The 110,658-nt window shown below is 62.0% G+C and carries 97 protein-coding genes and 2 pseudogenes; 57 read left to right on the top strand and 42 right to left on the bottom strand.

Annotated features, from left to right (window positions below; genetic code table 11):
• Positions 1–334: 334 nt before the first annotated feature.
• Entirely contained in the window at positions 335–1,702 is a 1,368-nt protein-coding gene (locus HV675_RS15570) for a hypothetical protein (protein WP_175111811.1), read from the bottom strand.
• Positions 1,703–2,203: 501 nt separating this feature from the next.
• Entirely contained in the window at positions 2,204–3,907 is a 1,704-nt protein-coding gene (locus HV675_RS15565) for a hypothetical protein (RefSeq protein WP_175111810.1), read from the bottom strand.
• Between the two features lie 397 nt (positions 3,908–4,304).
• On the opposite strand from HV675_RS15565, the gene HV675_RS15560 reads away from it, so the two are divergent.
• The 5 genes and pseudogenes from HV675_RS15560 to HV675_RS15540 all read left to right on the top strand — a co-directional run bounded on the left by HV675_RS15560 (position 4,305) and on the right by HV675_RS15540 (position 10,216).
• A complete protein-coding gene (locus HV675_RS15560; RefSeq protein ID WP_246270301.1) occupies positions 4,305–4,841 on the top strand; it encodes a hypothetical protein in 537 nt (178 codons plus the stop codon).
• A 34-nt stretch (positions 4,842–4,875) separates the two neighbouring features.
• Positions 4,876–5,782, top strand: a pseudogene (locus HV675_RS15555) (AbiJ-NTD4 domain-containing protein).
• Positions 5,783–5,888: 106 nt separating this feature from the next.
• Entirely contained in the window at positions 5,889–6,602 is a 714-nt protein-coding gene (locus HV675_RS15550) for a TIGR02391 family protein (protein ID WP_175111809.1), read from the top strand.
• Positions 6,603–6,652: 50 nt separating this feature from the next.
• Positions 6,653–8,809, top strand: coding sequence for a hypothetical protein (locus HV675_RS15545; RefSeq protein WP_175111808.1), 2,157 nt, complete (start codon positions 6,653–6,655; stop codon positions 8,807–8,809).
• A 105-nt stretch (positions 8,810–8,914) separates the two neighbouring features.
• Positions 8,915–10,216: an ATP-binding protein gene (locus HV675_RS15540; RefSeq protein ID WP_175111807.1), complete on the top strand. Its 1,302-nt coding sequence runs from the start codon at positions 8,915–8,917 to the stop codon at positions 10,214–10,216.
• Positions 10,217–10,860: 644 nt separating this feature from the next.
• Here the strand turns inward: HV675_RS15540 and HV675_RS15535 are convergent.
• The 3 genes from HV675_RS15535 to HV675_RS15525 form a co-directional block, all read right to left on the bottom strand.
• Complete coding sequence (locus HV675_RS15535) at positions 10,861–11,346, bottom strand: cupin domain-containing protein (RefSeq protein ID WP_175111806.1); 486 nt, start codon at positions 11,344–11,346, stop codon at positions 10,861–10,863.
• A gap of 173 nt (positions 11,347–11,519) precedes the next feature.
• Entirely contained in the window at positions 11,520–12,518 is a 999-nt protein-coding gene (locus tag HV675_RS15530) for a helix-turn-helix transcriptional regulator (RefSeq protein ID WP_175111805.1), read from the bottom strand.
• 486 nt (positions 12,519–13,004) lie between these two features.
• The gene (locus HV675_RS15525) at positions 13,005–13,787 is read right to left on the bottom strand and encodes an SDR family oxidoreductase (RefSeq protein ID WP_175111804.1); all 783 of its coding nucleotides are present in this window, start codon (positions 13,785–13,787) and stop codon (positions 13,005–13,007) included.
• Positions 13,788–14,014: 227 nt separating this feature from the next.
• On the opposite strand from HV675_RS15525, the gene HV675_RS15520 reads away from it, so the two are divergent.
• The gene (locus tag HV675_RS15520) at positions 14,015–14,362 is read left to right on the top strand and encodes a winged helix-turn-helix transcriptional regulator (RefSeq protein ID WP_175111803.1); all 348 of its coding nucleotides are present in this window, start codon (positions 14,015–14,017) and stop codon (positions 14,360–14,362) included.
• Positions 14,363–14,367: 5 nt separating this feature from the next.
• On the opposite strand, the pseudogene HV675_RS15515 reads toward HV675_RS15520, so the two are convergent.
• Positions 14,368–14,479, bottom strand: a pseudogene (locus HV675_RS15515) (zinc ribbon domain-containing protein); the annotation flags it as partial.
• Between the two features lie 98 nt (positions 14,480–14,577).
• The gene (locus HV675_RS15510) at positions 14,578–15,549 is read right to left on the bottom strand and encodes a LysR family transcriptional regulator (RefSeq protein ID WP_175111802.1); all 972 of its coding nucleotides are present in this window, start codon (positions 15,547–15,549) and stop codon (positions 14,578–14,580) included.
• A gap of 133 nt (positions 15,550–15,682) precedes the next feature.
• On the opposite strand from HV675_RS15510, the gene HV675_RS15505 reads away from it, so the two are divergent.
• Complete coding sequence (locus HV675_RS15505) at positions 15,683–16,429, top strand: SDR family oxidoreductase (RefSeq protein ID WP_175111801.1); 747 nt, start codon at positions 15,683–15,685, stop codon at positions 16,427–16,429.
• Positions 16,430–16,843: 414 nt separating this feature from the next.
• Here HV675_RS15505 and HV675_RS15500 read toward each other — a convergent pair whose 3' ends face one another.
• The 3 genes from HV675_RS15500 to HV675_RS15490 all read right to left on the bottom strand — a co-directional run bounded on the left by HV675_RS15500 (position 16,844) and on the right by HV675_RS15490 (position 19,775).
• Positions 16,844–17,290, bottom strand: a complete 447-nt coding sequence (locus tag HV675_RS15500) for a cupin domain-containing protein (RefSeq protein WP_175111800.1) — start codon at positions 17,288–17,290, stop codon at positions 16,844–16,846.
• Between the two features lie 359 nt (positions 17,291–17,649).
• Positions 17,650–18,684: a GlxA family transcriptional regulator gene (locus tag HV675_RS15495; RefSeq protein WP_175111799.1), complete on the bottom strand. Its 1,035-nt coding sequence runs from the start codon at positions 18,682–18,684 to the stop codon at positions 17,650–17,652.
• A gap of 155 nt (positions 18,685–18,839) precedes the next feature.
• Positions 18,840–19,775, bottom strand: a complete 936-nt coding sequence (locus tag HV675_RS15490) for a hypothetical protein (RefSeq protein WP_175111798.1) — start codon at positions 19,773–19,775, stop codon at positions 18,840–18,842.
• A gap of 1,039 nt (positions 19,776–20,814) precedes the next feature.
• On the opposite strand from HV675_RS15490, the gene HV675_RS15485 reads away from it, so the two are divergent.
• From HV675_RS15485 to HV675_RS32485, 4 genes are read left to right on the top strand one after another with little or no spacing between them, the layout of a single operon-like run.
• A complete protein-coding gene (locus tag HV675_RS15485) occupies positions 20,815–21,618 on the top strand; it encodes a 2OG-Fe(II) oxygenase (protein ID WP_175111797.1) in 804 nt (267 codons plus the stop codon).
• A gap of 2 nt (positions 21,619–21,620) precedes the next feature.
• Positions 21,621–22,331, top strand: coding sequence for a hypothetical protein (locus HV675_RS15480; protein WP_175111796.1), 711 nt, complete (start codon positions 21,621–21,623; stop codon positions 22,329–22,331).
• Positions 22,328–23,722, top strand: a complete 1,395-nt coding sequence (locus HV675_RS15475; RefSeq protein WP_175111795.1) for an MFS transporter — start codon at positions 22,328–22,330, stop codon at positions 23,720–23,722. Before HV675_RS15480 ends, HV675_RS15475 begins: the two co-directional genes overlap by 4 nt.
• A 4-nt stretch (positions 23,723–23,726) precedes the next feature.
• Positions 23,727–24,635 carry a TetR/AcrR family transcriptional regulator gene (locus tag HV675_RS32485; protein WP_246270297.1) on the top strand — a complete coding sequence of 303 codons (909 nt, stop codon included), beginning with the start codon at positions 23,727–23,729 and terminating at the stop codon, positions 24,633–24,635.
• 144 nt (positions 24,636–24,779) lie between these two features.
• Here HV675_RS32485 and HV675_RS15465 read toward each other — a convergent pair whose 3' ends face one another.
• The 3 genes from HV675_RS15465 to HV675_RS15455 form a co-directional block, all read right to left on the bottom strand.
• Positions 24,780–25,772, bottom strand: coding sequence for a sugar-binding protein (locus HV675_RS15465; RefSeq protein WP_175111794.1), 993 nt, complete (start codon positions 25,770–25,772; stop codon positions 24,780–24,782).
• A 212-nt stretch (positions 25,773–25,984) separates the two neighbouring features.
• On the bottom strand, positions 25,985–26,980 hold the full coding sequence (locus tag HV675_RS15460; RefSeq protein WP_175111793.1) for an ABC transporter permease: 996 nt from the start codon (positions 26,978–26,980) through the stop codon (positions 25,985–25,987).
• A gap of 69 nt (positions 26,981–27,049) precedes the next feature.
• Complete coding sequence (locus HV675_RS15455) at positions 27,050–27,790, bottom strand: ATP-binding cassette domain-containing protein (protein ID WP_175111792.1); 741 nt, start codon at positions 27,788–27,790, stop codon at positions 27,050–27,052.
• Between the two features lie 257 nt (positions 27,791–28,047).
• Between HV675_RS15455 and HV675_RS15450 the strand changes: the two genes are divergently transcribed.
• The 11 genes from HV675_RS15450 to HV675_RS15400 all read left to right on the top strand — a co-directional run bounded on the left by HV675_RS15450 (position 28,048) and on the right by HV675_RS15400 (position 38,448).
• Entirely contained in the window at positions 28,048–28,713 is a 666-nt protein-coding gene (locus HV675_RS15450) for a 2'-5' RNA ligase family protein (protein ID WP_175111791.1), read from the top strand.
• A 497-nt stretch (positions 28,714–29,210) separates the two neighbouring features.
• A complete protein-coding gene (locus HV675_RS15445; protein WP_175111817.1) occupies positions 29,211–29,609 on the top strand; it encodes a DnaJ family domain-containing protein in 399 nt (132 codons plus the stop codon).
• Between the two features lie 146 nt (positions 29,610–29,755).
• A complete protein-coding gene (gene tadA, locus HV675_RS15440; protein WP_246270303.1) occupies positions 29,756–30,331 on the top strand; it encodes a tRNA adenosine(34) deaminase TadA in 576 nt (191 codons plus the stop codon).
• Between the two features lie 102 nt (positions 30,332–30,433).
• Positions 30,434–31,369, top strand: coding sequence for a muramoyltetrapeptide carboxypeptidase (ldcA, locus tag HV675_RS15435; RefSeq protein ID WP_175111790.1), 936 nt, complete (start codon positions 30,434–30,436; stop codon positions 31,367–31,369).
• Between the two features lie 397 nt (positions 31,370–31,766).
• The gene (locus HV675_RS15430; RefSeq protein ID WP_175111789.1) at positions 31,767–32,486 is read left to right on the top strand and encodes a GntR family transcriptional regulator; all 720 of its coding nucleotides are present in this window, start codon (positions 31,767–31,769) and stop codon (positions 32,484–32,486) included.
• A 318-nt stretch (positions 32,487–32,804) separates the two neighbouring features.
• Positions 32,805–34,298, top strand: coding sequence for an NCS1 family nucleobase:cation symporter-1 (locus HV675_RS15425; protein ID WP_175111788.1), 1,494 nt, complete (start codon positions 32,805–32,807; stop codon positions 34,296–34,298).
• A 71-nt stretch (positions 34,299–34,369) separates the two neighbouring features.
• Entirely contained in the window at positions 34,370–35,233 is an 864-nt protein-coding gene (locus HV675_RS15420; protein ID WP_175111787.1) for an aspartate/glutamate racemase family protein, read from the top strand.
• Positions 35,234–35,379: 146 nt separating this feature from the next.
• A complete protein-coding gene (gene puuE / locus HV675_RS15415; protein ID WP_175111786.1) occupies positions 35,380–36,330 on the top strand; it encodes an allantoinase PuuE in 951 nt (316 codons plus the stop codon).
• Entirely contained in the window at positions 36,327–36,848 is a 522-nt protein-coding gene (uraD, locus tag HV675_RS15410) for a 2-oxo-4-hydroxy-4-carboxy-5-ureidoimidazoline decarboxylase (RefSeq protein WP_175111785.1), read from the top strand. The genes puuE and uraD overlap by 4 nt, the downstream gene beginning before the upstream one ends.
• 62 nt (positions 36,849–36,910) lie before the next feature.
• Complete coding sequence (alc, locus tag HV675_RS15405) at positions 36,911–37,921, top strand: allantoicase (RefSeq protein WP_175111784.1); 1,011 nt, start codon at positions 36,911–36,913, stop codon at positions 37,919–37,921.
• Positions 37,922–37,935: 14 nt separating this feature from the next.
• Positions 37,936–38,448 carry an ureidoglycolate lyase gene (locus HV675_RS15400; RefSeq protein WP_175111816.1) on the top strand — a complete coding sequence of 171 codons (513 nt, stop codon included), beginning with the start codon at positions 37,936–37,938 and terminating at the stop codon, positions 38,446–38,448.
• A 321-nt stretch (positions 38,449–38,769) separates the two neighbouring features.
• On the opposite strand, the gene HV675_RS15395 is transcribed toward HV675_RS15400, so the two are convergent.
• Positions 38,770–39,963, bottom strand: a complete 1,194-nt coding sequence (locus HV675_RS15395; RefSeq protein ID WP_175111783.1) for a urate hydroxylase PuuD — start codon at positions 39,961–39,963, stop codon at positions 38,770–38,772.
• A gap of 266 nt (positions 39,964–40,229) precedes the next feature.
• Positions 40,230–40,583, bottom strand: coding sequence for a hydroxyisourate hydrolase (gene uraH, locus HV675_RS15390; RefSeq protein WP_175111782.1), 354 nt, complete (start codon positions 40,581–40,583; stop codon positions 40,230–40,232).
• Positions 40,584–40,957: 374 nt separating this feature from the next.
• Here uraH and HV675_RS15385 point away from each other — a divergent pair, with 374 nt between their 5' ends.
• Positions 40,958–42,340, top strand: coding sequence for an 8-oxoguanine deaminase (locus HV675_RS15385; protein WP_175111781.1), 1,383 nt, complete (start codon positions 40,958–40,960; stop codon positions 42,338–42,340).
• Between the two features lie 35 nt (positions 42,341–42,375).
• On the opposite strand, the gene HV675_RS15380 is transcribed toward HV675_RS15385, so the two are convergent.
• Both HV675_RS15380 and HV675_RS15375 read right to left on the bottom strand, forming a co-directional pair.
• Positions 42,376–43,305 carry a LysR substrate-binding domain-containing protein gene (locus HV675_RS15380; protein ID WP_175111780.1) on the bottom strand — a complete coding sequence of 310 codons (930 nt, stop codon included), beginning with the start codon at positions 43,303–43,305 and terminating at the stop codon, positions 42,376–42,378.
• A gap of 353 nt (positions 43,306–43,658) precedes the next feature.
• Positions 43,659–43,868, bottom strand: a complete 210-nt coding sequence (locus tag HV675_RS15375) for a dodecin (protein WP_175111779.1) — start codon at positions 43,866–43,868, stop codon at positions 43,659–43,661.
• Between the two features lie 419 nt (positions 43,869–44,287).
• Between HV675_RS15375 and HV675_RS15370 the strand changes: the two genes are divergently transcribed.
• From HV675_RS15370 to HV675_RS15355, 4 genes are all read left to right on the top strand, one after another.
• The gene (locus tag HV675_RS15370) at positions 44,288–45,181 is read left to right on the top strand and encodes an NAD(P)-dependent oxidoreductase (RefSeq protein WP_175111778.1); all 894 of its coding nucleotides are present in this window, start codon (positions 44,288–44,290) and stop codon (positions 45,179–45,181) included.
• A gap of 127 nt (positions 45,182–45,308) precedes the next feature.
• Positions 45,309–46,901, top strand: a complete 1,593-nt coding sequence (locus tag HV675_RS15365; protein WP_175111777.1) for an ABC-F family ATPase — start codon at positions 45,309–45,311, stop codon at positions 46,899–46,901.
• A gap of 172 nt (positions 46,902–47,073) precedes the next feature.
• Positions 47,074–48,501, top strand: coding sequence for an aldehyde dehydrogenase family protein (locus HV675_RS15360; RefSeq protein ID WP_175111776.1), 1,428 nt, complete (start codon positions 47,074–47,076; stop codon positions 48,499–48,501).
• 252 nt (positions 48,502–48,753) lie between these two features.
• Complete coding sequence (locus HV675_RS15355) at positions 48,754–49,416, top strand: OmpW/AlkL family protein (RefSeq protein WP_175111775.1); 663 nt, start codon at positions 48,754–48,756, stop codon at positions 49,414–49,416.
• A 44-nt stretch (positions 49,417–49,460) separates the two neighbouring features.
• Here HV675_RS15355 and HV675_RS15350 read toward each other — a convergent pair whose 3' ends face one another.
• From HV675_RS15350 to HV675_RS15335, 4 genes are all read right to left on the bottom strand, one after another.
• The gene (locus tag HV675_RS15350) at positions 49,461–49,664 is read right to left on the bottom strand and encodes a DUF1289 domain-containing protein (RefSeq protein ID WP_175111774.1); all 204 of its coding nucleotides are present in this window, start codon (positions 49,662–49,664) and stop codon (positions 49,461–49,463) included.
• Between the two features lie 337 nt (positions 49,665–50,001).
• The gene (locus HV675_RS32480; RefSeq protein WP_425496137.1) at positions 50,002–51,399 is read right to left on the bottom strand and encodes a phospholipase A; all 1,398 of its coding nucleotides are present in this window, start codon (positions 51,397–51,399) and stop codon (positions 50,002–50,004) included.
• A gap of 358 nt (positions 51,400–51,757) precedes the next feature.
• Entirely contained in the window at positions 51,758–51,901 is a 144-nt protein-coding gene (locus HV675_RS15340; RefSeq protein ID WP_175111773.1) for a hypothetical protein, read from the bottom strand.
• A gap of 43 nt (positions 51,902–51,944) precedes the next feature.
• Entirely contained in the window at positions 51,945–53,246 is a 1,302-nt protein-coding gene (locus HV675_RS15335; protein WP_175111772.1) for an Nramp family divalent metal transporter, read from the bottom strand.
• A gap of 862 nt (positions 53,247–54,108) precedes the next feature.
• Here HV675_RS15335 and HV675_RS15330 point away from each other — a divergent pair.
• From HV675_RS15330 to HV675_RS15315, 4 genes are all read left to right on the top strand, one after another.
• Positions 54,109–55,212, top strand: coding sequence for a polyamine ABC transporter substrate-binding protein (locus HV675_RS15330; protein ID WP_175111771.1), 1,104 nt, complete (start codon positions 54,109–54,111; stop codon positions 55,210–55,212).
• 103 nt (positions 55,213–55,315) lie between these two features.
• Positions 55,316–56,479, top strand: coding sequence for an ABC transporter ATP-binding protein (locus HV675_RS15325; RefSeq protein WP_175111770.1), 1,164 nt, complete (start codon positions 55,316–55,318; stop codon positions 56,477–56,479).
• Entirely contained in the window at positions 56,476–57,405 is a 930-nt protein-coding gene (locus HV675_RS15320; protein WP_175111769.1) for an ABC transporter permease subunit, read from the top strand. The genes HV675_RS15325 and HV675_RS15320 overlap by 4 nt, the downstream gene beginning before the upstream one ends.
• Complete coding sequence (locus HV675_RS15315; RefSeq protein ID WP_175111815.1) at positions 57,402–58,220, top strand: ABC transporter permease subunit; 819 nt, start codon at positions 57,402–57,404, stop codon at positions 58,218–58,220. The genes HV675_RS15320 and HV675_RS15315 overlap by 4 nt, the downstream gene beginning before the upstream one ends.
• Positions 58,221–58,296: 76 nt before the next feature.
• Here the strand turns inward: HV675_RS15315 and HV675_RS15310 are convergent, their stop codons facing one another.
• The 3 genes from HV675_RS15310 to HV675_RS15300 are packed head-to-tail and all read right to left on the bottom strand — an operon-like array spanning position 58,297 to position 60,016.
• Complete coding sequence (locus HV675_RS15310) at positions 58,297–58,731, bottom strand: DUF4952 domain-containing protein (RefSeq protein WP_175111768.1); 435 nt, start codon at positions 58,729–58,731, stop codon at positions 58,297–58,299.
• Positions 58,728–59,474: a hypothetical protein gene (locus HV675_RS15305; protein ID WP_175111767.1), complete on the bottom strand. Its 747-nt coding sequence runs from the start codon at positions 59,472–59,474 to the stop codon at positions 58,728–58,730. The genes HV675_RS15310 and HV675_RS15305 overlap by 4 nt, the downstream gene beginning before the upstream one ends.
• Before the next feature lie 2 nt (positions 59,475–59,476).
• Positions 59,477–60,016, bottom strand: coding sequence for a PAAR domain-containing protein (locus HV675_RS15300; RefSeq protein WP_175111766.1), 540 nt, complete (start codon positions 60,014–60,016; stop codon positions 59,477–59,479).
• A 443-nt stretch (positions 60,017–60,459) separates the two neighbouring features.
• Between HV675_RS15300 and HV675_RS15295 the strand changes: the two genes are divergently transcribed.
• The 8 genes from HV675_RS15295 (at position 60,460) to HV675_RS15260 (ending at position 70,427) form a co-directional block, all read left to right on the top strand.
• Positions 60,460–61,830 carry a TolC family outer membrane protein gene (locus HV675_RS15295; RefSeq protein WP_175111765.1) on the top strand — a complete coding sequence of 457 codons (1,371 nt, stop codon included), beginning with the start codon at positions 60,460–60,462 and terminating at the stop codon, positions 61,828–61,830.
• Entirely contained in the window at positions 61,827–63,620 is a 1,794-nt protein-coding gene (locus tag HV675_RS15290; RefSeq protein ID WP_175111764.1) for a type I secretion system permease/ATPase, read from the top strand. The genes HV675_RS15295 and HV675_RS15290 overlap by 4 nt, the downstream gene beginning before the upstream one ends.
• The gene (locus tag HV675_RS15285; RefSeq protein ID WP_175111763.1) at positions 63,617–64,996 is read left to right on the top strand and encodes an HlyD family type I secretion periplasmic adaptor subunit; all 1,380 of its coding nucleotides are present in this window, start codon (positions 63,617–63,619) and stop codon (positions 64,994–64,996) included. Before HV675_RS15290 ends, HV675_RS15285 begins: the two co-directional genes overlap by 4 nt.
• 19 nt (positions 64,997–65,015) lie before the next feature.
• Positions 65,016–65,429 carry a hypothetical protein gene (locus HV675_RS15280; protein WP_175111762.1) on the top strand — a complete coding sequence of 138 codons (414 nt, stop codon included), beginning with the start codon at positions 65,016–65,018 and terminating at the stop codon, positions 65,427–65,429.
• A 39-nt stretch (positions 65,430–65,468) separates the two neighbouring features.
• Positions 65,469–66,182 (top strand): hypothetical protein, encoded by a 714-nt coding sequence (locus HV675_RS15275; RefSeq protein ID WP_175111761.1) that lies wholly within the window; start codon positions 65,469–65,471, stop codon positions 66,180–66,182.
• 112 nt (positions 66,183–66,294) lie between these two features.
• On the top strand, positions 66,295–67,083 hold the full coding sequence (locus HV675_RS15270; protein ID WP_175111760.1) for a hypothetical protein: 789 nt from the start codon (positions 66,295–66,297) through the stop codon (positions 67,081–67,083).
• A gap of 18 nt (positions 67,084–67,101) precedes the next feature.
• On the top strand, positions 67,102–69,651 hold the full coding sequence (locus HV675_RS15265; protein ID WP_175111759.1) for a hypothetical protein: 2,550 nt from the start codon (positions 67,102–67,104) through the stop codon (positions 69,649–69,651).
• Between the two features lie 425 nt (positions 69,652–70,076).
• Positions 70,077–70,427, top strand: a complete 351-nt coding sequence (locus tag HV675_RS15260; protein ID WP_175111758.1) for a hypothetical protein — start codon at positions 70,077–70,079, stop codon at positions 70,425–70,427.
• 64 nt (positions 70,428–70,491) lie between these two features.
• Here HV675_RS15260 and HV675_RS15255 read toward each other — a convergent pair whose 3' ends face one another.
• Positions 70,492–71,073, bottom strand: a complete 582-nt coding sequence (locus HV675_RS15255; RefSeq protein WP_175111757.1) for a hypothetical protein — start codon at positions 71,071–71,073, stop codon at positions 70,492–70,494.
• Between the two features lie 477 nt (positions 71,074–71,550).
• Here HV675_RS15255 and HV675_RS15250 point away from each other — a divergent pair, with 477 nt between their 5' ends.
• Positions 71,551–72,330 (top strand): class I SAM-dependent methyltransferase, encoded by a 780-nt coding sequence (locus HV675_RS15250; RefSeq protein WP_175111756.1) that lies wholly within the window; start codon positions 71,551–71,553, stop codon positions 72,328–72,330.
• A gap of 112 nt (positions 72,331–72,442) precedes the next feature.
• Here HV675_RS15250 and HV675_RS15245 read toward each other — a convergent pair whose 3' ends face one another.
• From HV675_RS15245 to HV675_RS15235, 3 genes are all read right to left on the bottom strand, one after another.
• Complete coding sequence (locus tag HV675_RS15245; protein ID WP_175111755.1) at positions 72,443–73,660, bottom strand: tetratricopeptide repeat protein; 1,218 nt, start codon at positions 73,658–73,660, stop codon at positions 72,443–72,445.
• A 128-nt stretch (positions 73,661–73,788) separates the two neighbouring features.
• Positions 73,789–74,469 (bottom strand): PspA/IM30 family protein, encoded by a 681-nt coding sequence (locus HV675_RS15240; RefSeq protein WP_175111754.1) that lies wholly within the window; start codon positions 74,467–74,469, stop codon positions 73,789–73,791.
• A 482-nt stretch (positions 74,470–74,951) separates the two neighbouring features.
• Positions 74,952–75,581, bottom strand: coding sequence for a plasmid mobilization protein (locus HV675_RS15235; RefSeq protein ID WP_175111753.1), 630 nt, complete (start codon positions 75,579–75,581; stop codon positions 74,952–74,954).
• Between the two features lie 618 nt (positions 75,582–76,199).
• On the opposite strand from HV675_RS15235, the gene HV675_RS15230 reads away from it, so the two are divergent.
• Both HV675_RS15230 and HV675_RS15225 read left to right on the top strand, forming a co-directional pair.
• Complete coding sequence (locus HV675_RS15230) at positions 76,200–78,713, top strand: penicillin-binding protein 1A (RefSeq protein ID WP_175111752.1); 2,514 nt, start codon at positions 76,200–76,202, stop codon at positions 78,711–78,713.
• Positions 78,714–78,917: 204 nt separating this feature from the next.
• Positions 78,918–79,388 carry a hypothetical protein gene (locus HV675_RS15225; protein WP_175111751.1) on the top strand — a complete coding sequence of 157 codons (471 nt, stop codon included), beginning with the start codon at positions 78,918–78,920 and terminating at the stop codon, positions 79,386–79,388.
• Between the two features lie 35 nt (positions 79,389–79,423).
• Here HV675_RS15225 and HV675_RS15220 read toward each other — a convergent pair whose 3' ends face one another.
• The 3 genes from HV675_RS15220 to HV675_RS15210 are packed head-to-tail and all read right to left on the bottom strand — an operon-like array spanning position 79,424 to position 85,133.
• A complete protein-coding gene (locus tag HV675_RS15220) occupies positions 79,424–80,932 on the bottom strand; it encodes an efflux transporter outer membrane subunit (protein ID WP_175111750.1) in 1,509 nt (502 codons plus the stop codon).
• 2 nt (positions 80,933–80,934) lie between these two features.
• On the bottom strand, positions 80,935–84,060 hold the full coding sequence (locus HV675_RS15215; RefSeq protein WP_175111749.1) for an efflux RND transporter permease subunit: 3,126 nt from the start codon (positions 84,058–84,060) through the stop codon (positions 80,935–80,937).
• Complete coding sequence (locus HV675_RS15210) at positions 84,057–85,133, bottom strand: efflux RND transporter periplasmic adaptor subunit (protein WP_175111814.1); 1,077 nt, start codon at positions 85,131–85,133, stop codon at positions 84,057–84,059. The genes HV675_RS15215 and HV675_RS15210 overlap by 4 nt, the downstream gene beginning before the upstream one ends.
• 409 nt (positions 85,134–85,542) lie before the next feature.
• On the opposite strand from HV675_RS15210, the gene HV675_RS15205 reads away from it, so the two are divergent.
• Positions 85,543–86,172 (top strand): TetR/AcrR family transcriptional regulator, encoded by a 630-nt coding sequence (locus tag HV675_RS15205; RefSeq protein ID WP_175111748.1) that lies wholly within the window; start codon positions 85,543–85,545, stop codon positions 86,170–86,172.
• Between the two features lie 149 nt (positions 86,173–86,321).
• On the top strand, positions 86,322–87,011 hold the full coding sequence (locus HV675_RS15200; RefSeq protein ID WP_175111747.1) for a hypothetical protein: 690 nt from the start codon (positions 86,322–86,324) through the stop codon (positions 87,009–87,011).
• Between the two features lie 95 nt (positions 87,012–87,106).
• On the opposite strand, the gene HV675_RS15195 is transcribed toward HV675_RS15200, so the two are convergent.
• The 6 genes from HV675_RS15195 to HV675_RS15170 all read right to left on the bottom strand — a co-directional run bounded on the left by HV675_RS15195 (position 87,107) and on the right by HV675_RS15170 (position 93,669).
• Entirely contained in the window at positions 87,107–87,346 is a 240-nt protein-coding gene (locus HV675_RS15195) for a DUF2795 domain-containing protein (RefSeq protein ID WP_175111746.1), read from the bottom strand.
• Between the two features lie 153 nt (positions 87,347–87,499).
• Positions 87,500–87,751 (bottom strand): hypothetical protein, encoded by a 252-nt coding sequence (locus tag HV675_RS15190; RefSeq protein WP_175111745.1) that lies wholly within the window; start codon positions 87,749–87,751, stop codon positions 87,500–87,502.
• A 278-nt stretch (positions 87,752–88,029) separates the two neighbouring features.
• Positions 88,030–89,367, bottom strand: coding sequence for a C45 family autoproteolytic acyltransferase/hydrolase (locus HV675_RS15185; protein WP_175111744.1), 1,338 nt, complete (start codon positions 89,365–89,367; stop codon positions 88,030–88,032).
• 185 nt (positions 89,368–89,552) lie between these two features.
• Entirely contained in the window at positions 89,553–91,286 is a 1,734-nt protein-coding gene (locus tag HV675_RS15180) for a ClcB-like voltage-gated chloride channel protein (protein ID WP_175111813.1), read from the bottom strand.
• Positions 91,287–91,454: 168 nt separating this feature from the next.
• Positions 91,455–92,192 (bottom strand): glutathione S-transferase, encoded by a 738-nt coding sequence (locus HV675_RS15175; protein ID WP_175111743.1) that lies wholly within the window; start codon positions 92,190–92,192, stop codon positions 91,455–91,457.
• Between the two features lie 385 nt (positions 92,193–92,577).
• Positions 92,578–93,669 (bottom strand): YeiH family protein, encoded by a 1,092-nt coding sequence (locus HV675_RS15170; protein WP_175111742.1) that lies wholly within the window; start codon positions 93,667–93,669, stop codon positions 92,578–92,580.
• A 164-nt stretch (positions 93,670–93,833) separates the two neighbouring features.
• On the opposite strand from HV675_RS15170, the gene HV675_RS15165 reads away from it, so the two are divergent.
• From HV675_RS15165 to HV675_RS15150, 4 genes are all read left to right on the top strand, one after another.
• Positions 93,834–94,718, top strand: coding sequence for a LysR family transcriptional regulator (locus HV675_RS15165; protein ID WP_175111741.1), 885 nt, complete (start codon positions 93,834–93,836; stop codon positions 94,716–94,718).
• A gap of 345 nt (positions 94,719–95,063) precedes the next feature.
• Positions 95,064–96,032: an NAD(P)-dependent oxidoreductase gene (locus HV675_RS15160; protein WP_175111740.1), complete on the top strand. Its 969-nt coding sequence runs from the start codon at positions 95,064–95,066 to the stop codon at positions 96,030–96,032.
• 238 nt (positions 96,033–96,270) lie between these two features.
• Entirely contained in the window at positions 96,271–97,101 is an 831-nt protein-coding gene (locus HV675_RS15155; protein WP_175111739.1) for a YhfC family intramembrane metalloprotease, read from the top strand.
• Positions 97,102–97,162: 61 nt separating this feature from the next.
• Positions 97,163–97,531, top strand: coding sequence for a DUF3022 domain-containing protein (locus HV675_RS15150; RefSeq protein ID WP_175111738.1), 369 nt, complete (start codon positions 97,163–97,165; stop codon positions 97,529–97,531).
• A 41-nt stretch (positions 97,532–97,572) separates the two neighbouring features.
• On the opposite strand, the gene HV675_RS15145 is transcribed toward HV675_RS15150, so the two are convergent.
• From HV675_RS15145 to HV675_RS15135, 3 genes are all read right to left on the bottom strand, one after another.
• The gene (locus HV675_RS15145; protein ID WP_175111737.1) at positions 97,573–98,010 is read right to left on the bottom strand and encodes a PGDYG domain-containing protein; all 438 of its coding nucleotides are present in this window, start codon (positions 98,008–98,010) and stop codon (positions 97,573–97,575) included.
• 213 nt (positions 98,011–98,223) lie between these two features.
• Positions 98,224–98,730: a Spy/CpxP family protein refolding chaperone gene (locus tag HV675_RS15140; protein ID WP_175111736.1), complete on the bottom strand. Its 507-nt coding sequence runs from the start codon at positions 98,728–98,730 to the stop codon at positions 98,224–98,226.
• Between the two features lie 286 nt (positions 98,731–99,016).
• Positions 99,017–100,360 (bottom strand): nucleobase:cation symporter-2 family protein, encoded by a 1,344-nt coding sequence (locus HV675_RS15135; protein WP_175111735.1) that lies wholly within the window; start codon positions 100,358–100,360, stop codon positions 99,017–99,019.
• A gap of 531 nt (positions 100,361–100,891) precedes the next feature.
• On the opposite strand from HV675_RS15135, the gene HV675_RS15130 reads away from it, so the two are divergent.
• From HV675_RS15130 to HV675_RS15120, 3 genes are all read left to right on the top strand, one after another.
• Positions 100,892–101,452: an RNA polymerase sigma factor gene (locus tag HV675_RS15130; RefSeq protein WP_175111734.1), complete on the top strand. Its 561-nt coding sequence runs from the start codon at positions 100,892–100,894 to the stop codon at positions 101,450–101,452.
• 356 nt (positions 101,453–101,808) lie between these two features.
• A complete protein-coding gene (locus HV675_RS15125) occupies positions 101,809–102,282 on the top strand; it encodes an Lrp/AsnC family transcriptional regulator (protein ID WP_175111733.1) in 474 nt (157 codons plus the stop codon).
• Positions 102,283–102,570: 288 nt separating this feature from the next.
• Positions 102,571–103,668 (top strand): saccharopine dehydrogenase family protein, encoded by a 1,098-nt coding sequence (locus HV675_RS15120; RefSeq protein WP_175111732.1) that lies wholly within the window; start codon positions 102,571–102,573, stop codon positions 103,666–103,668.
• Positions 103,669–103,773: 105 nt separating this feature from the next.
• Here the strand turns inward: HV675_RS15120 and HV675_RS15115 are convergent, their stop codons facing one another.
• Complete coding sequence (locus HV675_RS15115) at positions 103,774–104,382, bottom strand: P-loop nucleotide/nucleoside kinase family protein (RefSeq protein WP_175111731.1); 609 nt, start codon at positions 104,380–104,382, stop codon at positions 103,774–103,776.
• 40 nt (positions 104,383–104,422) lie between these two features.
• Positions 104,423–104,587, bottom strand: coding sequence for a cytochrome bd-I oxidase subunit CydX (gene cydX / locus HV675_RS32950; protein WP_175111730.1), 165 nt, complete (start codon positions 104,585–104,587; stop codon positions 104,423–104,425).
• Positions 104,588–104,834: 247 nt separating this feature from the next.
• Here cydX and HV675_RS15105 point away from each other — a divergent pair, with 247 nt between their 5' ends.
• From HV675_RS15105 to HV675_RS15080, 6 genes are all read left to right on the top strand, one after another.
• Positions 104,835–105,077: a FitA-like ribbon-helix-helix domain-containing protein gene (locus HV675_RS15105; protein ID WP_175111729.1), complete on the top strand. Its 243-nt coding sequence runs from the start codon at positions 104,835–104,837 to the stop codon at positions 105,075–105,077.
• Positions 105,064–105,483, top strand: coding sequence for a type II toxin-antitoxin system VapC family toxin (locus HV675_RS15100; RefSeq protein WP_175111728.1), 420 nt, complete (start codon positions 105,064–105,066; stop codon positions 105,481–105,483). The genes HV675_RS15105 and HV675_RS15100 overlap by 14 nt, the downstream gene beginning before the upstream one ends.
• Before the next feature lie 327 nt (positions 105,484–105,810).
• Complete coding sequence (locus HV675_RS15095; RefSeq protein WP_246270293.1) at positions 105,811–106,203, top strand: DUF2846 domain-containing protein; 393 nt, start codon at positions 105,811–105,813, stop codon at positions 106,201–106,203.
• Between the two features lie 87 nt (positions 106,204–106,290).
• Positions 106,291–107,268: a magnesium/cobalt transporter CorA gene (gene corA / locus HV675_RS15090; protein ID WP_175111727.1), complete on the top strand. Its 978-nt coding sequence runs from the start codon at positions 106,291–106,293 to the stop codon at positions 107,266–107,268.
• A 302-nt stretch (positions 107,269–107,570) separates the two neighbouring features.
• On the top strand, positions 107,571–108,527 hold the full coding sequence (locus HV675_RS15085) for a sugar ABC transporter substrate-binding protein (protein ID WP_175111726.1): 957 nt from the start codon (positions 107,571–107,573) through the stop codon (positions 108,525–108,527).
• A 449-nt stretch (positions 108,528–108,976) separates the two neighbouring features.
• Complete coding sequence (locus HV675_RS15080; protein ID WP_175111725.1) at positions 108,977–110,569, top strand: sugar ABC transporter ATP-binding protein; 1,593 nt, start codon at positions 108,977–108,979, stop codon at positions 110,567–110,569.
• Positions 110,570–110,658 lie beyond the last annotated feature (89 nt).

The following is a 110,658-nucleotide window of genomic DNA, read 5'->3' as shown; positions in this document are numbered from 1 at the left end:
ATCCCGCCCGCAGAAGCTGAGGCAAACTACTATCGGCAACTTGAAACACCGGTCGCCGAACCCGCATTAACTTAAACCAACCAGCCTCCACGATTCCCGGGGCGATTCAGTTCTGGAGGATGGCTGATCCTTTGCCAATGGCAGTTATCGACCTGCCATATTGAGCCGCGCTATGGGATGGGGCGATTACATGAGGGGAGCCGACCAATTTGACGATCAGCCGGGCGGTATGCCGCGCAGTGTTATAGCGCGACGTCGAGACGACCGATTCTAGGCGGCAATCCGACGTCGTTCCGTGCGCGGGTTTTTTCCGGGAGCAGCAGTCTATGCCGGCTTAGTCGTCGACCGCCTGCGCTGGCGGTGGCAGAATCCAGCCGTCGGACTGTAGGACGTTGAGTACGTCGTTGTACTTGTCGGTGCAACGCATACGGCGAATGTGTTGATAAAAGCGGTTCCGTGCGTCTGCGGTCGGCAGATCAGCAGGCGCCGTGTTGCGGAGCACACCGAGAAGAAGCGTATCCGTCTCAGCGGCATCCCAGTTCTGCCCATTGGCGGTGACAGCATCGAGGAGCTGGTCAAGCTGTTCGCTATGAAGGCGGCCGGCGAATGGCGCAATGAGGTCTCTAAAGTTCGCCTCTGATCCGCGATAGCTGCCAGACTCTTGATACTCTCTGGCGGCTGCTGGCCACAGCTCGGCAAGTGGCTGAGAGGCGATGGCGTCGGTTAACTGCTGTCGAGTGAGACCGGCGATTAGTGTCAACACCGCGTCGCGGAATTGCGGAACGGCCACTCCCGCTACGATACTGTAATCAGTGATCGCTGCGGGGTCGGCATTATCAATGGTCGCCTGCAGGGCTGTTCGCGTCGGCTCTTGAAGCTGCTGCCAGAAGTCCGGAAACGCGGCGATGAAGGCGATCGCGCGAGGCCGATTGGGCGGCTCGAGGTTGTCTATCAGCCTGACGATTGCCAAAGAGACGTCCGGCCAAGCGTGAGCCGCGCGGTCGCGTACCGCGAGCAGCGAGGGAATGATCTTGCGATGGAGCGCTTCCCATTGTGCTGGCACGCCCTTGAGAAGAGATTTTGCGAGCACCATGCCAAAGTTGCGGACGTTCTGAGCACGGACGCGCGCGAGGTAGCGTTGCTCGACGTAGTCGAGGATGCGTTCGTGGACCGTAGGAAAGCCCGGCGACTGTACATCGATGTCATAGAGGTCGAAGATCGCTTTGCCCTGCAGGGGTTCCTGCGATAGCACAAGATTTACCGCATTGACAAGGTGAAGTCGCACCAACTCGGGAGATGGTTCGAATAGATCGGCCTCGGCTGAGAACGCTGGGTGCGCGCAAAGATGTCTATCTTCCCGAAGGCGATCTAAATGAGTTCGAGCGATGCGATTGACGACCTGAGTGTTGGCCGTTGCATCTTCGAGGATGCCTCCCTCAAGCTGAAGCAGCTTGGCGATGTCGCCTGCGGTAGTCGCGTTATCCCAAGACTGAAGAAATGCAGTCGCGGCCGCGTCGCCCATGGCGCTTAGCTCACGGTACTTGGCGATCAGATCGTAGACTAGAGCGACCCAGGCGGAGGTAAGCGCGCCACGCAACGCGCCCGCTTTATAGGCTTTCACGGCGTCAAGAAAGTACACCTTCGACTGGGCGTGACGAATTCGCGTGATGAGTATGTCGAGATCTATGAATCCAGTGTCCACGGTTATGGCTCTATAAGGGCATATGAAATATGGAGAAGCGATAAAACCCAAGATGCTGGACGCGCCTTTCTACACTCGCAGCATCAGTCTGCCCGTACCTTTCAAGGCGAACGCGAAGACGCCTTGCTCGCTCGCGGAATGCAGCTTCCCCTCCTTCTAGAATGTCACAGACCGCCTTGCGAATGTCCGCATTTTTCAGTCCGCCAGCCTGGTACGTGATCGGAGGAAGTTCGCCAGTATGGTACGGCCCCCAGTTGAAAAGAGGGACGGCCTGCGCTGTCGTGCTCCGCATCGAGCCTTGCTGCGCGGGGCTCGCCCCCATTCGGGCTTCCATCGCTGACGCCTCCGGCCCGGATAGTGGTGAGTCGCCTGTCCAGCCGTCTTTCCCGACTTCATTGCCTTGTCCCCGACTGTAGCTCGCTACTGGGTACCGTCAAGGCGCGCTCGGCCGTGCCGCACGCGTCATAGCGGCGATTGCTGGACTCAGCTCAACGTACCTGGTCACATGCTCATCCCGTGTTCCGGCCCGTCGCGGTCACGTGATAGGTGACGGTTCTTCTCCTTAACCTTCGCCATGGCTTTCACGCTGTCGAGGTAGTGTTCATGAACCTTCGTCCGCAGCTCCATGACACGCGGCTCGTCGGCGATTGCGATAACGTGAAGGTACTTGGGCAAATGGCGAGCGTCACCATTACCTAATGCAGCGAATGCTTCTTCGACTGTATCGAAGGATTGGCCGACTTGTGAATCGGGATTACATAGCCCAAAGCTGACGAAGCTGGCCCAGTCCCAGCCCATCGTGCGCACGTTCAGAGGCAGATGGACGGCGTCGATGTCTTTGCCGAATTGCGTGACCTTGTCCGCCAATTCATGCGCTGTGCATACCGAGGGCGCCGGTGCCATCACGGGATAGGTTGACTGGTGATAGAACAGGTAAAAGCCAGCGCTCGGGCGCCTAGACAATTTTGAGAGCTGCCCTGCATGACTGCCGACGTCCGCTATGCCATGCTTGCTCTTTTTCGCCTGGAACAAGGCGATTTTTTTGCAAGCCAGATCACCGATATTAAGGTCCACGATCAGTCCGATGTCTGCGCCAAGCCGGGTTTCCTCGATAGTGGTGGCAATTTCTAGGGTGCCAAGGTACGACCGAACTTCGGGATAACCGAACTCTCGGATTCGCTCAGTGGCCCATCCGGCGAGCCATCGGTCTATTTGAGCGGTTACTTTTCCGGTGAAAACGTCCTCGTGAGCATCAGACTCAGACGCTGCGTCGGCAACCCATTGGCCACATTGATACATGGCCCAATAGATGGCCCAGAGGGCATCCGTACGGAATCGTTGGGGATCGGCGACAAGCGCAGAAAGTACCTGCCATTGATCGGCCGGGTGGGCGTGGGCGGTCAGAGCGGCAGTCGTCTGCTTTCGTAGTGTGGGAGCAGCGAGTTGAATCGAGTGTTGGGCAATCTCGGTGTAGGCGCCTGAGGCAGCCATGCCCGCGTATTGGTGGTACGCCTTGCTTCGCAATGCGTTCGCCTCGCGATGCCATTGTTCATAGAGCGAATCCGTCGGCCGGCGCTGGAATACCAACGTCGACAGCCAAGCTGTCGCACGATTGATATCGTTGTTTTCCACGAGGGTGGCCAATCGTCGGAACCGCTCAGAAAAATCTTGGGCCAGCCAGCCGCTGTCGCGTGCGGCGCGTATCGCGTCTACAGCCGTGCGATGCAACTGATCGATGGCCGACTGCTCAGTCTTGAGGAGATCCTTTTGACGATTCAGCCCCGGCAGCCGGGTGTGCTCAGAGTCAACTCGGTGATTGTGGTTGGCGATACGCGTGTTTCGCGCCGCCTTCGTTTCGGGCGCATCAAACGCTGCCTCTGCGATTTCGTGAGCAGACCGTGCGCGTTTGACCGCTCGCCAGTGCTTTAAGGTCTCGATCGGTGTTCGCAGACCGCCAAATCCGTCCGTTTTACGGATCTCCGCCAGAAGTCGCTCTGCTTGCGTAAGCGAGGCCAGACTTTCGGCAAGGGCCTTCGAGCGCTCTTCGCCTTCGCTTAGGCGAGTCAAAGTTTCGATGCGGGCGATATCGTGCCCCACCAGGGCGATGCGTGTTGTCAGATCCTTCGCCTTGGAGGTTAGGAGGCGTTCTAAGTCGTTGGCGAGTTCGGTTAGGTCCTTGGATTCGCTTGCATGGCTCAATGTCACAGACTCTCCTAAGATGGGGCGATTGAATTGTCGTGTCACCCCAACGATTTATGAAGGACGGGATTGCCCGCTGAGTGGCAACGGGCCGGCACATCTTATATATCGGCGCCGACAACAAATTTCTTCAGGGGCGCACGGGATGGCTGCTACAGGCAGCTTGGTCACTTATCGCAGCACCGGAGTGAATCAGGCACGCGGGGCGCTGGTATGATAATCACAGATTGATATGGTGTCGCTGGAGTCGTCGCCTCGCAAATTGCTCCGTCTCCCACGCCAGCAAAGGCTGTACACGGTTGACGGTAAAAGCGACGGTAAAGGCCCATGTCGATCAGAGCCAAATCCTTTAACCATGCGGGTTTGGGCGATTCGTTGATGATCTGATGGTCGCCCGACGGGCGTGGCACGGGTGGTCTATCAAGGTGAGTTGAAGCTAGGCAAGTACCTGCGCGCGACGCTGCCGTTACCTGCCGGTGGTTTGCAAGGAAAAATCCGGTTGAAAGCGACCTTTTGCTATGCCTCGCCAACGGACCCGCAGGATGCCGTTGCCTATACTCGAGCTGGTCTGGAGATCGTGTTTCGGCCCAGCGGCAAGAAGGTCAAGGAAGGCAAGGCCAATGCCGTCACAAAGGGCTTCTTCGACATGAAGAAGTACGCGACCGAGGAAGAGCGCCGTTCTGACATGGGCAAATGGGAGACGGTCCTGCACGGCAATAAGTCGATGTACGGAAGCAGCTTGGATAACCCCGTGTTCGACATCCATTACAACGCGCGCGAGGCGGGCGGTCCGACGACGAGCGCGGAAAAGATTCGCTATGCGCTAATTATCACGGTCGAGGCGCCCAAACACGCAGACTTGTACAACGACATTTTGCGCGCTTACGCCAAGATGTTGGTGCCCATTCAGCCGAAGGTCACTCTGCCTGTTCGCGTGTAGTGTTTGACGCAGATATGAAAATTAAATTGACTCTATGAGCGACTACTTCAGCGATCGTCAGAACGGTCCACGCGCACGCACCGAGCAGGTGATTTCACCCACGGTCTGGGCAGGCCTTGTGGCAACAGTGCAAGCGTTGATCAATAGCGGTGCATTCGGCTTACGCTTTCCCGAACGCTGTCCGGATGGACAAGCCACTTGCGGTGGCGATTCGGACGCCTTGGCGGCTTCCGTAAGCGCAGAAATGCCCGGTCTGGCTTGGCCGTTGGAAACCGTCTCTGTTGAGGGGGAGGGTTACTTTTCTAAGCGTCAGCCGTTCGCGCCGGACACGTTACTCGTTTTGGACTTCATAGAATTCGTTCACGCATTAGTGGCAAAGCCGATCCCCGGGAAGTATCACGATTTCTTCAGTCACCACCACCTGACCTTCGATCAGGAGGCGGGACAGGAGGAATTCCGAGCGACCGTCAATCGCATATTCGCGCGCAACGGCGTCGCGTTTGAGATGCTGCCAAACGGCCGAATTGAACGGTTGCTTCCGCCGGTGCTTGGTGAAGAACTGAAAAGAACGCTCTTTAATACCGGGGATCGCACACTCGACAATATGCTCGATGAGTGCCGAGCCAAGTTTTCTGATCGCAATCCATTGGTACGTCGCGAAGCCTTGGAGCGGCTGTGGGATGCGTGGGAGCGACTCAAATCACTCGCTGATCCGAGCGACAAGAAGCGCTCGGTCAAGATCATCCTCGACGCAGTGACTTCCGTGCCGTTGCTACGGGAGAGGCTGGAAATAGAAGCGACAGAATTGAACTCCATAGGAAATTAGCCATCTCATTCGGCATTCGGAGATCAGCCAGGTGCCGGTGATCGATGTGGATCAGGTCGACTACCTGTTCCATCGCCTGTTCGCCATGATTCAACTGATGCTGAGAAAGAAGTAGAAGTACGAATGCCCGTACGTTGTGCGGCGATGCCGACGGTCGGTAAGGCGTCATGCCACGTTTGTGATGCCCTGTTAAATGGAAAGATCAACCGGGGAGAGACGCAATGCTTGAGTGGTACTTGGAGGTAAATGCCCTGTTTCGGGCAATGCGTCAGAAAGCGATCGATGCGCAAGGTCTCCTTGTGAGCGGCGATAAAGCAGGGGCCAAGTTGATCAATGGTTATTTGAAAGCCGACTATCAACTGCTGCGCAAGCTGTGGACCGGCGCAGGATTCCCCGAGCAGGACATGGGAAATCTTGGGAGGCATATCGGATTTGGCGACGCCAATGACTACGACGACATCCTTGCGCGCGATTTACCCCAGGTACAGATCAGGGCAGAAGCGCACGTGCGCGATGCCACGGGCACCAACCCGAGCATAGGTTTCGAGGAACTGCTGCATCCGGTTATCTTTGCGCATGCCTTCCAGCACTATGTGGACGGACACTACCGCGATGCCGTGTTGAACTCGGTCGTTGCAATCTTTGATTTGATGCGAGAGCGTACCGGCTTGGATCTCGACGGCGCGGCTTTGGCGGCACAAGTGTTGAGCTTGGAGAAGCCGCACTTGATCCTCAGTGAACTCGATACGGAGTCCGGCAGAAATGACCAGAAAGGGTTCATGCAAATTTTGGCCGGTACTTACCTTGGTATTCGCAATCCCAAGGCCCATTCGCTAAATCATGATCTCGATCCGGAGAAGGCCGCGCAGTATCTGATCTTCGCCAGTCTTCTAGCCCGGCGGATCTACGAAGCGAAAGATGCGCCGAAGGCCTGAGTGGCAGCGGTTGAATAGGGTGAGCCAGAGGCCCAATATCAGAGGGAAAGATGGCCAATAGCAACTCGTCGCTCGAAAGCGAAATTTCAAAGTGGCTCGTTGAATTGATTCAAGATGAGTCTTTGCCCGAAGCCATTGGTGAGGTGGCACGGATCGACGCTGCCATCGAGTCGTTCGATCAGCGCGTTGGTATTCCCGCGTTCGGGTTTGATCATCTATCGCGAAGGGCAAACATACGCGCAGCAGCCACTGTGCTAAATAACCTGAAGTTGCTCGATATCGTTTCAGTCGACAAAAGCATTTCCTTGACCACCGGGGAAGTGCTGCGTCCTGATATCCTGTGCTTCAACCCGGAGTCGAGGACACTGATAGTCTTCGAGATTAAGCGAGACAAGCTGACCGAGCGGCAAGCGATTACCGAGCTCGCTGGGTACGAACAGGAGCTGAGGAACGCGTTTCCTTTCCTTGGCGACTTTGACGTGAACTTCGTAGTGGTCTCTACACATTGGGACACGCTGCTGAGTCATGCGATCTCGAACTTCAACACGTGGTCCGGCAAGCATTGCCTCGCGCTTAGGGTGTCCGCTGACGAACGGCCGTTCACTCTGACTTGCCATGTTCCTGATGCTTGGCAGCTTCGAGGTGGTAATGGTCTGCCTCAAGAGGCGCTTCAAACTATCGATGTCTGCCTCTACGAGGAAGGTGCACGCGACGATGGAGAGGAGGGCGAGCAAATTCCAGCGGCGCTGATCACCGCGATTAACATTATCGCAAGGTCAGGCGACCGCCACGAATCGCACGGCTTTGTCATGCTATGGAAAGATCATGCCAACTTTGGGAACGGTCAGTGGAGCTTGACGCTGTGCGGTGTGGATTCGTTCGCAATGTACGAATGGTGCCGCAGACATGGGCTCCCAATTCGGTCGTCTGATCTCACTGAGTACTTGACCCAGCATGCCTCAGATATGTCTTCGCAGGCTCCCTCATCGATATACAGGATCGCGAAGGATTCTTTTCCAGTCCTTCGCGGGAAGTATCGTCCAATGTTTGAGACCGCATGCGCGTGGGACGACAAGATGTCCCTCCTTAGACGCAGGGCGTCGCCCATTTACTTCGAGTTCTGGGGAGCCCTCGGCGACTACGCACGTGAGTTCGTTTGTCATCAAGCTGTTCGTGAGAGATATATTCCGTATATCGAGCTGCATGGACTGGATTGGACCCACGCAGATGTTGCGTTCCCGCTGATCGGGAACATCTGCGGCGACATCCCTTTTCCGGATGGGGTCGTTCGATGCAGCGATGCTTTTGAGGCAGGTATCCGATTGGGTTTGCACGAAGCGATTGCCAGAATATCGGATGAGTCGGTGGACGAGGAGCAAAAGCTGGCTGCCCTGATGCAATGGACTTTGTTGGAAGCTACGCGCGTGGCCATTGAGATGGCCGAGATTTATAGGACCGTTGCGGAGGTTGATGTGCCCCCTCCGCCACTATCATCTGCGAGAAGTATTCGTGCATCTTCGGTGTCAGATCTGTGTACATGGGTTGTGGACCACCTGATTGGAGACGACCACCCCGTGCATCAGCAATGTTTCGAGCTAGGTCGCTGGGGGGCAATTTACTTTAGTGATTGGCTCGATGTGCAGGAGCAACAGACGTTTGTGCACGCGCATGCAGATGCCTTGGCAGATCCCCTGCGTGAAATGTTGGAGTCGCTTTTTAAAATCACGAATCCGTTTGATATGGAGGGCGCTAGGACAAGCGCGCTGAGAGGTTTTTTGCGCCAAGTGGCCGTCACTTCATCTTCTGAGTTGGATGCGCAGCCATCACCGTTTCATGGAATTCCGGCGGTCGACCTTCTATCTGCGTTTCGGGACTATGGCGCAAGAGGGCTTGATGAAATCGTTCCTGCCGTCTTGCATACCACGGGTGAAATGCCCGACATGGCACTTGACTGGGACGGCATACGGGAGAGCGCTCGCAGGATTTTTGAGGGCGGTTGCCAATGGCCGGCGGTCTTACTGAGCCAAAACGGCAGATGGGGTGTGGGTGAGGTAGATGAGCAATACAGAAAATTGTTGTTGCCTATAAGTGATCCCGATGTAGAGATCTACTTCGTGGACCAAAAGGCAGTGGCGAGCTTTTCGGTAAAAATGACTTGGCCCGAGCTGCGAGAAAAGCTGACTTTGTCTCCTCCGGCAACAAGTTAAGGGTATTTTAAATGCGGCGAGGGCAATCAGCGCGCGCCGTCGCCGTCTGCGTTTCGCGCGGTTAATCGCGATTCCGTAGCACAGGTCTATATCGTCAAGGGCCTCATGTACTTCACAAAAATCAGTCTCAACAATTTTGGACCATTCTCCGACGCGAAATTCGATTTTGAACCGCATGCGATAAACTGGATCATTGGAAGCAATGGATCAGGTAAAACGCAAATGGTTGGCGCGATGCTGGCCGCCATTGTTGGGAAGCCCGCGTTGTCGATGACAGCGGGGGGCGTCGGACCTTCCTCGGTTATCCTGACCATGGAAGACGGGGACATCTCTGAGACAGTCGAACTTCACATCGCGGAATCATCGAGGGGTAAGCCGGAAGTATCGAAAACGACCGGGCCGTTAGCGCTTCACGCGCTTACGGCATTGTCTGGATCAGATAGCCAGCGCCTCATGATCGGGCATGCCAACGAGACTAAGCTTGAGCCCCTCGATTTTCACGAAATGGAAACCTTGCTTTCGGACGCAATCAAGGACCATCCACGGTGGGCAGATTTTTTGCGGAACAGCAGTCGCGCGCGCGACACCGGGTCAGGCGCACAAAGGTCCGCCGCGGAGTTAATCTCCCAGTTCGTGGTGCGACGGCGTGCTCGATTCAAGCTTCCTCTCATTGTTGACGAGGTGCTTTGGCGTTGGCCTAGAGACGAACACGACTTTCTTCTTCGACTTCTCAGCGAAATTGCGCGTGATTCGCAGGTGTTTCTGCTTTCCCCACATCGTCATGAAATCGAGGTCGGCCCAGGGCCTGTGACGCAGATTTCCGGAATGCGAGGGCCCGCATCACTCGCAGCCTTCAATTCGTGGTACGAAACACCAAAGTCTAACTTTCGGCCGCAGCGTCAATCAAAATGGGTCAAGGGGGCGAAATACCCGGCGCTGGAGAATCGAACCTGTGAATTCAAAGAAGTCAAGGGTGGTAATCCGCTTGGCGCAATTAAGGGGGTTGTAGATCAGTACGCAGTTGCGTTCATGAATGCTGGACTGGCGCAAGAGGGCGCCATTTTCTGGGGTATTCGTGACACGGATCGAGCCATCGTCGGTGTTCAACTTCGGCCGCAGGATTGTGATGAACTGCGACGCATTGTCACGGAGCGGCTGCACCAGATTGTTCCTCCTATCGCTCCGACGGCCTATCGGATCGACCTTCACCCTGTGACTAACGGCTCTACCGTGATCGATGATTTGTATGTCGTGGAAGTTCGCGTGCCCTCGGTCAGGCGCACTCTGCTTTTCGCAACGGGTGGACAGGAGGTGTATGTCAAGACGGACGCCGGCAAGCGAAAGCTTTCTGCTCTTGAGCTGCAGCAGGAGTTGATTCAAAGGTTAGGCGTTGATCCGGGGCTTTGAGATGGCCGACGTCGGCGCCCGAATACCTTTTCGCCAACGTAAATTTCGAGGCGCCCGGTACTTGGGTCTTGACGTACTGATCGGCAAGTCTGGAGTGCCGGCGGGATGTTTGCTGATTGTGAAATTGAGACGTGCGGCGTCCTCCGTGGTCAAGAGTGCTCTGAATGGATACCATACGATTTGGTTGACTATGGCGTTGTTGGTGTCGTCACCCCTCAAATCGCTTCGTTTCCCGCGCGGGAAGAAGACGGGGGCTCCTGACGGTAAAAGCGACGGTAAGCACCTAGGTCAACCACATCCAATCCCTTTAACCACGCGGGTTTGGGCGGTCTGTTGATGACCGAGTGGGGTGATCTGGCAGGTCTCACGCCGTTTCATAAAGTATCAAAAACAGCACGAAATCCAGGCGTGAGAAGGACTTAAGCGTCTCCGGGCCCGCGGCGATCAACGGGCGCACAACGCGGGCTGCGGCCGACATCGAGCGCGTGCTGAACGAGCAGCGCAGACGGGTGCTGGCGTGCGCTGAGTGGCTTCTGCTGGACCAGGGACATCACCTCGACGTCGTGCCGACCACCGGGCGCTGCCTGTTCCGTTCAAGACGCCCGAGTGTTGCGCAACTGCGAGCCGACACCGGATCAGCAGCTTTACCCGCGAACATCCTCGAGCTTCGGTCCAATCGCCTCGAGACCATATTTCGGTTGGATCTGACTGAAGTCGTACTTCTCCAGGCCGCCTGATTCCGCAACGTCCACCCCAAGCTGCTCGAAACCGCCAGGGGAGAAGATGGCCAGCATCCGCAGCGGCTTGTCGGACCGATTGATCCACACATGGGGGACTTCGCGGGGCAGGGTGGCAGACTGCCCGGGATGGAGATCGGTCGGTACACCATCGATAACGACATGCGCCACGCCATCGAGAACGAAGAAATGCTCGTCCTCCTTATGATGGATATGCGTGATGGAGCCCACACCGGGTTGCGCAATACTCTCGACGACCGCGTAGGCACCCCCCGTCTCTTTCGACGACACGATCACCTTGAACGTCATTCCCGGTTCAACCTCATACCAGCCAGGCCCACCGGACTCCAACGTTGCAGCACCCGCATCGTTTGCACTTTCCTGAATTGTCATTCACCGCACTCCTTGATAGGCATCGCTGAATTGGTTTCATTTACTCCGCCATTCAGGTTAGCACCGCGCTCAACAACCGATAGCGCACTAACCGTCATCAATTTGATGTTTACTGCCACAGTTCGTGCATCCGGTTGACCGTTCGCGGTCGAATTGCGGCTGCATTAAGGCAATCACATTTCCGCATCGGGATCCGTCGCGGCATCTGCGGCGACGCTGCGCTGCTGCGCCGCGTAATCGCGAGGCGCCATGCCGTGCTCCTTTTTGAAGCTGCGGCTGAAGTGAGCCAGACTCGTAAATCCGCAATGCGCGGCCACTTCCTGAATGCTGACGTGCGAGGTTCCGGACAGCATGTTCTTCGCATGTTCAAGCCGCAATGAATACGCGAAGCGCATGGGAGACATTCCCCGGTCTCTGAACGCACGGAACAGCGAACTGCTGGACACATGTAGTTCGTCGGCAATCTCGGACAGGCTCAGATTGGGGTCGCCAAAGCGGCGCGCGACTATCTGTTTAGCGCGCAATAGCATGCCTTCCGTCGAACGACCGCTGTGCGACGCATCGCTGCTCTTCATTACGATGTCCATCAGGTCGAGAAATTGAAGCCCGACACGCTCGCGCAACGCGTTTCCGGCACTGCCCGCGTGCGCGCAAAAGGTAAGAAACAGATCTCTGACCGCTGTGACTTCCGGATTCGCATGAACCGGCTGGCAACCCGACGAGAATCGGACCGGGATACCGCGGTCCGTCAACACCCGCGGCGGAATCTGTACGGTCGAACATAGCGCTGGATGGTTAAAGTGCAGCGTATGGCTCAGTGCGTCGTCGAGCATAACCATATCCCCGGTCTTTAACGATAGCGTCTGATACCGGTCTTCAATGACCAGCGTGCCGCGTTGAACGGCCAGCACGGTAATGTGCCGCTCAACATGGCTTTTCGCGAGCCCCATGCCTCGCTCCATAGCTTGCCAGCCCATTTCCACGTTTCGGACGGCAATTTCTCCGGCCTGCTCGTGTTCCATGCCGCAATGGGCTTCGCGGCTTATATCGAAACGGGCGCGGCTGCCGCATTCGGCCGTTAGCATGGCCCATAGACCTGGGTCATAGGACGTGATGCCGTGCCACATGGGTCTCATAGGCGGTGTAGCGATAATTTCCGACGCTTTCGTCATGCTTTCGCTCCAGTTGTTCGTGATACCGTTACCTCATAAAAAGCAACGCGATAGCGTTATGCAGGATAATCCGGTAACCCGTTTAGTTATGTTAAGAATATGGGGAGGAAAACGTTATGGTGTCGACTGCGCAGCGCAGCTTCAAGGCAGCCGTCGTAGCGACGCGGCGGAAACGAACACTAACGCCGCGTTCGACCCGGATGCGTCCGACCGGAAATTCATCTGGACAGGTCACAATCTTCAACATGTCGAATCATATGTGATGGGCCAAATGTATGCCGTCAGAATTGCCAGCCGAGCGCCGATGGTTCCCAGCTGCTGAGGCGATACGCGTGGGCGCTTCCGGAGAACCTGCAACTCGACGAAGACGGCTCGATTGTGACCCGCAGCACGGACGCGGAATCGGGAGCTTCGTCATGAGCGAAGTGGTCGACCTTTAGCAGCATCGCGCTCTGAAGATGCCGCGCGAGCGCGAGCAGCCGTCGTCTAAGCAGTTGGAATAGTTCCTCCATCAATGACATACTCGGTGCCGGTTATACCGCTCGCGCGAGGCGACACAAGGAATGCAATTAAATCCGCGACTTCCCGCAGCTTGGCAGGCCGGCCGAGTGGTATGCCTCCAAGTCCTTTCATGATGATCTGCTTTCCGCCCTCGTAATCCGTGCCTGCCTCGTCGGCCAAACGCTGAGCCAGGCGCACGGCGGCTTCAGTTTCGATCCAACCTGGGGAAACGCGCACAACGCGAATGCCCTTCGGTGTGACCTCTTTCGAAAGACTTTTGCTGTACGTTGAAAGCGCCGCCTTCGCTGCAGCATAGGCTGTTGTGGATTCGGGAAGCGGCAGCTTATTTTGGATCGACGTCACATGCACGATGACACCTGATTTCTGTTCGAGCATCAGGGGTAGCAACGCACGATCGAGTCGGACAGCCGGCATGAGATTCCGATCAAACGCTTTGGTCCACTCGTCATCGCGTAACATGGCAAAACCACCTGCGGGTGCATTGGAGCCACCCAGAACATTGACGATGATGTCGATGCCCCCAAGCCGTGTCTTGACTGCCTCTGCGACAGTCTCACAGCCTTCCGCTGTTGTGAGGTCGGCGGCAACATATAGCGGCCCCCCAACCGATTCAGACGGGACCGAACGCGCCGACGTGAGCACCCGTGCGCCGGCATCAAGCAGTGTCGCGACAACCGCAGCACCGACGCCTTGAGTACCACCGCTGACCAACGCACGCTTGCGATCGAGATCGAGACTAAAACTCATAGACCGGTTTCGGCAAATTAAGCACTTTCATTCCCATCCTTTGTTTTTGGTTTTGTGAATCCGTCTATTAGAGTAAGAACACCTGACTCCGCCGCGTTACCTCGACGTTCACTCGCCGTCTTCGGACGAAGTGCGTTGAGCAAGATCCGGGGAGCGTTGTTGTGCGCGTATTTTCCTTATAGACTCTCAAATCATCAAGAACGCACTGAAAAGTAAGTGACGTACCTATGAGAAAGGTATATACCCCCGACACGGCTGCTGTTGGCGTTGAAGCCGTGCTCAAATTGCTGGAAGGACGCTGGAAGCTGGTCATCCTGTTCCATCTGTTCGATCGCAAGGTGCAGCGCTTCTCCGATCTGGAAAAGCTCATCCCCGGTATTTCGCAGAAGATGCTGGCGCAGCAGTTACGCCAATTGGAAGCGGATGGCATCGTGGCAAGAAAGCTCTATCCGCAGGTTCCGCCCAAGGTCGAATACCGTTTGACGGCCTGGGGGCAAGCGTTGTGTCCCGCCTTGGATGCAATGCTGAAATGGGCGGAAAAGCGTGACGTTTTGTTGCCCGAGGATGCTCCATAATGGGCTCACCTGTTTAGCGCCGCGTTGACATCGCGATCATGCACGACACGGCAACGGGTACACGTCCATTCTCTTATTCGCATGTCCTGCGATAGCTTTCGGCCGCGTCGCGCTGTCCGGGGTATCGATGAGTGCAGGCCGACGCCCTGTCTTACCACGGATTCCTAAAACTGCTGCACCTACGTTTCTTCATCAGCGCCCGCAAACGTGAGTCGTTACCGCCGACGCAATGTCCTTCGTCCTTTCTCCTCTGCCATCACCAGTTCACGCGCGTCCAGCACGTAGTCGCGCGACCCGGCCAGCCGCTCCACGCTGAGGTCGATAAACGCCCGGACCCGCGAAGGCTGCGCTAGCCGGCTTCCGTAATAGAGGTAGATGCTCATGTGATCGGTGGCGTGCGCCGCGAGCAGCGGCACCAGACGTCCCGCGCGAATCAGCGGCGCCGCCGACAGCCCCGACAACAGGCCGATTACATGGCCCGACAGGACAGCCTCGGTCTCCAACTGGGCGTCGTTGGTCGACAAGACCGGCGGCAGGTCATGACGGATCACCTCATCGTCGACGCGCAAAAGCCAGGGCAGCACGCGGCCGCTGCCAGGATGCCGGAATACGCTGCAACGATGCGAGGCCAGTTGCTCGATCGAACCCGGCGCGCCATGTTTGGCGAGGTATGCCGGCGCGGCGCAGACGATCAGTTGCAGCGCAAACAGGCGCCGCGCGGTGAGATCGTCCTCCAACGTCGCACCGATTCGAAAACCAATATCGGTTCGGTCCTGTACCCAGTTGCCAATGCGATCGTCGAGTTTTATGTCGGGCTGAACCTCGGGGTGGCGCCGGCAGAACTCGTCGACCAGCGGCCAGAGCACCGGCAGGAAAGAGTACTTCGGCGCAACGATGCGCAGCGGCCCCGCAATCTCGTCCTTTGCAATGCGCACGCGATCGATGGCGCGTTCCAGCGCCGCCAGAGCCGGTTGCGTCGCTTCGAGGAATTGCTGGCCTTCGTGCGTGAGCGCAATGCTGCGTGTCGTGCGATGCAGCAGGCGCACGCCTAAGCGCTTCTCGAGAGCCGCGAGGGCCTGACTGGCGGCCTGCGGGCTCACGCCCTGGGTGGCTGCGGCGCGCCGGATGCTGCCGAGCTCGATGGCCTTGGTGAAGATTTCAATCGCACGAACGTCGCTGATGGACACAGTGCCTCCCGAAAGTAGCGTGCGCTCAGTATCAACCTGAACTTGCTATTGGAGCAAGCCAGAGACAGCTACCGGATTGACTGTCCACTGCCTAGAATCTGCCCGAACTATTGAATACAACCGGGAGAACTCCATGAGCGGCAACGTCGACGGCAAAGTCATTGTCATCACTGGCGCCAGCAGCGGCCTTGGTTTGGCAGCCGCAGGTTTCCTCGCCGCGCGGGGCGCGCGCGTGGTGCTCGGCGCGCGGCGCGTCGACCGTCTGCAGGAGGTGGCCGAGGAACTAAACCGGCAGGCGCCTCGCGCGCTGGCCATTGCCGCCGACGTGACGGTGCGCGACCAGGTGGTACAGCTCGTCGATAGCGCGGTGCAGACTTTCGGCCGCGTCGACGTCATTATTAATAATGCGGGGCTCATGTCGCTCGCGCCGCTGGAACGCCTGAGGGTCGAAGACTGGGACCGCATGATCGACGTGAATCTCAAGGGTGTGCTCTACGGCGTCGCGGCGGCTTTGCCACACATGCAGCGCCAGCTATCGGGGCATATTGTCAACGTGTCGTCCGTGGCGGGCCACAAGTTGATGCTCAACGGGGCTGTCTACAGCGCGACCAAGCACGCGGTCAGGGCCGTTTCGGAGGGGATGAGGCAGGAGGTCAAGCCTTGGAACATCCGCACCACGGTGATCTCGCCAGGTGCCGTGGACACCGAACTACAGGGCGGCGTGAGCGAGCCGGATATTGCGCAAGGTCTCAGCGCTTTCTATGAGGCAAACGCTATTTCGGCCGAGTCTTTTGCGCGCGCTGTCGAATTCGCCATAACTCAGCCTGAGGACATGGATGTCAACGAGATCCTGTATCGACCAACGCGTCAGATTCCTTAAAAGGGCGAGAGCCTGATTTTCGAAACATGATCGGGCGCCAGGATTTGCGCGAAAAGCGACAAGGATGCGGGTATACCGGGTCGAACCTCAAACAGTAAAAACATTGGCATTTGAGGAAGCGGGGACGAGGCCTGCAAGTCGCTGAGAATCGTGCAGGTAGTCCTTTCGCGACACCATGACGGTCCACGTAATGATGGCGCTCGTCGGGGCTTCGGACGGTGCTTGCCTCGCGTGAGAATTGGCTATGACGCCGTGATCCGAAAGCGCCAGACCTGAATCGCTTGACCCTATCAGCGCAACTTTCCGACTACTGTCAGCCAGAAGCTCCGAAACGCAGCGGCATATCAGGCGATAGCGTGCGCCTAAGCAGTAGGGCGGTTATTCCACCCGCCCGCTGCTAAGGAGGATCCCTTATCAGGGAAGGAAAGGCTTTTCGTCAACCAGTCGAATCTGAAGTCGATCAGCTAGCGCGACAGCATCGGGGAAGCGGCCCGCATCCAGCTCAATCAGTACTTCCTCGGCACCGCCGGGTGTGGTGGTGGCCAGCATGCGAAGCGGCGTTTTGCCGGGATTGCCCCATGCATGCGGGACGTTACGCTTAAGCGTGAGCGAATCACCAGCGTGAGCATCGAATACTTTGTCACCGTATTTGATTCTCATTGTGCCTTCAAGGATGACGTAGTGTTCGTCAGCGGTCTCATGAACATGCGTGGGTGTGCTGTCGCCTGGGGTAGAGACAATTTCAACAACGGAGTACGCGCCGGCGGTCTTCGCCGCGGGAATCAATATCGTACAACGTTCGCCAGGTCGGGTCTGCAGCCATGTGAAATCATCATGGGTGTTCAGTTCCAAGTTATCCATATTCTGCCGTTCCTGTTAGGAGAATTACAGATCAGATGCTCGGTCTGTGCTACATCCGCTGCATCCGCGTAACGGTGCTCGTCGCACCGCATATACAAAACGCCTACCGTGACCAAAAATTCCGGACGCAGTGACCGGTAATCCAGTGGAACGTCTTGTCGGCGAAGGAGTAAGTGGGACAGCGCGTCCGGCGACATATCGTCTTGATGGTCTCGCTTCCCCGCATAGATGCAAGGTTGTTGCGCCGCGCGCGGCGCTCCGGCATCGATAGGTGCAGGCCGTACGACTGCACCTGCCTCACTACCGTTAGAGACGACGTTGATTGCGCACAACCCCGATCGCAAGACCACCCATCCGCTTCACATTGGCGAGACGCCGGCCGCATAGGGAGCGAACATCCGTCGGTACTCTGTCGGCGTCAATCCGGTATGCCGTTTAAAGAGCCGACGGAAGAACGCCGTCTCCCTATAGCCGATTTCATTGCTGATTTCGTCCAGCGATTTATCGCTTGTCTCCAGCTGACGCTTGGCACTTTCGATTCGCAATCTTTGCACGTATTCGATTAGCGTCGTCTCTGTCGCGGCGAGGAACCGCCGCTTGAGCGAACGTTCGGGAATGCCGGATGCCCGTACTGCCGCGGCAACCGCTCCCTGAGAGTTGAAATTCTTTTCCAGCCATCGTTCGCAGGTTCGCACGACGGTATCCGCGTGATGGCGGCGACTCAGAAGGTTTGTGTAGGGAAGCTGACCTTCGCTGTGCCATCTGAGCAGATAGGTCTTGGCAATATGGATGGCTTCTCCGAGGCCGCAATGCCGCGCGATGATATGGATCGCAAGGTCGTGCCACGACATCACGCCGCCAGCAGTGGCAATACGTCCCTCTGCACTGGCAAAACAGATGTTCGGGGTGCTGTGAAATTTGACCTTTGGATACTCCCGTCGAAACAGTTCCTCATATCCCCAGTGCGACGTCGCATCACGGCCATTCAACAGGCCAGACTCGGCCAGCAGGATCGAGCCTGAGCAAGCCGAGTAAATAGACGCGCCCCTGCGATAACAGACGCGCAACCATTCCATCAAGTCGTCGTACCGCCCTTTGATGGAGTCTTCCGGACGCAGCCAGATTTCCGGCAAGATCACCACGTCAGCAAACGGATTGTCGTGAACTGAACAATCAGGCGTGACCGGAATGCCATGTTTGCAGGAAAACGGTGTGGTCGAGCGTCCAACGATGCGCGTGGTGAACAGTTGGCGCTCTTCGCCTGAGCCGACCATCACTTCCCAGAGGCTGCCCGAGACCGAAAGGACGTCGACCATTCCGTAAAGAGCAGAGCCAGCCGTCTCCGGCAGAGCAACGATTAACACGCTTACCGGATGGTTGCGGCGTTGGACCATAGGCGGGTCTTCCACGACAAAAGAAGAGGACTTGCACGGGATGGGATGCGTGATGCTGTCGATCAGATTTTACCCGTCATCCGTTCCCATGCACGACACCCTAACATGCAACCAGCAGTCCGCGGGGAGGTAAGCGGCGGCTTGGCCGCCATTCGCTACGCGAGTTTTTCGATCGTGGCGAAAAACCGTTCCTTCTGCGCGTGCGTGGTGAGGCGACTGAGTACCTTGACGAAACCGGCATGGCGTGCACCCGAGAGAATGTACTGCGAGCGGTACGCCTTTCGCAGCAGTGTCTGCAGATGCGCTTCCTCGGCATCGTCTAGCGGGCGCGCGCAGCTCATTTTGAAGTAGCTGCAATCCGCGTTCGCCTGGCTCTGCACGATGCCGTCGACGGCCAATATCAGTTCGATCAGTTCGTCGACCGCGATATCGCGCGCCTGCTCGGACAGGGCGGAGTCGACGCGCACCCATTCGAGTTCGTCAAGAATGGCATGCTGACTCTCTTCTTTCCAATGAAAGAGAAAGACATCCTTGAACAGCGGCGATAGCTCGACATCGGGCTCTATGCTCTCGCGGTAGTGAGCCTGGCTAAATAACTCGATGAGCAAAGTCAGGCCAAGGACTGCCCAGGTGCTCTTGCTCAAAACGGACGCACCGATTGTATTGGGGTCCCAGGCGAACGAGTAACCCGCAGGCATACCGTCGGCGATCAGCAATTCGATGCGACGAAACAGCTCCTGGTGCTTAAGCTCCTCATCGCTGAAGCGCACGAGTGCTTCGAGCGCAGTCTGATCGCCGAGCCAGTGATGCTGGGTTATCTCAAGTATTTTCGCGTCGATGAACCGTTCGACCAGCCCGAACATATTCGCGTAAGTTCGACCTTGAATCTGGCTCAGGTGGCGCTTTTCTTCCGCCGAAAGCCAATGCGCGCCCCCGAGAAGCGTGAGTCCATCAGGCAGGAACTTCTGTGTGGCATCGAAAGAACGCCCGCGAATCACGTCTGAATCGATATCCCATCGCACACGCTTTGAAGCCGCGATACACCGATCATATCGGTCCGTGCTGACATCGGAAGGGGATGCTGTGTTCATTTTTTACTCTGATATGAAGATCAATGCGGCTAGCCCGCGCTGCTGTACCGAGGGAGCCACTGTTAGCGACAGGCCAACGATTTTCGACAGCAGTACGGCGGTCGCTGGCTTGGCTGGGCGACCGGATCTTTCGCGACTTGATGGCGGTGTGGCTGCCATGACGGCGTTCGACTGATCGACACACTACGCGATGAAGTATCGAGAGTCGTGCGCGCGGGCGTAAGGCACGCTTTTACCAACATTGCATACGTTCATGCCAATTCGTGACGTACCGACCTTTGTCGCAAGTGGGCCTTCGGTGAGAACGCACGCAATGCTCAAAACTTCCTTTCGCGCTCGGCCTTTTCGTTTAAGTATTGCCGTCTTCGTATTCGTCAGCTGCTGCGCGCCATTCAGGTTGACCGCGGTCAACGGAGGTCGGCGCGCAGATCGCGTACGCCACGCCCGAGGCGGGCGATCCCTGCCGCGAAGGCAGCCTGAGAAGCGTCGCCCGATCGTGCGGTGATCTCCCGCAAGCTCATCCGCATTTGTCCGCCATCAATAATCGAGTAGAAATCCCGAATTTTTCTCGATTTGCATCTTCCGTCATCCATCCCGTTCTCTCACATTTTTCCGAAATTCTCTCTAAGGATTTAGGCTAAATCCATCTACTGTTACTTCTAATTAGGAATTTTCTCTTCGCAAAGTGAGAAATAAAGTTTCCGTTTTTTATCAAGCTACCTATTGAGTAGGTTTTCGAGATAAGAATGGATGATCTAATCCGCAAAGGGACGCGGGGAATGCGAAGAGTAGGGCTCGCCTGTTGCAGAAGCGGCTATTCCAAAAGGCTGGCCGCTTTGCATGCATGTCGTGCGCCGGCGTACCGTATCCGTGTGTCGCACGAGCCCGCGATCTGTTCGGTCAGTGAAACGTCGAATTCAGATCGGCTAGTCAATGCCGTTTTATCAGGTCAAATCTGTCGCAGATGTCATTTGGTTGGTTTTTATTCTAAATAATGGCGAATACGTTTTAAATAATTTTATTGCTTACGATAAAAACAATGCGAGATCAAAAAAATTCAGACTGCGCGGTACTCGAACTGGATGAAACAGCACTACGGGCCGATCACCTGCTGGCTTTGTGCCGAGGCGACACACTAGCCATACGCATTCCCGGGTTCGCGTCGCCATCCGTCATCCGCTGCGCCGAGGAGCATCTGCTTGCACACCCTGAACGGGGCGCACTCGGCCATGCCACCGAGTTCACCCGACTCGGCATAGCGTATGCCGAGATTCGCTCGGACGAGGTCCGGCGCGCCTATCACCAGCACGCACCTGGCAACATCCAGCGGGTGCGCAGGCTTTTCGGCGACCTCGCGTCGCCGGTCGATCGGCTCCGTACGCTTCTCGACGACGTATGGCCCGAGGGCGCACGACTCCTTAGCGTCGATGGTCAGAAATGCTTCGTCGGCGTTTGCCGCTACCTGACGCCAGGTATCGATCTCGAACCGCATATCGACAATCTCGAGTGGACATTGCCGAAAGGTATCCGATCGACGCTGCGTCACCAGTTGTCGGCCAACGTCTATCTGCAGGTTCCAGCGCGCGGCGGCGAGCTGGAATTGTGGAACGTCGCGCCCGGCAAGAGCGAATACGCAGCGTTGCAGGGCGACCGGCACTACGGAATCAGCCGCAAAAACATGCGCCCGCCCGACGTCGTCGTCAAGCCCGATACCGGAGACCTGATCTTTCTCAACCCGCGTTTCGTTCATGCTGTGCGCCCGGTTCTGGACAAGGACAGGGTCACGCTCAGCGCCTTCATCGGTATGACGTCCGAAGCCGAACCCTTAGTCTATTGGAGCTAACTGTGTACAAAGTCTCTTTGCAAGCCCAGGGAAAATTCCAGTCGCATCAGTACGTCGGCAAGAGGGCGCTGCTGCTGATCAGCGTTGGAAAGGATTATCACGAGGGCAACAAGTTATCGGCGACCATCGACAAAATTAACGCGGCAGGGTTTGGCGAATGCGTCATCGCGGTCGCCGACACGCTGCAGCGGCACAACTACGCTGACGGCTGCGCCGACAGCAACTACCGGCGCAGTCTCGACCGGGGCGATGCATGGCTCACGCAGAACGAGGGCATCCTCTCGAGGCTGTCGATGCAGCGTGAAATCGTACGATGGGACGAGCTGTTGCGGCGCGTTGATTATGCGCAGTACTACCATATGATCACCAACGAGTATTACTCGAACCATGAATACCGCAGCGCGATCAACGACACGATCGGCGTGTTTGCCGAGCGCAACGGCCTTGTGCCCGGCACACACGAGCACGAGGCGGCGTTTTATCGTTCGCTGTTCTACATTCTCGAAGAGTGCCCCATCATCATGCCGATGTGGGCGCGCGACGGTATCGACTTCATTCTTTACCCGAAGCAGATGACAGCCGCGATGAGCAAGACGCGGGAACTCTTCGTCCAGAATGACGGCGATGAACGTGCGAACTGGCTGGCGATCAAGTTCAGAAAGAGGAGTGCCGCGCACAACGAACATGAGGAAACAGAGGGGGAAATTGCATGAGTTGTGCACCTGACAGCCTTCGAAAGTATCTGGGCCTGACCGGTATCTGTATCGCGAGCTTCCTTGGATGCATCGACCTCACGGTCGTCAATACGATCCTGCCGGCGATCGGCCGGGATTTCTCCACTCCGCTTCAGACGACGCAGTGGGTGACGTCGATCTTCATGGTTGCGTTGTCGGCGTTCATGGTGCCGGTCGGCACGCTTGCCGACAACCTGGGCCGCAAGCGGCTGCTGATCGCGGGGCTGGTGATTTTCGGCGTCGCGTCGCTGCTTGCGGGCATTGCCAGCCAGTTCTGGGCGCTGGTGTTGTACCGTTTCGTGCAGGGCGTCGGTTGCGCGATCCTGTACACGGTGTCGGGTGCGATTATCAGCTATACGTTCGACGAGCACGAACAAGGCAAGGCACTCGGCATTCTGTTCGGGGCGAACGGTGTCGGGCTGGCGCTCGGTCCGATTATCGGCGGCATTTTCGCCGGCGCGCTGGATTGGCGCGACGCGTTCCTGATCAACATCCCGTTTATTTTGCTGAGCCTGACACTGTGCGCATGGGCCATTCCGGAGTTCAAGGCAAGCGAGCACAAACGTCTGGACGTAACCGGCTGCCTGCTGCTCGTGCTTGGACTGACGACCCTCGTGAGCTACCTGTCCCTTGACGGGACCGGATTTCACCAATGGCTGCTGCCCGTTTCAATCGTTGCACTGGGGTTGTTCGTCCGGCACGAACTGGGCACGCGCGATCCTATCATCGAGTTTCACTTCTTTCGCGAGACCCGGTTCCTGTCCGCACTGCTGGCCACCTTTTTTCTCGCGTTTTACTACTGCATCGTTTTGCTTACCTTGCCGATATTCCTCTCGAATCAACTTCACCAGAGCGACATGGCGGTTGGCCTGTTCCTGCTGCCGGCGACGGTGACTTTTTCGATAACGTCGTCGTGGATCGGTAGCCGGAGCGAACGTGTCGGGCCGTCGCGCATCATCACGGCCGGCTTCGCCCTGTTTGCGGTCGCATCGGTACTGCTTGCAACGGCTGCAACGAAACTGGACGCACGGTGGTTCATTGTGCCGCTCGTCCTGTTCGGTATCGGCTGGGGGGCGATTCTCGGACCGTCGACACTCGTTTCGCTGAGCGCTTTGCCGCGCGACAAGGCGGCCGTTGCGATGGGCACATCGTGGACCGTGCACAACATCGGCGGCGCAAGCGGCATTGCATTCGCCGTATACCTGATGCGGCACGTCGACGACTTCCGCAACAGCTATCGAACATTGATGTTCGCACTGGCGGCGATCATCCTTGTGGCGGGCGTGTTGTATCGGGTGCTGTCGCGCAAGCCCGCTGCAGGTGCGACGCATGATGCGCGGGAGAAGCAAAGCGAAGTGTGCATCGACTAGATGCATGAAGCGCGAGGCGCGCGACGCCGCGTCGAATGCGACTGCGTGGCGCGTGAGATCGCGGTTCCTGGTCGGGCCGCGGGATCTGCGATCAAAGCACTCGGTTGCCGCTATCAAATACCGCGCAGGCTCAACTGAACCCACGCGGTTGAAACACGTCTGCACGATCGATGTCATAGTTCAACCGTCGCTGCCTGGCCGGCCGGCTCGAACCATACCGGGCAGCGGAACCTCTTTCTACGGGCCGGGACGGGATAGATACCGCACCTGTCCTGAATCCGCTTTTCCCATCCCGTCCACCACCATAACGATTGGCAGATTGGTATATCTGCAATGCTTCGAAGCTATGGCAAGACCTCGAGAATTCGACCGCGACGAAGCATTGGAGCAGGCGATCGAAGCCTTCTCCGAACACGGTTACGCGGGCACGTCCACTGAATATCTGCTGAAGGCGATGAACCTGAGCCGGCAGAGCCTATATAACGCGTTTGGCGACAAGCGCGGCTTGTATCTCGAAGCGCTGCGCTCTTACGTCGCGAGCAGTCTGTCGGAGTATTTGCAGATTCTCAATCGCTCGACGTCCGCACGCAAAGCTATCGAGCAACTGTTGAGCGATGTCGTGGATGGGCCGGCACGAACCTGTCTCGGCACGCATGCGGTCTGCGAATTTGGCCGTTCCGATCCCGAGATCACGGCGCTTTCCGAAACCTCCGCGCAGACGTTGCACAGCGCGCTCGAGCGTTGCATCGCCAGGGCAAAAGCGGACGGCGAAGTCGCGATCGATATCGATGAGCGCGCGGCCGCCCGTTTTTTCGGCGCGACGTTATCCGGTATCCGGGTGGCGGCGCGCGCCGGCGCACCCGCGGACGTGCTGCGCGATATCGCGCAGATGGCATTGCGCAGTCTCGGATAACGGACGCGCATTGAAAACGCGCACGTGAGCGACGCCCGCAACGGGAACCGAAGCGAGGTCGCTTCAGTTCCCGAATCGGTCATCCGTTATCCGTTCATGCCTGCAATCGCAGCGGACACAATCCGCATGCCTGCACTCCACTCGTCAATGCTTGAGACACGTATCCGCGTTCTGCCACGTGCACGTATCCAGCCCCGTGTGGATCACCGGCTTGACCGACTTTCCTTCCGCGAGGTCGCGCATCACCATTGCGGCCTGATAGCCCATCTCCTCCGGCCGCTGACCGACCAGCACATTGACCTTATGGTCCTTCAGCGCCTGCAGTTCAGGTCCAAGCGTATCGGCCGACACGATCACGAACTTGCCGCTCTGAATCTTGTCCATGATCGGCGCGACGACCTGCGAATATGCCTGCGGCGCAAACAACGGCCAGCCGCCTTCGAGCACGAATGCGTCGAGTCCGGTCGCATTGGCGGTCAGTGTGTCCTGCATCATCTGGTTCGCCTTCGCGGCGTCGTCGTTCACATAGAGCGGGCAGGCGCTGATTTCACGCCAGTTGTTTTCGCCGGCCAGCTTCTTCGTTCCCTTCTTGCCGGAGAGGGCGTCGCGCGTGCCCTGAGCACGCTGGTTGATGTTTTCGGCCGCCGGGTTGCCCATCACGAGGCAGATATTGCCGCCTTTGGGCATCAGCAGCTTCAACTGTTCGCCGAGCTTCTGGCCCAGTTCGTAGTTGTCGGTGCCGACATAGCTCTTGCGCAGCGACGCGTCCTTCGGCAGCAGATCGGCATCCGCGGTGATCACCGGAATCTTCGTGTTGCGGCGGCGAATCACCTCGGCCACAGCCGGTGCGTTCGATGGCGAGATCGCGATCGCGGCTACACCCTTGGTGAGCAGGTCGTCGATGATCTGCACTTCGGCGGTTTCATCGGCAGCCGTCGCCGGGCCGGTGTAGTAGCAGGTGTAGCCCTGCTTGCCGAGTTCCTTGTTGGCCCGGTCGCAACCCTGGTGCATCAGGTCGAAATACGGGTTGTCGAGGCCCTTCACCACCAGCGCCAGCGTCTTATCGGCCGCAAAGACGGGGGAGGCCAGCGTAGCAAGGCCTGCGATCGCGGCAAGACACATCCACACTTTCTTCATTATTTCCTCCTGTTCGGCGCCGCTTTGACGGTGCCCAAGTCTCTCGCTCAGTTTTCACGACGAGCCCACGGCAAGCCCGGGTTCGAGCGCGAGCCCTCCAGCGGAACCGTGCGGTCTTGCGCACCCCTGCGTCCGGCTGTTCCGCGTCTCGCCCGGTCGCGCCCGCCTTGCGTGGCACCCGCCGCCTCGCGGCCGGTGCATCCGAAGACATATCAGTCGTTTTGCCGCTCGCCGCCGAGCCGGTTGAACAGCACCGCGACGATGATGAAGGAGCCCACGACCGTTCCCTGCCAGAACGAGTCGACGCCGAGCAGAATCAAACTGTTGCGGATGACTTCGATCAATGCGGCGCCCACGACGGTGCCGAACGCGCTGCCGATGCCGCCCGTCAGATTGGTGCCGCCGATCACCGTCGCGGCGATCACGCGCAATTCGTCGCCGGTGCCGAGGCCCGTCGTCACCGCGCCGAGCCAGCCGACTTCGAGGACCGCCGCGACGCCCGCCATCAGGCCGCCCAGCACATAGACCGAGCAGATCACGCGACGCACCGGCACGCCGGTCAGATTCGCCGCATGGCGATTGCCGCCGACCGCGAACACATAGCGACCCCAGCGCGTGAAGGCGAACGCGAACCAGAAAAGCACGGCGAGCACGACGAGGAACCACACCGGGTTGGCCACGCCGAGCGTCGAGCCGCCACCGAGCGCGAGGAGCTTGCTGCCGTCCGGACCGAAATCGAAGATGGTGCGGCTGCCGGAAATCACGAGCGCAAGGCTGCGGCCGACGCTCAGCATGCCGAGCGTCACGACAAACGGCTGCATGTTCAGATAAGCGATCAGCACGCCGTTGACGAGGCCGACGCCGGCGGCGGTCAGCAGCGCGAGGCCGATGCCGGCCCAGATCGGATAGCCCGCATTCATCACCACCGAGAGCACGATGCCGCTCACGCCGATGGTCGACCCCACCGAAATATCGATGCCGCCGGTGACGATCACCGCCATCATGCCGAGCGCGACGATTGCGACAAACGCGAAGTTGCGCGTGACGTTGAAGAGGTTCTGCGAGGTGGCAAAGGTGGAGGTGGTGAACGACAGCAGCACGCACGCGACGATCGTCGCGAGCACGACCCAGAACACCTGGCTTGCGAGCAGGCCGCTCCAGCGCGTATGCGTCTTCGCCGACTGCGGATCGTCTAGCAGCGTTTGCAAAGGCGTAGGCCTTTCCGGCGCATCGTTCAATTTCGGTCTCCTCTGCGCAACAGCCAGGTTCAGGCGGTTTCAGGCGGCGGCGATGGCTCCGGTAATCAGGCCGGTGACTTCTTCCGGCGACGACGCCGCGGTTTGCTTGTCCGCGACCTTGCGCCCGCGCCGCATCACGACCACCCGGTCGGCGACCGCGAACACGTCGGGCATACGGTGGCTGATCAGAATGACGGCGATGCCATGCGCGGACAGGCGCTTGATAAGCTCGAGCACCTCCGCCACCTGGCGCACGCTGATCGCGGCGGTCGGCTCGTCCATGATCACGAGTCGCGCTTCGGAAAGGCGCGTGCGCGCAATCGCCACCGCCTGCCGCTGACCGCCGGACATCTGCCGGACGAGATCGCGTGGACGCGTCTCCGATTTCAGCTCTTTGAAAAGTTCGCCCGCGCGCCGATACATCGACGCGTGATCGAGAATACGGATGGGTCCGAAGCCGATGCGCGGCTCACGTCCGAGAAAGACATTCGCGGCGGCCGTGAGGTTGTCGCACAGCGCAAGATCCTGATAGACGACTTCGATGCCCTGCGCGCGCGCATCGAGTGGCTTGCCGAAATGCACCGCCTTGCCGTCGATGCGGATTTCGCCGTGCGACGGCGGAAAGTTGCCGGCGATCACTTTCACCAGCGTCGATTTGCCGGCCCCGTTGTCCCCCATGAGACCGACTACCTGACCCGGTTCCAGATCGAACGTCACGTCGGTCAGCGCTTGAATGGCGCCGAAGTGCTTGGAAATGCCGCTGAGTTCCAGAAGACTCATGGCCGGTCGCGCTCGCTCCAGTGATGCCGCCCGCTTCTTCACTGTTTCTTTGGCTGTTCGCTCGGCCGGGCGGCCGGTAGAGTAGACATGCTAGTCAGCGTGTCTTTATAAAACAATCGCGGGTTTTTCCGGACGGACGCCCGCGTTGCGCGTCTCGATCGCTAGCATCATGCGTGTCGCCTATCATGGCGTTTCTGCGTGGGATTCAAGGTCACGTCACGGGAGAAGGTGTGAGTCGCGTTAGCGCTGGAGCGTCGATGGGCGAAGAGGGGGATCAGGTCGATCAGGTTGCGGTCCGCGGCGCGAAACGCGGCGACGCGACCGGCACGCAGCTTTCGCTGCCCGGTTTCGATGCGGTGCCGCTGCCGACCGACGGTCTCTTTTTCGCGCTCTTTCCCGACACGCGCAGCGCCGCTCGCATCGAACAGATCGCGCAACACGTATGCAGTCGGCAACAGGGCGCGCACGCGCCGGCGCCGCTCGGACTCGAGCGCTATCACGTGACGCTGCATCATCTGGGCACCTACGCGGGCGGCTTGCCGCAAGCGGTGGTCGCAAGGGCGATTCGTGCGGCATCGACGGTTAGCGCGAATTCGTTCGCGGTCGCATTCGATCGCGCGGAAAACTTTCACGGCCGGCCGCTCGTGCTGCGCGCGCACGAAGGCGGGCTGGCATTGATCGCATTTCGCTTCGCGCTCGGCAAGGCGCTGGAAAGCGCAGGATTCGCGGGCCGCAGCAGCGCGCCGTTCACGCCGCACGTGACGCTGGCCTATCGCAATCCGCGTGAGGCAAAGCGGCGTTTCGTCGAACGTCTCGATGAACCGGTTAGTTGGACTGTGCAAGATTTCGTGCTTGTGCACAGTCTGCTCGGCCGCTCGCGCCATATCGCGCTGGCGCGTTGGCCGTTGCATGCCACGACGTGAGCCGAAGGGCTTGCGTCTCGATGCTTGCGCAAGCGTCAGTGCGATGTGAACGCGGCGTAGACCGCCTCGCCTAGAAGCGAACGCCGGTCGCACATCCGCCCGCCATCCCGCCGCCGCTTCCGCCCGCCAATCCGCACAGCGTGCTGCATCCGGACAGCGCGACAGTCAACGCAATGGCGCCCAGCAGGACCCGAATGCGTGAGCGCCGCGCGAACGCGGCGCGCGGGGCGCACACCGACACGGTTGTACTCGGCGCACTGATTCGTGAAGCAGTCATAGGCTTTAAATCGGGAGAATTTACGGAAATATGCAAACGCGAACACAGCAATATGTTTGGGTATTGCATATTCGGCGCACCCAAACTGTGGACCGTAATGTCCCTGCAAGCGCATTCCAATAAGAAAATTCTCAATCTAGGTCGATCCGATTATGTTACGGATGAAACATATACGCCTGGTGCTGTTAGAATGCCCGAGCCGCAACGTAGTGGATTGCAAATGAAATTGCTTGATGCGCTAGTCGAACAACGCATTGCCGCCGCAGCCGCGCGCGGTGAATTCGACGAATTGCCAGGTGCCGGCGCGCCGCTCCATTTCGGGGACGACCCATTGGTCCCTGAAGAAGTGCGAATCGCGAACCGGATTCTGAAAAATGCCGGCTTCGTGCCGCCAGCCATCGAGCAATTGCGGGCGCTGCACAGCCTGCAGGACGAGATGGCCGCGGTCAGCGACCGCGCGACGCGCTGCCAGCTGCAGGTGAAAATGCTGGCGCTCGATATGGCGCTCGAATCGTTGCGCGGAGGCCCGATGCTGGTGCCGCGCGAATACTGCCGCCGTATTGCGGAGCGTCTGTCGGAGCGTGTCGCCGGCGACGCGGCCGACGATACGACGTCGTAGTGGTCGCGGCGATCAACAAGCCCGTCACCGCGCCCGCGTGTGGCGTGGCGGATAATGCCGCTGTGGCCAAGTCTGATAAATCAACGAACGAGCTGGCAGCCGCAACGGGAACCGTCGCGGAAGGCGTCGCTGCGTCACTCACCCCATTGCTCGCCGATATCGATACTGATAGCGCCGCCGGGCGCGACCGCTATTTCATGCGGCTCGCGCAAGCCGCGGCAGAAGAGGCGCGCGCGGCCGGTGAAGTGCCCGTCGGCGCGGTGCTGGTGCGCGGCGGCGAGGTGATCGCGACGGGGTTCAATCATCCGATCGGCGGACACGATCCGTCCGCGCATGCGGAGATGGCCGCGCTGCGAGCCGCTGCCGACAAACTGCAGAACTACCGCTTGCCCGGCTGTGAGCTGTTCGTGACCCTCGAGCCGTGCCTGATGTGCGCGGGTGCGATCATGCATGCGCGCATTGCGCGCGTCGTGTTCGGCGCGCGCGATCCGAAGACCGGCGCCTGCGGCAGCGTGGTCGACGCCTTTGCGAATACCCAGCTGAATCATCACACGATCGTGCTCGGCGGCGTGCTTGAAGAGGAGTGCGGCGCGGCACTGAAGTCGTTTTTCGCGGACCGCCGCCGCGCGGCGCGTGAAGCGCGCGCGGGACTTGCCGAGCCAGGCGCCGCCGAGCGAATGGTCGACGGCCGTGACGATCCCGGCACTCGCTGGCCGCTTTGAACGCCGTGCAGTCGCCATGGAGCCGGCCACGTAGTCGGCCATGCAGCCGGCCGCGCCGCCGCATCCCATCACAACCCGCCTGCACCTGAATCGCAGCCGCTTATGATCGCGCACCGCAAGAACCGCAAGATCGAACTGATCGCGCCCTCGGGCTATCCGCATGATCCGACCGCACTGCACCTTGCGCTGCAGCGCTTGCGCGCACAAGGACATCACGTTGAAAACATTCCGGCGACGCAGCGGCGCTATCAGCGCTTCGCGGGCACGGATGCCGAGCGGGCCGCGGAGCTGAACCGTCTCGCGGACCCGTCGCGCGAACTGCCCGACATCGTGCTGGCGGTGCGTGGCGGTTACGGCGCGGTGCGTCTGCTGCACGGCCTCGATTACGACGGTTTGCAGCGCCGCTTGCAGAACCAGCCGATCGCGTTTGTCGGACATAGCGATTTCACCGCGGTTCAGCTCGCGTTGCTCGCGCGCTGCGGCGTGACAACGTTCTCAGGCCCGATGCTGGTCGGCGATTTCGGTGCACCGGCCGTCAGTGAATTCACGATGCGCCACTTCTGGAGCGCGTTGACGACGCCCACTTTCACGGTCGCGAGCAACGTGCCGCAGGCGCAATCGGCGGACGTGACGGGCACGCTGTGGGGCGGCAACCTCGCGGTACTGACCTCGCTGGTCGGCACGCCGTATCTGCCGCCGGTGGAGGGCGGCATCCTGTTTATCGAGGACGTCAACGAGCAGCCATTCCGTCTCGAGCGGGCGATTTATCAACTGCAACTGGCCGGCATCCTCGAGCGGCAGCAGGCGCTTGTACTCGGCGACTTTTCCGGCGGCAAGCAGTTCGACTACGACAATGGCTACGACCTGCACGCGATGATCGAGCAGGTGCGCGCGGTGATCGGCATTCCGGTGATCACGGGGCTGCCGTTTGGCCATATTCCGGACATGGCGACCTTGCCGGTCGGGGCGGACGCACACCTCGCGTCCGACGCGCACGGCTTCCGGCTGACGGTGTCCGGACATCCGGTACTCGAATAAGCTGACGAAATCCGCTGAAATCCCACTGAATCCACTTCGTGGCGGAGCCCCTGGGCTCCGGTTTTTACGCGGGCAGCAGGCTGTACACCGTCACCCCGGCACACAATTCTTCCCATAGAACGCCTTGTGCAGCGCTTTTCCACACGGCATGCCGAAGCGTTCGTCGCAGACGCGCTGGCGCACATTTTGTTGACAAAATGTGCGCGTCGCGCGCCTCGCTGCGCTGATTGAAGTAAGCCCGCCCCTAACGTGCGCCGCTCTGTCAGCCAGACCAGGCAAGCCCGCCGCGCCTGCTTCTGACTAGGCCTGCTTAAGAATTGTCGAAAATAAACGTCAAAAATTGTTGACAATTATGATTGGCCTTCTAAGATCTATCTCAATAAAGCGCAGCCCGATCATGTCCGACACGTCCACCGTCCCGTCGAATGGTTCGAAACCCGAAGCGATCGCTGAGCGTATCCGCGCGGCGATTCTCGAGCATCGTCTGGCGCCCGGATCGAAGTTGACCGAAGCGCAGCTATGCGACGTGTTCGGCGTGAAGCGCGGACCGATCCGCCAGGCGCTGACGCTGCTCGCGAACGACCGGCTCGTGGACCTCGAACCGAATCGCGGTGCGTTTGTCGCGAGCCCGACGCTGCAGGAAGTGCATGAAGTGTTCGAGATGCGCCGCATCATCGAACTGGCTGTGGTCGAAAAGATTTGCGCGGGCGGGCACGGCGTGAAACGTCTGAAGTCGATCGGCGCAATGATCGGCCGCGAACGCAAGGCCTTCGAGACGCGCGACTTTCCCGCGTGGATCCGGCTCTCCGGCGAATTCCACACCGAGCTCGCGTCGCTGACCGGCAACACGGTGTTGTGCGGCTGTTTGAGCGGACTGGTTGCGCGCTCAACCTTGATCTCCGCGCTGTATGAATCGCTCGGACGCAGCCCGTGTTCATTCGAAGACCACGAAGCGATTCTCGGCGCGCTGGACGCGGGCGACGCGAAGAGCGCGGCCGCCTTGATGTCGCGCCATTTGCAAAGCGTCGAACTGAAGATGCTCGATCGGCCGGCAACCGGCCCGGCCGATCTGCATGAAGTATTCGGCACGCGCGCGAGCCAGCGCGCGTCAGGATGAAGCACGCGGCGCCTGCGCGCTCACGCGCGGTGCGCGCTGCACTGAATTCGAACTGAATGATCGCGACATGGGTGCCGCCGCAAGGCGACGCCCATCTACGCGGCGACGTTCCGGTAGAGGTCCGCGGCCTCTGCCGAAGCCATCAGAACAAGTACGTAAGTACGGAGACAACCGCGGCAAAGCGCATGCACAACGCATCGGCCGTGATGGTAGAAACGGCGGCCGTGTGACTGGCATGCACGATGCAGTGGCCAAGCGGCTTTGAAACCGCGTTTCAACGCGGCTTTCGACCGATGGTCCCAATCCTTGGAGGAGTTCATGGCTCAGTTCAGCGCAGCGCCGGGCAACCCGGGCATCCCCGCATTCGACGACAGCAGCGCCGACGCGGCGGCAGCGGACATCTCGCTGCCCGCCGGTTACAGCGAACGTTTGTATAACGAAGATCTCGCGCCCTTGCACAAGCAAACCTGGGGTGCGTACAACATCTTCGCGTTCTGGATGTCCGACGTGCACAGCGTCGGCGGCTACGTCTTCGCAGGCAGCCTGTTTGCGCTCGGCCTGACGAGCTGGCAGGTGTTGATCGCGCTGCTGGTCGGCATCACGCTCGTCAACCTGCTGTGCAACCTGATTGCGAAGCCCAGCCAGCAAAACGGTGTGCCTTATCCGGTTGCGTGCCGCGCGACGTTCGGCGTGCTCGGCGCGAATGTGCCGGCGGTGATTCGCGGCCTGATCGCCGTCGCGTGGTACGGCATCCAGACGTATCTCGCGTCGAGCGCGCTCGTGATCGTCGTGCTGAAATTCTTCCCGCAACTGGTGCCGTATGCGGATGTGCATCATCACGGCTTGATGGGCCTGTCGACCGTCGGCTGGGCCGGCTTCATGCTGCTGTGGGTGCTGCAGGCGCTGGTGTTCTGGAACGGCATGGAGACGATCAAGAAGTTCATCGACTTCGCGGGTCCGGCGGTCTACGTCGTGATGTTCATTCTGGCCGGCTACATGGTGTGGCGCGCGGGCTGGAGAAACATCGGCATCAATCTCGGCGGCGTCAAGTATCACGGCATGGAGGTGTTGCCGGTGATGGTCACCGCGATCTCGCTCGTCGTATCGTACTTCTCGGGGCCGATGCTGAACTTCGGCGACTTCTCGCGCTACGGCAAGAGCTTTCGCAGCGTGAAGCGCGGCAACTTCTGGGGCTTGCCGGTCAACTTTCTCGCCTTCTCGCTGGTGACCGTGATTACGACCGCCGCGACGCTGCCGGTGTTCGGCGAGCTGATTACCGATCCGGTCGAGACGGTGGGCCGCATCGACTATCCGACCGCGGTGATTCTCGGCGCGCTGACGTTCACGATCGCGACGATCGGCATCAATATCGTGGCGAACTTCGTGTCGCCCGCGTTCGATTTCTCCAATGTCGCGCCGCGTTTGATCAGCTGGCGCGCGGGCGGCATGCTGGCGGCGGTCGCTTCGATATTCATCACGCCGTGGAACCTGTTCAATAATCCGGCGGTGATCCATTACACGCTCGACGTGCTCGGCAGCTTTATCGGACCGCTGTATGGTGTGCTGATCGTCGACTACTACTTCGTGAAGCGCCAGAAGATCGTGCTCGACGACCTGTACACGGTATCGGCGCAGGGTACGTACTGGTATCGCAACGGCGTCAACTATCGCGCGGTCGCGGCGCTGTTGCCGGCCGCGCTGATCGCGGTGCTGTGCGTGATGGTGCCGGCACTCGACGGCCTCGCGAATTTCTCGTGGTTCGTCGGCGCGGCATTGGCTGCGGTGTTCTATTTCGCGATCGCGCGCAAGTAAAGTCGCCGCATCGTCATGCAGTCACGCGCGAACTCGCGTATTTGCGTATTCGCGCGGCAACAGGAGTCGATATGCGTATCAAACTGATCAACCCGAACACGACGCAGCGCATGACCGATGCGATGGGTCGTTGCGCACGCAACATTGTCGCGCCGGGCACCGAGGTGATCGCCGTGAGCCCGACAATGGGGCCGCCGTCGATCGAAGGCTACTACGACGAAGCGATGGCGACGCCGGGTCTGCTTGCCGAAGTCGAGGCCGGCGAGCGTGCAGGCTGCGATGGCTACGTGATCGCCTGCTTCGGCGACCCTGGCCTCTATGCCGCGCGCGAGCTGGCGCGCGGCCCGGTAATCGGCATCGCCGAGGCGGCAATGCATGCGGCGAGCGTGCTCGCGCCGGGCTTCTCGGTTGTGACGACGCTGTCGCGTACCTGCGGGATGGCGTGGCATCTTGCCGAGCGTTATGGCATGACGCGCTTCTGCCGTAACGTGCGCGCCACCGACGTCGCGGTGCTCGATCTCGACCAGCCGGGCTCCGCCGCGCGCCGGCTGATTATCGACGAATGCCGGCGCGCGCTCGACGAAGACGGCTCGGACGCGATCGTGCTCGGCTGCGCGGGAATGGTCGAACTGTGCGCGGAAATCGAGGATGCGGTGGGCGCGCCCGTTGTCGAAGGCGTGACCGCGGCGGTCAAATGGGTCGAGGCGCTGGTCGCGCTGCGGCTGTCGACGGCCAAGCGCGGCGACTACGCACGGCCACTGGCGAAGCGCTATGACGGCGCGTTTGAGCGCTTCAGTCCGGGCGAAGCGCAAGCGCAGCGCGGTTCGACAAGGGTAAACGCGAACCTTGCGTCCGATCCGGCGCAAAGCCCGTCGGCGGTCACGGCGTCGAGTTCCGCCGGGCACGACGCCGCATCGCATATACACCCGGTGTGACCCGCACTATCGGCCCGGGTGTATGCGCGCGCCCGGGCGTTTTCGCTACACTGGCTCGATCCTGACGCGCGCGTATGAGCGCCTTCGCGTGAACGCGAAATGGTCGCCGCATCGCGTGCCCGATTCAACCTGCTTGCCATCCAATCATGCCATTCGATCCGAACTACCCACGCGACCTGATCGGTTACGGCCGTTATCCGGTGCATGCGAACTGGCCCGGCGGCGCGCGTGTCGCCGTGCAATTCGTGCTCAATTACGAAGAAGGCGGCGAGAACTGCGTGCTGCACGGCGATGCCGGTTCGGAGCAGTTCCTGTCGGAAATCGTCGGCGCCGCGTCGTTTCCGGCACGCCATATGAGCATGGAATCGATCTATGAATACGGCTCGCGGGCGGGCGTGTGGCGCATCCTGCGCGAATTCGAAAAGCGCGGCTTGCCGCTCACGGTGTTCGGTGTCGGCATGGCGATCGAGCGCCATCCGGAAGTCGCGCGCGCGTTCGTCGAGCTGGGGCATGAAATCGCCTGCCATGGGTATCGCTGGATTCACTATCAGGACTTCACGCCGGAGCGCGAAGCCGAGCATATGCGCCTCGGCATGGAGGCGATCGAGCGTGTGACCGGCGTGCGGCCGCTTGGCTGGTACACCGGCCGAGACAGTCCGAATACGCATCGGCTGGTGGCGGAATATGGCGGCTTTCTGTACGACTCCGACTACTACGGCGACGACCTTCCGTTCTGGATGGACGTCGACGTGACGGGCGGCGCAACGGTGCCGCAACTGATCGTCCCTTATACGCTCGACACCAACGACATGCGGTTTGCGACACCGCAAGGGTTCAACACCGCGGAGCATTTCTTCACCTACCTGCGCGACACGTTCGACGTGTTGTACGAAGAGGGCGACGAAGCGCCGAAGATGATGTCGATCGGCATGCATTGCCGGCTGCTCGGGCGCCCCGGGCGCTTTCGCGCGCTGCAGCGTTTTCTCGATCACATCGAGCAGCATGATCGCGTGTGGGTCGCGCGCCGGCTCGATATCGCGCGGCATTGGCGCGAACATCATCCGTACCAGCAACCGGAACGCGGGGCAACCGCATGAAAGCGATGCAATATACCCTTGACCAATTGAACCGCATTTCGAAAGATGCATTCGTCGCGGCGTTATCGGGCATCTTCGAACATTCGCCGTGGGTGGCCGATACGGCCGCCGGCATGCGTCCATTCGCGAGCATCGACGAACTGCATCGCAAGATGTCGCGGGTGGTCGAAACAGCAGGCGAGGCGAGGCAGCTCGCGTTGATCAACGCGCACCCGGAGCTCGCCGGCAAGGCCGCGGTACGCGGCGAGCTGACTGCGGAATCGACCCGCGAACAAAGCGGCGCCGGGCTCGATCAATGCACGCAGGAAGAGTTCGATCACTTGCAGCAGTTGAACGCCGCGTATCGTGACAAGTTCGGATTCCCATTCATTCTCGCCGTGCGCGGCTACGACCGGCACGGCATTATCGAAAACTTCGAGGCGCGCGTGAAGCACAACCGCGCGGACGAGTTGCGCGCGAGCCTCGATCAGATCTACCGGATCGCGCGTTTCCGGCTCGACGACCTGCTCGGCGGCTAAAGGCGCACACACGAAGAATGCGTACGTCCGGTACGCTTCATCAGACTTCAAGGAAGACAACGATGGCACTCCCGATTCTCGATCCCAACGCACCCGATTTCACGCGCCGCTATGTCAATCTCGCCGACCCGCGGCTTGGCGCGCAGGCGCTCGAAGCAAGCGACGAATTTTTCGCGCCGAAAGACCGGATGCTGAACCCGGAGCCCGCGGTCTTCATTCCCGGCAAATACGACGAACACGGCAAGTGGATGGACGGCTGGGAAACGCGCCGCAAGCGCACGACCGGCTATGACTGGTGCGTCGTCAAACTCGCGCGGCCGGGGGCGATCAAGGGGCTCGACCTCGACACGAGCCATTTCACCGGCAACTTTCCGCCCGCGGCATCGGTGGAAGCGGCGCGCGTGACTGACGGCAAGCCGAACCCGTCGACGCAATGGACGCAGATCGTCCCGTCGACGACGCTGCAAGGCAACAGCCATCACTACCTCGACGTGACCGACACGAACGCGTACACGCACGTGCGCGTGAACATCTACCCGGACGGCGGCATTGCGCGCTTGCGCGTGTACGGTCAGCCGCAGGTCGACTGGGCGGGCGCGAGCCGCACCGAACTGTTCGATCTGGCCGCGATGGAAAACGGCGCGTATCTGGTTGCCGCGAACAACCAGCACTTCGGCGCGGCCTCGACGATCCTGATGCCGGGCCGCGGCGTGAATATGGGCGACGGCTGGGAAACACGCCGCCGTCGCGAGCCCGGCAACGACTGGGCGATCGTCGCGTTGGCGCAGCCGGGCGTGATCAAGAAGATCGAAGTCGATACCGCGCACTTCAAGGGCAATTTTCCGGATCGCTGTTCGATTCAGGCCGCGTATGTGACCGGCGGCACCGACAGTTCGCTGGTCACGCAGGCGATGTTCTGGCCGGTGCTGCTCGGCGAGCAGAAGCTGCAGATGGATAAGCAGCATGGCTACGAAAGCGAGATCGAGGCGCTCGGCCCGATCACGCATGTGCGCTTCAACATCATTCCGGATGGCGGCGTATCGCGTCTGCGCCTGTGGGGCACGCTGGCATGAACGCGTTCTACACGATGAAAACGCTGCCGATCGAGCCGCTCACGCGCGCCGCGTTCGCGCCGTTCGGCGACGTGATCGAACTCGAAGGCGCGAAGCAGATGCCGATCAATCTCGGCACGACGATTCGCTACCACGATCTCGCGAAGGTGGATGTGAACGACGCCGGCGGCCGCACGCTCGTCAATCTGTTTCGCGGACAACCGCGCACGCTGCCGTTCGAGGTGAAGATGCTCGAGCGGCATCCGCTGGGCAGCCAGGCGTTTATTCCATTCGACGACCGGCCGTATCTGGTGGTCGTCGCGCCGGCCGGCGATCTCGACCCGGACGCGATTCGCGCATTTGTCACGAGCGGCTGGCAGGGAGTGAACTACGCGAAGGGCGTATGGCACCATCCGCTGATCGCGCTGGGCGAAGTGAGCGACTTTATCGTCGTCGATCGCGGCGGCGACGGCGTGAACCTTGACGAACAGGATCTGGCCGAATCGCTGTGGCTGACCGATGATGCGCTAAGCGTCATCACGTACTGATCTCGTTCGGGGCGGCCTGCACAGGCATGGGCCGCCCTTTCTTTTGCCTGTCGCGTTTCAATTCCCACCATCGTTTCTACATGGTCTGCTGAGGCCGAGGTCGAGATCGGCCGACTTCGCGCAGTATGCGCGATTGTTGCCGAGGCTTTTGTCGCACACCGGACATCCCATGAAAAAGCGGTCTCACGCTGACGCGCGAGACCGCTTTTTGTCACGTCGCTTCGCGCCTATGCGGGTCGCTCGCGAGACGCGCTTGCTTCCAGCCGATGAGCAGGCAAAAGCCCGCGCACCCGCAGCCGCCGCGACCTGCGCGGCCACAACTTATTGCAACGCGCCGCCCTGGAACCATGCGGCAATCTTCTGCCGCTCGTCGTCGGTCATATGCGTGACGTTGCCAAGCGGCATCGCCTTCAGCGTGACCGCCTGCTGATAGATGCGCTGCGCGTTCTGCGAGATTTCGGCCGGCGTATCGAACATCACGCCGGCGGGCGCGCTGCCCATCAGCGTCGGATGCGCGGAGTGGCACGCGGCGCAGCGCTGCTGCAGCACCGGCGCGATATCGGCCACGCGCAGCTTCGGCGCGTTCGCGGCCTCGGCTTGCGGCACGACCGGCTTCGGCATGGTCCAGACGAGCGCGCCCACCATCAATGCGACGCCGCCAAGCGGCAGATACCACAGCACCTGGCCGCGATGGCGCATCACGAAGAATTGCCGGATCAGCGCGCCCGCGAGCATGATCACGACCAGCACCGCCCAGTTGTACGGATGCGTGTACGTCATCGCATAGTGATTCGACAGCATCGCGAACACGACGGGCAGCGTGAAATACGTGTTGTGCACCGAACGCTGTTTGCCGCGCTTGCCGTAGATCGGGTTCGGCGTGTCGCCCTTGAGCATCGCATCGACCATCTTGCGCTGACCCGGAATGATCACGAAGAACACGTTCGCGGACATGATGGTCGCGAGCGTCGCGCCCATGATCAGATACGCGGCGCGCCCCGCGAAGATATGGCACGCGAGCCACGCGCCGATCAGCACGACGAGGCCGACGCACACCCCGAGTACGCGGTCGTTCTTGCCGAGCAGCCGGCACAACGAGTCATAGATGATCCAGCCGCCTGCAAGAAAACCGACCGCCGAAAAGATCGCGACCACCGGGCCCATGTCGAGCACATTCTTATCGATCAGATAGGTGTTCGGCGACCACAGATACAGCACCGTGAAAAGGCCGAAGCCGGAGAGCCACGTCGTGTAGGACGGCCACTTCGACCAGTGCAGGTCGTCGGGCATTTCGGGCGGCGCGACCGTGTATTTCTGCATGTTGTAGAAGCCGCCGCCGTGCACGTGCCACAACTCGCCGAACACGCCGCGGCGGCGCTGGTTCGGATCCTGCGGCGGTTTGAGGCTGTTGTCGAGCGCGACGAAATAGAACGACTCGCCGATCCACGCGATGGCGGCGACGACGTGAAACCAGCGGATCGCGAGATTCAGCCAGTCGGTGATAAAGCCTTCCATGAAACTCCTCCACTTCCAATGCGTCGCATGCGCGGTGTCTTCGGGCGCGTTGCGCGCGTCAATCGAAGCATCGCGCCGATTGCGGGGTGATGCACGTCACGCGATCGTGTGCCGGTGTGATGCGTGGCATGCCTGATGTTGTTGTTAGCCGGAGCCCCGCGCGGCAGGAGCGGGGCTGTTCCGTCACGAAGCGTCGTCGTGCGATGCTCGCCCGATTGCTGCTTCGCCGCAGTCCGATCAGCGCTCCGTTGCCGCCTGGTTGCCGTTCAGCTGCCGCGGTACGTGCTATACGACCATGGCGAAACGAGCAGCGGCACGTGATAATGCGCAGCCGCATCGGCGACGCCGAAGCGCAGCACGACCCGGTCGACGAAAGGCGGCGTCGGCAATGGCGTGCCGGCCGCCGCGAAATAATCGCCAGCATGAAACACGAGCTCGTATTCGCCGGCGGCAAACGCGCCGCCTTCGAGCAGCGGCTCGTCGCAGCGGCCGTCGCGATTCGTGGTGGTGGTTTTCAGCGCGCGGCGCGTGTCGCCTGCGAGCGCGAAGAGTTCGATCTTGATGCCCGCGCCGGGACGGCCGTTCGCGGTGTCGAGCACGTGGGTAGTGAGCTTGCCCATTCGCGATTTTCCTTGTGTCAATGCGAGGTTTCAGCGGCGCCCGATCCTCTGCTGTGCGGCGGATCGAGGCTCCACGTCAGTGGCTACATACCCGTCGGCGGATCAAGCGAACGCCGTGACGTGCATTGTAGAAACATTGGCCAGGCTCGCGCGGCCCGATAGGCAAGATAATGGCTGACACATAGGCGAAGGCTTGCGCCGGCTGCCGTACCTGTTGCCTCGCACGTCCACGCCGCGTCCAGCCGGCCGCGATGAGCCCGTTCCTGGCCGCTATATCGGCCACTATATCGGCGCAATGAACCGCGGTATCGCTGCGGCACGCATTGCCAAGCCGATTTTGACCGCCGAAGGTGACGTCGATCAAGGAGAAACGTATGACGGCGACGCAGCGCAACATGCCCCGCAAGACGATGCTGGTCAAACACGCGGACGTGCTGGTGACGATGGACGATACCCGGCGCGAACTGCGCGATGCCGGCCTGTATATCGAAGACGGCCGGATTATCGCGGTCGGCGCAACGGCCGAACTGCCGCAGACCGCCGACGACGTGCTCGACCTGCGCGGCCATCTGGTGCTGCCGGGGCTCGTCAACACGCATCATCACATGTATCAGAGCCTGACGCGCGCGCTGCCGGCCGCGCAGAATGCCGAGCTGTTCGGCTGGCTCACCGCGCTCTACGGCGTGTGGGCGAATCTCACGCCGGAGATGATCGAGGTATCGACGCTGACCGCGATGGCGGAGCTGCTGCTGTCCGGCTGCACGACGTCGAGCGATCATCTGTATATGTTTCCGAACGGCAGCCGGCTCGACGACAGTATCGAAGCCGCGCAGCGCATCGGCATGCGTTTTCATGCGTGCCGCGGCAGCATGAGCGTCGGCCAGCGCGATGGCGGCTTGCCGCCGGATGCGGTGGTCGAACGCGAAGCGGACATTCTGAAGGACACGCAGCGCGTGGTCGAGACCTGGCACGATGCCGGGCGCTACGCGATGCTGCGCATTGCCGTCGCGCCGTGCTCGCCGTTTTCCGTGAGCCGCGACCTGATGCAGGAATCCGCGGCGCTCGCGCGGTCTTACGGCGTGTCGTTGCATACGCATCTGGCCGAGAACCTCAACGACGTCGCGTATAGCCGCGAGAAATTCGGCATGACGCCGGCGCAGTACGCGGAGGAACTCGGCTGGCTCGGTCGCGACGTGTGGCACGCGCACTGCGTGCAGCTGGACGACGCGGGCATCGACCTCTTCGCGCGCACCGGCACGGGTGTCGCGCACTGTCCGTGCTCGAACATGCGGCTCGGCTCGGGCATCGCGCCGGTCAGGCGCATGCGGCTCGCGGGCGTGCCGGTCGGGCTCGGGGTCGACGGTTCGGCGTCGAACGACGGCGCGCAGATGGTCGCCGAAGTCCGGCAGGCGCTGTTGCTGCAGCGGGTCGGCTTCGGCCCGGATGCGATGACCGCGCGTGAAGCGCTCGAGATTGCGACGCGCGGCGGCGCGGCGGTGCTGGGCCGCGACGATATCGGCGCGCTCGCGCCGGGTATGGCGGCGGACTTCGTATCGTTCGATCTGCGTCAGCCGATCTTTGCGGGCGCGCTGTCGGATCCGGTTGCGGCGCTGGTATTTTGCGCGCCGTCCCAGGTGGCCAATAGCGTGATCAATGGCCGGCACGTGGTGAAGGACGGCGTACTCGGTACGGTCGATCCCGGTCCGTTGATCGAGCGTCACAACCGGCTGGCGCGGCAACTCGTCGACGCAGCCTGAGCGCGCGATGCAGTGCGTCCGCAACGGGCAAGCGCCTATTTGGCGATCAACGTGCGCGTCGCTTCGCCGACGAGGCTGCGCAGCCAGCGCACTTCATCGGAGTAATGCACACGCTCGTGCCACAGCTGGTAGTACTGCATCGGCGGAAAGTCGAGTGGCGCGGGCATCACCGTCAACGGCAGAAACTTCGCGTAGTAGTCGGCAAACAGGCGCGTCGTGGTGAAGATCAAATCGGATTTGATCAGCACATACGGCGCGAGATTGAAGTAGGGCAGCGTGACGACCACGTGGCGCTTCAACCGCTCGCGCGCGAGATGCACGTCGATGGCGCCGCGCTGGCCGACCGAATAGGGCGTCGGCGCGAGGTGCGGCGCATTCAGATACTGCTCGAGCGTGATCGAGCCGCGCCTCGCGAACGGATGCGTATTGCCCATCAGGCAAACGATCTGATCGACGAACAGATTCGACAGATGCAACTGCTCGGGCGGCTCGGGCCAGTTGCCGACGACGATGTCGAGCTTGCCGTCTTCGAGCGCGAGTTCGTAGTCGAACGCGGGGCCGAGCGAATGAAACTCGAGCGTCGCGTTCGGCGCCGCTTGCCGGAAGCGCTCGACGACCGTCGGCACGAACAGCACGTTCAGATAGTCCGGGCAGCCGATGCGGTAGCAACGGATCGACGTCGCGGGATCGAAGTTGTGCTGCTGGAAGCGGATGCGCTCGATTTCGCGCAGCGCGTTTTGCGTGGGCTCGAGCAGACGCAGCCCGTATTCGGTCGGCACCATGCCGGATTTGCCGCGCACCAGCAGCGGGTCGCCGGTGATGTCGCGCAGGCGGCGCAGCGCGGCGCTGATGGCCGGCTGCGACTGGTTGAGCTTGACGGCCGCGCGCGTGACGCTGCGTTCCATCAGCAGCGTGTGCAACACGCGCAGCAGATAGGTGTCGATCGCCTCGCGTTGCTGACTCATGACTTCTCCGGATTATATGACGGGGCTGATCGATAGGATGTGGGGGTATATCGTTTTTAATATAGACGTTTCGGGTCGTCAAGGGAGGCTTACCCGCAGCGGCGTTGGCGTTGAGCGTATGACTATCGCAAGGCGGGTTGCGCGGCGGCTTGCACGGCACAGTGCAAAAACGCCGCAATAGCGCGGAAAAGGAGGCGCCGCGCGTGGCAGGGCCGGCCAGTGCGGGCGAGAGAGATGAGGACGCGCAATGCGTACCGCGACAGGCGCGGCGCGAGAATCAGCGGAGCGAAATCGAGCTGCGCCCGCATGGGCGCATACATGTCGTCGATCGGTGCGGCGTAAGGTGTGCCGCGTCAGTCTTCGAGGCGCAGTCCGACCTTGACTGTCACCTGCCAGTGCGCGATCTGGCCGTTATCGATATGGCCACGCGTCTCGACCACCTGGAACCAGCACAGATTACGCAAGGTTTTCGACGCCTTCTCGATTGCGCTGCGAATCGCGGCGTCGCTCGATTGCGGCGAGGAACCGGTGATTTCGATCGTCTTGTAGACATGCTCGCTCATGATGCACCTCCAGTGGGGTCGAAAAAAGTATAGGTAACGCGCTTGCCGCGAATCCCCCGGATTTGCACGCACTTGACGTGCCCGGCAATACGCGCCGCATCGTGCGTAAGGTGCGTGAAACGTGGGCGTTTTCGCCGCGCGTGCCGATGCGCGGCGCTATGATGGGCGGCCGGGTATGGCCTGTCGGGCATAAACGGTGGGACACCAGCGGCAAGACACAAATGGCAAGGCACACGGCGGCAACGCGCAAGCAGCGAGGCGACCGCAGCCAGACGATGCGATCGGGGCGATCGAGGCGAGGCGACTCCGGCGGTAACGCACATCGATCGCTGCGCCGCCGCGAAGCCGTGATCCAAACCAAAGCGATCAACCCAACCAAACCAATCAAACCAGCAAACCGACAACGAGGAATCGAAACAATGGAAGTGGGTTTTTGCGGCCCAGGACTGATGGGCGCACCGATGATCCGGCACCTGCTGCGCGCGGGCCACATGGTCCACGTGTGGAATCGCACACCGGACAAGGCGCAGGCGCTGGCGAAAGACGGCGCGCGCGTCGTGCCGACTCCCGGCGCGCTCGCCAGCAGCGTCGAGCTGATTTTCCTGTGCGTATCGGATGCGGCGGCAGTCGAGCAGGTCGTGTTCGACCCCGAGCACGGTATCGCGGCAGCCGCGCAACGCACGCACAGCGCGACGCGCGTGCGGCGCATCGTCGATCATTCGAGCATTGCGCCCGCCGCGACGCGCGGCTTTGCGCAGCGCGCGGCGCAGTTGGGTATCGGTTGGGTCGACGCGCCGGTCTCCGGCGGCGTGGCGGGCGCCACGGCCGGCACGCTCGCGGTGATGGCGGGCGGCGCGGCGGCGGACGTCGAAGCGGCGACACCGGTCATCGGCGCGTACGCCGCGCGTATCACGCATATGGGCGGCGCCGGCGCCGGCCAGACCGCGAAGCTCTGCAATCAGTCGATCGTCACCGCGACGGTGGCCGCGATCGCCGAAGCGGTCAGTCTCGCGCAGAACAGCGGCATCGATGCGGCCAGACTCACCGAAGCGCTCGCGGGCGGCTGGGCGGACTCGGTGCTGCTGCAAACCTTCGTGCCGCGCATGACGCGACGCGGCGATACGCCGATCGGCGCGATGCGCACGTTCCAGAAAGATGTCGACACGATTGCCGCGACCGCCTACGAAACCGGCACGCCAATGCCGGTCGCGGGCACGGTTCAGCAGATTCTGCGGCTGGCCGCCGCGATGGGCCTCGCAGATGCAGACTTCTCCGCGTTCGTCGACGTCTTGCAACCGGGCCGGCGCAACTGAAGTGCCGCCGGCCGCTCGCGCAATGCGGATCGGCGCACGCGCCGCCCGGCCGGGCGACACCATATGCTGCTAAAATATTGGGTTTTTCGGCGATCCACGTCGGATCACTATCTCAAAGGTACGCGCCGTGCTGTCTACTGCCAATATCACGATGCAATTCGGGCCGAAGCCCCTCTTCGAAAACATTTCGGTCAAGTTCGGGGAAGGGAACCGCTACGGGCTGATCGGGGCGAACGGCTGCGGCAAGTCGACGTTCATGAAAATTCTCGGCGGCGACCTCGAGTCGAGCTCCGGCAATGTGATGCTCGAGCCGAACGTTCGCCTCGGCAAGCTGCGCCAGGATCAGTTCGCGTATGAAGACGTACGCGTGCTCGACGTCGTGATGATGGGCCACACCGAGATGTGGGCCGCGATGACCGAGCGCGACGCGATCTACGCGAACCCGGAAGCCACCGACGACGACTACATGCACGCGGCCGAACTCGAAGCGAAGTTCGCCGAGTACGACGGCTATACGGCCGAAGCGCGCGCGGGCGAACTGCTGCTCGGCATCGGCATCGCGATCGACCTGCACAACGGCCCGATGAGCAATGTCGCACCGGGCTGGAAGTTGCGCGTGCTGCTCGCGCAGGCGCTGTTCTCGAAGCCGGACGTGCTGCTGCTCGACGAGCCGACCAACAACCTCGACATCAACTCTATCCGTTGGCTGGAAGACGTGCTGAACCAGTACAACTCGACGATGATCATCATCTCGCACGATCGTCACTTCCTGAACCAGGTCTGCACGCATATGGCGGACATGGACTACGGTACGCTGAAAGTCTGGCCGGGCAACTACGACGACTACATGCTCGCGTCGACGCAGGCGCGCGAGCGTGCGCAGGCCGCGAACCAGAAGGCGAAGGAACGCGTGGCCGATCTGCAGGACTTCGTACGGCGCTTCTCGGCCAACAAGTCGAAAGCGCGTCAGGCCACCAGCCGTTTGAAGATGATCGACAAGATCAAGATCGAGGAATTCAAGCCGTCGTCGCGGCAGAACCCGTTTATCCGTTTCGAGTACGAAAAGAAGCTGCATAACATCGCGGTGGTCGCCGAGAGCATCACGAAGAAGTACGACCGCGCGATCTTCAATAATTTCAGCATCAGCGTGCAGCCGGGCGAGCGTATCGCGATCATCGGCGAGAACGGCGCAGGCAAGACGACGCTGCTGCGCTCGCTGCTCGGCAATCTGGCGCTCGACCATGGCACGGTGAAATGGTCGGAAAACGCGAACATCGGTTATATGCCGCAAGATACGTACGAGGAATTTCCGGACGATGTCACGCTGATGGAGTGGATCGACACGTACCGCAAGGAAGGCGACGACGAGCAGATGGTGCGCGGCACGCTCGGCCGGTTGCTGTTCAACGCGGACGATATCCGCAAGTCGGTGAAGGTGCTGTCGGGCGGCGAGAAGGGCCGCATGATCTGGGGCAAGCTGATGCTCGGCCGTCACAACGTGCTGCTGATGGACGAGCCGACCAACCATATGGACATGGAGTCGATCGAGTCGTTGCAGATCGCGCTGGAGAAGTATGAAGGCACGCTGGTTTTCGTGTCGCACGACCGCGAGTTCGTGAGCGGCCTTGCCAACCGGATTATCGAAGTGAAGACCGACGGCACACTGAATGACTTCGGTGGCAATTACGAGGATTTTCTGTCGAGCCAGGGCGTAGCGTAAGTTGTACGCATTGTTGGCCCCGCGTAACTGACGTTCGCGACGGTATTCGCCGAATCTCAAGCCCGCTTCTTGCAAGCGGGCTTTTTTTCGCCGGTTCGTTGCCGACGCACGCGGGCGGACGCAAATCCTGCGGCAGTAGAATGAACGAACGCACTCAAAGGACCGCACCGACATGAAGACCTACGACCAGCTCTACATCGACGGCAAATGGCTGAAGCCTTGCGGTACGGGCACGATCGACGTGGTCGACTCGGGCTCCGAACAGCTGATGGGCCGCATTCCCGAGGGCATCGAAGCGGATGCCGAGGCGGCCATCGTCGCGGCACGCGCCTCCTTCGACGGTTGGGCCGCGACTTCTCCGCGTGAGCGCAGCGCCTATCTGCAAAAAATTGCCGACAACCTCAAAGCGCGCACCGATGAACTCGCGGGCCTGATCTGCGGTGAAGTGGGCATGCCGATCAAACTGGCGCGCGCGATTCAGGTCGGCAGCGCGGTGCAGAACTGGAATGCCTACGCGAAACTGGCCGACGAATTCCAGTTCGAAGACAAGCTCGGCAATTCGCTGGTCGTGCGTGAGCCCGTCGGCGTCGTTGCGGCGATCACGCCGTGGAACTATCCGCTCAACCAGATCACGCTGAAAGTGGCCGCCGCGCTTGCGGCAGGCTGCACTGTCGTGCTGAAACCATCGGAAATCGCGCCGCTCAATGCGTTCGTATTGGCCGAGGCGATTCACGAAGCGGGGCTGCCCGCCGGCGTGTTCAATCTCGTGAGCGGCTATGGACCGGTGATCGGCGAAGTGCTCGCGTCGCATCCATCGGTCGATATGGTGTCGTTCACCGGATCGACGCGCGCGGGCAAGCGTGTGTCCGAACTCGCCGCGGCGAGCGTCAAGCGCGTCGCGCTCGAACTGGGCGGCAAGTCCGCCGCGGTGATTCTCGATGACGCGGACTTCGCGGCCGCCATCAAGGCGACCGTCAGCGCGTGCTTTCTCAACTCCGGCCAGACCTGTTCCGCGCATACGCGCATGCTCGTGCCCGAAAGCCGCTACGAAGAGGCCCGCGCGCTCGCGAAAAGCACAGCCGAAAATTATGTGCCCGGCGATCCGCGCAACGAGCGCACGCGCCTCGGCCCGCTCGCCTCGGCCGCGCAACAGCAACGCGTGCAGCAGTACATCGCGCGCGGCATCGAAGAGGGCGCGGAACTCGTGACGGGCGGACCCGGCATGCCCGATGGCATCGGGCAAGGCTTCTTTGCCAGGCCGACCGTGTTTGGGCGCGTCCACCCCAAAGCGACGATTGCGCAGGAAGAGATCTTCGGCCCGGTGCTATCGATCCTCACCTACAAGGACGAAGACGAAGCCGTCCGGATCGCGAACGATTCGGTGTACGGCCTCGCTGGCGCGGTATGGGCGGGCAGCGATGAACGCGCGCTGCGTGTCGCGCGCCGCATGCGCACCGGGCAGGTCAATATCAATGGCGGCGCATGGAATGCGGCCGCGCCGTTCGGCGGCTACAAGCAATCGGGCCACGGTCGTGAGAACGGCACGTTTGGTCTCGAGGAATATCTGGAATACAAGGCGATGCAACTCGCCGGCAGATAGCCCGGCGTGAGCCGGCGGCGCGCGTCACGCGTGCTTGGGCTCACGTATCTGTACGGTTATACGGTTCACAGAAGAGCGCGTGCGGATCACTCCGCACGCGCTTTTTTTGTGCCGTTCGTTGCGCGACGCGACGTTCGGCCGCAGGTTCACGCACGTAGTTGCCATCGTTGACAAAGGTCAATAGCGGACATACCCCTACGCCCGACAATGATTTCGAGCATCAACAGTTCGAATCGACAACGGGGCAACACAATGAAGAACAAAATCGGAATGACGCTCGCCGTATCGTGCGTCATGCTCGCGGGCGCGCTCGCGGCCATACCGGCGCGTGCAGCGGACACGGACGCAGGCGGCAACACAGTGGAAGGCGGTATTCACGCGGGCGACGTACTGGTCCGTTTGCGCGGCATCAGTATCATGCCGCAGGTGGGCACGAGCAGTACGCTGTCGACCTTGAACGTCGATGTGAACAACGCGATCGTGCCCGAGCTCGACTTCACCTACATGATTCGCGACAGCATCGGCGTCGAACTGATTCTGGCGACCTCGCGCCATCAGGTGACATCGAACCTCGGCGCGCTCGGCGGGGTGAACGTACTGCCGCCGACATTGCTGCTTCAATACCACTTCAACCATCAAGGCAAGATTCGCCCGTATGTCGGCGCGGGCCTCAACTACACGTACTTCTACAACGATGGACTGCAAGCGGGCGGCGAGGGCATCGCGGTGAGCCACAGCAGTTTCGGCCCCGCGTTGCAGGCGGGTGTCGACGTGCAGGTCACGAAAAGGGTGTTTCTCAACGCGGACATCAAGAAGATCTGGATGAGAACCGATGCGACCTTGGGCGGCCAGTCGATCGGCACATTGCGCATCGACCCGCTCGTGGTGGGCGTGGGTGTCGGGATGAAATTCTGACGCGGCGTGCCGGCTGGGTCAGCCGTCCGCGCGCGGCGCGCGGCTCAAAGCTTGTCGTACTTGAAGCGCATCGCGACGCCTTCGCGTTCGATCCGTTCCCACACCGCATGTTTTTCGTCGTCGGTCATAAAGACCCAGTTCGCCACCTCGCCGGCGGTGCGCCCGCAGCCTTTGCACACTTCGTCGAAGAGCGTGGAACAGACGCCGATACACGGGCTGTCGGGAAGGTCGTGAAGATTCGAAGCCATCGGAAAGCCTTGCGCGCGAAGGTGCGCATGCGCGGAAAACAGGTGGAATGTGGGCGAGCGGTCCGTTATGTTAAACGAAAAGCTGGCGCACGCGTTGTGCGCGGCTTCGCGCGGCCTTGTTGGATCAAGGCACGCGGGCAAGAACACTCGAACCAGGTTATGCGAGCAAGGTCACCCGAACAGGTCGGGCGAACAGGTCGGGCGATCCAGGCCGCGCAAACCGGGCCATGTGAATCAGGCCATGCGAACTGGGCCATGCGAATAAATCCATGCAAACCCAAATCGCCCACGCACATGCGCGAACAAAACCGCGCAAGCAAAGGCGCGATCAAACCGCTCAGCGCGCAATGCTATAGCCGATGCGCGCAATCCAGTGCTGACGCACGTTGTAGTCGAGCAGATCCTCGCCATAGCCGTTGAAATAGCCCAGCCACACGTAGCCGCCCACTGAGCTGGTGCCGAGCAGCTTCGCGAGCGGGTAGGTGAGCTGCGCGTCGACGCTGCCGTACCAGTGCTTCGTGCCTTTGCGCAGCGTGGTCGCGAGCTGCAGGCCGTCGGGGCTGCCGTACTTGATGAGCAGATCCGCATAGCCGCGATAGTCGGCGATATCGGGGTTATTGCTCTTGCCCGCATACACGTAGATTTTCGGCGACACGACCCAATGCGCCGCGTCGAGGTCCCCGAATTCCCATGTCGGGCGCACGAACAGCAGGTTGAGGCTGCGCGAATCGGCGCCGCCTTTGCCGTTCGATTCATGTCCGATGCCGGCTGCGATGCCCATGCGGGCGAACCATGGCGCGCGCCAGCCGGTGTCGGGAACGTAGTAGAAGAGCTGCGGCTGGTAGCTCGTATCGCGAAACGGTCGCGACTCGGCGGCCAGATCCCAGATCGACGTTTGCGTGTACCCGAAGTAGAGGTTGTCGAGGAAACTTTTCGAGCGCAGATCATCCGGCATCCACAGCCGGTATTTGAAGCTAACCTGCAGGCGCGCATTGGTGTCGCCGTTGTGGCCGACTGCGAAGTACATCGGCTCGAAGTACGAGATGCGCGATGGCGAGCCGTTCGCGGCGGTGGATAGCGAATCGCCGGGCGGTGTCCAGACGGGCGTGGTGTCCGAAGCAGGTAGGGCTGCCGTTGCGGCGCGAGACTCGGTTGCGGGGACCGTGTGAGCCGCTTCGGGAGACGCCGATGTACTACTGAGTTGCGCAGGCGTGCCTTTAGAAGACGCCGGATTGGCGGCCTGCGCGGTGATTGCGTCAGAGGATGTCGAAGTAGCCGCCCGTGCCGTCGCTGCTTCAGAGGATGCCGAAGTTGCGGCGGCATGTGTGGGCGCGGCCGCCGCGGCAACCGGCTGCGCGATCTGTGCGGGAGCCGCCGCCGCATCCGGTTGCGCTGCCTGCGCGATGGGTGCCGCGCGCGGGCTTCGATCGATCGCGACGATCGCCGGCGACGCATCGAAGCCGACCGGATCAATGCGCACTTCGCCGCGCGCCCATGCGGGCCACGGCGCCGAATACTCGACCTTGCGGTATTGCCCGGCATCCAGCCGTAATGCAGCGGGCACGTCCGGTTCGCGAGTCAGGTCGACTGGTTGTGGCGCGTGATCGCTGTCGCTCACGGTGACACGGAGCGTCGCGGGCAGCGTGAGCGCAAGCGGCTGCCCGCCATCGGCAGAGTAGAGCAGCGTGATCCGCAAGGGTTCGCTGAATAGCACTTCACGCGGCGGCTGCAACATCGCGACGGCTGCGTGTGCGACGCTCGTGAAGAGGACACCGGACACGACGAGCCAACCCGCAATCGAAATTCGCGTGAAACGGCGGGCCGAACCGATCAGTCTGGCCAACGAAACAAAGCGACGTGGCGTAGCGGCGTCAAAGCGCATAGTCGAGACGTCCCCGCTTGGGCACCGTGGCGTTGCGGCGAGCGCCGCGATGCAGTTGTGATGGTAAGGGGCGACTTACGAAAAGAAAGGACACGCGACAGCCGGTGCAGTTCCCGACGTTCGATGCAACTGCGATGCTTTGTGATCGCAGCGTTCTGCGAAGCATGTTGCAGACGTGATTAGTGCACGGGCGCTGCGGTGCAGCAGCGCATCAAGGCATCAAGGCATCAAGGCAGAGAACGACCAGTGCTACCGTACGACAGCACGACAGCACGACAGCACGACAGCACGACAGCACGACCAGCACGACCAGCACGACCAGCACGACCAGCACGACCGTCCGCGCCAAAAGCATCAGCCAAGCATCAGTCAACCGGCATCAACGGCGCCGATCCCATTCAGCTACCGGCCGCAACCTGCCATACGAGCGCGCCATTCAGCATGATGATGCCCGCCGCAGCGAGCCACGCAAGCACGAGCGGCACGCGTTTCACACGCCAGCCGCGCATCAATTGCGCGTCGGACGCGAAGCGCACGAGCGGCACGACCGCGAGCGGCAATTGCAGGCTCAGCACCACCTGGCTTGCAACCAGCAACTGATTCGAGCCATGCTCGCCGAATAGCGCGACCGCGACCAGCGCCGGCCCGATCGCCAGCCCACGCGTGAGCAGCGCGCGTTGCCAGCGCGGTATCGACAGGTTCAGGAAGCCTTCCATCACGGCCTGTCCGGCGAGCGTGCCCGTCACCGTCGCATTCATCCCGCATGCCAGCAACGCCGCCGCGAACAGGATGCCAGCCCAGTGCGAACCGACCAGCGGTGCGATTAACGCATGCGCGTCGGCGAGATCGGTCACATCGTAGTGGCCGTGCGCATGAAATACCGCGGCCGAGACGATCAACAGTGCCGCGTTGATCAGAAACGCAACCGACAGCGCGCTGAACGTGCCGATATTCACGCTGCGCAGCACGCGCGCGATCTCGCCGTCATCGCCCGATGGCGCCGACTCTTTCACGAGCGTCGAATGCAGATAGAGGTTGTGCGGCATCACGGTTGCGCCGAGAATGCCGGCCGCGAGCCACAGCATGCCGGCATCGCGCACGATGCGTGGGTCGGGCACGGCGCCCGCGAGGGCAGCATGCCAGTCGGGCTGCGCGAGCGCGAGCTCGACGACGAAGCACATGCCGACGAACAGAATCAGCGTGACAACGAATACTTCGAGCGTGCGATGGCCATGCCGTTGCAGCGCGAGCATCGCGAAGGTGCTGACCGCGGACATCAGCACGCCGGCCGTCAGCGATACGCCGAGCAGCATCTGCAACGCGACTGCGCTGCCGACCACTTCCGCGACATCGCACGCGATGATCGCAATTTCGGCGGCGATCCACAGCAGGAACGAAACGCGCCGGCTAAAGCGCTCGCGGCACAGCCGCGCAAGATCGCGCGCGGACACGACGCCGATGCGTGCGGCGATCCATTGCAGCAGCATCGCGGTGAGACTCGACACGACAACGACGCCGAGCAGTTGATAACCGTAACTTGCGCCGCCGGCGAGCGCAGTGGCCCAATTACCGGGATCCATATAGCCGACCGCGACGAGCGCACCCGCGCCGAGAAACGACAGCCGGCGCGCAGGCCGCGGCGGCGCGCCGTCGGATGGACGGCGGCGTCCGGGGCGCATCGCAAACGGATTCGTGTTCATCGCGGGCCCTCGCCGCTTAAAGCAAAGTACGGGGCAAACGCCGTGCCATACGTGTGCGCCCAACTCGTCGTCGCGTGGGCGACGCGGTGGCCGGCAACCAACCGGTAGCGACCCCGCACAGCGTGGGGCAGCACCAAGCGAGAACCCGCACGGCGAGAATCGGCACGGCGAGAATCGGCACGGCGAGACCCGCACGGCGAGACCCGCACGGCGAGACCCGCATGGCGAGAACCTCACGGCGAGAACCTCACGGCGAGAACCTCACGGCGAGAACCTCACGGCGAGAACCTCACGGCGAGAACCTCACGGCGAGAATCCCACGGCGAGAATCCCACGGCGAGAACCCGGTGTGAATCCCCGCACGGTGTGCCCCCCCGCATAGCGTGAACCAGCACCGCGCACCACGGCGATCGCTGTACGCGAGCCCCCGCCTCTCGCCAACGACGCGTGCACCGACCCCGGGCGCAGGCTTTATGACAGTCTATAGTGTGGCGATTGGATCGCCGCTTCATCGGATGGATACGCCGTCGCGGCGCCCGTGCCCCGGCGTTTGCGAACGCGGCGCGCGCGCCGGCGCCGATCCGCCGCGCGGCCAGCCGGGCTGGTTTGTGGTGGACACACGCCGATAACCCGATAAAATTGCGCCCATTTTGTCGGTCACCGAGTCGGTGGGGTCCGCTTGCGCCGATCGCGCGCGGACGCGAAGCCGGCTGTACCGTTTGTGCGACATCGGGGGATTTTTTTTGTGGCGCACAACGTTTAGTGGTAGTTTTCGGGGTTTTCAGGGAAGTCGCGGGCGGGAACGGCCGCGGCATAAGCGGGGTAGACGGTCGGCGTCGGCCGGTCAGGATCGGAGAACGGAATGAACAAACTGGTGTTGGGCCGGTTGGTGGCGGTGCTCGTGCTGAGCGCGGCGCCCTGGTTGCCGGCAGCGGCAAAAGATACGCAATTGAATGTGTACAACTGGTCGGATTACATCGCCAAGGACACCATTCCGAACTTTACGAAGCAGACCGGCGTTCAGGTCAAGTACGACAACTACGACAGCGACGACACGCTGCAGGCCAAGCTCCTCACCGGCAATTCCGGCTACGACATCGTCGTGCCGACCAGCAACTACGCGGGCAAGCAGATCGCAGCCGGCATCTTCGCGCCGCTCGACAAATCGAAGCTGCCGAACCTCAAATATCTCGACCCGTCATTGATGACCCTCGTCGCGGGCGCGGATCCGGGCAACCAGTACACGGTGCCCTGGGCATACGGCACGACCGGCCTCGGCTACAACGTGACGAAGGTGCAGCAGATTCTCGGCAAGAACGTCGAGCTCAACAACTGGGACATCCTGTTCAAGCCCGAAAACATCTCGAAGCTGAAGGCGTGCGGCGTCTCGGTGCTCGACGCGCCGGACCAGATGTTCGCGGCCGCGCTGCATTACATGGGCAAGGATCCGATGAGCACGAACCCGAACGACTACCGGGCTGCGCTCGACATGCTGAAGAAAATCCGCCCGTCTATCACGCAGTTCAACTCGTCGGGCTATATCAACGACCTGGTCGGCGGGGACGTGTGCTTTGCGTACGGCTGGTCGGGCGACGTCGTGATCGCCAAGCATCGCGCGCTCGAGGCGAAGAAGCCTTACAAGATCGAATATTACATTCCGAAGGGTGGCGCGCCGGTCTGGTTCGACGTGATGGCTATTCCGAAGGACGCGAAAAACAAGGAAGCCGCGCTCGAGTGGATCAACTACATCGAGACGCCGCAGGTGCACGCGGCGATCACCAACGCGGTTTATTATCCGAGCGCGAATGCGGAAGCGCGCAAGTACGTGAACCCGGACGTCGCGAACGATCCGGCCGTGTATCCGCCGGCCGACGTGGTCAAGACGCTGTTCCTGCTCAAGCCGCTGCCGCCTGAAATCCAGCGGCTGCAGACGCGTCTGTGGACTGAGTTCAAGTCCGGCCGGTAGCGTCCCGATCAAGCGCCGCCGCCGTGCGGGTCCGCATTCTCCTTAAGCCCTCGGTGTTCACCGAGGGCTTTGTTCGTCACATGCAGCAGGAAAGCAGCACATCATGAGCGATCAGTCTGGCGCGCCGGCGGGGGCCGGCACGCTGCCTCCGGGCAATCCTGCCGCTGCGGATCAAGCAGCGGAAAACTTCGTGCAGATCGTCGACGTCGTGAAGAAGTTCGGCGAGACGGTGGCCGTGAAGGGCGTGAACCTGTCGGTCAAGAAGGGCGAGCTATTCGCGCTGCTCGGCAGTTCGGGTTGCGGCAAGTCGACACTCCTGCGCATGCTCGCGGGCCTCGAAACGGTCACGTCCGGCAAGATCCTGATCGACGGCGACGACCTTGCACAACTGCCGCCGTACCGGCGTCCGACCAACATGATGTTCCAGTCGTATGCGCTCTTTCCGCATATGACCGTCGAGTCGAACGTCGCGTTCGGCCTGAAGCAGGAGAAGGTGCCGAAGGCGGAACTGCGCGAGCGCGTGCATGCGGCGCTGGAACTCGTGCAGATGGGTCGCTTCGCGCAGCGCAAGCCGCATCAACTGTCGGGCGGTCAGCAACAGCGTGTCGCGCTCGCGCGCAGCCTCGTGAAGCGGCCGAAGCTGCTGCTGCTCGACGAGCCGATGTCGGCGCTCGACAAGCAGATCCGTCAGCGCACGCAGATCGAACTCGTCAATATTCTCGATCAGGTCGGCGTGACCTGCATCATGGTCACGCATGACCAGGAAGAAGCGATGACGATGGCGGGGCGCCTCGCGGTGATGAGCGAAGGGGAGATCGTGCAGATCGGCACACCGAACGAGGTGTACGAGTATCCGAACAGCCGTTTTTCCGCGGAGTTTATCGGCTCGACGAATCTGTTCGACGGCAATGTGGTCGAGGACGAGCCGGACCACGTGTATATCGACACGCCCGAGCTGCCGGTGCGGCTGTATGTGAGCCACGGCATCACAGGGCCGCTCGGCATGCCGGTGACGATCTCGGTGCGGCCCGAACGCATTGCGTTGACGCGCAAGCCGCCGGAAGGCGCGTTCAACTGGGGCAAGGGCGTCGTGACGAATATCGCGTACATGGGCGGCTATTCGCTGTACCACGTGAAGCTCGACAGCGGCAAGATGGTGGTCGCGAACGTGTCGAGCCTCGCGCTGCTGGAGATCGAAACGCCGACCTGGGGGGACGAGGTGTATGTGCGCTGGAGCGCATCGGCCGGCGTGGTGCTGACGTCATGAGCGCGCTGCAATCGATCGCGACCTGGCCGGCGCGGCGCTTCCGGCTGACGGGCAAAACGGCGGTGGTTGCGGGGCCGTTTATCTGGCTGCTGCTGTTCTTTCTGGTGCCGTTTCTGCTGGTCGTCAAGATCAGCTTCGCGGATCAGCGCCTGGGCATTCCGCCTTATACGGAGTTGACGGCGTTCAAGGACGGCGTCGTCAATATCGCGCTCGATCTGTCGCACTACGCGTTTCTGTTCCAGGACAGCCTGTACTTCGCGACGTATGTGAATTCGCTGCTGGTCGCGGCGGTCACGACGCTGATCTGCCTGCTGATCGGCTACCCGATGGCGTACTACATCGCGCGCTCGAATCCGGCCACGCGCAACATCCTGATGATGATGGTGATGCTGCCGTTCTGGACGTCGTTTCTGATTCGCGTGTACGCATGGATCGGCATCCTGAAGAACAATGGCTTGCTGAACAATTTCCTGATGTCGATCGGGCTGATTCATACGCCGATCGAGCTGTATCACACGAATACCGGCGTATATATCGGCATGGTGTATTCGTACCTGCCGTTTCTCGTGATGCCGCTCTACGCGCATCTCGTGAAGATGGACCTGACGCTGCTCGAAGCCGCTTACGATCTCGGCGCAAAGCCGTGGAAGGCGTTCTGGCAGATCACGCTGCCGCTGTCGAAGAACGGCATTATTGCGGGCTGCATGCTGGTGTTTATTCCGGCGGTCGGCGAGTACGTCATTCCGGAACTGCTCGGCGGCGCGAATACGCTGATGATCGGCCGCGTGATGTGGAATGAGTTCTTCGACAATGCGGACTGGCCGATGGCGTCCGCGGTCACTTGCGCGATGGTGTTGCTGTTGCTGGTGCCGATGGCGCTGTTCCAGCATGCGCAGGCGAAGGCGTTGGAGGAAGAGCGCGGATGAAGCCGAATCGCTGGTTGCAGTTTTTCGCGTTGGGAATCGGGTTTCTGTTTCTGTATATCCCGATCATCAGCCTCGTGGTGTATTCGTTCAACGAGTCGCAACTGGTGACCGTGTGGACGCGCTTTTCGACGCGGTGGTATGCGGCGCTGCTGCAGGATGATGAACTGATCGCGGCGGCGTGGCTGTCGTTGCGGGTGGCGTTGTTGACGGCGTTTGCTTCGGTTGTGATCGGTACGTGGGCCGGATTTGTGCTCGCGCGGATGGGGCGGTTTCGCGGCTTCACGCTCTATACCGGGATGATCAATGCGCCGCTGGTGATTCCCGAGGTCATTCAGGGCATTTCGCTGTTGCTGCTGTTTGTTGAAATGGGGCAGTGGCTGGGGTGGCCGGCGGGGCGCGGGATCGTCACGATCTGGATCGGACATGTGATGCTGTGTATGTCGTATGTCGCGATTATTGTGCAGTCGCGTGTGCGGGATTTGCATCCGGCGCTGGAAGAGGCGGCGCTTGATCTGGGGGCGACGCCGCTGCGGGTGTTTTTCAGCGTGACGTTGCCGTTGATTTCGCAGGCGTTGATTGCGGGTTGGTTGCTGTCGTTTACTTTGTCTATTGACGACCTCGTGTTGTCCGCGTTCCTCTCCGGGCCTGGGTCGACGACGCTGCCTTTGGTCGTTTTCTCGCGCGTGCGGTTGGGGTTGAATCCGGAGATGAATGCGCTGGCGACGCTGTTTATTGCGGTTGTTTCGGTTGGGGTTGTCGCTGCGAACATCTTTATGCAGCGGGCGGAAAAGAAAAGGATGGAGATGGCGGTTTAGGCTGCATGGGGAAAGGCCGCGCATCGCTGCGTGACCCATAAGCCGAAGGACGATTGCCTATATATGTCTGGCCGAGTCATGGTTCATATAAGTAGTGCCTCACATAGACATTCAGATAGGGGATCTTGGGAAAGTCCTTGCGCTCAGTGACCATCGCCTCGCCGCCCATGCCAATGACGAAGGTCGAGCCGTTTCGATCTTCGAGCATACCCTCGTTGGGGGTTTCCCAGCCGCAGCAGACGAACCTCAAACGCTTTACTTTGGCCAGTCGAACTAGCCAATTTTCTACCTTCGCGATATCTTTGCCTTCGACTTGATAGACGGCTTGCAACGCTTCGGGCCAAACGCCGGCGTCTTTCAGCGATTCGCAACTGACAAATTTGACATCGGGGCGTTGCAAGCCAAGTTGTTTGAGGAAATCGCCACATACCAATGGCGGTTCCGGTACCTGTTCGGCTTTTGCCGTGTTATTCAGGAAAACGGCAAGGCAAAGAGCAATGAGCGCTTTCACTTCGTTACCTCCAGCAGGGCAACATATTTCCCATTCGTATTCGGTAGCCGATGTGAAATGAGGAAATTATAGACAACGTTCCAAAGCTCAATTTGATGCACGGTTACGCATCCGTGCGACAAATGACCGATATGAACGTACCGTGTCGAATTACCGGTCGTCCCCGCCAGTTCGATCGGAAACCAGACATCGTTTGCCTTGATTCGTCCCGGGTAGGTGTTGCGATAGCCTTGCGTTGAAGTGCCTGCGTGGGAAGCATCTGGCGCCATGATACGGTGAGAGCCTGCGGGGATCGGGCTGTATTGACCGCTCCAGTCGCTATTGAGCGTGACCGTAATGGCTTGACCGCGTATATTCAATGTTGCCCATTGTTGAAGCAATGGGCCTTTGAAAGGCGAAACCTCTTCGTTGCGAGGCCCATACTTCACCTTCACGGTTTCGATCGTCGCGCTCGGTGGAGTTTTCGTCAGAAACTCTCTGGCATTCGCGTCGCTTAAGCTCGCTGTGAGTCCGACGGCGCTCCAGCCATCCATCACCTTGAAATAGGTGCGACCTCCTTCGGACTTCACCATCGTTACCTTGGTGTATTCGCAGATGTACATTTCTTTGGAAGACGTCGGTTGGATTTTCAGCCAACCGTCGGTGTTTTCACGTAACCGGACGTAGCGAGTATCGACGGTAGCCGTATGCGTGCCACCATTCTGATTCGTCGTGGCGCTGGAATTTCGGAGGAAGTTCGACATGCTTACACCAATAGTTCAATGGACAGTTGCATAGGGCCATCCGTGCGGACGCGTGTCGTTTCTCCTGCCTCGTTTGTCACACCCTCGAAAATCTGCCCGTCGCCGGTCCTGATTCTGTAGCGTTGATTGGCGACCGGATGACCTTGTTCGTCCTTCAAGACGATGAGTTCGGCGTAGCGTGAACGTGCCGGCGCGTCAGCACTGGCGAGCAAGCCTGCGTCTCTTCTCCACGCTTCAATTTCGTGCGGTGCGAACATCACTTTCATACCGCGTTCCGCGTAGAAGACGGGTGGCGGCTCGCAACCGCAGATGTTGATATCGCCGCTCAAGGCCCAGTCCTTGCCATTTGGGCCGGTTCCTTTCCGGCGTGGGCCTTTGGGTGCGATAAACCCTTCACGCTTGCAGGTCGTGCAATACGTTTTCATGCCCAGTGTCGCGATGTGAACAGGCGGCGGTGGATTCGCGCAGATCACGTATTCCAGTCCTTCGATGATCGTTGCGCCTTCTGCGCGGTCTCCCTTCGCGAGAAAATAGCGAATCATGGTGATCACTCTCCGTAAGATGCCTGACGCGGGTGTGCCGCAGTGTCGTGTGGATTGCTAAATTTTGATGAGAGGGCGCTGCGAGAGTCCGACATCATCGGCGATTCCGAACGCGCTGAATATCAGAAAGGTATGAAATTGGTGTCGGCCGATGACGTGGTCTGCGTAGGGGAGGGAGAACGCCACGCATCGTGGACGAAGTAATTCTTCAGACCAATCTGATATCCGTCAGTCCCCCGATTCAATACCCTTTCCAGATCTTCGCGGTTCTTATCTGAATAAGTAAGCATACCGAATGGACGTGTGCTGACGAGACCGCATTCAGAAGCTCTGGTAAGGGACGGAAAGATGACTGATCTGCCGCGTAGGCTCGAAAAGCGTGGGAGGTATTCAAAGCGTTTGACCGCGAGCCTGCGCCTTGCTGGCGGCCCGCTCACGACCCGATGAAGACCATAGTCGGCATTCTGCTGCTCGTAGCGGTCACCACTGCACGTGCGTCCAGCCTCGCCAGTCTCGCCAGTCTCGCAGGCGAAGCGCTTGCGGCCGATGCCGCGTTTCAGAGTGCGGAAGCCGCGTGGCGAGCCGCCATCGAAAAAGCGCCGCAAGGGCGGGCGGGACTTCTGCCGCAAATCGGTGCGCAACAGCTGATCTATCACAACGCGGTCAGCATTCCGGGCCAGACGATTCCGGGCTATTCCACCGTCGGTTTCACGCTTTCGCTCAACCAGCCGCTTTTCAATTGGGCCGCGTGGGAAACCTACGAGCAGGGCCAACTCTATGCGATGGACGCCGATCAGGCGCTCGCGCAGGCGAAGCAGGATCTGCTGCTGCGTGTGTCGCAGGCCTATTTCGATGCGCTGGACGCGCAAGAGGCCGTTACGCTCGCCATCAATCACCGCAAAGCCGTCGCGGAACAACGGGCGCTTGCCGAGCGCCGCTTCGCGCTGGGCGACGCGACTGTCGTGGACAAAAACGAAGCCCAGGCCGGTTTCGATGCTGCGCAGGCAGACGAAATCGCCGCGCAAACCCGGCTCGACACGAGCTATGCCGCCTTGCAAAGGATCGTTGGCCACCCTGTCAACAATGTTGACGGGTGGCGCGGTGATGTCCACCTTCCTGCCGTGGAGCCGTCTGACGTCGAGTCATGGGTCAATGCGGCCATGACATCGGGCTACGACGTGCGCAGAAAAATGATCGCGACGGAAATCGCCGGCCGCGAGCGCGGCAAGGCGCGAGCCGGACATTACCCTACCGTCGCCCTGGTCGGCAATGTCAACCATGGCAATGCGGCATTCATCAACGGTCAGGCGAATTTCTATACCGGCGGTAATCGCGGTACCGCGGGTGCAATCGGCATTCAGATTTCGATCCCGCTCACGGATGGTTTCATGACCCAGAGCCGGATTCGGGAGGCGCTCGCGCTGGAGGACAAGGCCGGGCACGATCTGGACGACGCACAACGTGGCGCCGGTCTGACGGCACGCGACGCCTATCTGGGTGTTACGCGAGGGCAGGCGCAGACAGCGGCGCTTGCGGCCGCCGTACGGTCTGCGAGCGTCGCATTACGGTCGAACCAGACCGGCTACCGGGTGGGCGTCCGGGTCAACGCTGACGTGCTCGACGCCGAAGACAAACTGTACCGGGCTCAGCGCGACCTGGCGCACGCGCGCGCGGAGACGGTGGTTCAAGGTTTGAAACTGAAGGCGAGCACCGCTGATCTCAGCGAGGCCGACCTGACCGCGCTCGACGCTCTATTGGCCGAAAGTGACCGGGCCAAGCGTCCTCAATCGGATACGGGGGCGGCGCGTCAATGAATCAGCTAATCAGACGTCATCTGTTTATCGCGGCTTTGTTTGGGATCCTTTCCAATCTGCTCGTACTTGCACCGACCCTCTATCTGCTCCAGGTCTATGACCGTGTGCTGCCAAGCCGGAGCATCGAAACGCTGCTGATGTTGATCGTCTTTACGATAATCGCGCTTGCGATGAATCTGACAGTCGATATCGCGCGCAGCCGAATCCTGTCCGATCTGGGGATGCAGATAGGCAACCGGCTTGACCGGCTGGCGTTGCAGGCGCAGATCGCAGCCCGCACGCATCATCTGCCGTCCCGGCCGATTGCGAGCCAGGGCGATATCAATACATTGCGTGCATTTCTGGCGGGGTCGGGTGTGATCGCGTTCTTCGACGCGCCGTGGTTGCTGGTCTATCTCGTCATCATCGGCCTGTTCCACTGGAGTTTGGCGCTGATCGCCGCGATCAGCGCGGTTGTGTTGATCTGCGTCGCGCTGCTCAATGACCGGCTCAGCCGGAAGGCCATCCAGTCGTACCTCGCGCGTCAACGCGAAGGCGATGCGTTCTATCAGCAGATCATGCGCAACGCCGAAGTCATCACCGTGCTCGGAATGGTCGGCAATCTGGTGGAGGCGTGGGATACGCGCAAGCGCGGATACATCGCCGCACAGCGGGACGTATCGGACAACAGCGCGCTGTATCGCGACGTCACCAAAGCGCTGCGACAGGTCATCCAGGTCATCACGATGGCCGCCGGGGCGGCGCTCGTGATCGCTGGCCACGCGACACCGGGCGTCATGCTCGCCACGACGATCCTGCTCGGCAAGGCGCTTGCGCCCATTGAGCAACTCATTGGCAACTGGAAACAGGCGGGGGAACTGCGCGAGGCATGGCCGCGGCTGAACGCGTTGCTCGCCGCTCCGGCCGATATCGAATCAGTGACACTGCCGCGGCCGGCAGGAACGATTCGCGTTGAACAGATTGCCTTCAGCGTGCCGTCGCGCACGACGGGAATGGGCAAGCTGCTGCTTCGCGGGGTCGATTTCACGCTGTCCGCCGGACAGACGCTCGTCATCACTGGCCCTAGCGCGTCAGGAAAATCGACACTGCTGCGCGTCATCGCGGGACTGTGGCGACCGCAGGCGGGCACGGTGCGGCTTGATGGCGCGGATGTGGCGCAGTGGCCCAGGCAGTCGCTTGGTCAATATGTCGGCTACGTTCCACAGGATGTCGAACTACTGGCGGGCACGGTTGCAGAAAATATCGCACGTACCGCAAAGCCGCTACCGCTCGACTCGGCTGCCATCGTACGCGCGGCACAGCGCGCCGCGGTTCACGAGATGATCCTGGCGCTACCCCAAGGTTACGACACGCCGATTGGCGATGCCGGCGAACGGCTCTCGGGCGGACAGCGCCAACGCATCGCGCTGGCGCGTGCGCTGTACGGCGAACCTGTCGTGCTGTTGCTGGACGAACCGAATGCCAGTCTTGACGCCCACGGAGAAGCCGCGCTTGACCGGGTGCTGAGGCAACTGAAAGAGGACGGCATAACCATCATTGCCGTTACGCACCGGCCGTCGCTGATCGAACTGGCTGATCGGGTGCTACGCCTGCGGGACGGCCAGGTCGAGCGGTTTGGGCCGCCGCCTGGTGCGCCTCTGCCAACGCCTGGTTCGCCGGGCAGCGATGCCCATCCGCCTCGCACAGGCGACGTACGGACCATCGATGTGGCGGCACTTGAAGCAAACCGTTCCTCGTTGCAACCGGTCCGGCAGCAAACCATCGGACCGCTGATGGATGGCAACCAATGAGACGATTCAATCCGCGACTTCGATTAACCGAAGCGGTGCGCCGCTTGTTGACTCTGTCAGCACCACCGGCCTGTGGCGCTTTGCCGCTGCCACGTCGGCTGATTGCTGTGAGCGCTGTAAGTGTCCTCATGGGGATTGGCCTGCTCTGCGGATGGGCGGCCCTTGCGCCGCTCTCAAGCGCGGTTGTCGCCGAAGGGGTGGTGCGTACCGAAGGTGAACGCAAGATCGTGCAGCATCAGGAAGGCGGCATCGTGAAGGACATCCTCGTTCGAGATGGCGACCGCGTAAAAACCGGCCAGTTGCTGATCGTGCTGGACAACGTGGGGCCGGCGGCTGAACTGTCCGCGTTGCAGGCCGAATCCGACTCGGAACAGGCGCGGATCGCCCGGCTGTCAGCCGAGCGCGATCTGAAAGACATCCTGACATTTCCGGACGCCCTTGCGCACCAGCGCAACGATCCGCGCGTGGCCGAACTGCTTGAGCGCGAGGCTGCGATTTTTGCTGCACGCCGCCGCGCGTTTGTTGATCAGAACGCCTTGCTACGTGCGGAACTCGCTCATACGCGGCAGGAGATCGAAGTCAGCGCGCAGATGATCGCCACGATGAGCCGCAGCTACAAGATGGCAGCGCAGCAGCGCCGGACCAACGAAGCGTTGCAGCAGGAAGGCTTCGTCGCGGAAACAAAGGTGCTCGACCTGCAACGCACGGAAGCCGATGCGCTGTCGCGGGTTCAATCAGGCGATGCTGACCTGAGCCGCGCGAAACAGCGGCAGGCCGATCTAGAACTGAGAATCGCCAGTTTGCGCAACGACTACGTCAAGGTGGCGGACGACGAACTCAAGGACGCCACCAACCGCGCCGTGCAGGTGGGCGAGCGGCTTCGCCCCGCCCATGATCTCTCTGCGCGTACTCGCGTGACTGCGCCGGTTGCGGGGCTGATCGTCGGGCTGAAGGTGCATACGATCGGCGCGGTGATCGGGCCGCGTGAACCGATCGTCGACATCGTGCCCGAGGGGGCGCCGCTCATCGTGGAGGCGAACATCCGGCCAGATGACGTGCGCGAGATTGCGCCGGGCAGTCACGCGGATGTCCGGTTGACCGCCTACAACTCGCGGACTACGCCGATGCTCGATGGACGGGTGACCTATGTGTCCGCCGACGCGTTGACCGATAGCGAGAAGCACGCCCAGTTCTATGTGGTGCGGGTCGAGGTGCCTGCCCAGGCGCTGGAAACGGCGAACCGGCTTTCACGTGAACCGATTGCGCTGGGGCCGGGGTTAAGGACTGAAGTCTATATCCGCAAACATGCGCGCTCGGCGTTTGACTATCTGCTGGAACCGGTTAGGGATGGGATTCGTAAGTCGATGCGGGATTGAATTGAACAGGTAGAGCGATTTGCTAGGAATTGGCCAGATTTTGTCATTTTCGTTTGGGATTCAAATGCTTTTGAACAGGCTATGGGTTGGTTTTGTGTTTATTTGCGTCGCGTTAGCGGGGCTCGTTGTTGTTCCGTTGGGTCATGCTGAAGAGATACCTCGTCCCGAGCTTGGATGTCAGGTGCTTGATTCGGGAGGTAATCCACTTGATGCGGCCGATTTGACTTCCCAGCAGCGGGTGCAGGTGATTCGTTGTATGAACGCTGCTGATCGTGAGAGGGAATGGCAATCGAGAGTGCAGAAAAGTCAGGAGCAAACCACGGAAATACTCAGGAATGCTCGTCGGGTTGAGATTGAAAATAACACATTAGGTTATGGCGTGCCGCCTAACCCATCTTGGTTGCCGCTTATACGGCCGCGTGTGGTTCCGTGATTAGGTTTTTAACGCAGTTTCTTTATAGGAGAAGTATGGATGAACCCTGCAACAACAGCGGCGGTGGTGATCGTCACAATGGCGAGCACTCTGAGCTACGCACAACCAGCGACTCCACCAGAACGCCAACTAAATTATGTGCAAGTAGCGAATCCATCCGCTACGCAGTCTGCTTTCGTGCGAGCTGGTGAAGAGGGCAAAACGATGATATTGCGACCAAAAAGCCCTGTTGAATTTGCCAAAAATCTCAACGCCATTTTTGATCAAAATGCCCTGCTAGAAGATAATTTTTATACCGAAAATAAACTGAAAGAGATTTTTGATCTGGATGAAATTCGTATCACTAGTGATGACATCGGTGCCGAACATCATACTTCTATCCGGGCGAATGTATCTGAATCAGTATTTCCAATAATTAAAACACGAGAATTTTTGGGTGGTTTAATTTCACCTGCCGAGTTAATGGGTGAAAAAGCAATCGATCAATCTGGGTCGATTAAGGCAACTATTTATTTTTCAATGAAAAAGGGTGGTCCGAATTTCGACCTCACCCAGAAGATATTTGGAAAAGAATTTTCTCATATTCTACCCAAACCGACACCCGATGGCGGACCGCCTATGCCGGCAATTCCTCACGCATTCGAAGCATGGCAATATAAAGAATTTGGTTACCATACTATACAAACTCTCACGATTAGATTTAACGACGAGGGTGAGCTCGCTCTAATTATGATTGATATCTATAAAAAATAAATGGTGCTAGAAAAAGCGGAATGGCCGTCGAGCTGCATATATTTCTACAAATGGGGAGTTGTGTCGAAACAAGCTTCCTGGATCGGCGTAGTTTTCTAGAGGAGCGATGTAAATGAAACCTGTAACAACAGCCGCTGTGGCGACTGCTGCAGTGGCGAGCCAATTGAGTTACGCACAACCTGCGATTCCGTTGAATCCGCTGGTCGTAATGGCAAGTCAGCTGAATTATGCGCAATCACAGAATAAACCGGAAATGCATTCTGCGATGGCGAGCGGTTTGAACGATTCCCAATCGGCCGGCCCACAGAGCGCGCCGTTCGTTTCGTTAAGCATGAGCAAAGAAAGGGATGAAATGATATCTCGGCCAAAAACTGCTACTGAATTTGTCTTGAATTTAAAGGTTATTTTTGATCAAGATCTTTTGCTAAATGATGATTTTTATAATGAGGAAAATTTAAAAAATGTGTTCAATCTTGATGATGTCGACGTCGATAGAGCCCGTAATCAAAATGGAGAGCACCAGATTTCTCTTATAACCAGTCGTTTTCATTCGATATTTCCTCGGGAGTATATTCCGGGAGTGACTAACCCGGTCGCAGGTGCTCAGATGGTTGCCGGAAAAACCATTCATAGATCTGGATTGGTTACGGCTGCCGTAAATTTCGGCACGCTCCACGGTGGCCCGGATTTCGATGAGACTACTAGAATATTCGGCCGTGATTTTGTTTATCTACCCCCGATGCCGAATCCGCATCGCGTAACACCTCCAGCCACTGCGCCTCATGGAAATGAGCACTGGAGATATCAGGAGGTTAGCGAGGGCACGGAAAGAACGATCACAATACTTTTCGATCCGGCGGGCAATCTTTCTGACATTCTTATTGAAATTTCACGCAAATAAGACAAAAAGGAAAATATAATGGCTGTGACTCTTACGGCGAATGCCCTGAAAAAATTGGTCGAGGGATTTGGGTTCGGCACGGAGCAATACAATGCGATTGTGTCGGCTGCGGCTCGTTCGGATTTTCTGGCTGGTGAACTGAATGCATTCGGTGGTAGCGCTTGGAAGTTCAAGGTAGGCCTCCCTGATAGTGGAATTAGCACTGAGTCAGATGGCAATTTAATCAGCATCGACCCCTCATGGAAGGAATCATCGGATGCTTTCGCCACCACGCTGGCTCACGAACTCGGACACGCGCTGTTACCTGGCGGCACCGGCGGTTCGCCAGCAAACAACCCCTACCAAGCCATCGCGAACGGGTTGAGCAACGAGGGCGTAGCGCTAGTTTCCGAATATATCGTCGCCATCCAGTTGGGTCTGACCGGCGGTCAGGCCGGGCACATGCACTCCGACGCAAACAGCACGTTGACGCAGCAATTGAACGCACTTGCGCTCTCGATGGGCATCAATGTCAACAGTGTTCTCTTTGGCTCCGTCTCAGCCCAGACGCTTGCCAATCCCAGCTCAACACTGGTCAGCGCAGCGGGGCAATTCTACGGCAAGCTTCCTCCCTCTATCGCCCTGAATCTGACGTACAGCGAATTCTACGCGGACTGGTGGATCGTCAGTCATTGCGGCATGGATCCTAACAAGGTCGACTGGAATAAGATCCAAGGGCCGACAATCACGTACACAAATACCACCACCAATGGCAAACAAGTATGTTCGATTGACACAAAGGCCATTCCACTGAAGGACGGTAGCTGGCTGATGATCTCAGGCGAGATTTCATTGAGTGGCGCGGTAACATCAACGCTGTTCGGCGCCAACGGCCAGATATCGGAGCAGGCGAAATTCGACTACTCCGGTTTCAAAACACAGGACATCTTTTTCGGCGCAAATGGCAAGGCAACGCAGCAATACAACTTCAACCTCGACCATAGCTACACGAAATACGACTTCAGCACCGATGGCTCGCAGACTGCGACCGTATTCGGCATCAACGGCCAGATAACCGAGTACGCGAAGTTCAACGCAAGCGGCTTCAAGATCGAGGACACCTTTTACGGCCAAAATGGCAAGGCCACGCAGCAGTACACCTTCAACCTTGACCACAGCTATATCCGCTATGACTTCAGCGCGGATGGTTCGCAGACGGCGACCCTGTACGGCGTCAGCGGACAGATCACCGAGTATGCGAAGTTCAACAGCAGCGGCTTCAAAACGCAGGACACCTTCTACGGCACGAACGGCAAGACGATCCAGCAGTACAACTTCAATCTCGACCACAGCTACACGAAATACGACTTCAGCGCCGATGGCTCGCAGACGGCGACTCTGTATGGCGTCAGCGGTCAGATGACGGAATATGCGAAGTTCAACGCAAGCGGCTTCAAAACGCAGGACACCTTCTACGGCACGAACGGCAAGGCAACGCAACAGTACAACTTCAATCTCGACCACAGCTACACGAAGTACGACTTCAGCACGGACGGCTCGCAGACGGCGACCCTGTATGGCGTCAGCGGTCAAATGACCGAATACGCCAAGTTCAATTCCAGTGGTTTCAAGACGCAGGACACCGTCTATGGCGCGACCGGCAAGGCAACCCAACAGTACAACTTCAATCTCGACCACAGCTACACGAAATACGATTTCAGCGCCGATGGTTCGCAAACAGCAACCCTGTACGGCGTCAGTGGTCAGATGACCGAGTATGCGCAGTTCAACGCGAGTGGCTACAAGACGCAGGACATCTTTTACGGCGCCAACGGCAAGGCGACCCAGCAGTACAACTTCAATCTGGACCACAGCTATACGAAGTACGACTTCAGCGCAGACGGTTCGCAGACCGCAACCCTCGTCAATGCCAGCGGCCAGGTGACCGAATATGCGAAGTTCAACATCTACGGCTCCAAAATGCAGGATGTCTATTTCGGCGCGGATGGAAAGGCAACCAAGCAGTTCGACTTCAACCTGGACGGTAGCTATGCGTCACACGTGTTTAACAGCGACGGTTCGCAAATTGCCGCGCTGTTCGGCAGTTCAGGGCAGATCACCGAGTACGCCGCATTCAATGCCAAAGGCTTCAAGACGCAGGACATCTTTTACAATCCCAACGGCACCGCGAAGCAGGAGTTTGACTTCAATCTGGACAATAGCTACGCGTCACATGTCTTCAATGGTGCACAGGAACTGGTTGGAGTCTTCGGCGCCAACAACGTCATTCACGATTTCTACCAGTTCACATCGAACAGCCTGACGGAGCATGACTTTTTCGACTACTTCGGCCGTCAGATCGAGGCCGACCGTTATAACTCAGGTGGAAGTCTGACGGGCTTTACCAAGTTCGCATACAACAATGACGGTTCATACTGGTCCAACAGCTATGACCCGACAGGCCACTTGACTGCGCAATCGAAATATTCCGGCGACGGTCTTCTGCTGCAAAACAACGCCGTCTATGAAGGTGGACACAGCGGAGGGTACTTCGTCAACGCTCAGTTGGTCTGGAGCATCCAGATGTGATCTGATCCAATGCGCATCCGGCGGTTTCCCGACGGGAGCGGTCGGCTCGTGCGCGGCGGCGTTGCACCTTCTACTTGTGCTTACTGCTAGTTCGAAGGTCGCTTGTACGAAAAACTACGTAACCCCTGCCGGCGATGTTTTAGCCCGTTCAGTTGCACTCCCGAAATTAGCGCGACTCTATACTCACCACGCCGTCGAAACAAACAACGACGGCCGGGTTTAGCAGCCTGATTTAACACATGGCACGCACGCCTGCTTCGGCAGGCTGTGCTTTCTTCTTCATGTCTGCTCTGTATGGGCGGGCCGTGATAGGGGAGCCGAAAGGCTCGCCGGGTTTGCCTGTGTTCTCGGTCTGCTAACCCTGTCACTGTGCCCGCTCACCTTTTCCAAACAGGTGCACGGGCCTCGCTCTACAGGGAGGCACCATGACTAAACCAATCACGTTGGAAAGCCTGCAATCGCTGACTCACGATCAGCTCGCAAGACGTTTGATCCTGCTCAACCGTGTAAACGCGACAGCAATGGAAAACGCCGAGCGATTCAGCGATGAAGCCGCGAAGATCGCCGCACTCGCGCGTGCAATCCGGAGGCCGGGTGTGTCACTGGTCGATCGCGTCGCCATGCTCGAGACCGTCGTGCAACTCGCCCATCACGCCGAGACGGAAGCCGCACTCGATCGTCAGTGCATCGAATATTTCTGCAACTGTCCGCCGGATGAATGGGATGTCATCGAGCAACAGATCAACGGCGCGTTCGATCCGGCAACGATGCACTAGCGCGCGTATCCGGCTAACTTGCGCGTTCGGAACAATAAGCGCGCCGAACGCGCCCATCGCTTGATCAGTTCAAGCCCGGCAGATAATGCGTGAGCTTGTTGTACCCATTGCGCACCAGCTCATTGACCGCGTCGGGCCCGGCCTTCCCCCACGAATACGGGCTGCCGTCGGCATCCACATAGATCCAGTGCAAAAGTCCGTAGCGATAGTTGCCGCCACTGGTTTTGCCGATCCCGTAGATCGCATTCCGGTACGGCAACTTGTTCGGGTCGAACTTGTTGGTGGTGGCCGTCGTGCCCTGGAAGTTCGCATTGGTGAATCCCAGGTCCTTGCATAGCTGGCTGACCGCCGCGGCCGTCATCGCGAGGCCGACCTCCCGGTCCATGGCGGTGTTGTCTTGCATCTTCTGCAGGACCTCGCCGACATTCTTGTACGCGTATTCGTTGCCGAACACGGCCGAGAAATTCAGAAGCTCCGGTGCGAGCTCCGAATGCCGCTTGCAAAAACTCTCGATCACCGGATACAGCGTCCCGTAGGTCGTGGCGCCCAGTGCAACACTCGTCTTGTTGTTCCGGATCGCGGCTTGCACCGCTGCCACAAAACCGCACACCCCCCAGTTGTTCTGGTCAAGCTCCGTTACGTTCATAGCCACTCCTTTCGCATTGGATTGATGCACACGCTTGACAGCCGTGCGCAGAAACGCCGCGGGCCGACGCGCGCCTGGCTGCGCGCGGCATCACGGTCAGGAAAAGGGTAAGGGCGGCTTGCGCGAATCAACTGTCAATTACTGATCGCGGTGCTTGTGCGGGTAACGGGCAGGGCGGGCCTGCGGAATCATGAAAGGGCTTCGTTGTAGTATCGCAGCCACGCCCGCCGGATCGGGGCGTTCACGTCATCGTGCGCAAGCACATCAATCTATGGGAAACGAATCACAATGAGCGTGTCAGGCTGGCAGCAACTGGTCCGCTTATGGGAGTTGATCGTACTGGTCTGCCAATTCCTGTGGCATCTACTGCGTCTGCTCGGCGGCGGAAGTTGATTGGCCATCCGGGCGGGGCCGAATGCGCGATTACACTAACTGAGGTAACGTAAGAATTCATCCCCCCAAGGAACACGCCACGCCATGCCGACGTTCGCCCATTCCACCGAGCGCTTTTCCGACCGCGTCGCCGATTACGTCAGGTTTCGCCCCACGTATCCGCGCGAAATCGTGACGTTTCTGCACGATACGTGTGGCGTAGCGCCTGCGGCGCCGGTTGCCGACATCGGCGCGGGCACCGGTATTTCGGCGAAGGTGTTTCTGGACGAAGGGCATCCGGTTATCGCAGTCGAGCCTAACGATGCGATGCGGGCCGCAGCCGACGCACTGCTCGCGAGCTACGACGGTTTTTCAAGCGTCTCGGGCACGGCCGAAGCCACCACGCTCGCCGACGCGAGCGTCGACCTTGTCATCGCCGCGCAAGCGTTTCACTGGTTCGACCCGGTCACCGCGCGCCGCGAATTCGCGCGCATCCTGAAACCTCGCGGGCTTGTCGCGCTCTTCTGGAATAGCCGGATGCTCGAGGGCTCGCCGTTCCTCGAAGGTTATGAAGCGCTACTGCAGCAATACAGCACCGACTATCAGGCCGTAGCCGAGCGCTATGGCGATGATGAATCGATGGCCGTATGGTTCGGCGACGCGTTTGCACACAAGGCGTATTTCCCGAACGCGCAGTGGCTCGATTTCGACGGCTTGAAAGGGCGCTTGCTGTCATCGTCTTATGCGCCGAAAGCGGGGCATCCGAATCACGAGCCGATGCTGACCGCGCTGCGCGCGTTGTTCGACCGCACCGCGCATGACGGCAACGTGGAGTTCGCGTATCAGACGCGGGTCTACGTCGGTTACGCGACGCCGCAACGCTGAGCGAAGCAAGCCACCGCTGCGCAATCTTAAGCACCATGAAAAAAGCCCCATCGAATCGATGAGGCTTTTCAGGTGTGGGTTCAGCGAGCCGCTAACGAACGGTGCATCCCGCTCAGGTATTGTCGCTCCATCCACCGGAATCGTCGCTGCCCATATCGACATCGCCGCCACCGCCGCCGCTGCCGTCATCCCAATCGTTCGACCCTTGACCGAAGTCGACCGACGAATTGTCGCCGCCACCGCCGCCGCGACGGCGCTCGTCATCATCGACGATCACGTCGCGTTCAACCACACGATCACGCCCTGAGTTCAGCGCTTCGCCGAGCAGCACGCCGGTCAGCAAACCCCCCATGCCTGTGCCAAACCCGCCGCCACCTTGCTGGATGATCACCGGCGGTTGCTGCTGAGGCGGATACGGGTAGGGCGCCTGCTGCCCCGGCGGCACTTGCCGGCCAAAGTTCGCATCCGCTTCGCGCGCATAGGAAGAATCGCCCGAATAATTCTGCGCGGCCGCCGCATTCGGATCGGGACGGCCTTCCGCACGCGCCTTCAAACTCGCGACCTGCCGTTCGAGCTCGTCGAGTCGATATGGCGGCACCGGATTCTTGCGATCCGACAGGCCTTCGACCAGTTCACGCAACTGCGCTTCCGCGCCTTCGACTTCCTTTTCGAGCTGTTCGTGGCCGGGCACCGTCGACAGACGAACGTCGAGCTTCAGCGATCGCACCGTATTCAGCAACTCCGTCGCGCGTTTCAACTGCTCGCGCCGTTCGTCATCCGCGTTGGTATCGCTCTGCGATTTCGCGCGACGCAGTGTCCAGCGCAGCACCAGCGCGATTCCGGCGATAACGATGGCAATGCCGATCCACATGCCGGTCGAGGGCCCGTGGCGTTGCGGCGCTTCCGATGCCAACGCCGTCTGCTGCTCGCCACCAGACGATTGCTGCACGAACGGATTGTGCGTCGTGCTGGACTGCGTAGCGCCCGCACGCGCGGCATCGCTGCGGATGCGTGCTTCGGTCTGCGCAAAACGGCCCGGGTCGGTGAAGCGCACTTGCGGATCGAGCGTCTTCGCCTGCTGGACCTGATTGAGCGCATCGGTATAGCGGCCTTGCTGCTCGAGCACCTGCGCGTACAGATAATGCGCGCGCGCATTGTCCGGATGCGCCTGCAGTACTTCCTGCAGTTCGCTGCCGGCCTTCTGCCAGTTCTGCTGCTGAATCGCCGTTTCGACCTGCGTCGCACTCGGCACAGCGGCAAAAGCGCCGCCCGACACGAGCATCAGCGAAAGGAATGCGGCTGCGAGAGTGGCTGTGAACGGTTTTTTCATGATGCAGGCCGGGCGTCTTGACACCCGTCTCCATATCGATCGGTTCATCGCGCCGTGCGATGAGCAGATGTTGTCACCCATCATTGCACGGCGCGCGCGGCCCGCCGTGGCCGCGTTGATTGCCGCCATTACTCGGCGGGCGTGTTCAATTGCTTCTTCAACGCAGCGAGACGGTCGTCGACCGACGGGCCGCGATTGAGGTCCGCGAGCTTGTCGTCGAGCGCCTTGCCGCTCTTCACGTCAGCCGAGTTCAGGCGCGCATCGGAGCGCGCGTTCGACAACGTGACCTTGTCTTCGAGCTTCTGAAAATCTTCCGACAGGTTCTTGCCGCCGATGCCGCCCAGCGCGGTGGCTGCCGTATCTTTCGCCTGCGCGATTTGCTGCTTCGCCTGCAGGATGTTCGAGCGCGCGCTGAGGTCATTGCGGCGCTGACGCATATCGTCGATCTGCGTTTTCAATTGATCGACCGACGGTTCGAGCGTGGCCAGTTCGCGCGCGAGTGCGTCGCGTTCGGTTTCCGCATTGGCCTGGGCGGTGAGCGCTTCGCGCGCGAGGCCTTCGTCACCACCTTGCAGCGCGCGCTTCGCGCCGTCTTCGTACTTCTTCGCCTTGTCTGCAGCCACGTCGCGCTTGCTTTGCTGCGTGGCGACCTGGGCCTGGATCTCGATCAGCGAGTTCTCCGCTTTGGCAATGCTTTCGTCGAGTTCGCGCACGATCTGGCGTGCATCACGCGACGGGTCCTGTACGGAATCGGCTGCGTCGTTCAGCAGACCTTTGAGCGTTCGCGAGATGCTGTCAAATAGCGACATGAAAAACCTCCGTTGATTGAAATCGGCGCTGAATTTCCGGCGCGCTGACCCGTTCGCCCGCTAGTTTACGCCGCTGCGCTGCGTACTGCGCATTGGTGGCGCATCGGGAGGCGCACTGGGCGACGTATGGGGCGCGACTGAACATCGGGGCGCGCATGCGCATTGCAAGAGTGCGGCAACCGGTTGCGCCGATCACATGGCGACATGCCGGAATGCCGCGCGTGCAATGCGCTCCACCGGCTCGCGGATATTACACCACGTGGTCTCTTAAAAAGCGCTTAAACACGTATGCCGCTGAGCGCTCAGAGCGCCGCTGCAGGCGGCGTTGCGCGCACGGCTCGCATGTGGCTGATCGAAGCATGAGGGCGCAACGCGACGCGCGTATCGAACGCTCGTGTACGAGACTTTCGGAACGCTGACGCATCGGTTTATCGCGTGAGGTCCGACGCGCGACGCAGGGCGGTCGCGCTGCGTAAGCAAAACTACGCAAAACGCCCGGTGCCTTCGGCGGGATCGATGAAAGGGCTCTCGTCGCACGCGCTCGCGCTGGTATTGGATTTTGCTTTCTTTTTGAGCGTCGCGGCTTTTGCCGCCGCCACACGCGCGGCGGCTTCAGCGGCAGCCTGGGCATCGGCGGCGCGCGCCGCTTCGCCGGTATCGCCCGCGGCCGTCGCGCCCTCCATCGCGGACAGCGCGGACAGCGCGTGCAGCGGATCGACCGGCGCCACAACCGGCACCGGCACCGGCGCCAGCGCCGGCACGCCCGTCATGTCGTGCGCCGTACTGTCACGCTGCGCCGCACGCAACGCCTCGCCGGCCGGTTGCGCAACTGCGTTCGCTGCCTTGAGCCCGGCCGGCAATGCGTCGCGATTATGCTTTACCGAGCGCGCCACACGCTGCAGCGCCGCGTTCAACGCATCGGGCTCGCGTGGCGCGCGCAGCCGGTCGACGATGCTGGCCGCTTTGACCTGTTCGCTGGTAGCGCCGAAATTGAGCACGGCGCGCCGCATCAGTTCGCTGACGCTGATTCCGAGTTCGTCGGCCGTTGCGGCGATCGCGCGCTTCTGGGCGGGCGACACGAAAACGACGATGCGTTCGCTAGGCTTGTTCATGTGGCGGCTCGCGTATTTGACGGCATGGAGTAGCGGAGGGTCCGAGCAGGCATGCGCGGCACGGCGCATGCAGTCCATCATAAAACGACTGGCCCGGATGCGAAACCGGGCACACGGTGAATCTGCTGTGACATCAACGCATTACGCGTTTTATAGGAACATTGTCCACAGGTCTGTGCACCCGTTCTGTTGATAACCGCACGGCCGCACGTCATCGTGCTTCGGATTTGCATGCCGTTTTTTCGTTTTCGGCGCAAGTTGGGCGCGATCGTGAGGGAATTCTTACAAAAAAATCCGCTAGGATGCGGCTGGACTTCTTTAAAATGCGCTGTTACGTTGCGCCAGGCGCTGTTCTGGCGTGCCGCGCGGCCCGCAAAGGCAGGCCGCGGCATCCGGCGCACCGCCCGTTGCCGCTTGTTTCCGCCTGTTTTTCCGCCCGTTTCCGCCTGCGCCGCACGCTGAATCGCGGCATGCGGGCGGCAGCGTCCGGTACAACGACGGGGTGATTCACGCCACGATCACGCTACGATCACATTCGCGCGCATCCGGACACACGCTTGCGCAGCGCACGAAGGACGTATATAGACGGCGTGCAGCGATGCGCCGATATTCCAAGTCATGCCTATCATTAAACGACCGCCTTCTTCGAACTCTTCGGATCATCCCGGCGACCGGGGCCACGATCCGGACCGCGACAATCCGTATCACCGCTACGACGACGAGCGGCCCGCGCGCCGCATGTCGCTCGGGGCACGTCTCGCGCTCGGGCTTTTCGGGCTGCTCGTCTCGCTCGGCGTGGTCGGCGCGCTGATCATCGGCTACGCGCTCGTGGTGATGAATCCGCAACTGCCGTCGCTCGAAGCGTTGACCGATTACCGGCCGAAAGTGCCGCTGCGCGTCTACACGGCGGACCACGTGCTGATCGGCGAATTCGGCGAGGAGCGCCGCAGTCTCGTGCGCTTCCAGGACATTCCGGACCAGATGAAAAAAGCGGTGCTCGCGATCGAGGACTACCGCTTTTACGAGCACGGCGGCGTCGATTTCGTCGGCATCCTGCGCGCCGGTTTCGCGGACCTGTCGCATGGCGGCGCGTCGCAGGGCGCAAGCACGATCACGATGCAGGTCGCGCGCAATTTCTTTCTGTCGAGCGAGAAAACCTATACGCGCAAGGTCTACGAAATGCTGCTCGCGTACAAGATCGAGCGGACCTTGTCGAAGGATCAGATTCTCGAGCTGTACATGAACCAGATTTATCTGGGCGAGCGTGCGTACGGTTTTGCCGCCGCGGCGCGCGTGTATTTCGGCAAGGATCTGAAAGACCTGTCGCTTGCGCAGGAGGCGATGCTCGCCGGCTTGCCGAAGGCGCCGTCCGCGTATAACCCGATCGTCAACCCGAAGCGCGCGAAGATTCGCCAGGAGTACATCCTGAAGCGGATGCTCGAGCTGCGCTACATCACGCAGGACCAGTACGACCAGGCGGTGAAGGAAGACATCCACGCGAAGATCGCCGGCAACGAATACAGCGTGCACGCGGAGTACGTCGCCGAAATGGTCCGGCAGATCATGTACTCGCAGTACAAGGACGAAGCCTACACGCGCGGCCTCGACGTCGTGACGACCATCGATTCGGCCGATCAGGATGCCGCATACCAGGCGGTGCGCAAGGGCGTGATGGATTACGAACGTCGCCATGGCTATCGCGGTCCGGAGGGCTTTATCGAACTGCCGCCCAATGCGGACGACCGTGACGAAACGATCGAAGACGCGCTCGCCGATCATCCGGACAATGGCGAGATCGTGTCCGCGGTGGTGACTGCGGCGAGTCCGAAAGAAGTGACCGCGCAGTTGCAGGACGGCACCGTCGCGACGGCCAGCGGCGACGGTCTGCGCTTTGTCGCAGCGGCGCTGTCGCCGCGTGCGGCGCAGGCGCAGCGCATCCGGCCCGGCTCGATCGTGCGCCTCGTCGCGGACGCGAACGGCAACTGGCAGATCACGCAATTGCCGCAAGTGGAAGGCGCGCTCGTGTCGCTCACGCCGCAGGACGGCGCGATTCGCGCGCTGATCGGCGGCTTCGACTTCAACAAGAACAAGTTCAACCACGTGACGCAGGCGTGGCGGCAGCCGGGCTCGAGCTTCAAGCCGTTCATCTATTCGGCGGCGCTCGACAAGGGCCTCGGGCCGGCAACCATCATCAACGACGCGCCGCTGTACTTCCCGCCATCCACACCGGGCGGCGACCCATGGGAGCCGAAGGACGACGATCAGCCGGAAGGCCCGATGTCGATGCGCGTGGCGCTCGAGAAGTCGAAGAACCTCGTGTCGATCCGCATCCTGTCGTACGTCGGCACGAAGTACGCGCAAGACTACGTGACGCAGCGCTTCGGCTTCGACGCGGACAAGACGCCGCCGTATCTGCCGATGGCGCTTGGCGCGGGCCTCGTCACGCCGCTGCAATCGGCGAGCGCGTACTCGGTGTTCGCCAACGGCGGCTACCGCGTCAATCCGTATCTGATTTCGGAAGTCACCGACGCGCGCGGTGTGGCGATTTCACGCGCGCAGCCGTTGACGGCAGGCCGCGACGCGCCGCGCACGGTCGATCCGCGCAACGCGTACATCATGAACAGTCTGCTGCATTCGGTCGCGACCGCCGGCACCGGCGCCGCATCGAACGCGCTGCACCGCTCGGATCTGCAGGGGAAGACCGGCACGACCAACGACGCGAAAGACGGCTGGTTCGCCGGTTATCAGCAATCGCTGGTCGCGGTCGCCTGGATGGGCTACGACCAGCCGCGCAGCCTCGGCAGCCGCGAATTCGGCGCGCAGCTCGCGTTGCCGATCTGGATGGACTATATGGGCCGCGCGCTGCGCGGCGTGCCGCAGGCGGAGCCGGAGATGCCGGCAGGCGTCGCGCAGGTCGACGGCGAGCTGTTCTACGCGGATGCGGAACCGGGCAGCGGCTTTGTCGCGAGCATCGGCATGGATGGCGCGAATCCGCTGGCGGCCGCGAGCGATGCGCAAGGCGGCGTGGGTCCCGCGTCGCTGACGCCGCAGCAGCAGGCTCAACCGCAGCCGACCGTGTCGTCATCGGAGAAGAAGCAGATTCTCGATCTGTTCGAATCGAACAAGCCCTGAGGATCGCTTAACGGCTGATCGAAGCCCGCTTGAGAAAACGCGTTTGCGCCAGATGGCCGAACGCGTTTTTTTATGGGTGCGAGCGTCACGGACGATGGCCGTGCACCACCCGAGCGTGGCGTGGCCGGGATGTAATGGCAGGCAGCACGTGCATCCCCCTCTTCATGGGAACGTGCGAAACCGGTCAACGAAACGGGAGGACATATGCCGGGCATTTATCCGGGCCATTTTCGCGTGACCTCCAACGGGACAGCCAGCGCGCACGGCGAAGCGGGTGCAACGGGCGCGCATGGCCCGGAGGCGGACAAGGCGCGCGTGCAGGTCGCCATCCAGGCGAAGCAGCGAGATCTCAACGCAAAAAAGGCCGAGCTGGACGGCGTGCGTGTCACGCAGCGCGACGCGCAGCGCCGCATCGCGGTGCTGGACAGCAGAAGACATGACGCGATGACACGACCCGCCAGAAAAGACGAGGCCGCGCGCGATCTGCTGAAGGTTCAGGACGAACTCGACACGGCGTGGCGCGACAAGGTGCATGCCGACGACAGGGTGTCGACGCTCGAACTCGAGGTGGCGTCGCTCGAAAGCGATCGACTCCGCTACGAGCGGCAACTGGCGCAACTCGCGCGCGAGCGATCCGGCCTCGATCCGGCGTTTCGGAGCGCGGCGGTGTATTGACGTGCCGAACAGATACGCCGATGTCGAACCGCGCGTCAATCGTGCTTGTCGCGCGATGCGTCGGCAGCGCTTTGCGCATTCGTCGAATCGGGCGCGCTTGCAAGCGGATTACCCATCGCCTGAAACAGCGCCGCGGTGTCCGCGAGCCGCGCGCCGGTATAACGGATTTCGTCGAGCCGCGCGTTGCGGAACTGCTGTTCGCTCGCGCGCGCGGCCGTGACCGGCACCGCGCCGAGCCGGTAGCGCGCCGAGGTTTCGTCGAAGCCGGCCCGCGCGGCGAGCGCCGCCGCGTTCGCCGCATCGAGCGACTGCGCGTCGTGCTCGAGCGCGGCAAGCGTATCGGCTACGTTCTGAAATGCCGTCAGCACCGTCTGCTTGTACTGCGAAACTGTCGCGTCGTAGGTATCGAGCGCGGCGCGCCGCTGTGCGACCAGTGCGCCACCGTGGAAGATCGGCTGCGATAGTGAACCCGCGATGCTCCACAGTGCGCCCGCGCCGGACACTGCGGCCGGCCAGTTGAAACCGCCTTGTCCCATCGACGCATTCAGCGTGATGCTTGGGTACAGTTGCGCGGTGGCGACGCCGACATCCGCGGCGGCGGCCTTCAACGCCGCATCGGCGGCCTGAATGTCGGGGCGCGTTTGCAGCAGGTCGGACGGCACGACCACCGGCACTTCGTCAGGCAGATGCAATTGCGCGAGATCGAGCGCAGGCGGGGCCGCATCCGGCGTGCGGCCGAGCAGCACCGCGAGCGCATGGCGTGTCGTGAGCGCCTGCTGGCGCAACGCGGGCAAGCCGGCCGCAAGACTCGCCGCCGATTGTTGCGCGCTCAACCAGTCGCCGTGCGCGACGGCGCCGAGCGCATAACGCCGCTGCGTATCGGCGGCCTGTTCGTTTGCGAGCGCGACGAGCCGTTCAGTCGTCTCAACCTGCGCATCGAGCGTCGCCGCGTTGATGGCCGCCGCCACGATATTGGCCGCGAGCGCGCGCCGCGCCGCGTCGAATTGATACACCTGCAGATCGACGCGCTTCGCGAGCGCCGCATTCGCATACCGCACCGCGCCGAACAGATCGAACGTGTATTGCGCCTGTAACTGGCCGACGAACACGTTGTAAAGAAACGTATTCGGCCCGATCTCCGGAATCGCCAGCGCGCGTTGCCGCGAGACCTGTCCGCCCGCATCGATGGTCGGCAGCAGCGAAGCGCCGATCTGCGCGCGCAATTGCTCGCGCGCGGCCGCGAGATTTTTGTCGGCGGCGGCAAGCGTCGGACTGTTGCGCAGGCCTTCGTCGACCAGCGCGTTCAACGCATCGGAGCGGTACAGGCGCCACCATTCGGGCACCGGTTGCGCGCCGCTTGCGAATCGTTGTGCGACACCTTGCGCGGCGACCGTTTGCTCGGGCTGCGCGTGCGCGCCGTAGTGCGCGGGTTCGGGCATCGCGGGCGGCGTGCCGGTCGGGCCGAACGCGCAAGCAGCGAGCACAAGCGTTGCGACGCCCATCGAAACGGACACGCGCGTGCGATATAACCCGTGAACGTTCATGATCAATTCCCCGTATGCGTGGACGCATCCGGCCGCGGATCGCGCTCGTTGTTGCGCACCCGGAACCAGATCGCGTACAGCGCCGGCACATAGAACAGCGTCAACACCGTCGCGCTCGTGATGCCGCCCATCAGCGCGGTCGCCATCGGCCCGAAAAAGTTCGAGCGCAATAGCGGAATCAGCGCGAGCACCGCGGCGGCCGCGGTCAGCGTGATCGGCCGGAAGCGCCGCACGGTCGCGCCGACGATCGCGTCGAACCGCTTGTGACCGGCGGCCATATCCTGCTCGATCTGGTCGACGAGAATCACCGAGTTGCGCATGATGATGCCGAACATCGCGATCACGCCGAGCATCGCGACAAAGCCGAACGGCTTGCCGAACAGCAGCAGCGTCACGACCACACCGATCAGCCCGAGCGGCGCGGTCAACACGACCAGCAACACGCGCGCAAAGCTTTGCAGCTGGATCATCAGCAAGGTGAGCACGACGATCACCATCACCGGCATCTGCGCGTTGATCGACGTTTGTCCCTTTGCGCTTTCCTCGACCGAGCCGCCGATCTCGATGCGATAACCGACCGGCAGTGCCGCGCGCACATTCGCGAGCGCGCGGTCGATGCGATGCGTGGCATCGATGCCCTGCGCGTTGGCGCGCACGTCGGATTGCACGGTGATCGTCGGCTGCCGGTCGCGTTCCCAGATCACGCCGTATTCGAGATCGTTGCGCATCGTCCCGAGCGTGCCGAGCGGCACCGGGCCGTTCGGCGTCGGCATCGCGAGCGACAGCAGACGTGCCGGATCGACGCGTTCGTCCTTCGGCGCACGCAGATCGACGCTGATCAGCTTGTCGCGCTCGCGATACTGCGTGACCGTGTAGCCGGATAGCGTCATCGCGAGAAAGCTCGAGATGTCCGTCGATGAAACGCCCAGTTCGCGCGCCTTGCGCTGATCGACCGCGAAACGCATCGAGCGCTCGGCCGGTTCATCCCAGTCGAAGTGCACATTGGTCGTGCTGGTGTCGGCGCGCATCGTCGCGGCGACACGCTCGGCAATCGAACGCACCGTCGCGATGTCGTCGCCGCTCACGCGGAACTGCACCGGATAGCCGACCGGCGGCCCGTTCTCGAGCCGCGACAGGCGCGTGCGGATCGCGGGGAACTGATCGCGCAGCATCGGTTCGAGCCAGCGCGCAAGCTGTTCGCGCGCCTTCACGGTTTTCGCGGTGATCACGAACTGCGCGAAATTCGGCTGCTGCAACTGCTGATCGAGCGGCAGATAGAAACGCGGTGCGCCGGTGCCGACGAAATCGATCAGATGATCGATTTCCGGCCGGCCTTCGAGTGCTTTCTCGAGCCGCTGCGCCTGGCGCAACGTTGCGTCGAACGACGCGCCTTCGGGCAGCCGCACGTCGACCAGCAGTTCCGGCCGGTCGGAGCTTGGAAAGAACTGCTGCGGCACGAGCGTGAAGCCCGCCAGCGACACGACGAACAGCGCGACCGTCATCGCCAGCACGACGAAGCGCCGCTCGATGCACCAGCCGACCCAGCCGCGCAGACGCCGGTAGAAACGCGTGTCGTAAATCTCATGCTCGTGATCGTCGGCTTCGTGCGCGGCGCGCTTGCGCTCCGGCAGCAGGTGATAGCCCAGCAGCGGAATCAGCACGACCGCGGCAAACCACGATGCGATCAGCGCGATCGCCGACACTTCGAAGATCGAGCGCGTGTACTCGCCGGTGCTGGACTTCGCGAGTGCGATCGGCAGAAAGCCCGACACCGTGACGAGCGTGCCGGTCAGCATCGGAAAGGCGGTGCTGGTGTACGCGAACGCCGCCGCGCGCGTGCGATTCCAGCCCTGTTCGAGCTTCACCGCCATCATCTCGACCGCGATAATCGCGTCGTCGACGAGCAGACCGAGCGCCAGCACCAGCGTGCCGAGCGAGACCTTGTGCAGGCCGATGCCGAACAGATACATGCACAGCGCGGTCACTGCGAGCACGACCGGAATCGAGATCACGACCACCATGCCGGTGCGCAGGCCGAGCGACACGAGACTCACGACCAGCACGATCGCGACCGCTTCGGCGACCGCTTCGAGAAAATCGTCGACCGACAGCGACACCGCATGCGGCATGCTCGACACCTCGACGAGTTTCAACCCGGCGGGCAGGTGCGCACGCAGGTCGGCGGTCTGCGCATCGAGCGCCTTGCCGAGGCGAATCACATCGCCGTCCGGCTGCATCGTGACGCCGATGCCGAGCACCGCACGTCCTCCGTAGCGCATCTGCGTGACGGTTGGGTCGTCGTAGCCGCGTGTGATGGTCGCGATGTCGCCGAGGCGAAACGACCGGTTGTTCACACGGATCAGCGTGTCGGCAAGCGCCGCGATGTCGGCGAACTGGCCGCTCGGGCGCACGAACACGCGGTCGTCGTAGGTGGTCAGCGTGCCCGACGACGACACGTTGTTCTGCGAGTCGATGGCTTGCGCGATCTGTTGCGGCGAGATATTGAGGCGCGTCAGTTGGGTGTTCGAGATTTCGACATACACGTGCTGATCCGGGTCGCCGAAGTAATCGACCTTCGCGACGCCCGGCACGCGCAGCAGCACCGTGCGCAATTCGTCCGCGTAGTCGTGCAGCTGCGCGGGCGAGAAGCCGTCGCCTTCGAGCGTGTAGATGGTCGTATAGACATCGCCGAATTCGTCGTTGAAGTACGGACCTTGCACACCGTGCGGCAGCGTGTTCGCGATGTCGCCGACTTTCTTGCGCACCTGATACCACGTGTCGGGCACCGTCGACGCCGGCGCGGAATCCTTCATGTTGAAGAAGATCAGCGATTCGCCGGGCCGCGAATAGCTGCGCAGAAAATCGATCGACGGCGTTTCCTGCAGCTTGCGGCCGATCCGGTCCGTCACTTCCTCCTGCACCTGACGCGCGGTCGCACCGGGCCAGAAGGTTTGGATCACCATCACGCGGAATGTGAACGGCGGATCTTCGGACTGCGCGAGACGCGTGTACGCGAGGATGCCGAATAGTGTCGCGAGCGCGATCACGAACACGACCAGCGCCTGATGGCGCAGCGCCCACGCGGACAGATTGAAGCGGCCTTCGCCTGCGTCGTGCGTTCCGCTCATGAAGCGAAGTCCTCGGGATGCAGCGGTGCGACCGGGCGCACGCGCTCGCCGGCGGTGACCGTATGTACGCCTTGCAGCACGACGCGTTCACCGTCGTTCAGCCCTTGCGAGATTTCGATCGTGCGCTCGTCGTAGCGCGCGACCTGCACGCGACGCAACTCGAGCACATCGCTGCCGGCTTTCACGACCCACACCGCGGCTGCGTTGCCATCGTGGAACAGCGCGGTGGCGGGCAGCGTGAACGACTCGGCCGCGCGAGCGGACGGGGCGCCGCCATCGCGCGCGAACGACACATTCGCGGTCATGCCGAGCCGCACATCGGGCCCGGGGCGTTCGAGCGTGAGCTTCGCGCGCCAAGTGCGGCTTTGCGGATCCGCGGCCGGCGACAATTCGCGCACACGCGCGGTGAACGTACGGCCGGGTAGCGCCGCGAGCGCGATGTTCGCGTTCTGGCCGATACGCAGTGCCGCCAGCGCGTTTTCCGGCACATCGCACACGACGTCGACATCGCCGCTCCACGCGAGGCTGTAGACGGCCTGTCCGGCCGACACGTTTTGCCCGGTGTCCGCCTGCTCGGCGGTGATCACGCCGGCGTGACCGGCGGCGAGCGTTGCGTACTGCAACTGGTCTTTCGCGAGCGCGGCCTGCTGCGCTGCCTGCTCGCGCTGCGCGGCGGCTGCCGCATACGCGTCTTCGGTCTGTTCGAGCTGCGCCTGCGCGATCAGGTTTTCGCGCGCCTGCGCGCGGTCGCGATCGAGCTGCTGCTTCGCGTACACGAGCCGATGCTGCGCGGCGTCGAGTTGCGCGGCCGCGCTGGCGGCGTTCTTCTGGGCATCCGCCGGATCGAGCCGGGCGACGATCTGGCCGTTTTGCACCGTGTCGCCAAGCCGCACGCGCCGCTCGATGAGCTTGCCGCCGATGCGAAACGACAGCGGGGTTGCGTAGCGCGCCTGAACCTCGCCGGGCAACGTGGCCGCGAGCGGTTGACCGTCCGCCTTGACCGCGCGCGCGACGACCGGCTTCGGCGTCGGCGCGGCCGCGTTCTGCTGATGGCAACCGGCGAGCGCGAGCATGCCGGCGAGCGCCAGTGCGCACGCGGCGGCGCGGCGCGTGGCGGCAAAGGCGGCAGACACACGCAATAAGGAACGAACGGACGAACGATGCAGCAACGCAGCGGGCAACCCAGCGGGCAACCCAGCGGGCAACCCAGCGGGCAACCCAGCAACCCTACGGCGACCGAAGAACGCAGACTGCTTGCGCCTCGCGGACGGCACGCGACAACCGGAACGATTCACGATGATCCCTTGACAGAAAAGGGCTGAGGCGGCGAAAGCATTGCGTGTGGCGGCCCGGAAACCGGCGCCGGCCGGGACGGCCGACCAGGGCAACCCACCGTTGCTTCGGATATTGGCGTGAATTCTAATACAACCTTGTATCTGAGTACAAAGATGAATCGGAATGTACGATGCTAGACTGCCGCCCATGAAACGCAAACGGCTGACACGAGAACAGAGCAAGGACCAGACGCGGCTGCGGCTGCTGGACGCCGCGCAGGTCATTTTCATGAAGAAAGGCTTCGTCGGCGCGAGCGTCGAAGATATTGCCGAGACCGCCGGCTATACGCGCGGCGCGTTCTATTCGAATTTCCGCAGCAAGCCGGAGCTGTTCCTCGAACTGCTGCGGCGCGACCACGAGGCGATGCAAGCGGACCTGCACGGCATCTTCAGCGAGGGCGCGACGCGCGCGGAGATGGAGGCGAGCGTGCTGCAGTACTACAGCCGTCTGCCGTTTCGCAACGAATGCTTTCTGCTCTGGGTCGAGGCGAAGCTGCTCGCGGCGCGCGACGCGCGCTTCCGGACGCGCTTCAATGCGTTCCTGCATGAGAAGCGCGAAGAGCTGACCGCGTATATCAGCGAGTTTTCGGCGCGCGTCGGCACGCCGTTGCCGCTGCCGGCCGCGACGCTCGCGATGGGGTTCATCGGTCTCGTCGACGGCGTGCAGTTTCTCTACACGATCGACCCGCAGCACGTGAGCGCGGAAGTCGCCGAGTCGGTGCTGGCCGGGTTCTTTGCGCGGGTGGTGTTCGGCCGGGAGTCGGAGGAAGGCGCTTGATCCTGCCGGAACCTTGCGCGTGCGGGTTGCACGCGCGCAGCACGCACGCGGCACGTGTCATGTCCTGATACCGCATTTTGCTGATCCACGCTGATGTAATGAAAGCCCGCGCGCCGGTTGCGCGCATCAGCCCACGGGAGGTACAGCACATGCCCAGCACCCACATTGGCGGGTCGTTTCACCCCACGCTGCATCCAGCGGACGAAGGATTTCAGCCGCGTGATGCGTCCGGCGCTGATGCCGCGCGACCCGCATCGTCGTATGCGGCGGGTTCCGCGCAGTCCGCGCAATCCGCGGCGGCGCCGGTGCGTGCCGACGGTGCGAACCTGGTGCGGCACGCAGGTGCGCGCTCAGTCGATCCGGCGAACGAACCCGTCTTGCGACTGCGTGGCGGAGGCAACGCGCATCCGTCCGGGGGAAAAGACGATGGCCGGGAGCGCCTGTTGCCGGAGCAAGCGGGTTCCAGCCGCGAACACATGTATCACGGAACACAAAGCGGGTCGGAGGCGCAGCGCGCCACCAACGAGGCGAAGCGTCACGACCTGCGACGCGAGCTCGAGTTTGTCAACCGGAAGCTGGACGATACGCGTCAGAAGCGCGAAGCCACGCTCGCCGATCTGGACAGGATCAATGCGCTGATGAAAGACCTCGAGAATCAGAAGCGGCAAGACGGTTTGGACCCGGCGCGCCGCGGCGAGATCGGCGCACAGTTGAGGACGGCGCAAGACGACTTTTGGGCGAAGACGCGTGAGATCGGCGACAGCGGCAGGCAGATGCAACAGTTCGACGAGCTGCGCCGTCAACTCGAGCGCAAGCTCGATAAACTCCGCTGGACCTGAGGCGAGCGCGACGGCGAACCATCCGTGAAGCGTGAAAGGTGAACCGTGAAGCGTGAGCCGTAAAGCGAGTGCCGTAAAGCGAGTGCCGGGTGCCGCTACGCGCCGAGCCCCGGCCCGAAGTTGCTGCCGATCAGCTTCGTCACCGCGGAGATGTCCGCGTAATCCTGCTCGGGCAAGCCGTCGAGCATCGCGAGCACCTCGTTGCTCGCGCCGGCTTCGCGCGCGGCGTCGACGAGCGCATCCTTGTTGGCCGGATAAGCCGCCGCGCGCAGCACGTCGGCGATTTGCAGGTCAATCGATTCGCGCGGCACATCGTGCGCAGCCGGTCGGGTCATGGGTGCATTCCTCGCAATGAAGGGGGCGGTCAGGTTTAACGCGGACTGCGGCAGAACGTGGTGCGAGCGCGCACCGTGCAAAAGCGGGGCAACCCAGGCGGCAAACGGCACGCACCGCCAGACAAAAGCGCCAGGCGCCGCCGCGTTACACGGTCACGTCTGCAAATGCTCGTTGCGCGCGGCGAAGCCGCGCTCGAGGTGTCTCGATTTCGGCAGCGTAATGTGCTGCCAGCGATCGGGTCGAATGTCGGACTGCGCCGCGACGTCCGGCGCAGGCGGAGCAACCGGCGCCGCGTTGATGCGTTGTGTAGCGATGTCGGACAGGCCATCGGGCGCGGTGTGAACCGGTGCGGCGAAGCACGATGCCGACAGCGTAACCATGATCAACAGCGTCGAGGTTTTCATCGCTCGACCTCCTTTGCCAGGCAGCGCAGGAACTCTCGCAAGCGTTATGCCATTCGCGCGTCGCAGCAACGGCGCCCGTCCGGCATGGCCACGCCTGAAAAGCGCCACACCGATATTCCCATCTTAGACGGTAAATTTTTCAAGCGCCTTGATGAGCCTCAGACCCGCATCGGCGTTCGGTTAGCCGACGATCCGTCAGCATCGCGCCGGCCCGCGCGGCCGATGCTGTGGTGCAGCAATGCGGCAGCGTCGGATGATGTGCCTGACGACTGCGCCGCTCAGCGCAGCGTTTCGAAGCGCGTCCACGGCCAGGACGGCCGGTCGCGCATATACCCGTTCAGCCAGTTCCACTGCGGGTGCCGTTTCATGAACGCCTGCGCATCGAACGGCCGGCCGCACGGGTGGCCCCAGCGCGCGTAGAAGGCCATGTCGCGCGCCATCTCGCTGTCGACCACCTTGCCGTCGTTTGCGCCCCACGGGTTGAACGGTCCGTGATCGGAGCCGCCAAAGCGTGCGTCGTCGAGTTCGAGGTGTCCGCAGATCGTGCGCGAGCACGGGTTGTCCGGGCGATCGAGATAGACGTCGTGATGGTCGGCGATCATCTGTTTCGCGAGCTCGAGATCGATCGTGCCCTGATGCATTTCCGCGAGCTGCATGAAACGCAGCCGGCGCGCCCCGTTCTTGCGCACGTCGGTGAAATCTTCGCCTTCATCGACGCACTCCTGATTGCGGATCTTCAGATCCGACGCGGTGTTGTAACCGCAATAAAAGCCGTTTTTCGTGCTTTCGAAGCCGCTGTAGCGCAACCCGAGTTCGTAGCGCGCAATCTCGCCGGTCTTGGTATCGCCGAGCAGCCAGCTGTTCGCATAGCCGCCGTTGTTCGCAACCGCGAACCGGTCGCACCAGTCGCGGATGCTGCTCGCGTACTGTGCGGCGTGCCGCGAACGATAGAACTCCGGCGCGCCCGCCGCGTTGTAGCCGGCGAAGTTCGAGATGGTCGTTTCGGTGATCATCAGGCCCGCGGAGGTCACCCAGAAGTCGGTGAGACTCGAGATGCAGCCGGGCAGTCCCTGCATCAAAATGCGGTGCCCGGCGTCCGGCACGATGTCGAACACGACGTTGAACGCATCGCCCGCCGCATAGCGGTCCCACGAGTTGTGCGCCATCACGATGCGGCCGTCGCGCGTCGCGTCGCCGGTCGCGATGAACGCGCTGCAGTGATGGCCGCGCCGCCCGCGCCAGGGCTTCAACCCGGCACCCGGATGCTGCGCCGCGGCGAAGCTTGGCCACCAGCTTTGCAGCAGGTCCATATAGCCGTTCCACGCGAGCACTTCGGCGAACGGCAGCTTTGCGCCATCGGCGATGCCCTGGATTTCGTCGGCGAATTCGGTGTCGAGGCGCGGCGCGAACTGGGCAACCGCTGCGTTGACGAAGGTGTCGAAGTCTTCGCCGGTATCCCATTTCGCGAGGTAGCGGGCGGTGTGGATCGCGTTGCGGATTTCGCTGGCGAGCAGTTGCCCGTGTTGTTCGCCGCGGTCGTACGGTTCGCCTTCGATATGCACGAAGATCCAGCCCGCGTGGTCGCGGCGCACGGCATCGATGGACGGTTCGCTCATCTTCGCTCCCGGTCGAAGGGCACCGCGGCTTCCCGGACGAAGCGCTGCGCATTGGCGCGTGGCGCACGCCGGCAGCGTGGCGCGCGCGGCTCGCAGGCCGCCCGCGGGTCGCTTTCTGGTCAATCCATTTTAGAGAAATTGCCGCGCTTTGCACGAGGCAGGTTGTGACCGTTCGTATCAGCGGTTCAGCGTGTCGGGTTCATCCGGAAGTACGCGTCGAGCAGCGACGACTTGTAGACGACGCCGGTCAGCCTGGGTTGCGCGACGCTTTCGATCACCGGCAGCCGCTCGCCCTGATGCACGAGAAAGTGCTGCAGCGCGACGCCGAGCGACATGTCCGGCGTGAGCACGTCGAAGTGCGGTTGCAGGTAGTCGGCGGCGGTGCGGGTGGACGTATCGCGCCGGTCGATCAGATCCGACGTGATGTCCTTCAGCGCGACGACGCCGAGAAAGCAGCCGGCTTCGTCGGTGACGTACAGGTACTTCACCGGATATTCGAGGAACACGCGCGTCATGTCCTGCACGGTCGCGCTGGGCGACACCACCGTCTGCGGCGGGCGGATCAGCTCGCGCATCTGCGTCGCGCGCGCGCGCATGCGCTCCTGGTCTTCGCGATTGCGATGCAGCGTGATCTCATACATCGACGCGTTGCCGATCGCGCGCGACACGAAATAGGCGACCACGCATGAGAGGGCGAGCGGCAGCACGACCTGGTAGCTCAGCGTCATCTCGAAGATCAGCATGATCGCCATCAGCGGCGCCTGGGTCGCGCCGGCGAGGAACGCGCCCATGCCGACCATCGCGTACGCGAACGACGGCGAGGTGGCGTGCGGCCACACCGCATGCATCGCGATTCCGAACAGCGAGCCGAGCACCGCGCCGACGAACAGCGTCGGCGTAAACACGCCGCCGACCGCGCCGGAACCGACGGTCGCCGCGGTCGCGATAATCTTGAACACGAGCACCAGCACGAGCGCGGTCCAGGTCCACGGCGAATGCAGCACGGAGTTCACGACGCTATAGCCGTTGCCCCATACCTCCGGTGTCCAGACCGACAGGATGCCGACCACCAGACCGCCGATCGCGAGCCTGAACGGCAGCGGCAGTCTGATGCGCGCGAAGGTGGCCTTCGATACGCCGATGAGCCGCAGGAATTGCGGCGCCACCGCGCCGCACAGCAGGCCGAGCCCGACGAACAGCAGCACCTCGGGCCCGGTGATGATCGGGAACGCGGGCATTTCGTACGGCGCGTGGTAGCCGGCGAACGCGCGCATCGTGATGTTGGCGACCACCGATGAGACCACGACCGGCCCGAAGCTTTCCATCGCGATCGAGCCGAGCACGATTTCGGTGACGAAAAACGCGCCGGCGATCGGCGCGCTGTACGCGGACGTGATACCGGCCGCCGCACCGCACGCGACCAGCAGGCGCAGTCGCGGCGGATCGAAGTGCACGACGCGGCCGATCAGCGATGCGCACAGCGCGGCCAGTTGCACCATCGGCCCTTCACGGCCGATCGAGCCGCCGCTCGAAATCGAGAATAGCGACGATACGGTGCGCCACAGGCTCGCCTGCACCGGCACGACGCCGTCGCCGATCACGACCGCTTCCATATAGTCGGTGCTGGCCTTCTTGTCCTGGCCGCGCCGCGCGAGCACCAGCATCACGCCGGCGATCAGGCCGCCCGCCGCCGGCAGCCAGATGCGCGTGGTCCACGGCAGGCCGCGCGCCATCTCGACGAAGCTGCCTTCGGTGCCTGCGAACGCGCGCTGCAACAGCGCGATGGCTTCGCGAAACGCGGCCGTCGCGAGCGCGCCCGCGACACCGACGACCACCGACCAGACGAGCATCGTATGCGCGTCGGAGAGCCGGAAGATTCGCGCGGCGCGGGTGCGCAGCCTCAGCAGGAACGAGAGCACGGAATACGCGGGTTGGTGGGTATCGGGCGCAAGGATAGCATCGCGCGGCGCCGGCGCGGTCGCCGCGGCGGGCGAGCGCGCCGGTGCGGCGCCCGGGGCGTTCGCGAGGTCGTTCGTCGGGTCGTTCGTATTGTTGTTCGGCGAGGCTTTCGTCATCGGTGAGGGAGGCTAACGGGTGTCCTTGTCGAGTTCCGGGTAGTGCCGGAAGATGCACGCTTCGTTGTGCGCGATGCGCCGGTCGGAGTCGAGATACGCGTCGATGCGCGGCCGTTCCAGCACCGCGTCGTGCAGCGCGGCAAGGCGCGGGTAGTGCTTCGGAAAGGTCTTCATCGCGCGCGGGAACGCGTAGTACAGGCCGTCGATCAGCTGGAACATCGACAGATCGACGTACGTCAGCGCGTCACCGACGAGGTACGTGTCGCCGGCCGGGTTCTGCTTCAGCACGCGCTCGAAGTAGTGCATGAACTTGGGAATGCGGTGGTCGATGAAGTCGTGTGCGCGCACCTTCGCCGCGTCTTTCTGATCCTCGTAATACAGATTCGACGCCAGCGGATGATGCGTGTCGTGCGCTTCGGTGACCATGTCCGCGATCGTCAGTTGCAGGCCGTTCACCACGTAGCGCAGGCTCTCGACGGCCGGCGCGAGTCCGTGCCGCGCGCCGAGATAGAACAGGATGTTGGCGGTCTGCGCGATCAGCAGATCGCCGTCTTTCAGGAACGGCGGGGCGAACGGCGGGCAGGGCTCGGACTTGCTGTCCATCACGGCCATCATCGCGCCGGTGCCGAGTCCGTCGCGCGCATCGCCGCGCGCCACTTCGACGTACTCCGCGCCGGCTTCTTCGAGCGCGAGCCGCACGAATTCGCCGCGGCCTTGCAGACCGTCCCAGTAATAGAGTTCGTAGGTCATCGATCGGTCCTCATTCGGTGGTTACCCGGGCCGCGCGTCGCCCACGCGGCGCGCATGCCTCGAGTATGCCGCGATGACGCACGCAGGTTGCGGACCTGAACGGCGCGGGCGGTTGCGTCGCGGGTGGGTTGCCGGTGCGTGCGCCGTGCGCTTTGAGCGGCGCTCGGCCGGTGCTCGGCCGGCTCCTGATCGGGGTTCGACCAGCATTCGACCCACGCCCGATGCGCTCGGCCAGCGCGCCCCACCGCCTGCCATACTGTTTCGCTCATGCCGGCTCCATGCCAGATGCCGAAAGCCTCGCCGGTCGCGAGGCTTGTCTGGGAGGCGGGCAGGAGCGGCCCGTGGCCGTGCGGACCGGCCGCCCGCCGGTCGCGGCATACGCGGCCTAGCCGAACAGACGCTCTACGGCCCATGTGATCCCGAGACCGCCGGCGAACAGCCACACATACAGCACGAGGCCGGTCATCAACGCGCGCGGTCCGGCTTCACGAATCTGCGCGACGCGCGTTTCCATGCCGAGCGCGGTCATTGCCATCGTCAGCGCAAACGTATCGAGCAGGGTCAGCGTATGCGTCGCCGCATCCGGCAACACGTGCACCGAATTCACACCGACGCACGCGAGAAAGCCGAGTGCGAACCACGGCACCGCGAGCTTGCGCGGCGCATGCGCGTGGCTGCCATCAGCCGTGCCACGGTGCGCGGCTGCGTGGCGCGCCGGCCGGTTCACCCACATGCCGACCGCGAGCAGCACCGGCACGAGCAGCATCACCCGCGTCATCTTCACGATCGTCGCGATATGCGTCGCCTCGGGGCTCACGTTGCTCGCCGCGCCGACCACCTGCGCGACTTCGTGAATCGTGCCGCCGAAGAACAGGCCCGCGCCGACCGTGTCGAGATGCAGCCAGCCGGCGCGCATCAGCGCCGGGTACAGGAACATCGACAGCGTGCCGAACAGCACGACGCTGCCGACCGCCATCGCGCTCTTGTGCGGTTTCGACTGCAGCGTCGATTCGAACGCGAGCACAGCCGCCGCGCCGCAGATCGCGCTGCCGGCCGCCGTGAGCAGCGCCGTGTCGCGATCGAGCTTCAGCAGCTTCATGCCGGCCCACGTGCCGATCGCGAGCGTGCTGACGACGATCAGCACCGATTCCGCGAGGCCCGGCAAACCGACTTGCGCGATTTCCTGCAGGCTCACGCGCAGGCCGAAGAACGCGACCGCGATGCGCAGCAGCTTGCGCGCGGAGAAATTGACGCCGGCCGCCCAGCTGGCCGGCATGCCGTCGCGCAGCACATTGCCGTAAATCGCCCCGGCGACGATGCCGACGATCAACGGACTCAAGCCGAGCGCGGCGACCGTCGGCAGCGATGCGACGCTGGTCACGGCGGCCGCGAACAGCGCGACGAACAGCACGCCGTTCAGTTGCCCGCGCGTCGAGGACGCGGCGGCCGTAGCGGGGTGAAGATGGGCGGTGGTCATGATGGATCAGGCTTCGATGAGTGGGCTTCAGGGTGTCCGTTACGACATGCAAAGATGTCCTTTACGGAACGTCTGAACTGTGGCTAATCCTAGTTTGGATATATAGATATGAAAAATCGTCATTTGTGACGTAAAATATTGGCTGGACCGATATTTCCAGCCCCATGACCCCCGATCAACTGATAACGTTCGCCGCCGTCGCCGAGCACCGCAATATCAGCCGCGCGTCGGTTGCGCTTCATCTGTCGCAGCCGGCGGTCTCCGGCCAGCTGCGTCAGTTGCAGGACGAATTCGGCGAGCCGCTGTACCTGCGCGATGGGCGCGGCGTGCGTCTCACGCCCGCGGGCGAGCAACTGGCGAGCTATGCGGCGCGTCTGCGCGATACGTGGCGCCAGGCGCACGCGTACCGCGATGCGCTGCGCGGGATGGAGCGCGGCACGTTGCGCATCGGCGCGAGCACCACGCCGGCCAGCTACCTGCTGCCGTATCTGATCGCCGAATTCCAGCGGCGCTATCCGGAAGTCACCCTGCATACGGCGGGCGGCAACACGTCGGAGATCGTCGGCGGCCTCGGTTCGCTCGATATCGCGCTGATCGAGGGCGTCGCCGGCCCGGATCTGCCGCCCGATACGGCCGTGCACGCGTGGCGCGAGGACGAGATCGTTGCGATCATGCCGCGCACGCATCCGCTCGCGGCGGCGGGGCGCAAGCAGGGTGTGTCGCTCGCGCAGTTGCGCGACGAACCGCTGGTGCTGCGCGAGGAAGGCTCCGGCGTACGGCAGCTGGTCGAACGCGCGTTTGCCGACGCGGGCTTGCCGATGCGGATCGCGCTCGAGATCGCCGGTGTCGAAGGGGGCAAGGAATCGGTGCGCGCGGGCATGGGCATCGGCTTCGTGTCGGCGATGTCGATGCGCCACGAGGACGACGCGCTGTGCCGCTGCTCGTTCGCGCCGCAACTGACGCGGCGCTTTTCGATCCTGGTGCCGCATGCGAGCGCGCCGTCGCGGCTGGTCGGCGGGTTTCTGGAACTGTGTCTCGCCGAAGGCTGATCGGATTGGCGCGGCGCGCGCGACGTGATCGCGACGCCTGGCCCGCGCGGCGTTTGCCTTTCGCACGGCAACCGTCGTGAGCGCGACTGCCGCGCGGCAACCGGAACGGCGCATTGCTGATTCAGACGATCGGCGATGCACATCGAAAGACCGCGACCGTCAGCCATCTGAAATGGCGCAATAAGCGCGGCTTTGGCATCCTACGGGTTCGTCGGCGCGGCGCGTCGCCGCCGCGGCCGTCGCGGCGGTGGCGCTCACGCTTGCCGTATCGCCGCAACCGCGCGTCATCGCTTGCGAGCGCTTGCAAGCGCGTGCTCATATCACCCCAACAAGGAAAATGAATCGATGAAAAGCAGGATCGTCGTGTACAAGCCGGTGCCGGAAGATGTGCTCGCCTATCTGCGCGAGCATGCGGAAGTGGTCGAAGTGGACGGCGACCGGCACGACGCCTTCGCCGCCGCGCTCAAGGATGCGGACGGCGCGATCGGCTCGACCGTCAAGGTCACGCCGGCGATGGTCGAGGGCGCGCCGCGGCTCAAGGCGCTGTCGACCATTTCCGTCGGCTACGACGCGTTCGACGTCGCCGATCTGACGCGCCGCCGCATCGTGCTGACGCACACGCCGGACGTGCTGACCGAGTCGACCGCCGACACCGTATTCGCGCTGATTCTCGCGACCGCGCGCCGCGTGGTCGACCTGGCCGAGTGGGTGAAGGCCGGGCAGTGGACGCATGGCGTCGCGCCTGCGCAATTCGGCGTCGACGTGTACGGCAAGACGCTCGGCATCGTCGGCATGGGACGCATCGGCGGCGCGGTCGCGCGCCGCGCGACGCTCGGCTTCAACATGAACGTGCTGTACACGAACCGCTCGGCGAACCCGGAGGCCGAGCGGCAATACGGCGCGCGCCGCGTCGAGCTGGCGGTGCTGCTGAAGGAAGCGGATTTCGTGTGCCTGCAGGTGCCGCTGTCGGATGAAACGCGGCATATGATCGGCGCGCGGCAACTGGCCGCGATGAAGAAAAGCGCGATCCTGATCAACGCGGCGCGCGGCCCGGTGGTCGACGAAGCGGCGTTGATCGACGCCCTGCGAGCCGGGACGATTCTCGCCGCCGGCCTCGATGTGTTCGAACAGGAACCGGTGGCCGCCGATTCGCCGCTGCTGTCGATGCGCAACGTGGTCGCGCTGCCGCATATCGGCTCGGCGACGCACGAAACGCGGCACGCGATGGCGCGCTGCGCGGCGGAAAACCTGGTGGGCGCGTTGAACGGCACGCTCACGCGCAACATCGTGAATCGCGAGGCGCTCGCGCGCTGAGCGTACGGGGCCGGCAGCGCGCCGCGCCACCCGGTTCGCGCGTGGCCTGACGGGCGCATGATGCGCCGCGTGCGGCTGCGTGCAACTGCGCGTGCGGCACGGAGAACGGCTCGAACGCGCGTCGACTTCGCGCTGATCTGCGATGATTCGGGCTGCGCCGCGCGATCCGAACGCGCCGCGCGGTCCGGCCGGGCCTGGTGAGCCGGACCGCCCACTCCCGAATCTGATAAGGAAGCTCATGCCCGTTGCACCGTTTACGCTCGCCTGTCTGGTTGCCGCAACGCTCCTGATGGCCGCGTTGCCAATCGTTCTGTATCTCCGGCTGCGCAAGCCGCTCGGGTTCGACCGGCGCCCCGCGATCGTCGGCATCGGCGTGTTCGCACTGTTTGCGATGTTGATCGAGCGCGGCTTGAACGACCTGCTGCTGAGGGCGAATCCGACGCTCGCCGGCTGGCTGAACCAGCCGACCGTATTCGTGATCGCCGGCGTGCTGTCGATCGGCATCTGCCAGGAGGTCGGGCGGTTTCTCGCGATGCGCTGGCTGGTCAAACGGCCGTCGTCGAAAGCGCTTGCCGCGACGCCGGCCGGCGAACCGCGCGAGCCGCATGCGCTCGCATACGGTCTGGGTCACGGCGGCGCCGAGTTGTGGTTCACCGGCGTAATCGTGCAGGTGCAATGGATCATGTTCGCGTGGCTCGAAGATCGCGGTCAGCTCGGCAGTGCGCTGTCCGGTCTGCCGCTCGATGCGCTGATGCGCATTCATCTGCTGGTCGTGAGCCTGACGCCGGCGGCGGCCGGCGTGTTTATCCTCGAACGCGGCGCGGCGCTGGTGTTCCAGATCGGCCTGTCGGTTCTGATGTGGCGCGGCGTGCGCGCCGGGTCGATCGCGGTGCTGCCGTTCGCGATCGCCGTGCATGCGCTGCTCGAAGTGCCGGCCGCGTTGTCGCAGACGCAGGCGTTGCCGCTCGCGGTCGTCGATACGATTTACGTGCTGCTCGCAGTGCCGCTCGCGATCGGACTCATCCGGCTGTTTCGCCGCGAGGCGCGCGGCGCGCAGCCCGTTGCGTAGCCGGCGGGCGCGTCCGCCACGTGATGCGTGAGCGTCGCTCCTTCAACCATTCCTCGACGACATGGAAGCCTATCAGTACGAGTGTGCGAGCGCCGATATCGAAGAACTCGCGCGCGTGATCAGCGATCTTTTTCCTGATCAGACACGGTTCGCCGAGCGGCTCGCGGAAGAAGGCGGCACGCCGGTTCTGACCGTTCAGTGGGTTGCGATGCGCTTTGGCGCGACCGCGCGAAAGATCACGATGAGCGTGGTGTTTGCGCCGCTTGCGCTGGCCCGTTACCGCGCGTTGCCGGCTCGTGCGCGCGGCCGCAGCTTCGCGGTGCTGCGCGCCTTCGTCGAAGCGTCGTTGGGTTCGCTCGAAGAGCAGTACGCGAACGGCGAGGCCGTGCCGCGCGAAGTCACCGTTGAACTCGGCGACGAGTTTGCTTGATGTGCGGGTGAGCGCGGGGTGTGCGGTGCGCGCGTAATGCGTTACGGCGCGCGGCGATATACCTTCGCAAAGCGCGCCGCCTGCACGACGCCGTAATCGCCGGGCGCGTATTGCATCACCCAGTCGCCGGCCGTGCCGTGCAAAACGTCGCCGCCCGCGGCCGTGCGCGCGAGGGTAAAGGCCTCATGCATCTGCTTCGCGAGGACCACGGCGGGGCGGTTGCGATAAGAGCCCGGCGTGCCGTGCGCCGTCGCGGCATCGAGCGGCGTGTACTTCGCATCGAAGCGCTCGCGCGACACCACCCAGCGCTCGCCAGTCGAACCGGTGATCAACGCATCGCCGATGCGATAGCGGTTCGCTCCTTCGAGACTCATCAGCTTGCCGTCGCCGCCGGCAAACTCCACCGTGACCGTCTCATCCTTCACGACACGTTGCGCGTGCGGATCGGTGCGTAAATCGAGGTTCTTCAGTTCGGTCATGACGGGCTTTGCAAGGAAGGGAAGCCAAGGCCGCGCGACGCGCAGCCCCAAGGACCCGCATGATGCCAGATTGCAGGACGACACTCGCAACGCTCGCGATACTCGAGCCACTCGCGCCATTCGCGTAAAAGCAAAAACGCCTGCCGTCGGGGCAGGCGTTCGGATGTCCCGCGTTCCGCAGCGCGTATTACGCGGCAGCGGGGCGCGTTGCCGTCAAGGCTTGACCGTCGAATCGTTGGCCGGCGCCGCTTTCTTGCCGCCGCGCTGCGAATGGCGCGGGCCTTGCGGCGGCGCTTCGCGGAACGTTGCATCGGCAAGCTTCTTCTGGTCCGCCGGCATGCTGTCGTAAAGCGGCTGGAAGGCATCGACAAGCTTCTTCGTGCCGTCCGCGTTCGCTTGCGCGATCTGCGCGTACTGCTTCATGTCGTCGATCGCGGACATGTCCTTGTTCGCACGGCGCTCTTCGAAGAGCTTCGCCATCGTCGCGCCGTTATCGCGCATCGCGTCGGCGAACGTGTTCCACTGCGCATCCTGCTGCGACGTGATTTTCAACTGCTGGTGCAGATAGGCGATGCGGTCTTCGACACGCTGCTCATGGCGTGCGGACCTGTCCGCGCCGGAAGCCGCCGACATCGCGGGGCTCGCGGCCGGCGTTGCGGTCTGCGCGAACGCGCCGCTGATCGAGAGTGCAGAAACGAGCAAAACGAGCGTTTTTTTCATCGAGACTCCTGATGTGCTGTTGGTATCGAGGTACGGCGGCAAAACGTAAACCGGGTAGCTCGCAAACCGGAGCGGCGCCGCGCGAAGCGATGCGCGCAACGCGTGCGGTCGCTCAACCGGTTTCGCGAGAAAGCCGCGACGTGCGACGCTTATTAATACCACGATATCGATGCAATGCGACGTCATTGCGACAACTGCTTACAACCGAAACCGCCGGGACACGCCCGGACAGGTGTTCGTCAGCGTTTGTCAGCATGCGGGGGCGCACCGGTGAGGACCGGCCCGCTCAACGGCTGATGCGCTGGATGTCGTGCAATGCCGCGCGTTCGCCGCGCAGGCCGTTGAAGATCAGATTCAGCACGACCGCCGATACCGCGGCGAGCAGAATGCCGCTATGCAGGAGCGGCGACAGCGCGGGCGGCAGCTTCGCGAAAAACTGCGGCGATACGACCGGCACGAGGCCGAGCCCGATGCTCACGGCAACGATAAACAGGTTGTGTTGATTCTTCACGAAGTCGACTTCCGACAGCACCTTGATGCCGTTTGCCGCGACCATGCCGAACATCACGATGCCGGCGCCGCCCAGCACGAAGGCCGGAATCGAGGCGACCACCTGCGCGAGCTTCGGCACGAGGCCGAGCACGATCAGGATCACGCCGCTCGTCGCGCAGACGAAGCGGCTCCTGATGCCGGTGATGCCGACGAGTCCGACGTTCTGCGAGAAGGACGTATACGGGAACGCGTTGAACACGCCGCCGATCAGCGTGCCGAGGCCGTCGACGCGCAGCCCGCGCACGAGCGCCTTCTGATCGACCGGCCGGCCGACCATGTCGCCGACCGCGAGGAACATGCCGGTCGATTCGATAAACGTGACGAACATCACGATGGTCATCGTGACGATCGACAACGGGTCGAAGCGCGGCATGCCGAAACGGAACGGCACGACCGCGCCGAGCCACGGCGCGCCGCTCACGCCGTCGAGATTCACACGGCCTAGCAGCGCGGCGATCGCAAAGCCGGCGACGATGCCGAGCAGCACCGACACGCTCGCGACAAAGCCCTTGCCGAAGCGGTGGATCAGCAGGATCAGCACCAGCACGACGAGCGAGAGCCCGAGGTAGACGGGGTTGCCATAATCGGGATTGCCGACGCCGCCCGCCGCCCAGTTGATGCCGACTTCCATCAGCGACAGTCCGATCACCGCGATCACGCTGCCGACCACGACCGGAGGAAAGAGCCGCAGCAGCTTGCCGATCGCGGGCGCGAGCAGAATGCCGAGCACGCCGGAGGCGATCGTCGAGCCGAAGATATCGAGCAGGCCGAGGTTCGGATTCGAGCCGATCGCGATCATCGGGCCGACCGCGGTGAAGGTGCAGCCCATGATGATCGGCAGCCGGATGCCGAAGATGCCGATGCCGAGCGTCTGGATCAGCGTCGCGATACCGCACGCGAACAGGTCGGCGCTGATCAGGAACGCGATCTGGTCCTTCGGCAATTTCAGCGCACTGCCGACGATCAGCGGGACTGCGATGGCGCCGGCATACATCACCAGCACGTGCTGGACACCCAGCGTCAGCAGACGGCCTGCCGGCAGTCGTTCGTCGCACGGGTGGACCGTGGTCGCGTGCATAGCTTCTCCTTTTTATCAACGGCAGAGGGGCGCCCGGCATCGAATGCGCGTGCGCGGCGCCGATACAACACTTGTTGCCGCCGGATATTCCGCTCGGACCGCATGAAGTCTCAACGGCCGCGTGCGCGCCATCGCGCCGGACGGCGACGAGGGCGCGCCGCACGGGGAGCGCGATCCCGCGCGCGATAGCAGCTTACGCCCATCCGTCGCGCATCGGCTGGCGCTATCACGGCGCAATCACGGCGATCGGGTGGCGGATTCTGCCGCGGGCCGGTTGCGAGCACGGTGTGCCATTACGTCGGACAACGATGCACTTCGCGTACTCGTTACGAAGCCACGCAGATTTAATGCAGATACTGCGCAGTCCACAGAAAGTTTAATGAAAATGCGTGGCCGCCAGTCGTTCTGCCCATACGACGCGCGCATTCACGACGCGTCGCCGCGTCCATGCCGCGACCGGCACGCGCGCGTATTCGACGAAGCCGCGCGCGCCAGCCCGCCGTGCGGCATGGGACACTCCACAGAGGAATCATGTTGGCGACTACGACGGAACTGGCCGGCTCACTGACCGACCTGCTGCCGAGGCTATGGGCATTCGCATGGCGAATCACCGGCGACCGGCTCGAAGCGGAAGAGCTCACGCAAAAGACCTGTTTGTGCGCGCGCAAGCACGTCGGACCGGGGCCGCATCGCATGCGGCCGTTGTGCAGGCTTTATACGATTGCGTATCGGATCTGGAGCGACGATCTGCGCTCGCGAAGCACACGCGAGCGGGCGAATGCGACGCCGCTCGCGGATTCGCCGGCGGGGCCGCCGGTGCAGCGCGGACAACACGGCGCGCATCCGGCAGCGCCCGATCCGTCAAGCGACGCGCTGAGTCAGCGCATCGTCGCGGCGGTCGATCAACTGCCGCACGCGCAACGCATCGCGATGCTGCTGGTTGCGATCGAGGCGCTCAGTTACGCGGAAGCGGCTCACGTGCTCGATGTGCCGGTCCATACCGTGATGAGCCGCGTCGCGCGTGCACGTCAGGCCCTTGGGCGGACGTTCGCGGCCCAGCCGGACCGGTGCGGCAAGCATACGGTGCGGTAGCGGGGCGGGTGCGGGGTGCAGGGAGGGTAGAGGGCGGCGCCGACCGCAGCGGCAAGCAAGCGGCATAAGCGGCGTAAGCGGCACAAGCGGCACAAGCGGCACAAGCGGCACAAGCGGCACAAGCGGCACAAGCGGCACAAGCGGCACAAGCGGCACAAGCGGCACAAGCGGCACAAGCGGCACAAGCGGCATAAGCGGCATAAGCGGCGGCCGCGAACGCGGGCATAATCGCGAAGACGCCGATGTTGCGAGCGGATGCCAGCGTCGACGCATGCGTCGCCGGTCCGCTCGCGTTGCGCGCAGCAGCGCGCCGGCGAACGGCTCCCGTCAACCTTCACTGCAACGCTTCGTTTTCAATGAGACCACCGCGCCTCGACCAACTCGACGACCTCGACCGCAACCTCGTTGCGTTGCTGCAGAACAATGCGCGCGAAAGCGTCGCGAACCTCGCGCGCCAGCTCGGCGTCGCGCGAACCACGGTGATCGCGCGCATCGCGCGGCTCGAAAAAACCCATGTGATTGCCGGCTATGGCGTGCGGCTTGGCCAGGACGTGCTCGATGCGAGCATCGTCGCGTATGTCGGCATCATCATCGCGCCGAAGTACGGCCCGGACGTGCAAAAGCGTCTCGCGAAGATGCCTGAAGTGCAACTGCTGTGCGCGGTGAGCGGCGAGTTCGATTACGTCGCCTGGCTGCGCGCCGATTCTCCGGACCGCCTCAATGAACTGCTCGATCAGATCGGCGGCCTCGCGGGCGTCGAGCGTACGACCACGTCGATCATCCTCGCGCGGAAGATCGATCGCGGAATGATCGGCGCCGCGCGCGGCTAGGCTCGGCTTGGCGCGTGTGCGCGGCCAGCGCGGATGCCGGCTGCCCGCACATGTGCCTCCCGCGCGGACGCCGCTATTTACGCCGTTTTTATGTTTTTTCGTCGATTCGACTGACCGCGCCGTCAAAACGTCGAGTTCCGTGGTCGATACGCAGCATTCTGCGCGTAGGAACCGTTTGTCCTTCTCCTTAAACTGTGTCCAGGGTTTGCCCGCCGGGCGCCGCGCGCGGGCTTGCAAGCCGCGCCGCGCGCAATCCCGCTCACGACACTCACAACAAAGGAGAAGCGCATGAACATCGCCATCGTCGGCGCCGGTCTGATTGGCCATACGATCGCCCACATGCTGCGCGAGACCGGCGACTATGACGTGGTCGCGCTCGATCGCGACCAGCACGCGCTCGACAAACTCGCTGCTCAAGGCATTCCAACCCGCCGTGTCGATTCCGCCGACGCCGCCGCGCTGCGCGCCGCGTTGCAGGGCTTCGACGTGCTCGTCAATGCATTGCCGTATTACCTCGCGGTGAATGTCGCCGCCGCGGCGAAAGGCGCGGGTGTGCATTATTTCGACCTGACCGAAGACGTGCGCGCGACTCACGCAATCCGCGCAATTGCCGACGGCGCCGATCATGCGTTCATGCCGCAATGCGGACTCGCGCCGGGCTTTATCGGCATCGCCGCGCACGAACTCGCGAACCGTTTCAGCGAAATCCGCGACGTGAAGATGCGCGTCGGCGCGTTGCCGGAGTTCCCGACCAATGCGCTGAAGTACAACCTGACGTGGAGCGTCGACGGGTTGATCAACGAGTATTGTCAGCCATGCGAAGCGATTCGCGACAGCCGCACGCAGTGGGTGCAGCCGCTCGAAGGACTCGAGCATTTCTCGCTCGATGGCATCGAGTATGAGGCGTTCAATACGTCGGGTGGGCTCGGCACATTGTGCGAGACGCTGTCCGGCCGCGTCGAATCGCTCGACTACAAGTCGGTGCGCTATCCGGGTCATCGCGATCTGATGCAGTTCCTGCTCGAAGACCTGCGCCTGTCGACCGACCGCGATACGCTGAAGTCGATCATGCGCCGCGCGGTGCCGTCCACCGCGCAGGACGTCGTGCTGGTGTTCATTACGGTGACCGGCATGCGCGATGGCCAACTGGTGCAGGAAGTCTTTACGCGCAAGATCTTCGCGAAGACGGTATGCGGGATGCCGATGAGCGCGATCCAGATCACCACCGCGGGCGCGATGTGCGCGGTGCTCGATCTGTTCCGCGAAAAACGCTTGCCGCAAAGCGGATTCGTGCGGCAGGAGCAGGTGCCGCTGCGCGACTTTCTGGCCAACCGGTTCGGCCAGCTATACGAAGGCGAGCCGCTCGACGCGATGGCGACCGTCTGAGGCCGGACTGTACGTCTCACGCCGGGCTGTACTTCAGGCGCTGCGGCGCGACTGCCAACGGGCGGCGCGGCGCAGCGCCTGGTTCATTTGCGCGGAGCGCGGCACTCAATCGGACCCGCGCTCGCGCTGGCCGATGAGTTGCCGCAGCAGCGCATCGTAGTCGGCCGCGGCGGGCGCCGTGTTGTCGAACAGCAGCACGCCGTCTCGCTGGCCTTGCGTCAACTCACGCCATGCGAAGCGGCGCTGCCGGTATTCATCCCAATGTGCAAGCTTGTACGCGTCGGCCGGATCGTGACGCGCGGCGATCCGTCTTCGCGCAGCGTCCTCGTCGGTCGCGACCCATACCACGCGAATCTCCACATCGTCACCGACGCCCAGCCAGTCACGATCGAATAGCCGCCGCTCGCGCACTTCTCGCGACAGCGGCGCGACCACCAGCACGCTGACGCCGAGCGCGAGATTGTCGCGCGCGGTATCGATCAGGCCGCGGTACTCCGGATCACGCAGATGCTGCAAAAAGAGCGGACTGTCGCGGTCATCCGGATCGCCGGTCAGTGCGCGCATCGTCGCGGCGCCGGTGCGGCCGTAGAGCGTGTCCTTGTCGAGCAGACAGAAGGGCGTGCCGCGTGCCTGCATCAACGGTGTGAAGATCCGCCGCGCGACGGTGGTCTTGCCGGCGCCCGCGTGACCGCAAAAAAACACGAGCGAGGTCACGGTGCGCGCACGGCCGGCAAAAGAGTGCCGGGCAATACGTTCACAGCGGCGGGTCCGCGGCGGGCGCGGGGTCGGTGGGGGCGCTTCCGGCAGCGGGCGCGGCCGGGTCGCGCGTGAACCTGCCGTTCGTCTCGAGCCACATCACGTTGATGATGCCGAAGCCCAATGCGACTCCGATGCCGAGGATCCAGCTGAAGTACCACATGAACGTCTCCCAGTTCAATTTGCCGATTGGACGATCTTCGCGGCGCGTTTTATCTATGGCTTACTGACGTCTGTGCGCAACCCTCACGGTGGCTTGGTTCAAGCAAACACCGGTTGGCTGTTGCGCCGATCATCACCCGGAAGACCGGGCGACGCAAGCGTCGCCCGAGCGTCGGGTTATCCAGGCTTTTTTCTTTTCTTGGGAGGTGATAGCATTGATAGCATGTCAAGTTATGGAGATACCTATCATGCCCAATCTGCTGGTTCGGGGCCTCGACGAGGCTCTTGTGCAGCGCCTGCGCGAGCGGGCGGCGGCGAACGGACGCAGTGTCGAAGCGGAGCATCGGGACATTCTGGCGGAGGCGTTGCATCACCCGAAAAAGCTCAGCTTTGCCGCACTGCTGATGAGCATGCCCGAAGTCGGCACAGACGCTGATTTCGAGCGGATCAACAACGATGACGAAGTCGAGGGAAAACGTGTATTTGATTGATACCAATGTTATTAGCGAGATGCGCAAGCGCGGCGGCGCGCATCCCGGTGTGCGCGAGTTTTTCAGCCGCGCGGCGAAGGAGCAGCTCAAGCTGTATCTGTCGGTGATCACCATTGGCGAACTGCGCCGCGGCGTCGAGGTGATCCGTCACCGCGGCGACGTGGAGCAGGCAAGCCAGCTGGAAGGATGGCTGAATACCATCCTCACGTCGTTCGCGAATCACATCCTGACGATTGGCGACGACGTCGCGCAAACGTGGGGTCGTCTGCGTGTGCCGCATGCCGAGCATTCGCTCGACAAGCTGATTGCGGCCACCGCGTTGATCTACAACCTCACGGTTGTCACGCGCAATACAGGCGACTTTGCGGATACCGGCGCGCGCGTGGTGAATCCGTTCAATGCATAGCGCGGGGCTCGCGCGATGCGCTGTGATCGCGTTTGAACTCACACGTGACGCATCGGTGGCTGGCAGAAGCACACAGCGAAACGAAGAAGGCAGCGAACAAGGCAACGAACAGGCGACGGTCGTGCATCCCATCGGGAGACCGATTGTGGAATCGATCATGCAACAGTTCGCGCAGAACAGAGCCAACGGAGACGACTGATGCGGCCACAGCTGCGGCTTACTGTTTGTCAACACAGTCGCGACGCGCGCCGGCGCGCGTCGCGGCATGTGGAAGGCCGCGTCAATGCCTTACGTGTGCGCAGCGCGTCAGTCATCGCCGCTGTATGCGTGGCTGTGTGCCTGACCGCATGCGGCGCGACGCCCGCAGAACCGGTACCGTTCAAGGCAGTGCCGGCCGAGCGCGTGGTCAAGCCGACCTACACGGAGCCCGGCAACGGCAAGATCGCGGTCGACGTGCGGCGTGAGCGGACCGACAATGTCATCGTGCGTTTTCGCGATGCACTCGTCTATGTGGATGGCGAGCAGGTCGCCGATCTGATGAACGGCGAGCACATTGTGTTTTATCTGAGTCCGGGCGTGCACCGGCTCGCCGTGTCGACGCAGTTCGACCCGGTACGTGAATTGCAATTTCTCGTGACCGCCGACCCGCGCTACACGAACCGCGCGAGCGTCACGTTCGATCCCGACCACCGGATCGGGTTGCGGCGCGTTGCGCAATAGAAGCCCGCTGCATCCAGCGGCACCCACGACAACCTGCGGTCCAACCATTCGACACATGACCCGACAGACCATTCAAGGCACCCCACCATGCTGATCAATTGCGCCGCATATCAGGACGGCCGAAAACTCGCCGATATCGAAATCGACGACATCAGCGTCTATGTCGCGAAGCCCGAGTGCTTCGTCTGGGTTGCGCTGAAAGATCCCGGCCCCGGCGAACTCGATGTGATGAAGCTCGAGTTCGGCTTGCACGAACTGGCGCTCGAGGATGTCCGCAACGGCCACCAGCGGCCGAAAATCGAGGAGTACGGCGAGTCGCTGTTCGCGGTGTTGCACACGCTGGAGATGGACGACGACGGCGAGATCCTGATCGGCGAGGTCGACGTATTTGTCGGCAGCAACTATGTGCTGACGGTGCGCAACCGTACGCGGCACGGCTTCCAGGAAGTGCGCGCGCGCTGCGAGCGCGAGCCGCAACTGCTCAGGCAGGGCGCCGCATTCGTGCTGTACGCGCTCGCGGACAATATCGTCGACCGCTATTTCCCGATTCTCGAAGCGCTCGGCACCGAGATCGAGCAGATCGAAGACCGCATCTTCGACAAGCACAGCCTGGCCGCGTCGCGCGCGATCATCCAGGACCTGTATTCGTTAAAGCGCCGGCTGGTCACGCTCGAGCATCACATCGCGCCGTTGCTGGAGGCGATCAGCAAGTTCACCGGCGGCCGGATTCCGGTGGTCTGCTCAGGCATGCAGGCGTACTTTCGCGATGTCTACGACCATCTCGACCGGATCGTGCGCACCATCGACGGGCGCCGCGAAATGATCGTCACCGCGATCCAGGTGAACCTCGGCATGATCTCGCTTGCGGAGAACGAGGTGACCAAGCGCCTCGGTTCATTTGCCGCACTGTTTGCGGTGCCGACCATGATCGCCGGCATCTATGGGATGAACTTCGAGAAGATCCCGGAGTTGCACTACGCGTATGGCTACCCGATCTGTGTCGGCGTGATGGCGTTGATCGACATGTTCCTGTGGTGGCGCTTCAAGAAGGCGGGCTGGCTGTAGCCGGCCACGAAGCGCCGGCCGCAGTTGCAAGCGGCACAGCGGCACAGCGGCACGGTGGCGGTGACCGGCATCAGCGCGCCGTCCGCCGCGGACGGCCTGTCGAGCACCATCTGCGTCACGCGTGCCACGCACGCCACGCACGCGCGCACGAGGCGCCACAGCTTCAGCTCGCGCGCTGTGCGGCGCAGCACCTCCTGTCGTTGACAGCGGCGAGCGGCTCCGTTGAGAATAGGTGACGCAAACGTTTGCGTACCTCAATAAACAAGGCTTTTTGTTTAAGCCTGCCAACAACAGGAGACAACATGAACCAACGCATTCGCCGCCGCGTCGTTGCCGCCGGGCTCGCGCTCACCGCCATCATCGCCTTGCCCACGTTGCCGGCGCATGCGCAGGCCGCGAAAAAACCGCGAGTCGCGCTGGTCATGAAATCGCTCGCGAACGAGTTCTTCCTCACCATGGAGACCGGCGCGAAGGAATATCAGCAGCACAATCCGAGCACCTTCGACCTGATCACCAACGGCATCAAGGACGAAACCGACACCGCCAACCAGATCCGCATCGTCGAGCAGATGATCGTCTCGAAGGTCGACGCGATCGTGCTCGCGCCGGCCGATTCGAAGGCGCTGGTGCCGGTGGTCAAGAAGGCGGTCGATGCCGGCATCATCGTCGTCAATATCGACAACCGGCTCGACCCCGAGGTGCTGAAGTCGAAGGATCTGAACGTGCCCTTCGTCGGCCCGGACAATCGCAAGGGCGCACAGAAGGTCGGCGACTATCTCGCGCAAAAGCTGAAGGCGGGCGACGAGGTCGGCATCATCGAAGGCGTATCGACCACCACCAATGCGCAGCAGCGCACCGCGGGCTTCAAGGACGCGATGCAGAAAGTCGGCGCGAAGATCGTATCGGTGCAATCGGGAGAGTGGGAAATTGATAAGGGAAACGCGGTTGCATCCGCTATGCTCAATGAGTACCCGAACCTGAAGGCGCTTCTGTGCGGTAACGACAACATGGCGATCGGCGCGGTGTCGGCGGTGCGCGCGGCGGGCAAGCAGGGCAAGGTGTATGTGGTGGGCTACGACAACATCAACGCGATCAAGCCGATGCTGAAGGACGGCCGCGTGCTTGCGACCGCCGACCAGTATGCGGCGAAGCAGGCGGTGTTCGGCATCGACACCGCATTGAAGGCGTTGAGCGAGCACAAGAAGCAGTCGCAACTGTCCGGCGTGGTCGAGACGCCGGTGGACCTCGTGACGAAGTGAGCGCGACGTCGTCGCAGCGGTCAACCAGCGGCGCGCAAGCAGGCAGGACGGCACGTTTGAACATGCCACAAGGCGGGGCGGCGTGCGCAGCCGGTTGCAGGTCGATCGCGGGACGATTGCGGGACATCCACCGTGCATTTTCGCTATTGTCGAATGTGCTTGCGCCAATTCAATAGCTGCTAAAGAAATCCGCCGCGCGGCCGTTATCGAGTTAAGCGTCATGACGGCCAGCGCGGCGCAGCAGATGCGCCCGGCATGGTCCGCGTCGTATCGTGCGCACCGGGCGGCGGGTTCGAACGCGCTTCGAGCCGCTGCCGCGGACGGTCTTTCGACCCGGCGCACGAGCGCGCGCAGCATGCCGACATGACCTGCGTGGCTGCCGGCGCCGCGTCGTCCGCTCGACAATGAGCGCACGAGACCCGGCGCGGCGGCCCGAAACCTTGACCACAATGGATTCGACCGACCACGACGCATTGCCCGCCATACTGTCCGTAACCGGAATCGGCAAGACCTATGTCGAACCGGTGCTATCCGACATCGCGCTCACGCTGCGCGCCGGCGAAGCGCTGGCGTTGACCGGCGAAAACGGCGCGGGCAAAAGCACGCTGTCGAAAATCATCGGCGGCCTCGTCGCGCCGAGCACCGGCACGATGCGCCTCGCCGGCGCGCCGTACGCGCCGGCCAGCCGGACCCAGGCCGAAGCGCTTGGCGTGCGCATGGTGATGCAGGAGCTGAACCTGCTGTCGACGCTCTCGGTTGCCGAAAACCTGTTTCTGAACCGCCTGCCGCAGCGTGCCGGTGTGCCGCTCGGCTGGATCGACCGGCGGCGTCTGCGCGCGGACGCGCGCGACGCGATGGCGCAGGTCGGGCTCGAAGCGATCGATCCGGACACGCTCGTCGGCGAACTCGGCATCGGCCATCAGCAGATGGTCGAAATCGCACGCAACCTGATCGGCGATTGCCGCGTGCTGATTCTCGACGAACCGACCGCGATGCTGACCGCCCGCGAAGTCGATCTGCTGTTCGAACAGGTCGACCGGCTGAAGGCGCGCGGTGTCGCGCTCGTCTACATTTCGCACCGGCTCGAAGAACTCGCACGGATCGCCGAGCGCATCGCGGTGCTGCGCGACGGCAGGCTCGTGCATCTCGGCGAGATGGCGAACCTGACGAGCGACCGGATCGTCACGCTGATGGTCGGCCGGGAGATCGGCGAGCGGATCGATCTCGGCGAGCGCCGGATCGGTGCGACGCTGCTGAAAATCGACGGGCTCGGCCGCGCCGACGTGGTGCGCGACGTGTCGTTCGACGTGCGCGCGGGCGAGATCTTCGGCGTGAGCGGACTGATCGGTGCGGGTCGTACCGAACTGATGCGTCTTATCTATGGCGCGGACCTGAAAGATCGCGGCACCGTGTCGCTCGCGGCCGCGCCGGGCACGCCGCCCGTACCGTTGCAGATCGCATCGCCGGCCGACGCGGTGCGTCACGGCATCGCGCTCATCACCGAAGACCGCAAGGGCGAAGGATTGTTGCTGCCGCAACCGGTTGCGGCGAACATCTCGCTCGGCAACATCGGCCGCGTCGCGCGGCACGGCTTCGTCGACGCGCAGCGCGAGAACGCGCTTGCGAACCAGCAGATCGCCGCGCTGCGCATCCGCACGTCGGGACCCGCGCAGCCGGTCGGCGAGCTGTCCGGCGGCAATCAGCAGAAAGTCGTCATCGGCCGCTGGCTTGCGCGCGACTGCAAGGTGCTGCTGTTCGACGAACCGACGCGCGGCATCGACGTCGGCGCGAAGTTCGACATTTACGCGCTGATGGGCGCGCTCGCCCGCGACGGCCGCGCGCTCGTCGTCGTGTCGAGCGATCTGCGCGAGCTGATGCTGATCTGCGACCGGATCGGCGTGATGTCGGCCGGCCGGATGACAGGCATCTTCGAGCGCGATGCGTGGTCGCAGGATGCGCTGCTCGCCGCCGCGTTCGCCGGCTATCGCAGCCGCGAAGCGCTGCTTGAAACGCACGACGCACAGGCAGGAGGGCTGTCATGATCAGCGCACGGCAGCAGGTCAAAATGAGCGAGGAGCCCGGCATGGGCGGCAGCGGCGGACCGGCCGCGCGCGCCGGCGGTGTCGATGCC

The sequence above is a fragment of the Paraburkholderia solisilvae genome, from assembly GCF_902859875.1.
GTDB lineage: Bacteria > Pseudomonadota > Gammaproteobacteria > Burkholderiales > Burkholderiaceae > Paraburkholderia > Paraburkholderia solisilvae.
Note: the sequence above shows the minus strand (reverse complement) of the source record. Positions and strands in the feature narration are given on the sequence as shown.

What these genes read in the sequence shown, in the direction of transcription:
- HV675_RS15550 (WP_175111809.1), top strand. Translation starts at nt 5,889, where the DNA reads ATGCTTGAGTGGTACTTGGAGGTAAATGCCCTGTTTCGGGCAATGCGT.
- HV675_RS15545 (WP_175111808.1), top strand. Translation starts at nt 6,653, where the DNA reads ATGGCCAATAGCAACTCGTCGCTCGAAAGCGAAATTTCAAAGTGGCTC.
- HV675_RS15540 (WP_175111807.1), top strand. Translation starts at nt 8,915, where the DNA reads ATGTACTTCACAAAAATCAGTCTCAACAATTTTGGACCATTCTCCGAC.
- HV675_RS15535 (WP_175111806.1), bottom strand. Translation starts at nt 11,346, where the DNA reads ATGACAATTCAGGAAAGTGCAAACGATGCGGGTGCTGCAACGTTGGAG.
- HV675_RS15530 (WP_175111805.1), bottom strand. Translation starts at nt 12,518, where the DNA reads ATGACGAAAGCGTCGGAAATTATCGCTACACCGCCTATGAGACCCATG.
- HV675_RS15525 (WP_175111804.1), bottom strand. Translation starts at nt 13,787, where the DNA reads ATGAGTTTTAGTCTCGATCTCGATCGCAAGCGTGCGTTGGTCAGCGGT.
- HV675_RS15520 (WP_175111803.1), top strand. Translation starts at nt 14,015, where the DNA reads ATGAGAAAGGTATATACCCCCGACACGGCTGCTGTTGGCGTTGAAGCC.
- HV675_RS15505 (WP_175111801.1), top strand. Translation starts at nt 15,683, where the DNA reads ATGAGCGGCAACGTCGACGGCAAAGTCATTGTCATCACTGGCGCCAGC.
- HV675_RS15500 (WP_175111800.1), bottom strand. Translation starts at nt 17,290, where the DNA reads ATGGATAACTTGGAACTGAACACCCATGATGATTTCACATGGCTGCAG.
- HV675_RS15495 (WP_175111799.1), bottom strand. Translation starts at nt 18,684, where the DNA reads ATGGTCCAACGCCGCAACCATCCGGTAAGCGTGTTAATCGTTGCTCTG.
- HV675_RS15490 (WP_175111798.1), bottom strand. Translation starts at nt 19,775, where the DNA reads ATGAACACAGCATCCCCTTCCGATGTCAGCACGGACCGATATGATCGG.
- HV675_RS15485 (WP_175111797.1), top strand. Translation starts at nt 20,815, where the DNA reads ATGCGAGATCAAAAAAATTCAGACTGCGCGGTACTCGAACTGGATGAA.
- HV675_RS15475 (WP_175111795.1), top strand. Translation starts at nt 22,328, where the DNA reads ATGAGTTGTGCACCTGACAGCCTTCGAAAGTATCTGGGCCTGACCGGT.
- HV675_RS32485 (WP_246270297.1), top strand. Translation starts at nt 23,727, where the DNA reads ATGAAGCGCGAGGCGCGCGACGCCGCGTCGAATGCGACTGCGTGGCGC.
- HV675_RS15465 (WP_175111794.1), bottom strand. Translation starts at nt 25,772, where the DNA reads ATGAAGAAAGTGTGGATGTGTCTTGCCGCGATCGCAGGCCTTGCTACG.
- HV675_RS15455 (WP_175111792.1), bottom strand. Translation starts at nt 27,790, where the DNA reads ATGAGTCTTCTGGAACTCAGCGGCATTTCCAAGCACTTCGGCGCCATT.
- HV675_RS15450 (WP_175111791.1), top strand. Translation starts at nt 28,048, where the DNA reads ATGGGCGAAGAGGGGGATCAGGTCGATCAGGTTGCGGTCCGCGGCGCG.
- HV675_RS15445 (WP_175111817.1), top strand. Translation starts at nt 29,211, where the DNA reads ATGAAATTGCTTGATGCGCTAGTCGAACAACGCATTGCCGCCGCAGCC.
- ldcA (WP_175111790.1), top strand. Translation starts at nt 30,434, where the DNA reads ATGATCGCGCACCGCAAGAACCGCAAGATCGAACTGATCGCGCCCTCG.
- HV675_RS15430 (WP_175111789.1), top strand. Translation starts at nt 31,767, where the DNA reads ATGTCCGACACGTCCACCGTCCCGTCGAATGGTTCGAAACCCGAAGCG.
- HV675_RS15425 (WP_175111788.1), top strand. Translation starts at nt 32,805, where the DNA reads ATGGCTCAGTTCAGCGCAGCGCCGGGCAACCCGGGCATCCCCGCATTC.
- HV675_RS15420 (WP_175111787.1), top strand. Translation starts at nt 34,370, where the DNA reads ATGCGTATCAAACTGATCAACCCGAACACGACGCAGCGCATGACCGAT.
- puuE (WP_175111786.1), top strand. Translation starts at nt 35,380, where the DNA reads ATGCCATTCGATCCGAACTACCCACGCGACCTGATCGGTTACGGCCGT.
- uraD (WP_175111785.1), top strand. Translation starts at nt 36,327, where the DNA reads ATGAAAGCGATGCAATATACCCTTGACCAATTGAACCGCATTTCGAAA.
- alc (WP_175111784.1), top strand. Translation starts at nt 36,911, where the DNA reads ATGGCACTCCCGATTCTCGATCCCAACGCACCCGATTTCACGCGCCGC.
- HV675_RS15400 (WP_175111816.1), top strand. Translation starts at nt 37,936, where the DNA reads ATGAAAACGCTGCCGATCGAGCCGCTCACGCGCGCCGCGTTCGCGCCG.
- HV675_RS15395 (WP_175111783.1), bottom strand. Translation starts at nt 39,963, where the DNA reads ATGGAAGGCTTTATCACCGACTGGCTGAATCTCGCGATCCGCTGGTTT.
- uraH (WP_175111782.1), bottom strand. Translation starts at nt 40,583, where the DNA reads ATGGGCAAGCTCACTACCCACGTGCTCGACACCGCGAACGGCCGTCCC.
- HV675_RS15385 (WP_175111781.1), top strand. Translation starts at nt 40,958, where the DNA reads ATGACGGCGACGCAGCGCAACATGCCCCGCAAGACGATGCTGGTCAAA.
- HV675_RS15380 (WP_175111780.1), bottom strand. Translation starts at nt 43,305, where the DNA reads ATGAGTCAGCAACGCGAGGCGATCGACACCTATCTGCTGCGCGTGTTG.
- HV675_RS15375 (WP_175111779.1), bottom strand. Translation starts at nt 43,868, where the DNA reads ATGAGCGAGCATGTCTACAAGACGATCGAAATCACCGGTTCCTCGCCG.
- HV675_RS15370 (WP_175111778.1), top strand. Translation starts at nt 44,288, where the DNA reads ATGGAAGTGGGTTTTTGCGGCCCAGGACTGATGGGCGCACCGATGATC.
- HV675_RS15360 (WP_175111776.1), top strand. Translation starts at nt 47,074, where the DNA reads ATGAAGACCTACGACCAGCTCTACATCGACGGCAAATGGCTGAAGCCT.
- HV675_RS15355 (WP_175111775.1), top strand. Translation starts at nt 48,754, where the DNA reads ATGAAGAACAAAATCGGAATGACGCTCGCCGTATCGTGCGTCATGCTC.
- HV675_RS15350 (WP_175111774.1), bottom strand. Translation starts at nt 49,664, where the DNA reads ATGGCTTCGAATCTTCACGACCTTCCCGACAGCCCGTGTATCGGCGTC.
- HV675_RS32480 (WP_425496137.1), bottom strand. Translation starts at nt 51,399, where the DNA reads ATGTTGCAGCCGCCGCGTGAAGTGCTATTCAGCGAACCCTTGCGGATC.
- HV675_RS15340 (WP_175111773.1), bottom strand. Translation starts at nt 51,901, where the DNA reads ATGCTTTTGGCGCGGACGGTCGTGCTGGTCGTGCTGGTCGTGCTGGTC.
- HV675_RS15335 (WP_175111772.1), bottom strand. Translation starts at nt 53,246, where the DNA reads ATGAACACGAATCCGTTTGCGATGCGCCCCGGACGCCGCCGTCCATCC.
- HV675_RS15330 (WP_175111771.1), top strand. Translation starts at nt 54,109, where the DNA reads ATGAACAAACTGGTGTTGGGCCGGTTGGTGGCGGTGCTCGTGCTGAGC.
- HV675_RS15325 (WP_175111770.1), top strand. Translation starts at nt 55,316, where the DNA reads ATGAGCGATCAGTCTGGCGCGCCGGCGGGGGCCGGCACGCTGCCTCCG.
- HV675_RS15320 (WP_175111769.1), top strand. Translation starts at nt 56,476, where the DNA reads ATGAGCGCGCTGCAATCGATCGCGACCTGGCCGGCGCGGCGCTTCCGG.
- HV675_RS15315 (WP_175111815.1), top strand. Translation starts at nt 57,402, where the DNA reads ATGAAGCCGAATCGCTGGTTGCAGTTTTTCGCGTTGGGAATCGGGTTT.
- HV675_RS15305 (WP_175111767.1), bottom strand. Translation starts at nt 59,474, where the DNA reads ATGTCGAACTTCCTCCGAAATTCCAGCGCCACGACGAATCAGAATGGT.
- HV675_RS15300 (WP_175111766.1), bottom strand. Translation starts at nt 60,016, where the DNA reads ATGATTCGCTATTTTCTCGCGAAGGGAGACCGCGCAGAAGGCGCAACG.
- HV675_RS15295 (WP_175111765.1), top strand. Translation starts at nt 60,460, where the DNA reads ATGAAGACCATAGTCGGCATTCTGCTGCTCGTAGCGGTCACCACTGCA.
- HV675_RS15290 (WP_175111764.1), top strand. Translation starts at nt 61,827, where the DNA reads ATGAATCAGCTAATCAGACGTCATCTGTTTATCGCGGCTTTGTTTGGG.
- HV675_RS15285 (WP_175111763.1), top strand. Translation starts at nt 63,617, where the DNA reads ATGAGACGATTCAATCCGCGACTTCGATTAACCGAAGCGGTGCGCCGC.
- HV675_RS15275 (WP_175111761.1), top strand. Translation starts at nt 65,469, where the DNA reads ATGAACCCTGCAACAACAGCGGCGGTGGTGATCGTCACAATGGCGAGC.
- HV675_RS15270 (WP_175111760.1), top strand. Translation starts at nt 66,295, where the DNA reads ATGAAACCTGTAACAACAGCCGCTGTGGCGACTGCTGCAGTGGCGAGC.
- HV675_RS15265 (WP_175111759.1), top strand. Translation starts at nt 67,102, where the DNA reads ATGGCTGTGACTCTTACGGCGAATGCCCTGAAAAAATTGGTCGAGGGA.
- HV675_RS15260 (WP_175111758.1), top strand. Translation starts at nt 70,077, where the DNA reads ATGACTAAACCAATCACGTTGGAAAGCCTGCAATCGCTGACTCACGAT.
- HV675_RS15255 (WP_175111757.1), bottom strand. Translation starts at nt 71,073, where the DNA reads ATGAACGTAACGGAGCTTGACCAGAACAACTGGGGGGTGTGCGGTTTT.
- HV675_RS15250 (WP_175111756.1), top strand. Translation starts at nt 71,551, where the DNA reads ATGCCGACGTTCGCCCATTCCACCGAGCGCTTTTCCGACCGCGTCGCC.
- HV675_RS15245 (WP_175111755.1), bottom strand. Translation starts at nt 73,660, where the DNA reads ATGAAAAAACCGTTCACAGCCACTCTCGCAGCCGCATTCCTTTCGCTG.
- HV675_RS15240 (WP_175111754.1), bottom strand. Translation starts at nt 74,469, where the DNA reads ATGTCGCTATTTGACAGCATCTCGCGAACGCTCAAAGGTCTGCTGAAC.
- HV675_RS15235 (WP_175111753.1), bottom strand. Translation starts at nt 75,581, where the DNA reads ATGAACAAGCCTAGCGAACGCATCGTCGTTTTCGTGTCGCCCGCCCAG.
- HV675_RS15230 (WP_175111752.1), top strand. Translation starts at nt 76,200, where the DNA reads ATGCCTATCATTAAACGACCGCCTTCTTCGAACTCTTCGGATCATCCC.
- HV675_RS15225 (WP_175111751.1), top strand. Translation starts at nt 78,918, where the DNA reads ATGCCGGGCATTTATCCGGGCCATTTTCGCGTGACCTCCAACGGGACA.
- HV675_RS15220 (WP_175111750.1), bottom strand. Translation starts at nt 80,932, where the DNA reads ATGAACGTTCACGGGTTATATCGCACGCGCGTGTCCGTTTCGATGGGC.
- HV675_RS15215 (WP_175111749.1), bottom strand. Translation starts at nt 84,060, where the DNA reads ATGAGCGGAACGCACGACGCAGGCGAAGGCCGCTTCAATCTGTCCGCG.
- HV675_RS15210 (WP_175111814.1), bottom strand. Translation starts at nt 85,133, where the DNA reads ATGCTCGCGCTCGCCGGTTGCCATCAGCAGAACGCGGCCGCGCCGACG.
- HV675_RS15205 (WP_175111748.1), top strand. Translation starts at nt 85,543, where the DNA reads ATGAAACGCAAACGGCTGACACGAGAACAGAGCAAGGACCAGACGCGG.
- HV675_RS15200 (WP_175111747.1), top strand. Translation starts at nt 86,322, where the DNA reads ATGCCCAGCACCCACATTGGCGGGTCGTTTCACCCCACGCTGCATCCA.
- HV675_RS15195 (WP_175111746.1), bottom strand. Translation starts at nt 87,346, where the DNA reads ATGACCCGACCGGCTGCGCACGATGTGCCGCGCGAATCGATTGACCTG.
- HV675_RS15190 (WP_175111745.1), bottom strand. Translation starts at nt 87,751, where the DNA reads ATGAAAACCTCGACGCTGTTGATCATGGTTACGCTGTCGGCATCGTGC.
- HV675_RS15185 (WP_175111744.1), bottom strand. Translation starts at nt 89,367, where the DNA reads ATGAGCGAACCGTCCATCGATGCCGTGCGCCGCGACCACGCGGGCTGG.
- HV675_RS15175 (WP_175111743.1), bottom strand. Translation starts at nt 92,192, where the DNA reads ATGACCTACGAACTCTATTACTGGGACGGTCTGCAAGGCCGCGGCGAA.
- HV675_RS15170 (WP_175111742.1), bottom strand. Translation starts at nt 93,669, where the DNA reads ATGACCACCGCCCATCTTCACCCCGCTACGGCCGCCGCGTCCTCGACG.
- HV675_RS15165 (WP_175111741.1), top strand. Translation starts at nt 93,834, where the DNA reads ATGACCCCCGATCAACTGATAACGTTCGCCGCCGTCGCCGAGCACCGC.
- HV675_RS15160 (WP_175111740.1), top strand. Translation starts at nt 95,064, where the DNA reads ATGAAAAGCAGGATCGTCGTGTACAAGCCGGTGCCGGAAGATGTGCTC.
- HV675_RS15155 (WP_175111739.1), top strand. Translation starts at nt 96,271, where the DNA reads ATGCCCGTTGCACCGTTTACGCTCGCCTGTCTGGTTGCCGCAACGCTC.
- HV675_RS15150 (WP_175111738.1), top strand. Translation starts at nt 97,163, where the DNA reads ATGGAAGCCTATCAGTACGAGTGTGCGAGCGCCGATATCGAAGAACTC.
- HV675_RS15145 (WP_175111737.1), bottom strand. Translation starts at nt 98,010, where the DNA reads ATGACCGAACTGAAGAACCTCGATTTACGCACCGATCCGCACGCGCAA.
- HV675_RS15140 (WP_175111736.1), bottom strand. Translation starts at nt 98,730, where the DNA reads ATGAAAAAAACGCTCGTTTTGCTCGTTTCTGCACTCTCGATCAGCGGC.
- HV675_RS15135 (WP_175111735.1), bottom strand. Translation starts at nt 100,360, where the DNA reads ATGCACGCGACCACGGTCCACCCGTGCGACGAACGACTGCCGGCAGGC.
- HV675_RS15130 (WP_175111734.1), top strand. Translation starts at nt 100,892, where the DNA reads ATGTTGGCGACTACGACGGAACTGGCCGGCTCACTGACCGACCTGCTG.
- HV675_RS15125 (WP_175111733.1), top strand. Translation starts at nt 101,809, where the DNA reads ATGAGACCACCGCGCCTCGACCAACTCGACGACCTCGACCGCAACCTC.
- HV675_RS15120 (WP_175111732.1), top strand. Translation starts at nt 102,571, where the DNA reads ATGAACATCGCCATCGTCGGCGCCGGTCTGATTGGCCATACGATCGCC.
- cydX (WP_175111730.1), bottom strand. Translation starts at nt 104,587, where the DNA reads ATGTGGTACTTCAGCTGGATCCTCGGCATCGGAGTCGCATTGGGCTTC.
- HV675_RS15105 (WP_175111729.1), top strand. Translation starts at nt 104,835, where the DNA reads ATGCCCAATCTGCTGGTTCGGGGCCTCGACGAGGCTCTTGTGCAGCGC.
- corA (WP_175111727.1), top strand. Translation starts at nt 106,291, where the DNA reads ATGCTGATCAATTGCGCCGCATATCAGGACGGCCGAAAACTCGCCGAT.
- HV675_RS15085 (WP_175111726.1), top strand. Translation starts at nt 107,571, where the DNA reads ATGAACCAACGCATTCGCCGCCGCGTCGTTGCCGCCGGGCTCGCGCTC.
- HV675_RS15080 (WP_175111725.1), top strand. Translation starts at nt 108,977, where the DNA reads ATGGATTCGACCGACCACGACGCATTGCCCGCCATACTGTCCGTAACC.